This window comes from Variovorax sp. F042, from assembly GCF_057814215.1.
Window position 1 is genome coordinate 1 of the sequence record NZ_JBVASX010000006.1, and the last position, 109,199, is coordinate 109,199.

The following is a 109,199-nucleotide window of genomic DNA, read 5'->3' on the forward strand; positions in this document are numbered from 1 at the left end:
ATGGTGAACAAGCCTTCGGTGAATGTGTCAGGGCCGCGCATCGGAGCAGGTTTTGTGAGTCTGCTAAGACAACGCCTCAGGTCCACTTTCGCGGGACCATCCGGTGAGGTATTTCAGCAGCCTGCTAGGGAGCGGTGCCTTCGCCGGCATCCTCTCTCATCCAACGGGCGAAATCCGACGGGAACGCGTCCCTGAAGCGCTCCGCCTGCGCCTTGGCCTCGTCTTCGAGGCCGAGCAATTCAGCGCTTTCGATCAGCTTGACGATGACGCGTGGCTCGGGCGAAAAATGAATCACGCGCTGCGCGAGCGCATGCATTGCTGCGGCGTTGGCAGGCGTCACGGTGGTCAGCGTCAGCTCCGCAAACTCCGCCTGACGCGCAAACAGCCACGTTCCCTTTGCCTTGGCGAGCGTGTCTTCTTCGTAGGCCGGCAGCCGTTCGTCGCGCGGGAGATAAATCTGGCTGACACGGATGTAGTCCCAGCTCGCGCATCCGACGATCAACAGCAGGACGCCAGGCGCAAGGGATGACAGCACTGGCCGAATCGCAAGACCGCGCCTGGCCGGCCAGAGCATGCCAAGGCACAGGCCGAAGACCAGTTGGAATGGCCCATACCAGAGCGGGTATTCGAGCAGGCTGTGCAGCACGATCGCACCGAGCATTCCCCACGCCATCAAACGAGTGGGGTCGCACTCGCGCCAGGGCCGCGCGGCAAGCACCATCCAGAGAAAACCACCGCAGATCAGCACGGCGGCGGGAATGCCCAGCTCCACGGCCAGATGCAGGGGAAGGTTGTGCGCGTTGTCCAGGATCTCGACGAACCGGGCACCAATGTACTGAGTGCTGTAGTGCGCAAAGCTGAGCTCGCCCCACCCCCAGCCGGTCCAGGGGCGCTCGGCGATCAGCGTGAGCACGTTGTGCCACAGGATCAGCCGGCTGTGGTCGTCAGGGGCGCCGGTATGCAGGCGCTGGAGCATGCTTTCGACGCCGCCGCTGCCGCCGCCGACCAATTGAGGCAACGCCCAAGCGATGACGAAATAGAGCGGGATGATTGCCAGCAGGAGCAGCGGCGAGGGCAGCCGCAACCCGACCTCTTCGGCATGCCAGCCCCGGCGCTCTCGTCTGGCGATGAAGGTCGCGACGCCGACGATGGACAGCAGTTGAAGCAACCCCGTGCGGGACGTCGAAGCGGCTGCGGCAACAAGGAGCAGCAACGCCGCAGCCACCAATCCGCGCCGTGCGCGCACCGATGGATGCATGGCGTAGAGCCATAGCGCCGCAACCCAGGCCATGCTGATCAACGAGGCGAACTGGTTACGCTGGCGGAGGTTGCCATAGGCCTGGCCTACGGCGGGGGAGGTTGTCCATGGGGCAAACCCATCTGCGAGGCCGTAGTACTGGAGCAAGCCGAGAACGCCGCTGAGAAGGCCCGCGGCGAGCAGACCCAATGCCAGCATTGCTGAGGAGGCCGCCCCCCCCCCACGCCCCATTCCCGCGCCGACGTATGTCGATGCTGCAATTCCAGCGAGCGCCCCAAGAGCTGGAGCCTGGAATACCGCCTGTCTCCCTATGCCGGATGCCACCAAGGCAACAGCACCCACTGCCAGCCAGAGGCGCAAACCGTGTGTGGGAGGCGCCGTCGGGCAAGTGCACAACAGACCGGCAAGACACGCCCAGGACACCAGCATTTGCCAAGCGTTGACCGAAGGGCCCGCAACAAATGGGCAAAGAAAAGGCAAGGCGACAAGGCTTGCTCGTGCAGTACGAAAGATGCCCTCGGAGAAGGCTGATGCCTGAAGCGGCACGGCATGAAGGGGCATTCGGCTCATTGTGCCAACGGCGTCAACCGATGAATGGTCGCCGAGAGCTGATCAGTGGTTTTGCAAAAAGACACATTTACAGACATTCTTTGACAACCATATCCAATGGGTGCACACCCCTTCGGCGCGCGACACATGTAGGCCAAAAGATGACTTTTTTAATGAAACAACCAGCGTTGCGACGAAACAGCAAGGTTCAATGCCACTCGGCAGGCTTCACCCTCATTGAAGTCCTGATCACGATTGCGATCGTGGCCATCCTGGCCTCCATTGCCTATCCAAGCTACACGGACTATCTGAGGCGCGGCCAAGCACAAGAGGCGCCAGGAGTCTTGTCCGATTTCCGCGCCCGGATGGAACAGTACTACCAGGACAACCGCAACTACGGGGCAGGCGCCACTTGCGGCGTTGCTGCGCCGACTCTGAAGAATTTCGGCTGGACCTGCGCCAATGCGGGCCAAAGCTACTTGGCAACGGCCACAGGAAACACTGGCAGCTTGGTTCGGGGTCTTGCATATACCGTCGACCAGAGCAACAGCCAGCAAACAACCTGCAACGGTTGCGCCTGGAATTTCAGCGGCAGCCAGTCCTACTGGGTGTTGCGCAAACAATGAGCACCATGATGCGCAATCGGGCAGCGGGCTTCACGCTGGTTGAAATGATCGTGGCCGTCGCGCTGTTCGCCTTGTTGCTCTCGTTCGCGTACCCCAGCTACACGAGCTACATCCAGAACGCCCAGATCCGCACCGCCGCGGAGTCGATGATCAACGGATTGCAGCTCGCGCGCGCCGAAGCGATCCGCAGGAACGTCAACACCCAGTTCCGGCTACTCAACACCTCCAGCGGCGCTGCCGTGACTGGCGGTACAGACTGGTCGGTCCGGGCCTCTACGGCAGCAGCGCCCACGACATTCAGTCAGCTGGTGCAAACCCGCCAGGAGAACTCCACCACGTCCAATGCTCGCGTCGGCGTTGCAAATGCGACCGGCAGCGCTGCGGCAACGCCTGGGGCAGGCTTGCCGGCCACGATCCTGTTTACGGGAATGGGGCGACTGAATAGCGCGACAGCGGTGCGTCAGATCGACATCACTGGCGCAACCGGAGCGCGCCGACTGGCCATCGTCCTCGCACCTGGCGGCGATGTCAGGCTCTGCGACCCGTTGCTGTCTCTCGCGACCAATCCCCAAGGTTGTTCATGAAGCCAAAGTCTCTTCGCCGAGCGACTCGCTCGCAGCCAAGATCGGAGCGCGGCGTCATGCTGATTGAAGCGCTCGTTGCAATTGCTATTTTTTCCTTCGCGGTCCTAGGCATCATGGGTCTTCAAGCGACCTCCATCCGCACGGTGCGCGACGCGGACTATCGCGTCAAGGCCAGTCTCTTCGCCCACCAGATCGTCGGGCAGATGTGGGTCGACCGCTTCAACGTGCCGACCTACGCTTTGAACGCCGGCAACGCAGCCTGCACTGCAGGCGCGAATGCCGCAGCCAACCCGGTCGTCACCAACTGGCTCAGCGGCCTCACGGATGCGACCAACCCAGGTTCCCTGCCCGGTGCGGCGAACTACCAGCAGCAGATCCTCGTGGAACCCAACAACGTTGTCACGGTGACAGTGTGCTGGAAGAGCCCGCAAGACACGGCCCCGCACAACTTCGCATTGAAGACGCAAATTCAAGGCTGATCCATGCCGTCACTCGAGCAAACTCATCGCCAGCGAGGGTTCGGCCTCGTCGAGATTCTTGTCGGCATGGCAGTCGGCCTCGTCGTCACGATCATCATCTATCAAGTGATATCTACCTACGAAGGCGTCAAGCGCACGACCACTTCCGGCGCGGACACCCAGCAGAACGGCATCTTCAGCCTCTCGACCATGGAGCGAGATGTTCGCGCAGCGGGCTGGGGCATCCCAACGGCAGACCTCATGCCCTGCAGCAGGTACTTCACCTATTTCAGCGACGGCACGATCAATGGCCCCGTGCCGAATTTCCCGAGCACTCCAGTGCGAATCATCGATGGCGGCACCGCCGCTGGCGCCTCCGACAGCATCACTGTGCTTTGGGGTTCCTCGGTGCGCGCAAATGTGCGCAATGCGCTTTTGCAGAATGTCACGGCCAATCCCACAGGCACCACTGCGTCCAACCTGCAGCCGACGACCAGCGTCGCACTGTCATCGATCGGAGGCTTCGTCTCGCTGACAGACGATGTCGGAAATTGCGCGCTGACGCGCATCACCGGCACCGCGCCCAACCCGGCGAGCCCAGGCACGGTCATTCTTTCTCATGACCCCGGAACGGGCTCCACGACGCAGCCCGTCTACAACCCGCCGGCGAGCTACATGACCGCTCAAGGGTGGCCTGTCAGCTACAACACAAACCCGCGCATTTTTGATCTGGGCACCCTCACGCAGCGCACCTACTATGTCGCTGGCGGCTCACTGATGTCGCAAGACTATTTCAGCTCGAGCGCCCAGATCCAGGTCGCCAACAACGTCGTCAGCTTCAAGGCGCGGTACGGTATCAGCGACGCGGGAAACCAGGTCGTCAACAACTGGGTCAGTGCAACGGGTGCCTGGGCGACTCCCTCCGTGACGGACCTCAAGCGCATCAAGGCTGTGCGCATCTCCGTGGTCGTTCGCAGTCCATTGAAAGAGAGACTGCCAGACGGCGCCGCTGCTTGTGCGATCACGACGGCAGCACCCGTGAGCTGGCCGAGCGGCCCGGTCATCGATCTGAGCAATGACCCGGATTGGCGCTGCTACCGCTACCGCTCCTTCGAGACCGTGGTGCCTCTTCGCAACGTTCTTTGGGCCAATCTGTCATGACTCTTTTCCCCCTCATCCGTGCAACAGGGGAATGCCTCCCCGCGTGGCCCCGCCGTCGCACCCGGCGGCAAGACGGCGTTGTCGTCTTCATCGCACTGATTGCGGTGCTCGTCCTCTCTCTGGCGGCCGTTGCGTTGCTGCGATCGACCGATACCGCCGGCGTGATTTCCGGGAACGTGGCCTTCAAGGAGGCCGCCACGGCCGCTGCCGACACCGGCGCCGAGCGTGCCTTCAATGCATTGCCCACACTTGCCAAGAACGATGTGGACGTCGCCAACACGTATTTCCGCCTCATGCAGCCGGTGGACACCACCGGCATTCCCAACACGATCAACAACTGGGCCAGCGTGCCCTGCTACGACACTGCAGGTGGCAGCGCCACGATCGACTGCACGGACGAGTCTCTCTATCGGGTGCAGTACGTGATCGACAGGCTGTGCACCATCGCTCCCTCGACCACCGACCCGTTGACCCTGCTCACAAGCAAATGCGTGGCAGGTCAGCCGTTCTCCGCGGGAGGAGACGCAGCGGGCAGCGACAACAACAGCCATGCGCAAACCACCAACGTCTTCGGCAGCCTAACACCTCCGCCGCCGACACGACCCACGATCCATTACCGAGTGACCGTTCGCGTCCTCGGACCACGCTCCACCGTCAGCATTGTCCAGACAACGATCGAATTGCCCTTCGGCTGAGTTCGGCCGAATCCACAGCGAGTATTCAGTATGTATCCACAGTTCAAAAATACGACGCGCGGCATCATCGCAATGATGGTGGTGTCTTTGATTGCGCAGCCCTTCGCGGCATTTGCGGCCACCGATCTGACGGATGTGCCGCTGGTCGTGCAAAGCGGTGTGAAGCCGAATATCTTATATACGCTGGACAATTCCGGCAGTATGGAATGGGGCACGATCACGGGCTCGGACGCAACGGCCGAATACAACAGCGGGAAAACCCGACGCGCCTACTACTCTCCAACCTACAACCAGCTGTATTACAACCCGGCAATTACTTACTTGCCAGGCGCCAAGTACGACAGCGCAGCGCCCACCTTCACATCGTCGATGGGCGGCAGCTCATCGACAGCAGCGCGGATCGACCCCTATTCCACCACTGGTGGCGTCACGAGTTCAATCGACCTGACCCAGCAATGCTACAGCTCGTCGCCTCCTACCTTGCCGCTCTATTCGGCCAGCGATTTCTCTGTCAACAGTAATTGCGGCGCCTCGAAAGGAGGAGCTTCGACGAAGTATGCAAGATATGCCTTTTATTATGTCTGGAAGGGCACTGGAGCCGAGAATGGCGGCTCGTCGCAGGATACCGACAGCAATTACACCAGAGTAGAAATCACCAGTTCGACCGCCACCTATTCCAAGGCGGCCTCGAGAACCGATTGCGGTACCGGGACAACTTGCACGTATGCGCAGGAGATTCAAAATTTCGCGAACTGGTTCACTTACTATCGCACGCGAATTCTGACCGCGAAGAGTTCACTGGGCCTTGCTTTCTCTGCTCTCGACGCGAAATCCCGCGTTGGCTTTTCAACAATCAACGACAACAATTCAAACGAGAATACGAACGCAACCAACTTTGTCTCGCTGTCGGATTTCAATAGTGCTCAAAAGAGCACCTGGTATTCCAAGGTTTATTCCATCAACCCAAATGGCGGCACGCCGCTGGTTGCGGCACTGGACCGCGCCGGCCGCTACTTTCAAACGGGCACCATGCCGGGAGGAAGCAGCACCTCTCGCACAACGACAGTGCCGCTTGCCTGCACACCCAACTACACCATCCTCTCGACGGACGGCTATTGGAACGGGAACGGGATCACTACAGCAGGGGATCAGGACACGACAGTCCCCACTTTGCCGGCCAACGTCTATGTCGACTCCGACACCGGAACCGCTGTCAACGACCCCGTCGCGGGAGTCCCGCTGGTGGCGGGGCAGAAATTCCCCGCCCCTTTCTACGACGGTAACAGTGCCTCGAACACGCTCGCCGACGTGGCAATGAAATACTGGATCACCGATCTCACAGGCTCTTCGGCGAACAAGGTGGCCTCCAATCTGTTCGATCCAGCCACTTGGCAGCACATGGTGACCTACACCATCGGCCTGGGCGCCAAAGGCACGCTTTCCGCCGCGCCAACGGGGACAGGCACATGGCCCACGCCGCAGGCGGATTCGGCCACAGCCATTGATGACCTCTGGCACGCCGCACTCAACGGCCACGGGCAGTATTTCAATACGAAGGATCCCGCCAAGCTGCAAACCGCGCTCGCCTCCATCCTCAACGACATCGTCAATCGAACGGGCGCGGGCGCCTCGGTGGCGGTGAGCAACCCGAACGTCAAATCGGGCGACAACACGGCCTATGCCTCCAGCTTCAATTCAGGCGCATGGTACGGCGACCTTCAAGCCTTTGCGATCGATCTGAACACCGGACTATTGGGCACCACACCACTGTGGTCGGCCCAGTCCCTGCTCGACAGCAAAACGTTTGGCACGCGCTATATCGGCAGTTTCAATGGCAGCAGCGGCGTGCCTTTTACAAAAACCGACCTTTCGACGACCCAACTGTCTCGGCTGAATTCGCCGAGCAGTCCTCCCGGCCCGAGCGACAGCACGGCAGTGATCGCGTATCTGCGCGGCGACCGTACGGGCGAAGGCAACGGCAGCAACAGCGCGCAGCCGTATCGGACACGCACCCATGTGTTGGGCGACATCGTGAACGCCGAGCCGATCTATGTGCCTGCACCACGTTCCAGCTACACCGACTCGGGTTACTCCACCTTCAAGGGTGGGGCCGCGGCCAATCGCGCAAAGATTGTGTATCAGGGCGCCAACGACGGCATGCTTCACGCCTTCGACGCAGGTACGGGCAGTGAGTTGTGGGCCTATGTGCCCGGTCGCCTTTTCGACACCAATCTTTCCGCCACCTACACCTCGACCAGCGCGCTGGTGGGCCTGACGCAGCAGTCCCTGTTCCAGCATCGCTTCTACGTGGACGGCACGCCCATCGCCACCGACGTGGATCTCAGCAATACCGTGGCCCACCAGCCCACACCGCCGGCGGCCAACTGGGCCACGGTTCTGACGGGGGGCCTGTCCAAGGGCGGACGAGGCTACTACGCCTTGAACGTGACTGATCCTTCCGCCACCTCCGACGCCACCGTGGCGAGCAAGGTGATGTGGGAGTTTCCGAACGCCAGCACCGCCGCCGCGGTGGCAAAGAACATCGGCTATACCTATGGCTCGCCACTCAATGTGAAGACCAAGGCGGCTGGCTGGGTCACGCTGGTGACCTCGGGCTACAACAATGGCTCCGACACTGGTGGCGATGGCGCAGGTCACCTCTTTGTGTTGGACACTGCAACGGGCAATTTGATCAAAGACTTGAGCACCGGCGTCGGAACGAGCGCGGCCCCCAGCGGACTGGCAAAAATCAGCGCATTCCTCACGAATCCCGGCGTTGACGATACAGCGGACTATGTGTACGGCGGCGATCTGCTTGGCAACGTCTGGCGCTTCGATCTGTCAGATGCATCGACCACCAACTGGAATGTGAAGCGACTGGCGACGCTGGTGGATAGCAGCGGCAACCCTCAGCCCGTCACGGGCACCCCTGAGTTGGGTGTAGTGAAGAACAAGCGTATGGTCTTTGTTGGTACCGGCCAATACCTTGGTGCGACCGATATTCCAGGCACTACGGGCGCCAACACCAATGCAACGCAGGCGCAATCGTTCTACGGCTTGCTGGACGACAAGTCTGCGAACCCGACGATCACGCCGCTGCGAACACAGCTTGTGCAGCAGACGGCAACTGCATCAGGCACGAATATCAATGTGACCAGCAATCCTCTGGATCTCACGGCCAAGAAAGGCTGGGTATTGGATTTCGCGACGAAGCCGGTTGGCGAGAGAGCCTACACAAGTCCCGTGTTGTTCCAGGGTGTTCTCGCTTTCACCACCAACATCCCTTCCAGCGACCCATGCTCGCCAGGCGGGAGTTCGAATCTCTACTTCCTGAATTACAGCAATGGCGGGGCCATACCGAACCTGAGCAGTCGCTATATCGGCAATGTGCTGGCGAGTCGGGTGCAGCCAGAAGGACTACCAAATGGCGCGATAAAGATTCTTGTGCGCACGTCGGATGGGAAGACCAAAGTTTATGACGTGGCGGTGCCGTCTTCGACTACGCCTACTCGAATCATGTGGCGGGAGGTCATTACGAATTGACCGCCCCTCCATCGACATCGACATCGACATCGACATCGACATCGCCGTTGCCAGCGCATCCATCAATGGAGAATCCCGAGGACCCGAGAATCTCTGCCTCTAGACACCCTCGATTCGAGTGCAGAGTCACACTTGGTCCTCAGTGATCTTCGATCGAAGTTCGCCATGCTGATACGCGAATCGTCGTGCTCGTCAGACGCGGAGCGACCACCATCGATCGTCTTCCGACCTCCCTTGGGCCGTCCAGCCAGAAGGCGCTTGCCTCCGGTGCGCCACGAGCGCGAGGCATCAGGCGAGTTGCCAATTTGCTGCGCAAATGGGTCATCGATGCTGAGCGGCGAGATATGACCGGAGCAGATTCCGGGTCCGTGACGCGATCACTTGACGCCGAGTCGCTGCCCGATGACCCACCCTCGGCTTGCGGTTTCGTTGCCCTGCAGCTTCCGCCGCCTACGCCGGCTCCTGTGACGCCGCAGGACATCCGGGCCGAGGTGCACCGCGCAGGCATGACCATTACCGTGAGTTGGCCAATCAATGCGGCCTCTGACTGTGCGGCCTGGATGCGGGAGATCCTGCGTTGATTCGCATCGACGCGGTGTGGCTGGCTGTTGAACCCATCGATATGCGCGCGGGCGCCGAACGGCTGCTGGCGAGCGTCGTGAAGGTCTTCGGCGCCGCGCAGGCGCATCACGGATACCTGTTTGCCAACGCCCGGCACACGCGCATCAAGCTGCTGGTGCACGATGGCTTCGGCGTGTGGTGTGCAGCGCGGAGGCTGAACATCGGCGGCTTCGCGTGGCCGGCCCAAGGTTCAACCACCGGCACGCCGCTCGCGCTGACGCGCGAGCAGTTTGACGCCCTGGTGTTGGGCCTGCCCTGGCAGCGTCTGGAGGACCTGCGCGTCATCACCCGGCTGTGAAGTCGGCGCGCGAGCGTTGACAGCGCTACCCCGCATGGCAGGCGCCTGTGACCGTCGGCATGATGAGCGCATGCAGCACCTGCACGATCTCAACGCCTCGGACCTCAGTGGTCTGTCGCCCGAGACCGTTGCCGCGCTGGCGCAGCAGATGTTGGCCCACATCCAGCAGCAGGCCCAGCAGATCGAGCGCCAGGCGCACGAGATCAAGTTCAGGGACGCCAAGCTGGAGAAGGTGATGTTCGAGCTGGCGCGCCTGAAGGCGTGGAAGTTCGACGCCAGAACCGAAGCCATGAACGCCGAACAGCGGCGCCTGTTCGAGGAGACGATGGCCGAGGACGAAGCCAGCCTGCAGGCGCAGCTTGAGCAACTGCAATCCAAGTCGCCGGCCAAGCAGGCGCAGGAAGAAGGCGACAAGCCGCCACGCAAGCCTCGCCGCCAGAAGCTGCCCGAGCATCTGCGCCGGCTCGACCATGTCCACGAGCCGTCGGACACCCACTGCCCTTCACCCCACTGCGGCCGGCCCATGGTGCGTGTGGGCGAAGACATCAGCGAGCAGTTGGATATCGTGCCGGCCGAGTTCTTCGTTCATCGCCACATCTACGGCAAGTGGGCCTGCCGCTGCTGCCAGTGCCTGGTCCAGGAGCCGGCCGTGCCGCAGATCATCGACGGCGGCATCATGGCCGCCGGCCTCATCGCGCACACGCTGACCAGCCACTTCGTCGACCACCTGCCGTACTACCGGCTGGAGACCATCAACGCACGCTCTGGTGTGCACACGCCGCGCTCGACGCTGGCGCAGACCTCGGGGCGCGCTGGCGCGGCCCTGGAGCCCTTGTACGACGCCCAGAGGCGCTTCGTACTGCAGTCGAGGGTGCTGCATGCCGACGAAACACCTGTTGCCATGCTGGACCCAGGCCGGGGCAAGACGAAGAGGGCCTACATCTGGGCTTATGCCAGGGGAGCCTTCGATCCGCAGCCGGGCGTCGTGTACGAGTTCTGCCTGGGCCGCGGTGCCCAGTACCCCATTGCCTTCCTGCAGGGAAGCGACGGCTTCGGCGCGCACGCGCCTTGGAGCGGCACGCTGGTGCGCGACGAATACTCGGCCTACGACAACGTCGTCGCAGCGCACGCTGACCGCATCGCCGCAGGATGCCTCGCTCACGCGAGGCGCCACTTCCACGAGCTGGGCAAGTCCGGCACCAGCGAAGTGGCGTCCGAGGCGCTGCGTCGCATCGCGACGATCTACCGCGCGGAGCGCCAGTTCGGCGAGCTCGCTGGCCAAGACCGTCTACGCCTGCGTGAGTCGGTGACCAGGCCGCTGTGGGAGGAGCTGCATGTGTGGCTGCAACTCGAGCGTGCCAGGGTCCCCGACGGCGGGGCGACGGCCAAGGCCTTGAGCTACAGCTTGAATGCCTGGACCGCGCTGACACGCAATCTCGTCGACGGCGACGTGCCGGTGGACAACAACCACTTGGAAAATCGAATCCGTCCCTGGGCAATGGGACGCCTGGCTGTTCGCCGGTAGCGAACTGGCTGGTCAGCGCGCCGCCATCGTGATGAGCCTGGTGCAGTCGGCACGCCTGTGCGGCCACGACCCGCATGCCTACCTCAAGGACGTCCTGGAGCGCTTGCCCACGCACCTGAACAACCGAATTGACGATCTCTTGCCACATCGCTGGCGACCGCTCATCTGACTCTGCAGCAGGGGCCGCCGCCGCTCACCACCGTCAAGATGGAGCGCCCATCCGTTTACACTATCAGTACTGATCAGCATAAAAGCCTACACGCGCAAAAAATGACGGAGTGTCGGGACGAGATAAAGAGAAATAGAAAAGCCGCCCGAAGGCGGCTGTTTTTTGGAGCTCGAAAGAGCGCTTAGCGGCAAGCTTGGGGAGCGTACTTGGCGAGCAGAGTGCCGGCGGTAATGCCAGTGATACCCACTGCCGACGCGGATTCCGCCGTCTTCGATGCGCAACCCCAGTCCACAACACCACTGACGCCATCGCCTTGTGCTGTTACGAGAGTCACCGCAGTCTTGTCAGCCTTACGGATGTACGGAGCAAGAACCAGGGCGGTTTCACCGGTCTTGATGCCGACCGAAGCAGGAATGAAGTTGACGGTGATCTCACCGCTAGCAGCCATGGAAACCGAACTCACATACTTGCTGTTGATTCCAGTGCCATTCGCACCGCCATTTTGCTCGTTCCAAGTCTTGACCACAGTGGCGAGATCGGTAGCCGATGTCACGCCATCGGTCGCAACTGCTTGCTTCGCGGACTCGGCCAAATTCAGACCTTCAGTGATCCTTGCGCGAACTGTGTAGTCTTGATAAGCCGGCAGAGCCACGGCAGCCAAGATACCAATGATCGCCACAACGATCATCAATTCGATAAGGGTGAAACCCTTTTGCACATTGCGTGCGATGGTACGACGGTTCATTCACTAACTCCAGGTTGGTTGGTTGTTACGCCCGGGAACCTGCCCGGAGCGAGGTACCTTCCGCAGCATCTGTGCCACCCGCCCCCAGAGCCTCCTGCTGACCGAACACGTCAACTTTGATCACATTGTCGTTACGTCGTGTGACACAAGTTGCTTCAAGACGCCACGTTTGGTGACAAATTTGTCATGCCAGCGCATCACCCCGCATCAGCAAGTCAGGATCCCATCCGCCTTCAACCAGCGTATGTCCCGCTGCGCCAACCCCGCTACCTGCTCGTCCATCAGTGCCTCGATCTGGCTCATGATCTCGTCGGTTTCGGTGGGCTTGGTGTGGGTGATGTAGATCGGGTACTGCTTCCCCGGCCCGATGTGCGCCAACTCATCGGCCAGCACTGCCGGCGACAGGTGAAGGCTCCGCTCGGCCAGGGCCTGCTCACGGCTGCTGAAAGCCGTTTCAATCACCAGCATCGCCACATCGATCGCATTCACACGCTCCCAGAAAGGCGCGTTGCGCTCGGTATCCCCGCTGAACACCCAGTGGGCGCCGCCTTCGGCCCGTCTTACGGCAAAGCCGCACGCCGGCACGGTATGAACCGCAGGCAGCACCTCGACCAGCTTGGGCTCACGGCTACCCAGCGGCAGCATCTGACCGACCGCGATGACGTGAAAGCTCACGAATGGCGCCTCGACGCTGGGAATACTCTCGAAATCCGGCCAGATGACGTTGTTGAACACATGCGCCCGCAGCGCATCGATGGTGGCCCTCAGCGCATGCACGCGCAGTGGCCGCTTGCGGCGGCTGCCTACGGCGTCGAGCATCAAGGGGAGCGCGGCGATGTGGTCGAGGTGGCTGTGGGTGAGCACGACATCGTCGATGCGGACCATCTCTTCGAGCGTGAGATCTCCGACGCCCGTGCCCGCATCGACGAGCAGGTCCGTGTCGACCAGGAAAGAGGTAGTGCGGCAGTCTTTGGCGATGGCGCCCGAGCAACCCAGCACACGAACCTGCATTGTGAGAGACCCCTTGTGTGTGTCTGTCGTCATTTGGTTTCGAACCGGGTCGCGCCATCCCAATCAGGGTCTTGTGGTCGCAACGCCATCGAGGCTAAACGCTGGGCATAGAGCTGGTAAAGGACTTTTTTGGCATCCGCGGCGAGCAGGGGGGCCAGCAAGTTTCGGCCCATCGCCCAGTCCTGCCGTCGGTAGGCCGCGAGCACTTCGCTCCAGCGGCCGAGCAGTTGCCGGGTCTGCGCCACCGCCTCGGGCGTGCGCACGGCCAGCGGCGTAAAAACGGCAACGGCCTGTGCCTTTCCCTTGACGCGAACGCTGTCGAGTTCCTGCCAGATGTAGCCGGGCGCCAGCTCGCATGTCGCGCCGCTGGCCACGACTTGCACGCCGTAGTGTCCGCTCAGGCCCTCGAGGCGGGATGCGAGGTTGACCGCGTCGCCGACCACGGTATAGCTGCGGCGCGCTGCCGAGCCCATGTCGCCCACGCTCATCAGGCCGCTGTTGATGCCGATGCCCACGCTGATCTCGGGCCGGCCGCTGGCGCGGTGGATGTGGTTGATGTCGTGCACGGCGTCGGCCATGTCGAGCGCAGCCCGTACGGCGAGCGTGGCGTGGTCGGGTGTGTCGATGGGCGCCCCCCAGAAGGCCATGACACAGTCGCCCATGTACTTGTCGATGGTGCCGCGGTGCGCGCTGATCACGTTGGTGAGCCGGCTGAAGACGGTGTTGAGAAAGGCCTGCAGCTCGGCCGGCGCCATCTGCTCCGACAGGCGGGTGAAGTCGCGCATGTCGCAGAACATCACGGTCATGGGCTTGCTCTCGGCGCGCATGCTGTAGCGGCCGGGGTGCTCCATCATTTCGTTGACGAGCTGTGGCGGCACGTAGGTGCCGAAGAGTCGCACCAGGCCGCGCCGCGCGCGCGATTCGACGAAGTAGCCCCAGCTCATGTTGAACACGAAGGCCAGCGCCGTCATCGCCAGCGTCGACGCCAGCGGCAGCACGAGGCTGTGGCTCACGTACAGCCAGGTGTTGAGACCGATCAGCGCGGCGATCGCCCCCGCGGCCAGCAGCAGGGCGCGAGGCGCCGACAGCAACGACAGTCCGAAGGCCAGCACGAGCCCCGTCACCGCGACAAGCAGCACCTCATAGCCCACCGCGTAGTCGGGCACGCTGAGCAGGCGATGGTCGAGCAGGGCGGAGACGACGTTGGCATGCACCTCCACCCCCGGGAACGCAGCCTCGACGGGTGTGGCACGCAGATCCTGCAGCCCCGGGGCCGTGGCGCCCAGCAGCACGATCTTGTCCTTCAGCTCGCCCGGCCCCAGCCGGCCTTCGAGCACGTCGGCGGCGGGCACATAGCGGAACGATCCGCCGTCCGCGCCGCCAGGGCCGCGAAACGGCACCTGCATGCTGCCCGTCCCGTCGACCGGAATGCGCAGGCGGCCCACTCTCAGCGATTCGAGCTGCGGCGTGGCGCCTCCTCCGGGCGCAAAGGCCGGCTGTACGGACGGCGATCCGTTCGCGAGGCGGTAGACGGCGAGCCCCAGCGACTCGTAGTAGCCCGGCTGCGCCTTGTCGCCCTCGTAGCGGGCGATGAGCGGCACGCTGCGAATGACACCATCGCCGTTGGCACCGACCAGCGTATTCAGGAAACCCGCCATCGGCGCGGCCTGCGCCAGCGCGGGCAGGCTGGCGCCGAAGCCGTTCCAGGTCGTTGCGTAGATCCCGCCCGAGGGGAAGGCCCCGGCTGGCAGCAAGGGGGCAGCAGGCAGCCGTCCCTTGGCACTCGGCGCTTCGGTCCGCGTGAAGTAGTAGCCCAGCGCCACGCGCCGGCCGCTCAGCGCCGCGGCAAAGGTGGCGTCGTGGTCGAGGGTGGGCGCCAGTCGCTCGACCTCGGCGGACAGGCCCGGCACGCTGCCCAGAGGCCCGCTCGCCATCTTTCGCAACCTGTCGAGGCCCGAACTGCGGTCCGGTTCCAGAAACATGACGTCGAAGCCGAGCACGGCCGCCTGCTGGCGGGTCATCAGCTCCGTGGTGAGGCGGGCGATCTTGTCGCGCGCCCAGGGCCATTGGCCCTGGCGCGCCAGGCTGGCGTCGTCGACGTCGACGATCACCACCCGCGCATCGGGTGTGCCCGGCATGGTGGCGCGCAGGCGGATGTCGTAGATCAGCCGGTCAAGGCGCTCGATCGCGGTCAGCGGCCAGGCGCCGGTGGCGTGCGCCAGCGCCAGCAGCACAGGCAGCAAGGTGATGGCGATGCGCGGCCAGTGCCGCCGCAGTTCCCTCACGGCGCGGCGTCCGTGCGGACGTTGCCGCGGCAGGCCGAAAGGGAAAACGAAAGGGAAAACGGCTTAGATGCGCACGAACTGCATGCGCGTGGCGCCGCCCAACTCGAGCACGTCGCGCTCCTGCAGCGCAACCGCCTCGGCGCCGAGTTGCAGGCCGTTGAGCGTGACGTTGCCTTCGACGCCCGCTGCCACGTAGCCCTGCCGGCGGCGCGTGACCACAGCCACCGCGACACCGGGCTTGCCGATGGTGGTGACGACCTTCTGCAGGGCCACGTCCTGCCCCTCGTTGGCACCGGAGAGCACGCGCAGCACCGGAATGCCGAGCTCGACCAAGGCACCGGATTCCGTTGGCGCCGACGACAAAGGCATGGACCCCGAGGGGTACTCGGCCGACGGGGAGCGAACCGCGCCGGTGCCGATGGGCAGATTGCTGCGCGCGCGGAAATGGATGCGGCAGCCCCCGACCTCGATGACATCGTTGTCCTTGAGCGCCTGCCTCTGGATGGCGAGCGCATTGACGTAGGTGCCGTTGGTGCTGTTGAGATCTTCAATTTCGACTTCGCCACCGCTCATGTGCAGCACGGCATGCTCGCCGCTGACCGCCAGATTGTCGATCACGATGTCGTTGTAGGCACGGCGTCCCAGCGTCGTGCGTTCCTTGGCAAGCGCCACTTGCCCGATGACAACGCCATCGACCGAGATGATCATCTTCGGCATTGCCGACTCCCCGAATCCAGAGCTTGAATGACGGCAAGCACATTGGCGGATTGCCGCCAGGGCCTGCTACTTGGCCGTGCGAGGCGCTTCTGCAACGCTCGCGCTGGCAAGGACAACCGATATGTTGTCCCGTCCACCATTGTCATTGGCAATTGAAACCAAAAGTGATGCTTTTTTCTGAAGCCCGACATCGTGTCCTAGAAGCGTGAAAAGCTGCTCATCCGAAACCATCTCGCTGAGCCCGTCGGAGCAAAGCATATAGAGATCGCCCGGTCTTGCGCTGTGTTCGTGCATTTCCAGCAAGACTTGGGCCTCCACGCCCACGGCGCGCGTCACAAGGTTGCGGGTGGGCGAATTCAGGGCTTCCTCGGCGGTGATGGCGCCGGCGTCGAGCTGCTGCTGGCGCAGCGAGTGGTCGCGGGTGAGCAGCTCCAGCTTGTTGTTGCGCACCCGGTAGCACCGCGAATCGCCGATGTGGCCGACCAGCACGCGCTGCGGCCGGAACGCCGCGAGCACCAGCGTCGTTCCCATGCCCTGCAGTTCGTGATTGGTCATGCCAGCGTGCAGGATCGAGCTGTTGGCCTCGTCCGTAGCCGCCTGCAGCGCCCGCCGGATCACGCGGGTCGGCGCCTGCATTCCGGCCTGGGCGAACCACCGGCCGAAGCTGGCATGCATCAGCGAGACAGCCATCGCGCTCGCCACTTCGCCGCCCTTGTAGCCGCCCATGCCGTCGGCCAGCAAGGCCAATCCCAGGGCGGAGTCCACGTGCACGGCGTCCTCGTTATGGGCCCGCGTCCGCCCGACGTCAGTCAGGGCGGCGAATTCCCAGGTCAGCGGAGGGCGGGTGGAGAACAGGGAAACGCCGACACTCGCCATGGTTTGTCAGTGCCGACTTCTCGAAAACTCAGTGCGCAGCGGCGCGTGCGCGCCGTTGCAGCAAGCGGCCACCGGCCACGACAAGCAACGCACCAGCAGCAGCCGCCGCGTAGTGCAACCAGGGGTTGGCCGCCAGCGTGTCGCGCAGCACCGCGTCCTGCACGATGGTTTCGCCGCCGACCCAGCCGATCAGCGCGGCGCCCAGCATGACGATGATCGGGAAACGTTCCATGAGCTTGATCATGAGCGTGCTGCCGAAAATCACCAAGGGGATGCTGATTGCCAAGCCGAGGACCAGCAGGACCATGCTGCCCTGCGCGGCGGCCGCGACGGCAATCACGTTGTCCAGGCTCATCACCAGGTCAGCCAGCAGGATGGTGCGCACGGCGGCCATCATGCTGCCGTATTCCTTGGATTCGCCCTCGCCCTCGTCGTCCTCGCTCAGCAGCTGCAGGCCGATCCACAGCAGCAGCAGGCCGCCGATGATCTGCAGGTAAGGCAGGGCGAGCAGCTTGGCCGCCACCACCGTGAGCACGATACGCAGCACCACGGCCGCGCCGGAGCCGAAGAGCACGGCCTTTTTCTGCTGCGCGGGCGGCAACGAACGCGCCGCCATGGCAATCACCACCGCGTTGTCTCCCGACAGGATGATGTTGATCCAGACGATCTTGAGCAGACCTAACCAGAAGTCTGTGCTTTGAAGAATTTCCATGTCTCTGATCCCACTGTGTTTTATTGAAAAAAGCGCCCGCAATCCAGTGCGGGCGCTTCTTTGTTTCTGCGTGGTCCTACGGCATGTTGCTGCCGTTTTCCGTTTTAGAGCTGCGCCTTGAGCAGCTTGGCCAGTTCCGAGAAGTTGCGCGTCACGGTGAAGCCGCATTCTTCCATGATGGCAAGCTTGGCATCAGCCGTGTCGGCGCCGCCCGAGATCAGCGCGCCGGCGTGGCCCATGCGCTTGCCGGGAGGGGCGGTGACACCGGCGATGAAGCCGACGACCGGCTTCTTCATGTGTTCCTTGCACCAGCGGGCTGCGTCAGCCTCGTCCGGGCCGCCGATTTCGCCGATCATGATGACGGCGTCGGTGTCCGGGTCGTCGTTGAAGGCCTTCATCACGTCGATGTGCTTCAGACCATTGATCGGGTCGCCGCCAATGCCGACTGCCGACGATTGGCCCAGGCCGATTTCGGTCAGTTGAGCCACGGCTTCGTACGTCAGCGTGCCCGAGCGCGAGACCACGCCGATGCGGCCCTTGCGGTGGATGTGGCCGGGCATGATGCCGATCTTGATTTCGTCGGGCGTGATCAGGCCGGGGCAGTTCGGGCCCAGCAGCAGGGTCTTCTTGCCGCCGGCCGCTTCCTTGGCCTTCATCTTGTTGCGCACTTCGAGCATGTCGCGAACCGGGATGCCTTCGGTGATGCAGATCGCCAGGTCCAGGTCGGCTTCGACGGCTTCCCAGATGGCGGCCGCGGCGCCTGCCGGCGGCACGTAGATCACCGACACCGTGGCGCCGGTCTGCGAAGCAGCTTCCTTCACCGAACCGAAGATCGGGATGTTGAAGATCGACTCGCCGGCCTTCTTCGGGTTCACGCCCGCCACGAAGGCGTTCTTGCCGTTCGCGTATTCCTGGCACTTCTCGGTGTGGAACTGGCCGGTCTTGCCGGTGATGCCTTGCGTGATGACTTTGGTGTCTTTGTTGATGTAGATCGACATGACTTGTTCCTTAGGCCTTCTTGACTGCTGCCACGACCTTCTGGGCCGCTTCCGCCATGGTGTCGGCGCTGATGATCGGCAGGCCCGAATCGGCCAGCAGCTTCTTGCCTTCGACTTCGTTGGTGCCCTTCATGCGCACGACCAGCGGCACTTGCAGGTTCACGGCCTTGCAGGCTGCGATCACGCCGGTGGCGATGGTGTCGCACTTCATGATGCCGCCGAAGATGTTGACGAGGATGGCCTCGACGTTCTTGTTCTTCAGCATGATCTTGAAGGCTTCCGTGACCTTCTCGGGGGTGGCACCGCCGCCCACGTCCAGGAAGTTGGCCGGCTCGCCGCCGAACAGCTTGATGGTGTCCATGGTGGCCATGGCCAGGCCGGCACCGTTCACCAGGCAGCCGATGTTGCCGTCCAGCGAGATGTAGGCGAGGTCGAACTTGGAGGCTTCGACTTCGGCTGCGTCTTCTTCGTCGAGGTCGCGCAGGGCCACGATTTCGGGGTGGCGGAACAGCGCGTTGCTGTCGAAGTTGAACTTGGCGTCCAGCGCCATGACGTTGCCCTTGCTGTCACGGTTGAGCGGGTTGATCTCGACCAGCGAGGCGTCCGTCTCCATGTAGCAGGTGTAGAGCTTCTTCAGGATGTCGACCGTCTGGGCGGTCGAATCGGCCGGCATGCCGATGCCGTCGGCGATCTGCTTGGCCTGTTCGTCGGTCAGGCCCTTTTCGGGGTCTGCGAACACCGTGATGATCTTCTCGGGCGAGGAGTGAGCCACTTCCTCGATGTCCATGCCGCCTTCGCTCGAAGCGATGAAGGCCACCTTCTGGGTGGCGCGGTCGGTCACGGCCGAGACGTAGTATTCCTTGTTGATGTCGGCGCCGTCTTCGATGTAGAGGCGGCGGACCTTCTGGCCTTCGGGGCCGGTCTGGTGCGTCTTGAGCTGCATGCCGAGGATTTCGCCGGCGAGCTTCTTGACATCTTCGATGGACTTGGCGACCTTGACGCCACCGCCCTTGCCGCGGCCACCCGCGTGGATCTGGGCCTTGACGACCCAGACCGGGCCTCCAAGTTTCTGGGCGGCTTCCACCGCCTCCTGAACCGTATAGGCCGGGATGCCGCGCGGCACCGGCACGCCGAACTTGGCAAGGATTTCCTTGCCTTGGTACTCGTGAATCTTCATGAGGGATGTCTCTCGGAAGGAGGAGGTTGAGAACGGGAGATCTGGGTGAGAGTGTTTCTGCTCTGTTGCTCGCGGGCGACGGCGGCCTGACGGCCGGGGGCGGCGAACAACCGCGGACTGTATCATGGTGCGCCGCACCAATACTGTACGTGGGGTTGCGGGCAATACGTACTTTCTTCTAGTTACCCGGGGCACCCTCCATCATGGCCAAGGTTTTCATCGACGGCGAAGCCGGCACCACCGGCCTGCAGATTCGCGAACGGCTCCAGGCGATGCCGCAGATCGAGCTCGTGAGCATCGCGCCCGAGCTGCGAAAAGACGTGAACGCCAAGCGCGAACTGATGGCGGGCGTCGACCTGGTGGTGCTGTGCCTGCACGACGACGCGGCGCGCGAATCGGTCGCGCTGATCGACCAGTTGCCCGGCAAGAAGCCCAAGATCATCGACGCCTCCACGGCGCACCGCATCGCTCCCGGCTGGGTGTTCGGCTTCCCCGAACTCACCGAAGGCCACTGGCAGGCCGTGGCCAAGGCCGAGCGCGTCGGCAACCCCGGCTGCTACGCCACCGGCGCCATCGCCATGGTGCGCCCGCTGGTCGACGCGGGCATCCTGCCGGTCGACTTCCCCGTTTCGCTGCCCTCCGTGAGCGGTTATTCGGGCGGCGGCCGGACCATGATCGAGGCCTACGAAAAAGGTGAAGCGCCGCCGTACGAGATCTACGCGCTGGGCCTGAAGCACAAGCACATCCCCGAAATCATGACCTACACCGGCCTCACCCGCCGGCCGGTCTTCATTCCGTCGGTGGGCAACTTCAAGCAAGGCATGCTGGTGCAGTTGCCGCTGCATCTCGACCTGCTGCCCGGCAAGCCGAAGGCCGGCGACCTGCAAGATGCGCTGGCCGCGCACTACGCGCGCAGCAACACACCCGAGAAATTCGTGAAGGTGCTGCCGCCCACCGAGGACGGCAAGCTCGAAGCGCTGGCGCTCAACGACACCAACGAGCTCGAGATCCGCGTGTTCCCCAACGAGGACCATCGCCACGCCGTGGTGATCGCCCGCCTCGACAACCTTGGCAAGGGCGCCAGCGGCGCCGCGGTGCAGAACCTGAAGCTGATGCTGGCGCTCTGAGCGCCACGCCTCTTCAGTCAGTTCACCAGCCAGAGCCCGACGCCCAGCAGGGCCGCGTGCACGCCCAGCGCGACGTACAGCGGCTTGCGCGAAGGCGTCGCCATATCCTGCAGCGTCTCGTGGATGCGGCGCGTGAGCAGCGCGCGCAGCGCCGGGTCTTGCACAGCGCCCTCGCCTGCCACCGGCTCGCCATGCTCCGCGCGACTTTGCTGCCATTCGGCCAGCATCTCGCTCAGCGGTAGCCGGTTGAGCACGAAGCCCACCACCGAACGCACCGCCTTGCCTTCACCCAGCACCGGCGCGAGCTGCTTGCTCAAGGCATCGACCGACAGCCAGTCGGCCGCGCGCTGCAGAGTGCCGTGGGCGCGCGGCATCGCTTCGATGCGCCCGGCAATCGCGCCACCGAGCCTCTGCGACACGGCCTCGCCACGCGCCGCGACCAGATGCTGCATCGCACGCGCGCGCCCTTGCTGCACGCCCAGCATCACGTAGACGACCACGAACAGCAGCAGCAAGACCGCTACCAGCAGCGGCGGCGAGGTGATGAGCGCGACGATGGCGCCGGCTCCACCGGCGCGCGCGGCCGTATTGCCCGGCCCCTGCAACTGGCTCAGATAGAAGAAGAAAACGCCGCCGCCCAGGATGACGCCGAGCAGGCCGCCCTTGATCACGGAACCGGCGAAAGACAAGCCGGCCTTGGCGCCGGTGCGAACGAGAGACGGCTGGCCGACGGGGTCGGATGACATGGAAAAACTCCTCCGTTGATTGACGGCCGCTCTGCTCGACTGCTTGCCGTGCAATCCGGCGGCCTGCCGCGGATCATGCCATCGGCGCCCCACACCATAATCGCGCACCAACCACACGAGGAGGACTTCATGGCCGTCAAATTCCAGAAACCGACCGCGGCATTCGTCGCCGCATCCTGGGCCGCGCTGCTCATCGGCGCCATCGTCTACCTGATCGGGCTGTGGAACGCCTCCATGCAGCTCAACGAGAAGGGCTACTACTTCACCATCCTGATGTACGGCCTGTTCGCCGCCGTGTCGCTGCAGAAGACCGTGCGCGACCGCCTCGAAGGCACCGCCGTCACCGGCATCTACTACGGCCTGTGCTGGATCTCGCTGCTGCTGTCGGTGGCGCTGCTCGCCGTCGGCCTCTTCAACGCCACGCTGGCCGCGAGCGAAAAGGGCTTCTACGCCATGGCCTTCCTGCTGAGCCTGTTCGGCGCTGTGGCCGTGCAGAAGAACGTGCGCGACATCGCCGCGCACAAGAGCGAAATGCCGTCGCTCGACGACTCGCCCGAAGCTAACTGAGCGAGCGAGCCGGCGCTACTCGTTGTCGTTGTAGCCGCTGGCCCCCATCAGCGCCGACAGGCGCGCGGAGATGTTGCCGACGATGCCGCGCACCTGCACCACGTCCGGCGCCGACTTCTGGTCGATGCGCTCGATGTACGGCACGTTGATCGACGCGATCACGTGGTCGGCTGCGCCCATCACCGGGAACGCGATGTTGGTGATGCCGCGCGTCTGCTTGCTCGGCATGGCCGAGTAGCCGCGCTCGCGCACCTCCTGCAGGATGGCGAAGAGCTCGCCCGGGTCCATGTCGAGCTCGCCCTCCACGCCGATGTGGGCGCGCAGCATGCGGGCGCGGTCGATCTCGTCGCGGAAGGCCAGCAGCACGTGGCCTGACGACGTATCCGTCAGCCCCATCACCACCCCCACCTTGAGCCCGAACGACCAGCGCTCGGGGCTCTCGACCTGCGCGATGACGACCACGCGCCCGCCCTGGTACATGGTGAGGTGGCACGACTGGCGCGCCCGGTTGGCCAGCTCGCGCAGCAGCGGCAGCGCCGCACTCACCAGGCTCTTGAGCGGCTGCTGGCGATGCGCCAGTTCGAACATGCGCAGTGTGAGCGTGTAGCGGTCGTTCTCGTCGACCTGCACATAGCCGCGCCGCTGCAGCGTCACCGCCATGCGAAAGATCTCACTGACCTTGCGCCCGACCTTCTGCGCCAGCTCGTTCAGCGTGTAGCCGGTGGCGCTGTCGGCCAGCGCCTCCAGGATGTCCAGCCCCTTCTCGAGCGCCGGCGCGGCATAGCGCAGCGCGCCCTCCCCTTCGGGCGCGGCCTCGTCCTGACTTTGTAGTTCTTCCGGCGCTGGTGCTTGCTTCATTGTTCCCTGCTCAATTCGACCATCCACCGTCGATCATATGGATCGCGCCGGTGGTGAAGGCCGATTCGTCGGAAGCCAGGTACACCACCAGCGCAGCAATTTCTTCCGGTTTGCCGACGCGCCCGAGCGGCTGGCGCGCCACGAAGGCGGCGCGCACCGCGGCTTCGTCGGCGCCGGCCTGCTCGGCCTGGGCCGCGATCCGGTCGCGCAGCGAGGGCGATTCGACCGTGCCCGGGCAGATGGCATTGCAGCGCACGCCCTGCTGGATGAAGTCGGCGGCCACCGCCTTGGTCAGCCCGATGACCGCGGCCTTCGAGGCGCCATAGACGAAGCGGTTCGGCACGCCCTTCACGCTCGACGCGGCCGAGGCCATGTTGATGATCGAGCCGCCGCGCTCCAGCATCGCCGGCAGGAAGGTGCGGATGGTGCAGTACATCGACTTCACATTGAGGTCCATGCTGAAGTCCCAGTCGGCCTCCTCGCAGGCCAGGATGTTGCCGCTGTGCACGAAGCCGGCGCAGTTGAAGAGCACGTCGAGCCGCCCCGCGGTCTGCGCGAAGGCCTGCAGCGCGGCGCTGTCGCGCACGTTGAGCGTGGCGGTCTTCAGGCCCGACAGGCCTTCTTCGCGGGCCAGCGCTGCGAGTTCGGCCAGCGCGGCTTCGTCCACGTCGGTGGCCCATACGGCGGCGCCTTCGCGCGCCAGCGCCAGTGCGCTGGCGCGGCCGATGCCCTTGCCGGCAGCGGTGACGAGGATGTTCTTTCCCTGAACGCGAGAAGTCATTGGCGATGTCCTTTGAGTGAGTGCCGGCGCATATGTGAAATATAAATTTCACTGATGAAATCAAATATACGCGACCCGCAAGCCCTTGCATCCCCTCAAAAACCCGGGATCGGTCACTCAATCATTGGTAAATACCCTTGAATTGGCGCAAACCCCAGCTTCCATTCGAAGGCCTGCTGCTAACCTCATCTGTGAAAAGTAGTTTTACCTAAGAAAACGAGATTCACCCATGGCCCAAGCACCCTCCTCGCTGCTCACCCGACTGCAAGCCTGCTACACGGGCATCCTCCACGACGTGATGCGCGCCGCGGGCCTGCGCGACTTCACGCTGCCGCCCACGCTGCGCCCGCTGATCGCCGGCCAGAAGATGTGCGGGCCGGCCTTCACGGTGAACGGCCGCGTCGACCCGACGGCCGATCCGCACGAGACGCTGATGGCGTGGACCGGTTTTCTCTCGCGCGCCAAGCCCGGCCACATCGCCGTGATCCAGCCGAACGACTCGACGGTGTCGCACATGGGCGAGCTCTCGGCCGAGACGCTGGGCCGCAAGGGCGTGCTGGGCGTGATCGCCGATGGCGGCGTGCGCGACGCCGAATTCATCCTGCAGCAGGGCTTCCAGGTGTGGCACCGCTACTTCACGCCGCGCGACATCGTCGGCTACTGGCTGCCAGACGCGATGGACGTGCCGGTGCGCATCGGCGACGTCACGGTGAACCCCGGCGACCTGCTGCTGGCCGACACCGATGGCGTGATCTGCCTGCCGCTCGCGCAGGCCGAAGCCATCGTTACCGAGGCCGAACACATGATGGGCCGCGAGAACCTCGTGCGCACCGCCATCCTCGCGGGCACCGACCCGCAAGAGGCCTACCTGAAGTACCGCAAGTTCTGAGCGCCGGATGTCGAACCCGCAATCCATCGACGCCCGGCTGGTGCTGCTCTCGCCCGGCGACAACTGCCTGATCGCCTGCACCCGCCTTGCCGCCGGCACGTCCGTGCAGCTCGAAGACGGTGCCGTGACCCTGCCGAAAGAAATCGGCCTGGGCCACAAGCTCGCGCGCCATGCCATTGCGGCCGGCGAGAAGGTGCTGAAGTACGGCGCCGTCATCGGCAGCCTGCGCCTGGCCGTAGAGGCCGGCGAGCACATCCACACGCACAACCTCGACAGCGACTACACGCCCACCTACACGCTGGACGAGGGCGAGACCTTCGTCGGCCACGCCTGAGACGCCCTCCCCGCATGAACGCTCCCAATTTCCAGATCAACGGATTCCCGCGCGCCGACGGCCGCAAGGGCATCCGCAACGTCGTGGTCGTGGCCTACCTCGTCGAGTGCGCGCATCACGTGGCGCGCGAGATCACGCTCAACTTCCGCCAGCAGGACGGTGAATCGGAAGTGCATCTCGTCGGCTTCCCCGGCTGCTACCCGAACGAGTACGCCGAACGCATGATGCAAGCCATTGCCACGCACCCCAACGTGGGCGCGGCGCTGCTGATCTCGCTGGGCTGCGAGAGTATGAACAAGCGCAAGCTCGAAGAGGCCGTTGCCGCATCGGGCCGGCCGGTGCACACGCTCACCATCCAGCAGAAGGGCGGCACGCGCACCACCATCCGCGAAGGCACGCAGTGGGTGCAGTGGGCGCTGGCCGAACTCGCGCAGCAGCAGCGCGTGCCCATGGACCTGAGCGAGCTCGTGGTGGGCACCATCTGCGGCGGCTCCGACGGCACCAGCGGCATCACCGCCAACCCGGCCGTGGGCCGCGCCTTCGACCTGCTGATCGAACAGGACGCGCGCTGCATCTTCGAGGAAACCGGCGAGCTGATCGGCTGCGAGTTCCACATGCAGCGCCGCGCCGCCACGCCGGAGCTCGGCGAGGCCATCGTCGAATGCGTGAACAAGGCCGCGCGCTACTACAGCACCATGGGCCACGGCAGCTTCGCGCCCGGCAACGCCGACGGCGGGCTCTCGACCATCGAGGAAAAATCGCTGGGCGCATATGCGAAGAGCGGCGCCTCGCCCATCAACGGCATCGTGAAGCCGGGCGACGTTCCGCCGCAGGGCGGCCTCTACCTGCTCGATGTGGTGCCCGACGGCGAGCCGCGCTTCGGCTTTCCGAACATCAGCGACAACGCAGAGATCGTCGAACTCATCGCCTGCGGCGCGCACCTCATCCTGTTCACCACGGGCCGCGGCTCTGTGGTGGGCTCTGCCGTGTCGCCCGTCATCAAGGTCTGCGCCAACCCCGACACCTACCGCCAGCTCGGCGAGGACATGGACGTCGATGCCGGCCGCATCCTCGAAGGGCGCGGCACGCTGCAGGAGGTGGGCCAGGAGATCTTCGACGCTGTGCGCAGCGTTGCCGACGGCGCGGCCACCAAGTCCGAGGCGCTGGGACATCGCGAATTCATCCTGACCTACAAGGCCTTCGAACCGCTCGGCCCTTCGTGCCTGCCGCTCGCCAGTATTGCTCGCGCTGCGTGAGCGGCACCCTTCCCTGCTTTCTTCCATTGGACTTCCGGAGCCCAACGCATTGAACTACCAGTTCGACTTCATGCCCGTGCTCGAGCAGTGGCCGCTGCTGCTCGAAGGCGCGTGGACCACCGTGCAGCTGTCCTTCATCGCGACGGTGCTGGGCTTTGCGCTGGGCACGGTCTGCGCACTGGGGCGCAACAGCCGCCACGGCTGGCTGCGACGCCTGACGGGCGGCTACGTGGAAGCCATCCGCAACACACCGCTGCTGATCCAGAGCTACTTCCTCATCTTCGGCCTCTCCAGCGCCGGCGTGACGATGCCGATCATGGTGGGCGCGGTGCTGGCGCTGGTGGTGAACATCGGCGCCTACAGCTGCGAGATCATCCGCGCGGGCATCGAGTCGATCCACAAGGGCCAGCTCGAGGCGGCGCAATGCCTGGGCCTGTCGAAGCTGCAGGTGTTCTGGCACGTGATCCTGCGGCCCGCGGTGGAGCGCGTGTATCCGGCGCTCGCCAGCCAGTTCGTGCTGCTGATGCTGGCCTCCAGCATCATGTCGTCGATCGGCGCGGAAGAGCTCTTCGGCGTGGCCAACCGCATCCAGTCGGACACCTTCCGCAACTTCGAGATCTTCATCGTGCTGTGGGTGGTGTACCTGGCGCTGTCGTACGCCATGCGCCTGGGCTTCTGGCTGCTGGGCATGCTGATCTTCCCGCGCCGGCGCAAGCTGGGCACGCCGCTGTGAGGCGGGCAAAAGAGGTTTCGACATGACCTTCATGCCAATCGATCACTTCGGCTTTTTGTTGATGGGCGCGTGGGGCACGGTACAGCTCTCGGCGCTTGCGTTCGTGGGCGGCGGGCTCATCGGGCTGGCGGTGGCGCTGGCGCGCGTGTCGCCGGTGAAGGCGGTGCGGCGCATTGCGGCGGGCTACATCCAGGTCATCCAGGGCACGCCGCTGCTGGTGCTCATGGGTGTGTGCTTCTTCGGACCCAACATCGCGGGCATCGGCTCGGTGCCGGCGATCGTCGCGGCAGCTCTGGCCATCACCATCTATGCGAGCGCCTTCCTGGGCGAGATCTGGCGCGGCTGCATCCAGTCCGTGCCGCGCAGCCAGTGGGAGGCGGCCGAGTGCCTGGCGCTCACCCGCTGGGAGCGCATGCGCCGCGTGATCCTGCCGCAGGCGCTGCGCATCGCGACGCCGCCCACAGTGGGCTTCCTGGTGCAGATCATCAAGAACACGTCGATCGCGTCGCTGGTGGTCGGCTATGCCGAGCTTTCCTACAACGCCAAGGTGCTGAACAACTCGACGTTCCAGCCCTTCCTGTATTTCGGGTGCGCGGTGGTCCTGTATTTCATTCTTTGTTATCCGCTGTCGCGATGGAGTCGCGCCCTTGAAAGGAAGCTCAATGCAGCCCGTGGTTGAACTCAACGACGTCCACAAGCACTTCGGCAAGCTGCATGTGCTCAAGGGCGTGTCGTTTTCGGTGACGCGCGGGCAGGTGGTCGCCATCATCGGCCAGAGCGGCTCGGGCAAGAGCACCGCGCTGCGCTGCATCGACCGGCTGGAGACCATCGACAGCGGCACCATCCAGTGCTGCGGCCACGCGGTGCACGACCCGGCGCTGAACCTGCGCGACCTGCGCAAGGACGTGGGCATCGTGTTCCAGAGCTACAACCTGTTCCCGCACCTCACGGTGAAGCAGAACATCACGCTCGCGCCGCAGTCGGTGAAGAAGATGAGCGCATCGGAAGCCGGCGCCATCGCCATGGAAGTGCTCGAACGCGTGGGCCTGGCCGAGAAGGCCGACGCCTACCCGGAGCAGCTCTCGGGCGGCCAGCAGCAACGCGTGGCCATCGCGCGATCGCTCGCGATGAAGCCTCAGCTGATGCTGTTCGACGAAGTGACTTCCGCGCTCGACCCGCAGCTCACCGGCGAAGTGCTCAAGGTGATGGAAAAGCTCGCTGCCGAGGGCATGACCATGATCCTCGTCACGCACGAGATGGCGTTCGCGCGCGGCGTGGCCGACAAGGTCATCTACATGCACCAGGGGCTGGTGTGGGAGGAAGGCGACGCCGGCATCCTCAGCGACCCGCAGACGCCCGAGCTGCGCCAGTTCATCGGCACCGGGCTTTGATTTTCTTTTCAGACAACTCCAGGAGACCTTCGATGACTTCTTCCCTCTCGTTCAAGCGCCGCGGCGCGCTGCTGTCCGCGCTCGTGCTGGCACTGCCGCTGGCCTTCGCAAGCGCATCGGCGCACGCCGACCAGCTCGACACCATCACCGCCGCCAAGAAGATCCGCGTGGCCATCGACCTCGCAGTGCCGCCCTACGGCCTGAAGGACGAGAAGCTCAACGCCACCGGCTCCGACGTCGAGACCGCGCGCCTGCTGGCCAAGAGCCTGGGCCTCGAGCTGGAGATCGTGCCCACCACCGGCGCCAACCGCATTCCCTTCCTGCAGACCGACAAGGCCGACATCGTGATCTCCAGCATGTCGGTCACGCCGGAGCGCGAGAAGGTCGTCGACTTCTCTGTGCCCTATGCCGCCATCCTGGCCGTGGTGGGCGCGCCCAAGAGCATGAGCATCACCGGCCCGGCCGACCTGGCGGGCAAGAAAGTGATTGCCACGCGCGGCACCACCAACGACCAGGAAGTGACGAAGATCCTGCCGGCCGGCGCGCAGATCGTGCGCTTCGACGACGACGCCACCTCCATCACCGCCGTGGTGAGCGGACAGGCCGACATCTTCGCGACCGCGCCGCCGCTCTTGAAGACCATCAACGAGAAGAACCCTGCCAAGCAGATGGAGCCGAAGTTCACGATGAAGGTCAACATGCTGGCCATCGGCATGCGCAAGAACGAGCCGCGCCTGAAGGCAAAGCTCGACGAGTTCGTGAAGGCGCAGCTCAAGAGCGGCGAGCTCAACACCATCTACAAGAAATTCCACGGCGCCGACCTGCCGGCCGACGTGACGCGCAACGCGGGCTGAGCACGATGGCGAAGATCGACCAGGTAGAAATCGCGCAGATCGACATTGCGCCCAAGGTCAAGCGCACCGACGCGATCCAGTCCTTCGTGACGCAGGAGACCGTGATGGTCACCGTGCGCTGCGACGACGGCTCGTCGGGCACGGGCTACACGTACACCATCGGCACGGGCGGCTCGTCCATCGTGGCGCTGCTGAACGACCACCTGGTGCCGCGCCTGATCGGGCGCGACCCGCAGCAGTACGAAGCCATCTGGCGCGACCTGTTCTTCCACACGCACGCGACCGCCGTGGGCGCCATCACCAGTCTGGCGCTGGCGGCCATCGACACCGCGCTGTGGGACCGCAACGCGCGCGCGGCGGGCCTGCCGCTGTGGCGGCTGGCCGGTGGTGCGCAGGCGCGCGTGCCGGTCTACACGACCGAGGGCGGCTGGCTGCACATCGAGCCCGCACAACTCGTCGAGCAGACGCTCGCTGCGAAGGCCGACGGCTTTCTCGGCGCGAAGATCAAGGTCGGCAAGCCGCATGTGGCGCAGGACATCGCGCGCCTCTCGGCCGTGCGCGAGGCCGTGGGTGCGGACTTCGAGCTGATGGTCGATGCCAACCAGAGCTTCACCGCGGCAGAGGCCATTCGCCGCGCGCGCCAGTACGCGCCGCTCGACCTGGCATGGTTCGAGGAGCCGATGCCGGCCGAGCACGTGCGCGGGCACGCGCAGCTGCTGGCGAGCACCAGCGTGCCTATCGCGGTGGGCGAATCGATGTACCACCCCTCGCAGTTCGCGGAATACATCCAGCAAGGCGCCTGCTCCATCGTGCAGGCCGACGTGGCGCGCGTGGGCGGCATCACGCCGTGGCTGAAGATTGCGCACCTCGCGGAGGCGCACAACATCGCGATGTGCCCGCACTTCCTGATGGAACTGCACGTGAGCCTGTGCGCGGCCGTGCCGAACGCGCGCTGGGTGGAATACATCCCGCAGCTCGACGACCTCACGACGAGCCGGCTGCGCATCGAAGGCGGCCATGCGGTGGCGCCGGAGACGCCGGGGCTGGGCATCGAGTGGGATGCCGAGCAGCTGAAGGCGCGGCGCAAGTTCACGCCGATCGTGGTGCGCGGCTGAGTCGATCAGTCAGTCTGCTTCGAGCAGGTTGCGCAGCGCCTGCAGGTCGCGGGCGATCCACTGCGCATCGCGCTCGAAGGCCGAATCGTCCATGTGCGGCTGGCGCAGCAGCGTGAACTGCAGCTCGCAGGCGTCCGGCGCAACGCCGATCACGCGAAACGGCAGGTAGACCTCGGGCACGCCTTCGGGCGCGACCCAGTGGTCGAGCACACCGAGATCGTTGCGCGGCGCGAAGCGCATGCGGGCCTCGCCGCTCTCGGGCGTGCGCACGATCCAGTGGTCGCCATGCGGCACCAGCGCGCTCTTGGCGAGGCCGCTGGCCCAGTCGGGCAGGCGCTTCGGATCTGCCGCCAGCACATAGGCGCGGCGCCATTCGCACTGCACGCGCTGAGTGATGACGCGGGACTGCGCGGCGTGGTCTTCATTCGTCGGTTTCATCGAAATCGCTCCTGAGTACCTTGGACACGACGGCGCCCGAAAAACCGCGCGCCATCAGGAATCGCATCTGCTTGGCCCGCTCCTTCGCGTCAGCGGGCGGCGCGTCGAAGCGGTGGCGCCACAGGGCCGTGGCGCGTTCGACTTCTGTCTCTTGCAGGCTGGCCACCGCTTCTGCGATGGCCTCGGGCGCGATGCCCTTGGCCTGCAGCTCCTGCTTCACCCGCAGCGCGCCCGAGCGGGCAGCGCGCTGGTTGAGTACAGAGGCCACCACGCGCGGCTCGCTGATGAAGTCTTTCGCTGCCAGCTCGTCGAGCGCCTTTGCCAGCGTGCCGGGCTCTTCTTCATGCTTTGCCAGTTTGCGTTCCAACTCTGCGCGCGAATGCTCGCGCTGGCTCAGCAGGCGCAGTGCGCGGCCTTTGAGGGACGGGGCGTTGAATGCCATTCGGGGGTCGCTCGCGCGGCCCCCGGGGAGCCGCGCTCTGGCTTATTCGCCCTTGTCGGCCTTCTCGGCCTTGGCAGCCTTCTGCGGCTTCTCTGGCGTGGCGCCGGCATCGGCGGCCAACAGCGGGATGCCCAGCGACTCGCGCACCTTGTTCTCGATCTCGCGCGACAGCTCGGGGTTCTCGCGCAGGAACTCGCGGGCGTTGTCGCGGCCCTGGCCGATCTTCTCGCCGTTGTAGGCGTACCAGGCGCCCGACTTGTCGACGATCTTGGCGGTCACGCCCATGTCGATGATCTCGCCTTCGCGGCTGATGCCTTCGCCGAACAGGATGTCGAACTCCGCCGTCTTGAACGGGGGCGAGACCTTGTTCTTCACCACCTTCACCTTGGTTTCGTTGCCGATGGCCTCGTCGCCCTTCTTGATGGTGCCGATGCGGCGGATGTCCAGGCGCACCGAGGCGTAGAACTTCAGCGCGTTGCCGCCGGTGGTGGTTTCGGGCGAGCCGAACATCACGCCGATCTTCATGCGGATCTGGTTGATGAAGATGACCATGCAGTTGGTCTTCTTGATCGTGGCCGTGAGCTTGCGCAGTGCCTGGCTCATCAGGCGGGCCTGCAGGCCGGGCAGCGAGTCGCCCATTTCGCCTTCGATTTCAGCCTTGGGCGTGAGCGCGGCCACCGAGTCGATGACGATCAGGTCGACGGCGCCGGAGCGCACCAGCGAGTCGACGATTTCAAGGGCCTGCTCGCCGGTGTCGGGCTGGCTGATCAGCAGGTCGGACAGGTTCACGCCGAGCTTCTGGGCGTATTGCACGTCGAGGGCGTGCTCGGCATCGACGAAGGCGCAGGTGCCGGCCTGCTTCTGCATGGCGGCAATGACTTGCAGCGTGAGCGTGGTCTTGCCCGACGATTCCGGGCCGTAGATTTCGATCACGCGGCCGCGCGGCAGGCCGCCGACGCCCAGCGCGATGTCCAGGCCCAGCGAGCCGGTGGAAACCACCTGGATGTCTTCGAGCGCCTCGCCTTCGCCGAGCCGCATGATCGTGCCCTTGCCGAACTGCTTTTCGATCTGTGCCAGCGCGGCTTGCAGCGCCTTGGCTTTTTCACTGTTGGCGACCGAGATGCTTGCGCCCTTGACGACTGCGTCCATGTGGAAACTCCTTGAAAATCAACGGTTTGTGTTGGGTTTCATCCGATCTGCTTTTAACTACAGGCTGGATGCTTGAACAGTAGTGTAGGGGCTGATGGGTTGGCGCAAACCCATTTTTTGGTCAGTTTGCTTTACCATTTGCCACCATGGCTGAAGCCGCTTTCCCGACCGACCCCGATGCCTGGCGCCAGACCCACCTGGGCCGCCTGCTCGGCCACGCCATGCGCCGCTTCGACGAGCGCGTGCTGGAGTTGATGGCGCACGACGTCGACGTGCCGCTGGCGCTGTCGAACCTCGCGGCGCGCGCGCAGGTGAGCGCGGCGCACATCCACATCACGCGGCACCTGGCGCGCGAGGGCTCGCGCCTCACGGAGCTGGCCGAGCGCGCCGGCATGACCAAGCAGGCAATGGGGGCGCTGGTCGACCAGTGCGAAGCCTGGGGGCTGGTCACGCGCGGGCCCGATCCGCTCGATGCGCGGGCGCGGCGCGTGCTCTTCACCGCCGACGGGCTGGCCTGGCTAGACGCCTTCCGCAGCGCGGTGACGCAGGCCGAGAGCGAGTTCCGAAGCAGCGTCGGCGACGAGATCGCCACCGTGGTAACCATCGGACTGGAAGCCTACACAGCGGGCTAGACTCGCCCCAGAGACAAATGTGAACGGCGCCGGTTTGGCGCCCGAACGGGCCGGAGGTGACGCATGCGGATTCTGATTGCCGAAGACGACCAGGTGCTGGCCGATGCCCTGCTGCGCAGCCTGCGCACCTCGGGCGCGGCGGTCGACCACGTGGCGAACGGCTCGCAGGCCGACACCGCGCTCATGACGCACGACGAGTTCGACCTGCTGATCCTCGACCTCGGGCTGCCCAGCCTGCACGGCATCGAGATCCTCAAGCGCCTGCGCGCGCGCGGCTCGCAGCTGCCGGTGCTGGTGCTCACCGCGGCCGACAGCGTCGAGGAACGCGTCAAGGGCCTGGACCACGGCGCCGACGACTACATGGCCAAGCCCTTCAGCCTGCAGGAGCTCGAAGCGCGCGTGCGCGCCCTCACGCGGCGCGGCATGGGCACCACCAGCAACGCGATCCGCCACGGCCCGCTGGTGTACGACCAGGCCGGCCGCGTGGCCACCATCGACGGCAAGATGATCGAGCTGTCGGCGCGCGAACTCGGCCTGCTCGAAGTGCTGCTGCAGCGCGCCGGCCGGCTGGTGAGCAAGGACCAGCTGGTCGACCGGCTGTGCGAATGGGGCGAGGAGGTGAGCCTCAACGCCATCGAGGTCTACATCCACCGCTTGCGCAAGAAGATCGAGAAGGGGCCGGTGCGCATCGCGACGGTGCGCGGGCTGGGCTACTGCCTCGAAAAGATCCAGTGACGACGACGCGGCAGCCGCCACGCGCGGGCGGCGGCACGCCGGAGGACTCGGCGCGATGAAGCTCTTTCAGCGTGCGCAGCGCTCGCTTTTCGGCGAGATCCTCGACTGGATGCTCACGCCGCTGCTGCTGCTGGTGCCGGTGAGCATCGGCGTCACCTGGCTGGTGGCGCAGGGCATTGCCAACGCGCCCTTCGACCGCGCGCTCGAACACAACGTGAAGGCCCTGGCCGAACTGGTGACGGTGAAGGAAGGGCATACGCAGTTCGTGCTGTCGCAATCGGCGCGCGAGATCCTGCGGGCCGACGACGCCGGCCACGTGTACTACCAGCTGCTCGACGGCCACGACACGCTGCTGAGCGGCGAGCGCGACATTCCGATGCCCGGCCTCGACGAGCCGCTGCCGGCCGGCCAGGTGTTCCTGCACAACAGCGCCCTGCATGGCAAGGAAGTGCGCGTGGCCTCGATGTGGATCGCCAGCGGCACCGACGACGTGCCGCCCACGCTGCTGCAGCTGGCCGAGACGCGCGAGAAGCAGTCGGTGCTCGCGGCCGAGATCATCAAGGGCGTGCTGCTGCCGCAGTTCGCCATCCTGCCGCTGGCGGTGCTGCTGATCTGGCTGGCGCTGGTGCGCGGCATCAAGCCGCTGTCGGTGGTGGAGGCGCGCATCCGCGAGCGGCGCCCGGGCGACCTGAGCCCACTCGACGAATCGTCGGTGCCGCTGGAAGTGGTGCCGCTGGTGTCGTCGGTGAATGAACTGCTCGACAAGCTCAACGATTCGATCGGCACGCAGAAGCGCTTTCTGGCCGACGCGGCGCACCAGCTGAAGACGCCGCTCGCGGGCCTGCGCATGCAAGCCGACCTGGCGCAGCGCGAAGGCGCCAATGCCGACGAGCTCAAGCAATCGCTCAAGCAGATCGGCCGCGCGAGCAAGCGCGCCACGCACACGGTGAACCAGCTGCTGTCGCTGGCGCGCGCCGAAGGCAACAGCGCCAATGCGCACCACCAGCCCTGCGATCTGGCGAAGCTCACCATCGAGGTGGTGCGCGAGGCGGTGCCGCGCGCAATCGAGAAGCGCATCGACCTGGGCTACGACGGCGCGGAAGCCGGCGCACCGGGCGTGATGTTCGACGGCAACGCGACGCTGCTGAAAGAGCTGGTGCGCAACCTGGTCGACAACGCGATCAACTACACGCCCTCGACGCCGGAGCGCCCCGGCCTGATCACCGTGCGCGTGCTGGCCGACCCCTTCGGCCACGTGCTGCTGCTGCAGGTGGAGGACAACGGCCCCGGCATCGCCGAGGTCGACCGCGAGCTGGTGTTCGAGCCCTTCTACCGCGTGCTCGGCAACGAGGCCGACGGTTCGGGGCTGGGGCTGCCGATCGTGCTGGAGATTGCGAACCAGCACCGCGCGCAGGTGAAGCTGGAAGATGCGCATCCCGGCAAGCAGCCGCCGGGCGCGCTGTTCACAGTGCGCTTCGAGGGCGAAGCGGCACCTTGATTGATCAGGGGAGTCAGGGCGCGGGCGCGCCCGGCTTCGCTTCCTTGCGGATCTGCAGCCACTCGGGGTGGATCTGGCGCGACATGCGCTGCGGCTCTCGCTCGTTGAGCGCGGCCGGAGCCAGGCCGAAGCCGGCAAGATCGCCGCGCGCCCACAAGAAATAGCCGGCGTTGGCCAGCAGCAGGACGATGAGGAGCAGGCGCAGCTTCATACGTGTCAGAGGGTCATGCCGCGAGGGCGCACGCTCACTTCGTCGCTGGAAATCAGCTGCAGGCCGGCGTCGGTGCGCACCTGCAGCTCGCCGCCCCAGGCCACGCCTTCGCACAGGCCGGCGGTGCCGTCGCTGAGCACCACTTCGCGGCCCCGCAGCACGTCGCGTGCTGCAAAGCGCTCGGCAAAGGACGCGAAGCCCCTGGCCTCGAATTCGAGCACGTTGCGCACCAGCGGCTCGGCCAGTTCGCGCAGCACTTCGGGCGCATTGGCCTCGGGGCGCCACTGGCGCAGCCAGGCCGGCGGCGTACGCATGCCGTCGCCTTCACGCGCGCCGATGTTGATCCCGATGCCGATCACGAGATAGCGCGGCGCATCGGCGCGGCCGGCGGACGGCAGCGCGGTTTCGATGAGGATGCCGACCAGCTTGCAGTCGTTCACCCACACGTCGTTGGGCCACTTGAGGCCGACCTTGTGTGCGCCCGAGGGATCGAGGCTTTCGGCCACGCTGACACCAACGGCGAGCGACAGGCCCGACCAGTCGGCAGGCGCCAGAGGCAGGCCGAGCGAGAAGGTCAGCGAGGCCGACTCTTCCTGTTGTGGCGCGCTCTGCCAGGGCCGCCCGAGACGGCCGCGCCCCGCGGTCTGGCGCTCGGCCACGAGCAGCACGGGCTCGATGCGGCCGGCACGCGCGCGGCGCATCAGCTCGGTGTTGGTGGAATCGATTTCGGCCACGGCCTCGACCGCGAAGCCGGGCAGCAGCGGAGCGACCGACGCGGCGATCCGGTCTTCGAACCAGGCGGCCGAGGTGCTGCTGCTCATGGTCAGTCCTCGGCGGACTTTTCCTTCTTGGCGGATTTTTTCTCCGCCTTCTTTTCGGATTTCTTCTCGGCTTTTTTATCAGCCTTCTTTTCCGCCTTCCTGGCTTCTTTCTTCTCGGCCTTTTTCTTTTCAGCCTTCTTCCTGGCCTTCTTCTTTTTCTTCTTTTCGTCCTCATCGTCCTTGGGCGTCAGCAGCGTGCCGCGGCACTGCTCCGAGCCGCACCAGCAAGGAAATTCGGACAGAAGCTTCGGCGTGTACGGCTCGTCGATGATCAGGCCGTAGTCGTAGTTGAGCTCTTCGCCGGCGGAGATGTTGCGCAGCGCCTTGATATAAACGCGCCCATCGACCTCGTCGGCTTCGCAGTTCGGCTCGCACGAGTGGTTGATCCAGCGGGCGGCGTTGCCCTTGACGTTGCCGTCGATCACACGCCCGTCGTCGATGTGAAAGTAGAAGGTGTGATTCGGCTGGGCCGGGTCATGCGGATGGCGGCGCAGCGCCTCCTTCCAGTTGATGACTTCGCCCTTGTATTCGATCAGCGTTTCGCCCTCGGCCAGGTCCTGCACGGCGAACACGCCGTTGCCATGGACATTCGAGCGCCGCGTCTGGATTCGGCGACCGGCGGAAAGTGGGGATTTGGAAGGCATCGCCGAAGTCTGTTAGTTTGAATATGCACACATGCGCGTGTGCGCGTGCGCACGCGGGAAGCCGCAGAGTATAGAGAGCCCTTAGATGACAAAGACTTTGGTAATCGCAGAAAAGCCGTCGGTGGCACAGGACATCGTCCGTGCCCTCACGCCGGTTGCAGGGAAATTCGACAAACATGACGAGCATTTCGAGAACGACACCTATGTCGTGACCAGCGCTGTCGGTCACCTGGTCGAAATCCAGGCGCCCGAGGAGTTCGACGTCAAGCGAGGCAAATGGAGCTTTGCCAACCTGCCGGTGATCCCGCCTCATTTCGACCTCAAGCCGGTCGACAAGACGAAGACGCGCCTGAACGCCGTGATCAAGCAGGCCAAGCGCAAGGACGTGACGCAGCTCATCAATGCCTGCGACGCGGGGCGCGAGGGCGAGCTGATCTTCCGCCTGATCGAGCAATACGCCGGCGGCAAGGCGGGCCTTCACAAGCCGGTCAAGCGCCTGTGGCTGCAGTCGATGACGCCGCAGGCCATCCGCGACGGCTTCGACGCGCTGCGCACCGAAAAGCAGATGCAGGGCCTGGCCGACGCCGCGCGCTCGCGCTCGGAGGCCGACTGGCTGGTGGGCATCAACGGCACGCGCGCCATGACCGCGTTCAATTCGCGCGACGGCGGCTTCTTCCTCACGACCGTGGGCCGCGTGCAAACGCCGACTCTCTCCGTCGTTGTGGAGCGCGAGGAGCAGATCCGCAAGTTCGTCTCGCGCGACTACTGGGAAATCCACGGCAGCTTCGCGGCCGAGGCCGGCGAGTACCCGGGCAAGTGGTTCAACCCCGACTGGAAGAAGGCCAACGCGCCGCTCCTGGCCAACGGCGAGCCCGACTCCGAACAGCGCGCCGACCGCGTGTGGAACGAGCAGGAAGCCCGCGCCATCGCCGACGCCTCGCGCGGCAAGCCCGCTACGGTGACGGAAGAGAGCAAGCCCACCACGCAGGCCTCGCCCGCGCTGTTCGACCTGACCTCGCTGCAGCGCGAGGCCAACGGCCGCTTCGGCTTCAGCGCCAAGACCACGCTGGCGCTGGCACAGAGCCTCTACGAACGCCACAAGGCGCTGACATACCCGCGTACCGATTCGCGCGCGCTGCCGGAAGACTATCTGCCGGTGGTCAAGCAGACCATGGGCATGCTCGCCACGAGCGGCATGAAGCACCTGGCGCCGTTCGCGCAGCAGGCGGTCGATGGCAACTACGTCAAGCCCAACAAGCGCATCTTCGACAACGCCAAGGTGTCGGATCACTTCGCCATCATCCCGACGCTGCAGGCGCCCAGCGGCCTGAGCGATGCCGAGCAGAAGCTCTATGACTTCGTGGTGCGCCGCTTCATGTCTGTGTTCTTCCCGAGCGCCGAGCACCAGGTGACCACGCGCATCAGCACGGTGGAGCAGGGCGGCAAGAAGTATCCCTTCCGCACCGACGGCAAGGTGCTGGTGAAGCCGGGCTGGCTCGCCATCTACGGCAAGGAAGCACAGGACGACGAAAAGGAAGACGACAAGGACGGCAAGCGCCTCGTGCCGGTGAAGCCGGGCGAGATCGTGAACACCGAGTCGGCCGACATCAAGGGCCTGAAGACGCGCCCGCCGGCACGCTACTCCGAAGCGACGCTGCTCGGTGCGATGGAAGGCGCGGGCAAGACCATCGACGACGACGAGCTGCGCGAGGCCATGCAGGAGAAGGGCCTCGGCACGCCAGCCACGCGCGCGGCCACCATCGAAGGCCTGATCACCGAGAAGTACATGCTGCGCGAAGGCCGCGAGCTGATTCCCACGGCCAAGGCCTTCCAGCTCATGACGCTGCTGCGCGGCCTGGGCGTGGAAGAACTCTCCAAGGCCGAGCTGACCGGCGAGTGGGAATACAAGCTCGCGCAGATGGAGAAGGGCGCGCTCAGCCGCGACGCCTTCATGCGCGAGATCGCGGCGATGACCGAGCACATCGTCAAGAAGGCCAAGGAATACGATCGCGACACCGTGCCGGGCGACTACGCGACCCTGCAGACGCCGTGCCCCAACTGCGGCGGCATCGTGCGCGAAAACTACCGCCGCTACGCCTGCACCGGCAAGAGCGGCACTGGCGAGGACGCCTGCGGCTTCTCGTTCGGCAAGTCTCCGGCCGGGCGCACCTTCGAGGTGGCCGAGGCCGAGGCGCTGCTGCGCGACAAGCACATCGGCCCGCTGGAAGGCTTCCGCTCCAAGGCCGGCTGGCCCTTCACCTCCGAGATCGTCATCAAGTACGACGAGGAAGCGAAGAACTGGAAGCTGGAGTTCGACTTCGGCGACGACAAGAACGAGGACAGCGGCGAGATCATCGACTTCAGCGAGCAGGACACCGTGGGCCCGTGCCCGGTGTGCGGCGCACCGGTGTTCGAGCACGGCAGCAACTACGTCTGCGAGAAGTCGGTGCCGACCAATGCGCAACCCACGCCGAGCTGCACCTTCAAGACCGGCAAGATCATCCTGCAGCAGCCGGTGGAGCGCGCGCAGATGGAAAAGCTGCTCGCCACCGGCAAGACCGACCTGCTCGACAAGTTCGTGAGCATGCGCACGCGCCGCGCCTTCAAGGCCTTCCTGACCTGGAACGCCGAGGAGGGCAAGGTGACCTTCGAGTTCGCGCCGCGCGAAGGCGGCAGCAAGTTCCCGCCGCGCAAGACCTTCGGCAAGGCCGCGCCCGCGGGCAAGACGGCTGCGGCCAAGAAGGTTGCTGCGAAGAAGACGCCCGCCGCCAAGAAGGCACCGGCAGCGAAGAAGGCCGCGGCACCGCGCAAGCCCGGCGCGGGCCTGAAGCCCAGCGATTCGCTGGCCGCGGTGATCGGCGCCGAACCGGTGGCGCGCACCGAGGTCATCAAGAAGCTGTGGGACTACATCAAGGCCAACGGCCTGCAGGACGCGGCCAACAAGCGCGCGATCAATGCCGACGCCAAGCTCAAGCCGGTGTTCGGCAAGGACCAGGTGACGATGTTCGAACTCGCGGGCATCGTGGGCAAGCACCTCTCGGCGCCCTGAGCCATGCGGCGCAGACACTTCAGCGCAAGCGCTGTTGCGATGGCCGTCGCGCTGCTGGGCAGCGCGGGCCTGGCCCACGCCGCCGCGTGGCCTGACAAGCCGGTCAAGCTGGTGGTGCCCTTTCCGCCGGGGCAGGCCACCGACATCTTCGCCCGCGCGCTTGCCGAGCAGCTCGGCAAGCGGCTGGGCCAGCCGGTGATCATCGACAACAAGGCCGGTGCCGGCAGCAACATCGGCACCGAGTTCGTGGTGCGCTCGCAGCCGGACGGCTACACGCTGGTGGTGGCCGGCAGCGCGATGGCGGTGAACCAGACGCTCTATGCCAAGCCGGGCTTCGACCCGCGCAAGGACCTGACGGGCATCTCGCTGATCGCGAAGGTGCCGCTGGTGTTTCTTGCAACGCCCGAGAGCGGCATCCGCACGCTGGCCGAACTCACGGCGCGCGCCAAGGCAGAGCCCGGCCGGCTGAGCTACGCGAGCGCCGGCATCGGCGGCACGCAGCATCTGTCGGGCGAGATGTACAAGTCTGCGGCGCATGTGTTCATCACGCACATTCCGTACCGGGGCAGCGGGCCGGCGCAGTCGGACTTCCTGGGCAACCAGATTCCGCTGATGGTCGACTCGGTGACGGCCGCGCTGCCGCACATCAAGTCGGGCAGGGCGGTGGCGCTGGCCGTCACCTCGGCCACGCGCTCGTCGCAACTGCCCGACGTGCCCACCGTGCGCGAAAGCGGCGTGGCAGGCACCAAGAACTTCGAGGCCGTGGGCTGGCTCGGCCTGATGGCGCCGCGCGGCACGCCGGCCGACATCGTTGAGCGGCTCAACCACGAAGTGACGGACATCCTGAAGAGCGAGCAGATGGCGCGCTTCATCCGCGAGCGCGGCTCCGAGCCCGCCCCCACGACGCCGGCCGAGTTCGACCGCTTCGTGGCGAGCGAGATCGGGGTGTGGGGCGCGGCGGTGAAGGCTTCGGGCGCGAAGCCCGAATAAGCAGGCATTAAGCAGGCATCAAGCAGGCGCCTGCGCCTCTTTGCCGCGATCCACCTCCGCGAGCAGCCAGCTGCGGAAATGATCGAGCGTGGCCAGCTGGCCGCGCCCTTCCGGGTAGCAGAACCAGTAACCCTCGTTGCCGCGGTAGCCACCGCCGGGCAAGGGCTCGTCCACAAGCCCGGAAGCGATTTCGTCCTGCACCAGGCAGCGCGGCACCAGCGCCACGCCCATGCCGACCATCACTGCGCGGATCATGGTCTGGAACTGGTCGAACTGCGGGCCCGCCAGCGGATCGAGCCCCCGCACGCCATGCGCCTCGCTCCACTGCAGCCACGACTGCGGCACGCTCACGTGGCGAAGCAGCGTGCAGCGCGCCACGTCCTGCGGCGTGCGGATGGCGACCTCGGCCTGCGCGGCGCGCGGGGCGATCAGCGCCACGTCCTGCCCGGCGAGGTAGTGCGAGCGGGCGCCGGGCCAGTGGCCGTCGCCGAAAAGAATGGCGCAGTCGAGCTCGGGCCGCTCGAAGTCATAGCCATGCACGAAGGGCACGAAATGCAGCGTGATCTGCGGATGCGCGCGCTGAAAGTCGGGCAGCCGCGGAATCAGCCACTTGGCGCCGAAGGTGGGCAGGGCGGACAGGTGCAGCGCACCGCCGCCGTCGCCGCTGGTAATGAGCTCCAGCGTGGCCGCCTCCAGCTGCGCGAGCGTGGCGCGCACCGCCTTCTCGTAGCGCTCGCCGGCCGGCGTGAGCGCCAGGCGCTTGCGGCTGCGCTCGAACAGCGTCGCGCCGATCCAGCGTTCGAGCTCCTGCACCTGCTTGCTGACCGCGCCCTGCGTGAGGTGCAGCGCCTCGGCCGCGCGCGAGACGCCGCCGAAGCGAACGACGGTCGAGAAGGCGCGCAGCAGGTTCAGGGGCGGGTTGAGACGGCGCAGTGACATGGGCGGAGTGACATGGCGGGATGCCCATTAAAACATTCCAGATCGGAATGTTAGCTGGTCTATCCTTTGCTTCAGGTAATGCAGCGAATCGCTCCATCACTCTCTGTTTCATTGGAAGAAACCCATGCTACGTCGTCACTTCATTTCCACCCTGGCTGCTGCTTCCGTCGTGCCAGGAATATCCTTTGCCCAGGGCAAGCCGATTCGCCTCGTCGTGCCGTTCCCGCCCGGCGGCGCCACCGACATCACGGCGCGCGTGCTCGGCGAGCCCCTCGGCAAGATCCTCCAGCAGCCCGTGGTGATCGACAACCGCGCCGGCGCGGGCGGCTCCATCGGCATGGCCGAGCTGGCACGCGCCACGCCCGACGGCCTGACCTTCGGCGTGGCCACGCTGTCCACCCACGGCGTGAACCCGGCCGTGTACCAGAAGCTGCCCTACGACCCGATCAAGGGTTTCGTCGCCGTGACCGAGCTGGTGAAGGCGCCGGGCGTGATCGTCATCAACCCGTCCGTGCTGCCGGTCGGCAGCTTCGCGGAGCTGGTGAAGTACCTGAAGGCCAACCCCGGCAAGGTGTCGTACGCCACGCCGGGCAACGGCACCATCGGCCACATGTGGGGCGAGCTGTTCAAGAGCAGCACCGGAACCTCGATGGTGCACATCCCCTACCGCGGTGCGGGCCCGGCCATCAACGACGTGCTCGCGGGCCAGGTGCCGGTGTACTTCGACCAGGTCGCCTCGTCGCTGCCGCATGTGAAGTCGGGCAAGCTGAAGGCGCTGGCCGTGTCCTGGAGCGGCCGGCTCGACGTGCTGCCCGAGGTGCCGACGTATGGCGAGCTGGGCTATCCGGTCAACAACGATCCTTCGTGGTTCGGCATGGTCGCACCCGCCGGCACGCCGGCCGAGATCGCGCTGCGCATGCAGCAGGCCGTGGCCACTGCGCTGAAGGACCACGCGGTGCGCGAGCGCCTTGCGTTGCAGGGGCTGTACGCCTCGGGCACCACGCCTGCCGAGTTCACGAAGCAGATCGCGGGTGAGATCGAGAAGATGAAGAAGGTGGCCGAATTCGCCCGCATCCGATTGGACTGACCGACACCTGCCTATGCATCCTGTTCTGAAACTGATCCAAACCCGCGCCCAGGTGACGAGCGTCGCCGGGCATACCCCGCTGGTGCTCGACTCCCCGCACAGCGGCACCGTCTACCCAGAAGACTTCCGCACGGTGCGCGACCTGGCCACCCTGCGCCGCGCCGAGGACACGCACGTCGAGAAGCTCTACGCCTTCGCGCCCGCCATGGGCGCGGCCTGGATCGAGGCGCACTTTCCGCGCAGCTATCTCGACGCCAACCGCGACACGACCGAGATCGACACCACGATGCTCGACGGCTCCTGGACCGATCCGGTTTCCACCGACCCGCGCGTGCTGTCGAAGGTGCGCCTGGGCAAGGGCCTGATCTGGAAGCTCACCGACGAAGGCCTGCCTATCTACGACCGCCAGCTCCCGGTGGACGAGGTGCGCCAGCGCATCGACACCTGCTGGCGGCCGTACCACGCGGCGGTGGCGCAGGCTGTAGCCGAGGCGCATGCGCGTCACGGCTACAGCATCCACATCAACTGCCACTCGATGCCGGCCATCGCGGCCAGCCATGCGACGGACTTTCCGGGCCTGGCGCATGCCGACTTCGTGATCGGCGACCGCGACGGCAGCACGGCCGACCCGGCGCTGTCGCAAAAGATCTGCGAGCACCTGCGCGCCTTCGGCTACAGCGTGGACTACAACCACCCGTACAAGGGTGTGGAACTGGTGCGCCGGCACGGCAAGCCTGCCGAGCACCGGCACAGCATCCAGGTCGAGATCAACCGCAAGCTGTACATGGACGAGGCCACGCTGGCGCTCGACGAGGCCGGCGCGGCGCGGCTGCAGGGCCAGCTGCGCTCGATGGTCGAAATGCTGCTGGCCACGGACCCGCGCTGATCCTTTGCAGCTCGATCAGGCGCCGGCGGGCGTGAAGTCGGTCGACACCGACAGCGCCTCCCACGCCTTGATCTCCTCCTGCAGCGCGCCGAGCTTCTCGCGCACCACCTTCACCGCGTCGGGGCCGAGCAGCAGGTGGGCCGGCGGGTTCGCAGCCTCGGTGATCTGGATCATGGCGCGCGCCGCCTTCACCGGGTCGCCGTCCTGCTTGCCGCTGCGCGCCAGCCGCCGCTCGCGCACCGGGCCCATCACCGGCGCGTAGTCGGCAATGGTCTGCGGTGCGCGCACCATCGAGCGGCCCGCCCAGTCGGTGCGGAAGCCGCCGGGCTCCACGGCAGTCACGTGGATGCCGAAGCTCGCCACCTCCTTGCCCAGTGTCTCCGAGATGCCCTCGAGCGCGAACTTGCTGCCGTGGTAGTAGCCCAGCCCCGGAAAGGTCACGATGCCGCCCATCGACGTGATGTTGAGGATGTGGCCGCGTCGGCGCGCCCGCATGAAGGGCAGCACCGCCTTGGCGACGGCCACGGCGCCGAACACGTTCACCTCGAACTGCTGGCGCAGCTCGTCGAGCGACGATTCCTCGACCGTGCCTTCGTGGCCATAGCCGGCGTTGTTGACCAGCACGTCGATCGGGCCGACCGAGGCCTCGACCTCGGCCACCACGCGGGCCACTTCGGCGTCGTGCGTCACGTCGAGCAGGCGGCCGAAGGAGCGGCCGGGCTGCAGCGCATCGAACTCGGCGCGCGCGGCCTCGTTGCGCAGCGTGCCGACCACGCGGTGGCCGGCGGCCAGCGCCTCCTGCGCCAGCGCGCGACCGAAGCCGCTGCTGACGCCGGTGATGAACCAGGTCCTGGGAGAAGAAGAAACCGTCATGGCGATGTCCTTGAAGGGTGGATGGAAGAACCGATGGCCTGACTGTGCGCGCGCCGCATCGCTTTGATAATCCACCCAATCGACGAAGCACCTTGAAGGTTTTCTTCAAGATCAACCGGATTCCACCCATGCGCCAGGACCAGCTCGACGGACTCGTCACCTTCGTAGCCGTGGCCGAAACACGCGGCTTTTCGGCCGCGGCTGTGCGGCTGGGCGTCTCGCCCTCGGCCGTGAGCCAGGCGGTGCGGCTGCTCGAAAAGCGCGTGGGCGTGCCGCTGTTCAACCGCACCACGCGCAGCGTGAATCTCACCGAAGCCGGCGCGCGCTTTCTGGAGCGCATCCGCCCGGCGGTGCAGGAGCTGGCCTCGGCCTCCGACGAGCTGAGCGACAGCGCCGAGCGGCCCGCGGGCCTGCTGCGGCTCACGGTGCCTCGCGCGGCCTACCTGTTCGTGCTGCAGCCGGCGCTCGGGGGCTTCCTGCGGGCCTATCCGCAGATCGACGTGGAGGTGTCGATCGACAGCGCGCTGGTCGACATCGTGGGCCGGGGCTTCGACGCCGGCATCCGCTTCGGCGGCATGGTCGAGCACGACATGGTGGCGGTGAAGGTCGGCGGGCCGCTGGCCAACAGCATCGTCGCCGCGCCGCGCTACCTGGCCGAACGCGGCACGCCGGTGCACCCGCGCGAACTGCTGGCGCACGACTGCATCGGCTTTCGCTTCGAGAGCTCGGGCCTGCTGGAGCGGTGGGAGTTCGAGAAAGACGGCGAGTCCATGACGCTCGCGGTGAGCGGCCGCCTCGTGATGAACGACGTGGCCGTGATGCTCGACGCGGCGGTCGACGGCATCGGCATCGCCAACCTGATCAGCAGCTACACCGAGCGCCACGTCGCCGACGGCCGGCTGGTGCAGCTGCTGGCCGACTGGACCACGCCGCTGCCCGACCTGACGCTGTACTACCCCGACCGAAGGCGCGTGCCGCCCAAGCTGCGCGCGCTGATCGACTGGCTGCGCGAAACAACCTTGTCGGCGCCGGGTGTGTTGTTACAGGGCGAGCTGGCCGGCGGCCTATAGTGGGCCGGCAACAACCGTCAACCAAACCATCTCTTGGAGTTTCCAGTGAAGCCAATCATTGCTGCTGTGTTCGCGATCGCAATGGGCGTGCTGGTGTCGGGCTGCGCAGGCACGGGTTCGGCCCCGGCCAGCAGCGGCGCCAATACATCGGGCGCGACCGGCGGCAGCGGCGTCACGGTGTTCGGCACCATCGACGCCAGCGTCAGCGGCACGACGAACAAGTCGTCGCGCTGATCAGGCCGTGCGCGCCGCCTACCGTCGCAGCAGCGCCTGGCGCAGCACGCGCGCAGCGCGGTCGCGGATCTTGCCTGAGCTGGAGCGCGGCGGCACCTTCGGCGCGACCTTCGCGGTGGCGCAGGCCCACAGGAAGTCATGCAGGATCGGCGTGTCGTCCACCGTCTCTGTGCTGCCGTACTTGTGGAATTCGGGGTGCCACTGGGTCGCGGCGATGTAGCTGCGGCCCTTGTCGGGGCGGCGGCGGATGGCCTCGGGCACGCGGTCGGGCAGGCTCCAGGCCTCGATCTCGAAACCGGGCGCAAGGCCCTTGATGCCCTGGTGGTGGATGCTGTTGACGCGCGCCTTCTCCACCTGCGGGTAGAGCTTCGACAGCCGCGTGCCTTGCACCAGCTCGATCTCGTGGAAGTTCTGGTCGTAGGTCACCGGGTCGCGGTGGCGCAGGCCGCCCTCGTGCTGGGCCTCGATGTCCTGGTAGAGCGTGCCGCCAAAGGCCACGTTGATGAGCTGCAGCCCGCGGCACACGCCGAAGATGGGCTTGCCGGCCTGCTCGAAGGCTTCGACCAGCGCGAGGTCGTAGAGGTCGCGGATCTGGTCGCCGATCCACGCGTCCTTCAGCGGCACCTCGCCGTAGCTGCCGGGCCAGACGTCGGCGCCGCCGTGCATGACCACGCCATCGAGCCATTCGGCGTAGTGCGACAGCTTGGTGTCGCCGCGCGCGGTTTCGCCGGTGGGGCAGGGCACCATCACGACCATGGCGCCGGCGGACATGAGCCAGTGCGCGATCGATTGCTCGACGTACTGCAGCGTCTTGTTGGTGAAGAGCGAGCGGGCCGGGTCGGCGTGCGAGAAGCAGGCGGACAGGCCGATCTTGAGCCGAGCGGAAACAGGTTGTGTCATCGCGGGACTGTCGTCGGTGGGAACCGGGCGATTGATGCGAAAAGGAAAGTCCATTTTGGCTCGTTGGCCTCTCGCACGGGGTCGGACGACACGCCAAGTATGCTTTCAACGCTGCCCCAACGAATAAGGAAGACAAGCCGATGAAAACGATCAAGGGCCCCGCCATCTTTCTGGCCCAGTTCGCGGGAGACACCGCGCCGTTCAACACGCTCGACGGCATCGCCGGCTGGGCCGCCGGGCTGGGCTACAAGGGCGTGCAGATCCCGAGCTGGGATGCCCGCCTGTTCGACCTTCAGCGCGCCGCCGAAAGCAAAACTTATTGCGACGAGGTGAAGGGCACGCTGGCAAAGCACGGCCTGGAGATCACCGAACTCTCGACGCACCTGCAGGGCCAGCTGGTGGCGGTGCACCCGGCCTACGACGCGGGCTTCGACGGCTTCGCGGCGCCCGAGGTGCGCGGCGATCCGGTGCGGCGCCAGCAGTGGGCCGTCGAGCAACTGCACTTTGCGGCAAGAGCCTCGGCCAACCTCGGGCTCACGGCGCACGCGACCTTCTCGGGCGCGCTGGCCTGGCCGTACCTCTACTCGTGGCCGCCGCGCCCGCCGGGCCTGATCGAGGAAGCCTTCGACGAACTTGCGCGCCGCTGGCGGCCGATCCTCGACGCCTTTGACGCCGTGGGCGTGGACGTGGGCTACGAGATCCACCCCGGCGAAGACCTGCACGACGGCGTGAGCTACGAGATGTTTTTGGAGCGCGTGAACAACCACCCGCGCGCCTGCCTGCTGTACGACCCGAGCCACTTCATGCTGCAGCAGCTCGACTACCTGGCCTACATCGACCACTACCACGAGCGCATCAAGATCTTCCACGTGAAGGACGCCGAGTTCAACCCGACCGGCAAGCAGGGCGTGTACGGCGGCTTCCAGAGCTGGATCAACCGGGCAGGGCGCTTCCGCTCGCTGGGCGACGGGCAGGTGAACTTCAAGGCAATCTTCTCGAAGATGGCGCAGTACGACTTCCCGGGCTGGGCGGTGCTGGAGTGGGAGTGCTGCATCAAGCACCCCGAAGACGGCGCGCGCGAGGGCGCGAAGTTCATCGCCGACCACATCATCCGCGTGGCCGACCGGGCCTTCGACGACTTCGCCGCGGGCGGGGTCGACGTGGCGGCCAACAAGCGGATGCTCGGGATCGGCTGAGCCGGCTAGCTAGCTCACCGACCGGATCGCGTCGTCGAGGATCTCCAGGCCGCGATCGATCTCCGCGGGCGTCACGGTCAGCGGCGGCGCAATGCGCCACACCGCGGCCATGCCGCCGACCGACACGATGTTCATGCTGAGGCCGCGCGCCATGCAGGCCTCCGTGATGGCCCGGCCGCGCTCGGCATCGGGCTCGCGGGTTTCGCGGTCTTTCACGAGTTCCACCCCCTGCAGCAGCCCGTGGCCGCGCACGTCGCCGATCAGCTCGTGGCGCGCCTGCAGCGTCTCCAGTCCGTGGCGCAGCCGCAGGCCCATCTCGTTGGCTCGGGCGTTGAGCTTTTCTTCTTCCAGCACGTCGAGCACGGCCAGCGCGACCTCGGCCGGCAGCGGGTCGGACACATGCGAGGTGACATGCACGAAGCCCTTGTCGTGGCACTCCTGCTCGATCGCCTCGCTGGTGATCGCCGCGCCGATGGCCACGCCGCCGCCCAGCGTTTTCGACACCGTGAGGATGTCAGGCACCACGCCGAACTGCTCGAAGGCGAAGTTGCTGCCCATGCGGCCGAAGGCGGTCTGGGCCTCGTCCAGGATCAGCAGCATGCCGCGTTCCTGGCACTTGGCCTTGAGCTTGGGCAGGTAGCCCTCGGGCGGCACGATCACGCCGCCCGAGCTTTGCACCGGCTCGGCAATGAAGGCGGCCAGCGAGCCGCTGGACTGCGCATCGACCATGTCGAAGCCGACGTCCAGGCAGGTGCTGTCGCAGGCATCGCGGCAATGCCTGATGGGGCAGCGGAAGCAGTTGGGCGGCGGGATCGACATCGTGCCGGGCTTGCGCGGCCCGTAGTCGACGTGCTGCCTGCCCGCGAAGGTGAGCCCGGCCATGCCGCCGGTCACGCCGTGCCAGCCGCCGTTCAGGCCCACGATCTCGTAGCGCCCGGTGGCCACGCGCGCCATGCGCGCCGCCGCCTCGTTGGCCTCGCCGCCGGTCGAGAGGAAGATCGATTTCGACAGCTGCGGCGGCAGCATCGAGGCCAGCCGCTCGGCCAACCCGAGCACGGCCGGCCCGACGAAGCCGCTGTACAGGTGCAACGCGCCCTCGCAGGCCTTGTGCATGGCGGCAACGATGCGCGGGTGGTTGTGGCCGATGGTGGCGCACATCTGGCCCGAGGTGAAGTCGAGGATCTCGCGGCCGTGCTGGTCCCACAGCGTGGCGCCCCGCGCCTTGACGATGACGTGCGGGCTCAGGCCCATGCCGTAGCGAATGAGATGCCGGGCGACCGTGGGGTCGTAGCCTGTGTCCTGGCCCATTGAATGCTCCTTGTCGTGGGGATGCGGCCAGCGTAGCCATCGGGCGGGAAATCGGCTGTCGTTGTAGGGGCCTTGAAACGAAGCCGATTGCATCCTGGTTGCGCCACACTGGCGGCATGAAAACCGGCACCCTCGACCGCATCGACCAATGCATCCTGGCCGAACTGCAGGCCGATGCGGGCCTGCAGAACCAGACGCTGGCAGAGCGCGTGAACCTCTCGCCCTCGGCCTGTCTCAAGCGGGTGCAGCGGCTGCGGCGCGCGGGCGTGATCCGCGAGGAGGTCGCGATCCTCGATGCCGCGCGCGTCGGCTTCCCGGTGCTGGTGATCTCGCGCGTCTCGCTGCGCAGCACCACGCGCGAGGCGTTCCGGGCCTTCGAGCGCAAGGTGCATGCGCTGCCGCAGGTGCTGCAATGCCACTGCGTGGCCGGCGAGACCGACTTCGTGCTCGTGATCTGCGCGCGCTCGCTGCCCGACTACCAGGCCTTCGCGCAGGAGCAGCTGGGCGACGCGCTGGCCCTGGAGAACTATTCGAGCGACATCGTGCTGTCGACCACCAAGTTCACGACGCAGCTGCCGCTGGACAGGGCGTAGGCCTGCGCTACAGCAGGCGCGCCAGCCGCTGGATGGCGCCGTCGATCTGCGGCTCGGCGATCAGGCCGTAGCCGAAGGCGAGGCCATTTTTTTGCAATTCAGGTACGTCAGGCGCGCCGGGCGCGTTCGGGTCGAGCGCATAGCGCGACAGCGGCGGCAGCGTGATGCCGGCTGCGGCCGCGCGTTCGACCACCGTGTGGTCGCGCGTATCGCCGTGCAGCCAGGCCGACAGGTGCAGGCCCGCATCTGAAGGAATCGCTTCGAGCCTGCCCGCGCAGTGGCGTGCCAGCGCATCGAGCAGCACGGTGCGCCGCGCGCCGTAGATCTTGCGCATCTTGCGGATGTGGCGCGCCAGGTGCCCTTCGGCGATGAAGGCGGCGAGCGCCTCCTGGCCGAGCACCGGGCCGTGCCAGTCGGCCAGCTCGCGCGCCCGCACCAGCGCCGCGCGCGCCCACGGCGGCGTCACCACGAAGCCCAGGCGCAAGGCGGGAAACAGGCTCTTGGAAAAGGTGCCGATGTAGAAGACCGACTCGGCGCGGTCCAGCGTCTGCAGTGCATCGAGCGGGCGGCCGGCGAAGCGGAATTCGCTGTCGTAGTCGTCCTCGACGACGACAGCGTTGCGCGCCCGCGCGAAGGCCAGCAGGGCGGCGCGGCGCTGCGGCGACATCGCGACGCCGGTGGGGAACTGGTGCGAGGGCGTCACGCAGACCACGCGCGCCTCGGGCGGAATGCGGTCCACGCACAGGCCCTCGCCATCGGTCGGCACCGTCATCACTCTCGCGCCCGCGGCCAGCATGGCTTCGCGCAGCGAGGGATAGAACAGCTGCTCGACCGCAACCACCGTGCGCCCCGGCACGACGAGGATGCGCGCGAGCAGCCCGAAGGCCTGTTGTGCGCCGGCCGTGACCACGATGTCGTCGGCGGTGCAGCCGACCGCGCGGGTGAAGGACACGTGCTTCGCGATGGCCTCGCGCAGCGCGCCTTGGCCTTGCGGGTCGGCGTAGTCGGCCGTCTGCCGCGCGACGCGGCGCAGCGCGCGGTCGCTCAGGCGGCGCCAGATGTCGAAGGGAAAGACGCTCACGTCGGGCAGGCCGACGCGGAAGTCGTCGCGCGCGGGCTGCGGCTGCAGCGTTGGGGCGAGGTCGGCGCCAGGAACGTTCAGCGGCACCAGCCGGGGGTCGCGCTTGGCCGTCGAGTCCTTCGTGTTGCGGCCGCGCCGGGATGCCGGCAGCGTGTCCGCCACGTAGGTGCCGGCGCCGGGGCGCGCCAGCAGGTAGCCCTCGCTCAGCAGCAGGTCGTAGGCCGCGAGCATGGTGTTGCGCGACACGCCCAGCCGCAGCGCCAGCGCGCGCGTGGCGGGCAGGCGCGCGCCGGGCTGCAGCCGGCCGTCGAGGATGGCGCTGCGCAGCTGGCGGTGCACCTCGCGCAGCAGATCACGCGAGCCGGCGCCCGGCAAGCGGATGGCGAGTTCGAAAATTGGCTCCATGAACTTCGCCGATTGTGGTTCTTTTGAAGAGCCAATTGCAAACCTATTCTGAAGGCCTTGAACACACTTGCCACGGAGTCCTTCATGAACACGGATCTCTCGACATCGCAACAGCAACCGGCAACCGAACGCCTGCCGCTGAGCCTGGGCTGGCTTGCGCTGGGCGCCTTCGCCCTCGGCACCGAAAGCTTCATGGTCGTGGGGCTGCTGCCGGTGCTGGCGGCCGACCTGCAGATCAGCGCCGCGCGGGCCGGGCAACTGGTGCTGCTGTTCGCGCTGAGCTACGCCATCGGCTCGCCGGTGATGGCGGCGCTGCTGGCGCGCTTCGGGCGCCGGCAGCTGCTGATTGCCAGCCTCGCGGCCTTCTCGGCGCTGACGCTGGCGGCGTCGATGGCGCACGGCTTTGCGCAGCTGGCGCTGGCGCGGGTCGCGCTGGGGCTGGTGGCCGGCGTGTTCCTGCCGACCGCGAGCGCCGTGGCGGCCGCGATGGTGTCGCCCGCGCTGCGCGGCCGGGCGCTGGCCATCGTGACCGGCGGAGGTACGGTGGCAGTCGCGCTCGGCGTGCCGCTGGGTGCGTGGATCGCGGGCTGGGGCGGCTGGCGCACGGCCTACCTGCTGATCGCGGCGGTGGCGGCACTCGCCACCTGGGGTCTCGCGCTCGGACTGCCGCGCCAACTGGCGCAGGCGCCGGTCGTCGCAGCCGCCGCCACGAAGGGCACACCGGCCTTTGCCGTGGCCCGCGTGCCGGGCGTGCTGCCGGCGCTGCTGACCACCATGCTGTGGACCACTGGCGGCTTCAGCTTCTATACCTACATCGCGCCGTTCCTCTCGGCCACGCTGGGCTTCGGCACCGAGGGCGTGGGCACGATGTTCTTCGCCATCGGCGTGGCGGCGGCCATCGGCACCGCGGCCGGTGGCTGGGCCACCGACCGCCTCGGCGCCGACCGCACGGCGCAGGGCTTCGCGCTGATGCTGGTGGTGATCCTGGGCGGGCTGTCTTTCTCGGCGCAGATGCTGCCGCGCGGCTTGGCGCTGCCGCTGATCGTGGGGCTGTCAGCGCTGTGGGCCTTCGCGGGCTGGGGCTTCGGGCCGGCGCAGGCGGTGCGGCTGATCCGGCTGGCACCGGAGCGCGCACCGATGACGCTGTCGCTCAACGCTTCGGCGATCTACCTCGGCATTGCGGCGGGCTCGGTGTCCGGCGGCGCGGCGATCGAGCTGGTCGGCGTCAGCGCGGTGGGCTGGGTGGGGGCGGCCTTCCAGTTCGCGGGATTGATGCTGCTGTTACGCGCGGCGCACAAGGCGCGGACGGCCGGTTCGGCGCTGGCAGCGGCTGCTACGGCTTGATCGGGCGCTGAATAACTATACTTTTGATAGCAAACAGCTCTCCAACCACGGCCCTTCGGGGCCTTTTTCATGGGATCGTTGTTTTTAAGACCGGCAATTGTCATGCCCCGCAAGCTATAATGTCGGGTTCGTTTCGATACCACGACGAAGAATTTCGTCAATACCGCCGGCTGACCTGCACTGTCCTTGGATTATTCAGGCCTCTCACTCCCAAGCCGGCTTTCACAGTGTGTTGGAGCGCCAGACCGGGCGCCCATGATTGCCACCACTGCCTTCGTTCCTGTTGAAGCGAATAGCGCGTCCGCCGCGCCATTCCGGCCGGCCCACGCCCGTTTTCAATTATTTTTCAGGCACTTCGCGCTTTGTATCCGCGCGGCGTGCCAAGGCTTCATGGACATCATTCAACACAGTATCGCGGTGGGCAAGTACCTTGTTTCCCCGCTCATTCGACACCAGGACGACGGCAACTACGCCGCTTCCGTCTCGATCCGCTCCGGCCACGGCAGCGGCATGCACGACCGCGTGATGCGCTTCACGCCGCGCTTTGCCAGCCACGCAGCCGCCGTCGGCTACGCCATCGATCAGGGCCTCGGCTGGGTGCGCGAACGCGCTCCTCGCAATGCCCCTCTCGCGCTTCCGTGCGCGGGCTGAAACAATTACGCCCAATTCCATCTCCAACACACATCGAACGATTCAGAGGTAACCACACATGCCCAAGGAAGAACTGATCGAAATGAACGGCGCAGTGACCGAAGTCCTGCCCGACTCGCGCTACCGCGTCACGCTGGACAACGGCCATCAGCTGATCGCCTACAGCGGCGGCAAGATGCGCAAGCACCACATCCGCATCCTGGCGGGTGACAAGGTGTCGCTCGAACTCTCGCCCTACGACCTGACCAAGGGCCGTATCACCTTCCGTCACCTGGAACGTCGCGGCCCGCCGCCGACCAACTCCGGCAACAACAACGCACCCCGCCGCTGATCCGCGACTGACGAAAGGCCTTGCGGCGCCCCGCGACGGGCGCCGGCAAGGCCTTTGTCATTCGTGCGTCTGTCCGGCTGCTGAACGATGACCACACCCAATCCCACAGCCGGCGGCCCGCAAGCCCAGGCCCCTGCCGACAACGGCTTCGCCGCGCTGGCGCTCTCGCCACAGATGCTGGCCAACCTCACGCAGCTCGGCTACACGCAGATGACGCCAATCCAGGCGGCCAGCCTGCCGCCGGCGCTGCTCGGCAAGGACCTGATCGCCCAGGCCAAGACCGGCAGCGGCAAGACCGCCGCCTTCGCCCTGGCGCTGCTCTCCAACCTGAACCCCCGCCGCTTCGCGGTGCAGTCGATGGTGCTGTGCCCGACGCGCGAGCTGGCCGACCAGGTCACGACCGAAATCCGCCGCCTTGCGCGCGCCGAGGAAAACATCAAGGTCGTCACGCTCTGCGGCGGCGTCGCGTTGCGCGGGCAGATCGCCAGCCTGGAGCACGGCGCCCACATCGTGGTCGGCACGCCCGGCCGCCTGATGGACCACCTGGAGCGCGGCAACCTCGACCTCTCGGCGCTCAACACGCTGGTGCTCGACGAAGCCGACCGCATGCTGGACATGGGCTTCTTCGACGACATCGTGAAGGTGGCGCGCCAGTGCCCGAAGGAACGCCAGACGCTGCTGTTCTCGGCCACGTATCCCGAAGGCATCGCCAAGCTCGCGCAGCAGTTCATGAAGAACCCCGAGCAGATCACGGTGCAGGCCCAGCATGAAGGCAGCAAGATCCGCCAGCGCTGGTACCAGGTGAAGGACAGCGAGCGGCTGCACACCGTGAGCCTGCTGCTCGATCATTTCCGCCCCGTGAGCACGCTGGCCTTCTGCAACACCAAGCAGCAGTGCCGCGACCTCGTCGAGGTGCTGCAGGCCCAGGGCTTCAGCGCGCTGGCGCTGTTCGGCGAACTGGAGCAGCGCGAGCGCGACCAGGTGCTGGTGCAGTTCTCCAACCGCAGCTGCTCGGTGCTGGTGGCAACCGACGTGGCGGCGCGCGGGCTCGACATTGCGCAGCTCGAAGCAGTGATCAACGTCGACGTGACGCCCGATTCGGAGATTCACATCCACCGCATCGGCCGCACCGGCCGCGTGGGCCAGTCGGGTGATGCCGAGGGCCTGGCGCTGAACCTGGCCAGCATGAACGAGATGGGCAGCGTCGGAAAAATCGAGCAGCTGCAAGGCCGCGAGTCCGAATGGCACGAACTGGCCGAGCTCACACCGGGCAAGGGCGCACCGCTGCAGCCGCCGATGGCCACGCTGCAGATCGTCGGCGGGCGCAAGGAAAAGATCCGCGCCGGCGACGTGCTGGGCGCACTCACGGGCGATTGCGGCTACGCGAAGGACCAGGTCGGCAAGATCAACGTCAACGAGTTCTCGACCTACGTGGCGGTCGACCGCGCCATTGCCGAAGAGGCGGCGCGCAAGCTGTCCAGCGGCCGCGTGAAGGGCAAGTCGGTCAAGGTGCGGCTGCTGACGCTGCAGGACCTGTAGCAACCCCTGCCGGCTGCGGCGTAGCGAGCGCCGAGGTCGGCGCCACCGGTGCGTCGAGCACCGGAGCCGGCGCCGCATCGGGCGCCTCCTGCCGCGCCAGCTTCGCGGCCAGCCGGAACGCCACCACCACCGCCAGCAACCCGAAGATCGACGAGCCCACGGCCTGCCCGATCAGCACGCCGGCCGCGCCGTAGTGCGAGCCCCACCAGGCAAATGGAATCGTGCCCAGCGTGGCGCGCCCCCAGTTGAACGCCGTAGACAACAGCGGATGCCCGAGGTTGTTGAACGACGCATTCGCCACGAACAGCCCGCCCGCAAAGAAGAAGCTCGCGGCCAGCCAGCTGCAGAACAGCGAGATCAGCTCCGCCGCCAGCCCGTCGGCCGAGAACGCGCGAATCAGCACGCCTTGGCCCAGTGCCAGCACCAGCCACGCCACGGCCACCGACGCCACCATGAACAGCAGGCTGTCGCGCAGCCCCTCCTGCACGCGGCGGTACTGCCCCGCGCCCAGGTTCTGCGCAAGGATCGGCCCGACCGCCCCGCTGAGCGCGTAGACCAGCCCGAAGGCCACCGGCGTCAGCCGGTCGATGGTGGCCGCGCCCGCCACCGCCGACGGCCCGAACTGCGCAACCGCATGCGTGACAAAGGCTGCGCCCACGGGCGTCGCAAGATTGGTCAGCACAGCCGGCCCGGCCACCGTGCCGAGCGCGCGCGCATCGCCGGCCAGCCGCTGCGCATCGAAGCGCCCGAGCATGCGGTGCTTCACCATCACGCCATGCAGCCCGATGGCCGCCAGCACCATGCGCGAAACCACCGCACTGATGGCCGCGCCGTCGAGCCCCAGCCCGAAGCCGAAGATCAATATCGGGTCGAGCACCGCCGTCACGAAGGCGGCCGCGAGCGTCACTGTCATCGCGCGGCGTGCGTCGCCGATCGAACGCAGCAGCGCGGAAGTCGCCATGCCGATGCCCAGCAGGGGCAGCGTGTGCACCGTCACCGAGAGGTATCGCTGCGCGAGCCGCGCCGTCTCGCCCTCGGCGCCGAGCGCCTGCAGCGCTGGGTGCAGGAAGAAGGCCGTGCCCGTGCCCACCACTACCGACACCGCCGTCATCAGCACGAGGCTCGAGGTGCCGATGCGCCGCGCGTCTTCGGTGCGTCCCGCCCCCACCGTGCGTGACACCACCGCCGTGATGCCGATGGTCAACCCGATGCACAGCGACGCATGAAAGAACCCCACCACGCCCGCGAAGCCGACCGCCGCGGCCGTCGCTTTCTCCCCGAGCAGCGAGATGTAGAACAGGTTGATCAGGTCGACCGCGAACACCGCGATCAGTCCGATGGCCCCGGTGCCCGCCATCACGCAGACATGCCGCAGCAGCGACCCCGAAACGAAGCGCGCGCGCTCGACACCGCCGGTTGTTTCGGCTATTGGCATGTGAAATTCTCGATGTGGCCTAATTGCGGCTCGAACATTACTTTTACCCGAGCTTTTCATGCCCAAGAAAATTCGTACCGAAGCCGACCGCGTTGCCACCCCGAAGCCGACGCCCCTGCCCGGCTACACGGCGCCTCGCTCCGGTGGCGGCCAGAAGGTCAGCCTGGAACGCGGCACCGCAACGCGCAGCAAGAAGAACCCTGGCAAGCGCGCCAAGAAGGGCGGCTGATCCATCAGCCCCCGCCTGGCTCCCACCTGAGCCACGACAGACGCGCCCCAGGGCGCGTTTTGTCATTGGGGCAGCTATAAATCGCAATGTCCGACGACAACCAGATCCTCATCCCGCCCTCGTTCTTCGCGGTGTACACCGACGCGCGCCAGCGCCTGAGCGAGCCGATCGGCGTGGTGCGCGAGCGCTACGAGATCTGCGAAGACCTCGCCAGCCACCTCGTGGGCCATGCGCAGATCCAGCACCACACCGAGGTGCCGGTCGAAAGCGAGATCCTGCGGCGCATCCACGCCGGGCTGGCCACGCCTGAATCGGGCGTATCGGCGGCCGAGGCGGGCTGGATCGTGCAGCGGCTGGCCGAGCTGCTGGGCTGGCAAGGGCCCGAGCCGGCGCCCGAAGCGGACTGAGCCCCTGCCGGAGCGACCCATGCTGCTCAAGGTCGGAGAACTCGCCCGGCACACGGGCCTCACGGTGCGCACGCTGCACCACTACGACGCTATCGGCCTGCTCGCGCCCTCGGCACGCTCCGAGGCCGGCTACCGGCTCTACAACGCGGCCGACATCGCCCGCCTGCACGCGATCCAGGCACTGCGGCTGCTGGGCCTGCCGCTGGCGGAGATCGGCGCCCTGTTGGGCGCGGAGAGCAGCTCGTTGCCCACCATCATCGCGCGGCAGATCGAATCGCTCGACCAGCAGATCGCACAGGCCACGGCCTTGCGCGAACGGCTCGGCCTGTTGCAGCAGCGCCTGGACGAAGGTGCCCAGCCCGACATGAAGGACTGGCTGGACACGCTCGAGAAGATGACCACCTACGGGCGCTACTTCAGCCCCGCCGAGATCAGGTCGTTCATGGCCAACTGGAAAGACGTGGCCGACCGGTGGCCGCCGCTGGTGGCCGAGGTGGCGGCGCTGATGTCGCGCGGCGTGCCGGCCGGCGCCCCCGAGGTGCAGCCGCTGGCCGCCCGCTGGATGACGCTGATGGGCCAGTGGATGGACGGCAGCTTCGACCTCATCACGCGCTGGGGCGAGATGTACCGGCGCGAGCCCGTGGCGCGCAGCGACGACGGGCCTCCCGCCGAACTGGTGGAGTACATCGGCGAAGCCATCGGCATGCGCATGGCCGCGCTGCTGCGCCACCTGAGCACCGACGATCTCGCGCACCTGAGCCGCCCGCCCGAGGACGAATGGCGGTGCCTGGCGGGCGAACTCGCCGCGCTGCGGGCGCGCGCCGTCCCTCCTGAAGACGAGTCGGTGCAGGCCATCGCGCGCGAATGGGCGCGCCTGTTCGCCGCCTTCACCAACCACGACCCCGGCCTGGCAGCCCGCCTGATGCGGGCGATGAACGCGGAGCCGGTGCTGCAGGCCGCCGCCGTGACCACGCCCGAAGTGCGCGAGTACCTGATGCGCGCCATGGCCGTGCTGCAGCAGAAAAATCCGCCGCCATCCGCCGGCAGCGCTTGACCCTGACGTTGCGTGAGGCCCGACAGTGGCCGCATGAACAACCCAACCACGCCCCAGCGGCTCCACGCGCTCGACAACCTCCGCGCCCTGATGATGTGGCTCGGCATCGTGCTGCACGTGGCGATCAACCACCTCACGATCAATTCGCCGCTGCCATGGCGCGACCCGAAGACATCGCCGGTCGCGGACCTGCTGCTGCTCTTCATCCACAGCTTCCGCATGCCGGTGTTCTTCGTACTGGCCGGCTTCTTCGTTGCGCTGCTGGTCGCGCGGCGCGGCGCCGGCGGCATGCTGCGAAACCGCGCGCTGCGGCTGGCGCTGCCCTTCGCGATTTTCTGGCCGCCGCTGTTCGTGGCGACCACCGTGCTGGCGATGGTCTACATCCATCTGACGGCGCGCGGCGTGCCGGGCATCGACTCCGCGCTGACGCCCGCGCGGCAGCCTGGCGGCTCGCCTTTCAACACCATGCACCTGTGGTTCCTGTACCAGCTGTTCTGGTTCAGCGTGATGGCCTGGGCCGGCGTGCGGCTGCAGCGCTTCGTGCCGACACGGCTGCGCGCGGCGCTGGCCCGAAGCTTCGTGACGCTGGCCGAACGGCGCTGGGGCTTCGCTGTGCTGGCGTTGCCCCTGGCGCTCGTTGGCACTTTCTATCCGTCCGGCATGGTCACGGAAAGCGGCTCGTTCCTGCCGCCGCTGGCCGAATGGGTGCAGAGCGGACTTTTCTTCGTGGTCGGCTGGTACGTGCACGGCCAGCAGGAGCGGCTGCTGGCGATGTTCGCGTCGCGCTGCAAGGGCCATGCGGTGGCCGGCCTCGCATTCCTGGTGGCAACGGTGGTGTTGCTGGGCGCATTCCGCGGCAACCGTCTCCAGTCGCTGCCGCATCCCGAGTTCTGGATCGCCTTCGTCTACAACGCGACCGCATGGCTCTGGAGCCTGGCCCTGATCGGCGGCTTCGTGCGCTACCTGCCGCGCCAGAACGCCGTGTTGGCCTACCTGTCGCAAAGCTCGTACTGGGTGTACCTGGTGCACATGCTCGGCACCATCGGCTTCGGCATCCTGCTGTTCAACGCGCCCCTCGGCGCGGTCGCGAAGATAGGCCTGAACATCGCGGCCACGTCGCTGGTGGCGCTCGCCAGCTACCAGCTGCTGGTGCGCCACACCCGCCTCGGCACGCTGCTGAACGGTCAGCGCGCGGAAAAGCGCTCGACCAGGAAGTCGACGAAGGCGCGGGTCTTGGCCGCCAAGTGACGCGAGGGGTAGACGGCGTAGATCGGCGTCCGGTCGGCCTCCCAGTCTTCGAGCACAGCCTGCAGCCGGCCTGAAGCCAGCTCGCTCTCGACATAGATGCGCGGGATCAGGCTCAGGCCGAAGCCCGCAAGCAGCGCGTCGCGCACGGCGATGCTGGAGCTGACCTTGTAGCGCCCGTCGATGGGCACCGCCACGCTGCGGCCGGCGCGGCTGAAGGTCCACTTGTTCGCGTGGCCCGAAAGCGTGAACTGCACGCACTCGTGGGCCTTCAGGTCTTCGGGCTGCGCAGGCCGGCCGGCGGAGGCGAAGTAGCCGGGCGCGCCGCACAGCACGTGGGTCATGGTCATCAGCTTGCGCGCGACGAGGCTGGAGTCTTCCAGCCGGTCGCTGCCGCGGATGGCGAGGTCGTAGCCCTCGCCAATGATGTCCGAGCGGCTGTCCTGCAGGTTCAGTTCGAGCCGCAGGTTCGGGTAGCGCTTCATGAACTCGGGAATGGCCGGCGACAGCGAGGTGAGCGCAAAGGTCAGCGGTGCGCTCACGCGCAGCACGCCGCCGGGGCTGCTGCCCATGGGCGCGAGCGCGGCATCGGCCTCGGTGAGTTCGTCGAGGATGCGCGACAGGCGCTCGAAGTACGCCGCGCCCGCTTCGGTCAGGCTCATCTGCCGCGTGGTGCGGTTGATGAGCCGCACCTTCAAATGCGCCTCCAGCTCCGCGATGTTCTTGCTGATGGCCGCGGCCGAGAGCCCCATTTGCCGCGCGGCGCCGGCGAAGCTGCCCGTGGCGGCGGTGGTGCGGAAGACCTTGAGAGCCGTGAGATGGTCCATGCTGGATTGACGACCGACAGTAAAGAATCAATTCATTATTCGAGCATTCACAACCAAGGGTCAACTCACTAGATTCGAGGCATGACCAGCCGCACCACCGACATCCTCCTCACCGCGACTGCGCCCGCCATCTGGGGCAGCACCTACATCGTCACCACCGAGCTGCTGCCGGCGAACTACCCGCTCACGGTTGCCTTGCTGCGCGCGTTGCCCGCGGGCCTGCTGTTGCTGCTGATCGTGCGCAAGCTGCCCGAACGCGCTTGGTGGGGCCGCATCTTCGTGCTCGGGGCGCTGAATTTCTCGATCCTCTGGGCCATGCTGTTTCTCGCGGCGTATCGACTGCCGGGCGGTGTGGCGGCGACGATCACCTCGGTGCAGCCGCTGCTCGTGGTGTTTCTCGCGAGCGTCTTCCTGGGCTCGCCGGTGCGTGCGCTGTCGGTGGCGGCGGCGGTGGTCGGCATCGGCGGGGTCGCGCTGCTGGTGCTCACGCCGAATGCGGCGCTCGACGCCATCGGCATTGCCGCAGCCATCGCCGCGGCCGTGTCGATGGCCTTCGGCACAGTGCTGAGCCGCCGCTGGCAGCCGCCGGTGTCGGCGCTGACCTTCACCGCCTGGCAGCTCACCGCGGGCGGCCTGCTGCTGTTGCCGGTGGCGCTGCTGCTGGAGCCGCCGCTGCCCGCGCTCACGGTGCAGAACTGGATCGGCTTCGGCTGGCTCGGCCTCGTGGGCGCCGCGCTGACTTACATCGTGTGGTTCCGCGGCGTGGCCCGGCTGGAGCCCTCGGCGATCGCGCCGCTGGCCTTTCTCAGCCCGGTGACGGCCGTGATCCTCGGCTGGGCGCTGCTGGGGCAGAGCCTTTCAGCGTGGCAGGTGGCGGGCATCGGCATCGTGATCGCGAGCATCTGGCTCAGCCAGCATGCGCAGCGCGGCGCGCAGCCGCTGGTGCGGCCTGCTGCGGCCACCCGTTAGGCGGCAAGCGCCGTGGCGCGCTTCAGCAGGCCCAGGTAGCCGGGCTGCACTTCCATGCGCACGATCGCGCCCTGCCGCTGCAGCAGGCGATGCGCCTTCGGCAGGGCCCAGCAGGGCAGGCTGGTGAACATGTGGTGCTCGCAGTGGTAGTTGACCCAATAGGGCGCCACCAGGATGCGTTCGAGCCAGCCGGCGTGCGTGGTGCGGGCCTGCCGCAGCGGATCGGCCTCGTTCTGCGCGACGAGCGCGTGTTCGGCGATGTTGCGCACGCGGCTCACGAGCGGCAGCCATGTCGTCATCGGCAGCAGCCACATCAGCAGCCATGCCCACCAGTAGCCGGCCACGGCGAAGGCCAGGAAGCCGAGGCCGTTGGCGACGAGAAAGCGGTGGTCTTTCGCAAGCTCCCGGCCCAGCACCTTCAAGGCCGACTCGCCCGCCGCACGCTTGCGAATGCCCTCGGCGATGTGCCCGAAGCGCTGCTTGTAGAAAGTCTGCCCGCTCAGGTCGCGCACCACCTTGCGCCACATCGAGGCCCGAGTGATCGGGAAGGGCGCCGACAGCACGAGGTCGGGGTCTTCGGTCTGCTGCACGAAGCGATGGTGCTGCAGGTGGTACGGCCGGTAGTCGCGCAGCGTCGACGAGCACAGCCAGTAGCCCACCCAGTCGTTGACCTTGCGGTTGCGATGCAGCCCCGCATGCGCCGCGTCGTGCATGAGGATGAAGAGCCCCAGCTGCCGCGCGCCGACGATGGGCACCGCCAGCGGAATGGTCCACGGCCACACGATGCCCGCCAGCATGGCGGCGCCGATCACGCCCCAGCAGTGCAGCACCAGCCACAGGCCCTTCCACGACGAACGCGCGGTGAGCGACTGCCACTCGTCGGTGGTGAAGAAGTCTTCGGGTTGGGCACGGGGAGCGGCGGCCATGAGGCCAGTATGGCGCTGCAAGCCGCTGTGGAACACGCGGAATTCCCCGGGTGCCGGGCGAGGCCCTTCGGCCTACTCGCCGCTACTTGTCGATGATCTTGCGCGCAAAGACTTCGAGATAGTCCATCAACCGGTTGGCGCCCGCGATGGCCGCGGCCTCATCGCCTGTCGCGATGCCCTGCGCCAGTTCGAGGTGCGCATTCGCGCCCTCGACGATCTCGCCTTCATGCTGGTACGCGTACCAGAAGCGCCTGCACTGCACGATCAGCGGCACCACCGCCTTCACCGCGGAATCGTTGTGGCTCGCCTGGTGGTTGACGAGGTCCAGCGCGCGGTCGGCCTGCATGTAGTCGTTCAGGTCGCCGCGGCCCGCGGCCTCGACCATCATCTCGGCGCAATGAACGATTTCCTTGCGCTGCTGCGCGGTGGCCCGGCGCGCGGAGCAGGCGGCAATCAGCAGTTCGAGCACGCGGCGGGTCTGGATCACGTCGAGATGGTCGGCCAGGTCGATGGCCGACACCAGCAGTCCGCGGCGCGGCTGCTGCACGATGAGGCCGATGGACACCATGCGCATCAGCGCCTCGCGTACCGGCGTGCGGCCCAGCCCCGTGCGCTCGGCGAGCTCGGCCTCGACGATCTGGCTGCCGGGTTTCAGCAGCATGGTCGACAGCAGCGTCTCGATGGCGTCGTAGGCCATGTCGGCGGCGCGGCGCTTGGGCGGTGCGCGCAAGCTTGTCTTCTTTGGAGCAGTCTTCTTCGGGGCGGCCATGGTTTTCTTTTTCCGCGGATGCGGCGGCGTCATTGTCGGGCGTCGCCGTCGTTCGCCAGACCCACGAGACCCGCGAGTGTCGCTATGCGGACCGGCGACAGCGGCGGGCACGGCACGGGCGGAGTCCATCCGAAGAGGAATTGCGCGGCATCGCCGCAAACGCGGCCCTGGCACGCACCCATGCCGCAGCGGCGGTGCAGCTTGGCGTCGGTCCAGCCGCTGCAGCCTGCCAGCGCGGAGAAGGGCACGTCTTCGCAACGGCACACGAGCGTGTCGGGTTGCGGCATGGCCTTGATGTCGGCGGCCAGCGCGAAGCTGCGGTGCAGCTGGGCGGCGAAGGCGTTCCAGCGGGCGCGTTCGCCCTCGTGCGTCTTTGCAGCGCGCTCGTTGCCGACGGCGGCATGGCCGGCGATGGTGCCCTGTGCCAGCGCGCGTTCGCTGCCGCCGAAGCCGGTGCACTCGCCCGCTGCATAGACGCCGGCGACGCTGGTGGCCTGCGAGGCATCGACCGCCAGGGCCTGCGCACCGGAGCTCGCAGGCGTGAGGGCACAGCCGAGCAGTTGCCCCAGCTGCGTGTTGGGCGTGAGGCCGAAGCCGCAGGCGATGCGCTCGCAGGCGATCTCGACTTCTCTGCCGCTGCCTTGCCGAAGGCGAACCGACTCGACCTGCGTCGCACCCTGCGCCGAGACGATGCGCGACGAGGTGCGGTACTGCGGATCGGCGAGCGTCACTGCCTGCGCGGCCTTGCCCGGCCAGCGCGCAAGGCTGGCGCCGAAGCGCGCGACCGAGGCGAACGAAGCCTGTTCGGCGATGCGCAGCACCTTCGCACCCGCAGCACGTGCCGTTGCGGCGGCGGCAAGCAGCAAGGGGCCGCTGCCCGCGATGACGATGCGCTCGCCCTCGACCGGCATGCCGGCCTTGATGAGCGCCTGCAGGCCGCCCGCGCCGGTCACGCCGGGCAGCGTCCAGCCGGGGAAGGGCAGCAGCAGCTCGCGCGCGCCGGTGCAGAGGATGAGCTTGCGCCATTGCATGCGCGTGGCGCGCTCCGCGTCTTCGAGCAGCAGCTCGTTGAGCGAAGGTGCGGCAGCGACGCGGGTGCCGCTGCGCACGCGGATGTTGGCGTGGCGCTCGAGCGCATCGCGCCACTTGCGCGCTGCTGGCGGCAGCGTCGCGCCGGGGCCGTCGCGCCAGATCTGTCCTCCGGGCGCGGGGTTGTCGTCGATGACGACGATCGATGCGTCGCTCGGCGCGGCAGCCACTGCAGCAGCCATGCCGGCCGGACCCGCGCCGACGATCAGCACATCGCAATGTTCCATGTTCATTCCGCCGTCTCCACGCGCATGCCTTCGACGCAGACCGTCTGGCATGCGAGCCTGCGTCGGCCATCGACCAGCACGCGGCACTCCTGGCACACGCCCATGCCGCAGAACGGCGCGCGCTGCTGGCCCGTGACCGACGTGCGCGCCACGCCCATGCCACCAGCCACACGCAACGCGGCGGCGACCGAGCTGCCCGCCTTCACGCGGACCAGGTGGCCGTCGATGTTCAACAGGGTGTGGGCGCTCATGCGATCTCCCGCAGTCCGCGCGGTGCGTATGGCGCCGCATCGAAATCAGGAGTCGCGCCGGTCATCAGCGCAGCAAGCAGATGCGCGCTGCCCGGCGCCGTGGTCACGCCCAGGCCTTCGTGCCCAACCGCAAGCCAGAGCTTCTCGCGCCAAGGGTGCTTGCCCAGCAAAGGCAACCCATCGGGCGACGCCGCGCGCATGCCGGTCCACGAACGCACGGCGTTGAGATTCGCGAGCCCCGGCAGGTAGTCCAGCGTGCGCTGGAGCATGCGCGCCAGCATCGGCGCCTCGACCGTCGGATCGGTCGTGTCGAACTGGCGCGACGAGCCGACCAACAGCTGCCCCGTGGGGCGCGGCTGCACGTTGAAGGCGACCGAGTCACCGTCGCTGTGGTGCGCGCTGGTCACGTAGCCGAGCTCGACGAGCTGGTGATGCACCGTGCCCGGATAGCGGTCGGTGATCAGCAGGTGGCCTTTCTTCGGGCGTATCGGGAGTTCGGGGCACAGCGTCGTCGCCTGGATGCCGTTGGCCAGCACGATCTGCGGCGCGGTGCGGCGGCTGCCGTCCGCGAGGCGCAGTGCGCCGTCGTCTTCGACGGCATCGACCTTCGCGTGCTCCACACGGACCGAATCAGCGGCCTGTGCGAGCAGCCAGCGCGCCGCATTCGGCGCATAGAGGATGCCGTCGCCCGGCACTTCGAGCGCGCCCGACAGGCCCTTGCGCAAGGCGGGCTCGGCGCTCGCCAGTTCGCGCGCATCGAGCAGCCGGCTGTCGATGCCGTGCGCGCGCAGCCGCTGTTGCTTGCGTTCGGCCTCGGCCATCTCTTCGTCGTTGGCGGCAATCCACAGCGTGCCGCAGGCGCTGTACGCGCAGTCTTCGCTCATGCGCGGTGCAAGCTCGCGCCATTGCGCGACCGAATGGCGGCTCAGTTCGAGTTCGGCCGCGTTGTCGTCCATCACCACGAGGTGACCCATGCCCGCGCCGGTGGCGCCGCCGATGCGCGCATCGAGCACCAGCACACGGCGCCCCGCCTGTGCAAGCGCTTGCGCGCAAGCCGCGCCGACGATGCCGGCGCCGATGACGATGACATCCGCGTCCATGCCGCGCGGCGTCAGAGCCGGATGCCCCAGCCGAACGGGTCTTCGTCGTCTATCAGCAGCGTGGCTTCCGCGCTGATGTGCGCGCGGCCACGCAGCGTGGGAATGACCTTGTCGCCGTCCATCGCGTAGCTGGCCTCGAAGACGCTGCCGATCACGCTGGCCTGCTTCCACACCTCGCCGGGCGCAAGCTTGCCGTCGGCCGCGAGGCAGGCGATCTTGGCGCTGGTGCCGGTGCCGCAGGGCGAGCGGTCGTAGGCGTTGCCGGGGCACAGCACGAAGTTCCGGCTGTCGGCGCCTTCATCATCTGCAGCGAAGAGCTCGATGTGGTCGATCTCCGCGCCGTCCGCGCCTGTGATGCCCTGGGCCGAGAGTGCCTTGCGCAATGCCGCGGTGTAGTCGGTCAGCGCCGCGAGGTTGTCGCTCGCCACGCGCTGGCCGTGTTCGCTCACCAGGAAGAACCAGTTGCCGCCCCAGGCCACATCCCCGCGCACGGTGCCATGGCCCGGCAGCTCCACTGCCACCTGGTGCAGATGCCGGTACGCGGGCACGTTGCGCACGCTCACCGAGCCGTCTTCGTGCAGCGTGGTCGTGACGGTGCCCACGGGCGTTTCGATGCGGTGCTCGCCCACGCCGATGCGCCCCATGTGCGCGAGGCTTGCGACCAGCCCGATGGTGCCGTGGCCGCACATGCCGAGGTAGCCGGCGTTGTTGAAGAAGACCACGCCGGCAGCCGCATCCGGCGACACCGGCTCGCACAGCAGCGCGCCCACCACCACGTCGCTGCCGCGCGGCTCCAGCACGGCGGCCGCGCGCCATTTGTCGTGCTGGTCGGCCAGCAGCGCACGGCGCTCGGCCATGCTGCCGCCGCCCAGATCAGGGAAGCCGCCGATCACAAGGCGCGTGGGCTCGCCGCCCGTGTGCGAGTCGATGACCTGGATGCGTTGCATGTGGCGTCGTCCGTTCGTTCAGTAGCTGGCGATGGGTACCGGGGCCGCGTTCTTGAACGTGAACACGGTGATGGGCGCCTGCTTCATGTTGCCCTTGTCGTCGTAGGCATAGGTTGCGGCCACGCCCTTGTACGTTGCCTTGTAGAGCTCCGCGCCCACCTTGTCTGGGTCGATGGAATTGGCCTTCTTCATCGACTCGCCGATGAACAGCACCTGGTCGTAGTACGAAGCTGCGTAGGCATCAGGGTCGGCGTTGAAGCGCTTCTTGAATTTTTCCTTGAACGCCGGGCCGCTCTGCGCCTTCTCGAGGATGGAGCCGCCTTGCGCGCAGAACACCAGGTCGTTGACCGCATCGCCGCCGAGCTTGCCGGTGGCGGGGCTGCACACGGTGTCGCCGCCCAGCAGCTTGCCGGGCACGGCCAGCTGCTTCATCTGGCGTGCCATGGGCGCGGCCTGCGGTGCATAGCCGCCGAAGAAGATGGCCTCTGGCGCCTTGGCCTTCATGTTGGTCAGGATGGCAGTGAAGTCCACGGCCTTGTCGGTAGTGAACTCCTGGCCGACCACGGTCAGGCCCTGCTTCTTCGCTTCCTTGGTGAACTCTTCGGCGAGGCCCTGGCCGAAGGCGGTGCGGTCGTCGATCACGCCGACCTTGGTCACCTTCAGCACCTTGGCCGCATACACGGCCATGCTGGAGCCGATCTGGTTGTCGCTCGCGATGATGCGGTAGAGGTTCTTGTAGCCGCCCTGCGTCACCTTCGGGTTGGTGCCCACGGTGGAGACCATGGTGCCGCCTTCGCTGTAGATGCGCGAAGCCGGGATGGCCACGCCGGAGCAGTACGGGCCCATGACGTACTTGACGCCGTCGTCCACGAACTTCTGCGCGACGCTCACGCCGGTCTTGGCGTCGCACTGGTCGTCTTCCGACACCATCTCGAACTTCAGCGTCTTGCCGCCGACGACGAGCTTCTTCGCGTTGAGCTCCTCGACGGCGAGGCGCACGCCGTTTTCATTGTCCTTGCCCGCGAAGGCATTGGGGCCCGACAGCGGACCGCTGTGGCCGATCTTGACCACCTGCTCCTGTGCGTACGCCTGGCCTGCAAGGGCGAGGGCCACGAGGCTTAGAAACGGAACCATGCCTGCTTTTGTCTTCATGCTTCTTCCTAGGTTGGGGACGATGAAAAGGACGTTCGTTGTGTGCGATTACATGACCGACTGGTACTGAGTGGGCCGCGTCGCGAGCGCCTTCTTGACGATGGCTTCGATGAAGGCGCGCTCCTCGCCGATGAGCGGCAGGCGCGGACGGCGCATGTGCTCGCTGCCCACGCCCACCAGCACGTCGATGAGCTTGAGGTTCTGCACCAGCTTGGTCGACACGTCGAGATGCAGCATCGGCGTCATCCACTGGTAGAGCTTGAGCGCTTCGGCAAACTTGCCGGCCTTCATCAGGTCGTACAGCGCCACGGTCTCGCGCGGGAAGGCGCAGCCTACGCCGGCCAACAGGCCGTCGCAGCCGAGCGCCAGGCCTTCGTAGGCGAGGTCGTCCACGCCCAGGAACAGCTGGTAGCGGTCGCCCACGGTGTTGCGCAGGTCGGTGATGCGGCGGATGTCGTCCGTGCTTTCCTTGATGGCCGCGATCCATTCGCAGTCGGCCAACTCGACCATGTGCTCGGGCTTCAGGTCGACGCGGTAGGCCACCGGGTTGTTGTAGACCATGATGGGTTTTTGCGCCGCGTTGGCGATGGTGCGCACATTGAGCATCGCCTCGCGCGCGTCGGCCACGTAGATCACCGAGGGCATCACCATGAAGCCGGCCACGCCGAGCTTGTTGGCGCCGTCCACGTAGCGCAGCGCTTCGCGCGTGCTGGTCTCGGACACATTGGCCAGCACGGGAATGCGGCCGTCGGCGGCTTCGAGCGCGATCTTCGCGACCTGCAGCTTTTCTTCCAGCGTCAGCGTGCTGGCTTCGCCGAGCGAGCCGCAGGTGACGAGGCCGTGGATGCCGTTGCGGATCTGGAAGTCGATGTGACGGGCCGTGCCCTCGGCATCGATGCTCTCGTCGGCGTGGAACTTGGTGGTGACGGCGGGGAAGATGCCTTGCCAGCGGGGATTGCTCACTTGATCGCTCCTTGTGGATGTGCGGTGGTGTCGAAGCGTCGCACTTTAAATATATTAAGGATATATGGTCAAGATATCTTTGCGGCATGCGCTCTTCCGCGCCCGGTTTTTCTGTGATATCCGGGAGCGGAGGCGGGGTCGCGCTACTTGCGGCCGTCCGCGGGGCGCAGCAGGCCCCGCTTGAGCGTCACCGGCTTGCCGATGGGCGGCGCGGTCTTCGTCTCGACCGTGCGCAGCGTGCCGTTGTCCATGCGCACGCCCACCTCGTAGACCGTGACCGTGCGCACGTGCTTCTCGATCTCGTTGCCCGCGAAGCCGCCGCCCACCGCACCCAGCACGGTGGTCGCGACACGCCCATTGCCATGGCCGAACTGGTTGCCGACGAGGCCACCCACCACGCCGCCGGCCACGGCCCCCACGCCCGAGGTGTTCTGGATGCGCTTCTGAACCGGGCGAACCGATTCGACACGACCGCAGACCGCGCAGGGCGGCGGGGCGGGAGGCGCGGCAGCGACCTGTGGTGCATTCATCACGCCTGGCGCCGGTCCGGGCTCGATAGCCAGGGCTGGCATGGGAGCGGGCATCGGCGCAGCCGCCCTCGCTTGTGGCGCCGGGCCTGCCGCCGTGGGCGGCACTGCGGGCGCTGGCGGCATGGCTTCAGGCTTGAAATCGTCCGGTGCGGCGGGTGATGCTGCGGCAACGACTGGCGGCGGAACACTCGCACTCGCGACCGGCTCCTGCCGGTGAAGCAACACGCCGCCAAGCGCCACCACGGCCACGCTCAATGCGCCGATCACGGCCCACAGCGCCTTGGGCGACTTGCCCGCCGGCTGGCCCGGAGGCGGGTTGAATGGCGACGTCGGATCCATGAAAAGCCCCTTTTACGGTCCGAAGCGGAATGCCCCGAAACCCATCAGGAAGCATGAACGCGGGCGGCGCGTTGTCAATTGACCGGCGTCCTACACAGCGATGTCGGCCACACCTGAGAGGAACCGTTCGGCCTCGCTTCGCATGCCCCGCGAGATGGACTCCCAGGTCCATGCAGGGAAATCCGACGGCAACAGGGCCTCGACCTCGCTCAGTGCGTCCTCCACCGACGCCGCCATGTCCAGCATGGCGTTCCAGACGTCGATGCCACCGTTCTTCATGGCCAACCCATGCCAATGGCGAGCCTGGATGGTGTGAAAGACATAGTGCGCATTCTTGGATCGGATGGCCATGGCCAGACCCGCCTTGCGCGGCTGGAACTGATTGGGCCCGTTGCCGAAGTACGGCCACATCGAAATGATGTCGTAGAGCGGCGTCATCTCGTAGGCGTCGCCGCGCAGGAGGTGAATCGAGAAGTTCTTGGCATGGCCATCGGTGGCGGCGAGCAGAAAGAAGGCCAATTGCGCGAGCAGGAACCGGGCGCCGTCATCCACGCTCCCGCTGCCTTGCAGAAGCTGCAGGCACTTGCTCATGCCGGGGCCGCCGTGCTGCTCGTACTTCCTGTCGGACGGCAGGCCCATGGCCTGGCAAAAGTCTTCCTGCGGCAGGCGCGCGATCCAGGCGCCACCGTCCATCCACTCGCGGTCGAACCGCTCCACGACCAGGACCGTCTGCCCGCCGAAAGTGGCCATGGACGTCGGTGCCACTTGCAGGCCGAGTGCCTCGACGATCTGTGCGCACAGCCATTCGTTTTGCACCGAGTCCGAGGCGTCCACGCGCTTGGAGCCGCCGATCAATCCCAGCGGCAGCTTGATGATGTGCGTGGTGGGCGTGGCGCCATGCGGCCGGCACCATTCGCCGTTCCAGAAAGTCAGGGCGGTCTTCTCCTGCGCACCGGCAAGGGAAATGCGAAACAGGTCTTCGTCGCGCATGCCTTCCGGGGTGTCTTCGGACGGAACGGCTTGCAGCAGCGCGGAGATCTGCTCTTCGTCCAGGGGCTCGCAGTTCACGGCATTCCAGCGTTCCGGCGCGGCGCCTTCGGGCAGCAATTGCACGGCCCCGACGCAGTCGCGGCCGATGGCTTCGAGCAGGTCGAAAGTCTTGGCGTCCTTGAGCTTGAAGCGATTGCGCAGGCGCGCGCGAACCCTGTCGTTGTCGGGCAGCAGATTGTCGAAGTAGTTGCGGACCACCTCGCCGCGGACTTCGAGCGTGCCGGTGAGCGGAATCGACAACGACAGCGAGCGCCGCCGGGGCGATTCGAGCCATCGTGGGTCGTACCGGAAGGTGTGGACGCCGTGGTCGACGGACCAGGTGCCAACGGGCTCCCCGTTCATCCACGCGCCGAGCGCTTGCGTCACCAGGACTCCTTCTTCGGCCGGACGACGAAGCTCCGGCGAGACGTCGGCTTGATGTCCTTGCCGGGATTCAGCTCCTGAAGCGCACGAAGCGATGTGCCTGGAGCGCTCGATTGCCCGGAAGGCAGGCGGACCAGCACCGATTGATCGCTCATCCTCTTGGCGATCCATCCCTCCGGAAGGTTCACGGCATCGTCCGGCAGCGAGTCGCGCTCCCCGGGATGCTGCTGCGCGGCGTCCGCGATGGGACTTGGGGACGTCCCGTCCTGCAGGGAAAAGGATGCCCCCAACGCCGCCATCAACTTCATCAGTTGCTCGAAGCTGACCGCCCCGGGATTCGCTTCGATCTCCGCGATCCGGGCCTGGCTGACACCGACCAGCGCGCCTGCCTGCGCCTGCGTCAGGCCGCGCTTCTTCCGCAGTGCCTTGAGGTGCGGCCGCAGCTGGTCGACGAAACGAAGGGGATAGTCCATCGCCGACCAGAATATCGGCTATAGCTTATTTTGTCAAAATATCAGCTTTGGGATATTTTCGTAAATTACAAGCCCTGTCTTGTTTTTCCCCGAAACAAGGCCTGGCCGTTATTCGATCACCGCCTCAGTCGATCTTCGCCCCGGAAGCCTTCACCACAACCCCCATCGCATCCCAATCCGAACGCAGCAGCTTCTGGAATTCCTCCGCACTCTGGCTGCGCGGCTCCACACCCAGCCGCTTGAAGCGTTCCTGGATCGCCGGGTCGGCCAGCACCTTGTTGGCTGCGGCGTTCAGGCGCTCGACCTCCGCCTTGGGCGTGGCGGCCGGCGCAAGCAGACCGATCCACGAATCGAAGGCGTAACCCGGCAATCCGCTCTCGGCCACCGTCGGCAGCTTCGGCAGGAAGGGGCTGCGCGACTGGCCGGTGGAAGCCAGCAGTTTCATGCGCGCGTCGTCCTGGAAGCCGATCACGCCGATGCTCGACGAGATCACCGCCTGCACGCGGCCCGCGAGCACCTCGTTGACAGCCTCGCCGGTCGACTTGGTCGGGATGTGCGTCATCTGCAGCCCCGCCTTCGCGAGAAACGACGCCATCGCGAGGTGCGTAGCGCTGCCGTTGCCGGCCGAGGCGTAGTTGTACTTGCCGGGGTTGGCCTTGACCTCCTTGATGAAGTCGGCCGTGCTCGACACATTCATGCCGCTGGCCACCGCCAGCACATAGCCCGCATTGCCGACGTTGGCCACGCCGACGAAATCCTTCAGCGGGTCATAGCTCAGCTTGTTGTAGAGAAAGCCCGCGATGTTGTGGCTCGCGGCCGCCAGGATCAGCGTGTTGCCGTCGGCCGGCGCGCGCGCCACCAGGGCCGCGCCCACGGTGCCACCCGCGCCCGCGCGGTTCTCGACGATGGCACTGGCATTCAGCGCCGCGCCCAGCTCGTTGTTGAAGGCGCGCGCCACCGTGTCCTGCACCGCGCCGGTGGCGAAGGGCACGACGATGTGGATCACGCGCTGCTGCGCATGCGCCGGTGCAACGGCACAGAGCACCGCCGCGGCTGCGAGCGCGGTCAATGAACGTCGGGTGAGCGGGGTGGAGGTCATCTGGGTGGCCACTTCTTTCTTCGTCATCGTCGACAGTGAAAAATTCAAACGCCCGACGGCAGCCAGCGCTGCACCAGCTTCACGAAGTAGCTGGCACCGATCGGGATGATCTCGTCGTTGAAATCGAACGAGGTGTTGTGGATGATGCAAGGGCCGGGCCCGTGGCCGTCCAGCCGGTGGTCGCCGTCACCATTGCCCAGGAAGGCATAGCAGCCGGGCCGTGCGAGCAGCATGTGCGCGAAGTCTTCGGCGCCCATCACGGCAGGGAAGTTGTCGGTCACCATGTCGTCGCCCACCACCTCGCGCATCACGCCGGCGGCAAAACGCGCCTCGGCCGGGTGGTTCACGGTCGGCGGCGACGAGCGGTTGAAATACACCTCGGCCGTGCAGCCATGCGCCGCCGCCACGCCCGCGGCCACCTCGCGCAGGCGGGCCTCGATCTTGTCGATGGCCTCGATGGAGAAGGTGCGGATGGTGCCGCCCACCGTCGCCACGTCGGGAATCACGTTCGGCGCATCGGAGCCCTGCAGCTGCGTGACCGCGAGCAGCGCACGCTCGGTGCTCGGAATGGTGCGCGCCACGATGGTCTGCAGCTGCTGCGCGAGCGTGACCACCGCCGCCACCGGGTCGATGCCCGTGTGCGGCATCGAGGCGTGCGTGCCGCGCCCGTGCACGGTGATCTTGTACGTGTTGCTCGACGCCATCAGCGCGCCTTCGTTGAGCGCGAAGCGCCCCACGTCGCCCACCGGAAAATTGTGCAGCCCGAAGACCGCGTCGCACGGAAAGCGCTCGAACAGCCCCTCGTCGATCATCTTCTTGGCACCCGCCTTGCCCATCTCCTCGGCGGGCTGGAAGATGAAATGCACCGTGCCGTCGAAGTCGTCCGGCCCCTGCTGCGACAGGTGCCATGCGGCGGCCAGCAACATCGTCGTGTGGCCGTCGTGGCCGCAGGCGTGCATGCGGCCGGGGTTGGTCGACTTGTGGGCGAACTCGTTGGCTTCGTGCAATGGCAGCGCGTCCATGTCGGCGCGCAGGCCGATGGTGCGCGAACCCGTGCCCTTGCGCAGCACGCCGACGAGTCCCGTGCCGGCGATGCCTCGGTGCACCTCGATGCCCCATCCGGTCAGCAGGTTCGCGACCTTCTCGGAAGTGCGATGCTCTTCGAAACCGAGTTCGGGGTGGGCGTGGATGTCGCGTCGGATCTCGACGAAACGGGCGGCGTTGGCGAGGAAGGAATCGGCGATGTTCATGGCGGCAAGGGCGCTGTCGTGGGAGGCGGACGATTCTGGCGCAAGGCGGCGTTTGCCGCCATGGCAATGGGTCAAAGCCCGGCCAGCACTTCGTCCAGCGTGTCGATCAGCAGGTCGGCATTGGCTTCGGAGAAAACCAGCGGCGGGCGGATCTTCAGCGTGTTGGCATGCTCGCCGGTAGCGCTCAGCAGCACCTGCCGCTCGCGCAGGCCGTTGACGACGCGCACGGTCTCGGCCGTGGCGGGCGTGCGCGCGCGACGGTCCGTCACGAGTTCCAGGCCCACGAACAGGCCCGCGCCGCGCACGTCGCCGATCAACTCGTGGCGCTCGGCAAGCTTCGAGAGCCCCGAGCGCAGATGGCGGCCGACGCGCTGCGCATTGGCCATCAGGCCTTCGCGCTCGATCACGTCGAGCACGGCCATGCCGGCGGCCATCGACACCGGATTGCCGCCGAAGGTGTTGAAGTAGCGGCACTCGCGGCCGAACGCGGCCAGCACATCGGGGCGCACCGCCAGCCCGGCCAGCGGGTGGCCGTTGCCCAGCGGCTTGCCCATGGTCACGATGTCGGGCACCAGGCCGTCGTGGCGCATGAAGCCCCAGAAGGCATCGCCGGTGCGGCCCAGGCCCGGCTGCACTTCGTCGGCGATGAAGATGCCGCCGGCTTCGCGGATCGCCGCCACCGCCTCAGTGAGAAAGCCCGCCGGGTCGGTGAAGATGCCGTCGCTCGAGAACACCGTGTCGACCATCAACGCGGCAGGCCGAATGCCATGAGCCTGCAGGTCGGCAATCGCTGCACGCACACCGGCCGCAAACGCCGCGCCCTGCTCCCCGGCCGGCACGCGATAGCTGTCCGGCGCCGGCACGGTGCGCACCGCACGGCCAAGCTGCACGAAGCGCCCGAGCGAAGGCGAGGCCTGCGCGATCGACTCGGTCACGCCGTGGTACGCGAAGCGCGTGACGATCAGCCCTTCGGCCTTGGTGTGGGCCTTGGCGATGCGCATCGCGAGGTCGTTGGCCTCGCTGCCGGTGCAGGTGAACATCGCGTGGCCGAGTTCGCGCGGCATGGTGGCGAGCAAGCGCTCGGCGTAGTCGAGCACGCCCTCGTGCAGGTAGCGCGTGTGGGTGTTGAGCACGCCGGCCTGCCGCGCGATGGCCTCCACCACGTGTGGGTGGCAATGCCCCACCGACGCGACGTTGTTGTACGCATCGAGATAGCGCTTGCCGTCGGCGTCGTCGAGCCACACGCCCTCGCCGCACACCGGATGCAGCGGCGCTTCGTAGAACAGGCGGTAGGCCGGGCCGAGCAGCCGCGCGCGGCGCTCCAGGAGCGATTCTTCAGGCATTTGCGTGACTCTGGTTCATGCCGCAGGCGCGCCGGAAGGCGGTGCTTGCGGCTTCGTTGCCGATGCGGTCGCAGGCCTGCAGGCGGGCCCACGAAAGTGCGTTGTTGCGCAGCAGGTAGGCCGCGTTGTCGGGGTGGCGCGCAGCGCGCCAGCCGCTGATGGCCACCACCATCACGAGCCGCGCGGTGATCAGCGTGAACAGCACGTCGACCTCCTCGCGCGTCAGCGGAAGCACGGCGTGGTACGCGGCGATGAAGGGCACGATGCCGGCCAGCGCATCGCCCGCCGGATCGAGCTGGTAGGCCGCGGCCACTGCGAGGTCGTCGATCAGCGGCGCGCGCACCATGTCGCCGAAATCGAGGATGCCGGCAATGCGGTCGGTGTCGGCGGGGTCGACCAGCACGTTGTAGATGTTGAAGTCGTTGTGAATGGGCTGCGTGCGCAGGCCCGCCAGCACGGGCTTCGCATCGCGCTCGAAGCGGTCGAGCGAGCGCCCGGCCAGCGCGCGCCGCTGCGGATCGCCGATGTGCGCGAGCAGGCCGCGCACGCTGTCGGCGCGCTGGATGTCCCAGGGCAGCGCGAGCGCGCCGGCCGGATGGTCGAAGTCGCGCAGCGCGAGGTCGAGCCGGGCCAGCATGCGCGCCAGGTTCAGTTGCTGCGCGGCGGTGCGCGGCGCTTCGGGCAAGGGCAAGCCCGGCAGATAGCTGAAGAGCCGAGCCACGCGCGGCAGGCCGTCGCCCGGATCGCACAGCAGCGAGGGCTGGCCCTCGCGCGTGGGCACGATGCGCTGCACAGGCAGCCCCGCGTCGGCCGCCGCGATGTGCAGCAGCGCCTGGGTCTGGAAGTCCGCCACCAGCGGTGTTTCGCTCGGGTGGGAGATCTTCAGCATGAAGCGCTCGCCGGTCAGCGCCGATTCGAGGCGGTAGTTGCGGTCGCGCTCGCCGGTCAGCGGCCGCATCTCGCCCTCGATGCCGTAATGGCGCAGCGCGAACGCGCGCACCCATTCGGCGTCGAGTTCGGGCGAGCCTTCGCTCAGGACTTCCGCATCGTCGAACCCGTCCGCTGCCGTCATGCGGCGCCCGCGAAGCCGCGCAGCGCGCTGGCGAGGTTGGGGCCCAGGTCGTCGGAGAGGTAGCCGCCCTCCTGCACCAGCACGGTCGGCAAGCCCAGGTGCGCGATCTCGGCGAGCAGCTGCGCGAAGCCCAGCGTGGTGATCTTCATGCCCTTGTAGGGATCGCGCTCGTGCGTGTCCAGTCCGAGTGCCACCACCAGCGCGCCGGGCGCGAAGGCGCGAATGCTCTCGCAGGCATCGCGCAACGCAGGCAGGTAGCCATCGATGTCGGTGCCCAGCGCGAGCGGCTTGTTGATGTTGTAGCCCAGGCCCGCGCCTTCGCCGCGCTCGTGCGCGTAGCCAGTGAAGAAGGGTGTGAAGTTGCGCGGATCGCCGTGCAGCGAAATCGTCAGCACGTCGGCGCGGCGGTAGAAGATGCCCTGCGTGCCGTTGCCATGGTGCACGTCGATGTCGAGGATCGCCACGCGCTCGTGCGCCGCGCGCAGCTGCTGCGCGGCGATGGCGGTGTTGTTCAGGTAGCAGAAGCCGTTGGCCCGGTCTGCATACGCGTGGTGGCCCGGCGGGCGGCACAGCGCATAGGCTGCGCGCTCGCCCTGCAGCACCAGTTGTGCCGCATGGGTGGCCACGTGGGCCGAGCCCACGGCCGCAGCCCAGGTGTGCGGGCCGATGGAGCAGGCGTTGTCGCCCATGTGGTAGCCGGCCTGCCCGACCACGCTCTCCGGGTAGGTACAGGGCTCTCCCGGAAAGGGATGGATGTTGGGCATGACCTCGTCGGAGGGGTCGTCGAGCAGGCGCCAGCGCGCATAGGCCGTCTCGAGGAACCGCAGGTACTCGGGCGTGTGGATCGCGGCGCGCGGGCCGGCACCGAAGTCTTCGCCCGCGATGACCTCGTGGCCGTCATGTTCGACCGCCGACAGCAGGCGGAAGGCGCGCTCGGGCTGCTCGTTGCTGCGCTTCAGGCGCCCGCGCACCATGAAGAGCTGCGGGTCGTGGTCCTTGTGGGCGTCGCTGTAGACGATCTTCATCGCGCGGGTCCTTGCGTCGGGGTAGGTGGAGAAACCGTGCCGTGCTGCTTCACGAACAGCGCGCGCACCTGCTGCCACGCGTCGTCGAGGTGCTCGCGCATGGCCAGGCGCGATGCATCGACGTCGCGGCTCATCAGCGCATCGACGATCGGGTAGTGCGTGTTGGCCATGGTCTCGGGGTCGTGGTAGACCGCGTCGATGAGCGCAATGATCATCTGCATCTCGGTCTGCGTGTTCGAGAAGATGCGGTGCAGGTGCGCGTTGCCCGAGAGCTCGCAGATCAGCGTGTGAAAGGCCAGGTCGGTCGCGATGCGCACGTGCTGCGGCTGCGTGGGCGCCTCGCGCACCATGCCGTCGACCAGCGTGCGCAGGCGCTGCAGCCCGGCGTCGTCGGCCTTGCGGCAGGCCAGTTCGACGGATGTCATCTCGAGGCTGATGCGCACTTCGAACAGGTCGTCGATCTCCTGGACGCTGATGGTGCGCACCGCGAAGCCGTGGCGCGGCCGCGCGACCAGCACGCCCTGCCGTTCGAGCCGGCGCGCGGCCTCGCGCACCGGAGCGCGGCTCACGCCCATGCGGCGTGCGATCTCGGCCTCGACGATGCGGCTGCCGGGCGCCAGGCGCCCCTCGACGATCGCGCGCGTCAGCTGCGCTTCGACCAGCCCGACGAGGTCTTGCGCCTCGACGGACTCGAAGCCGGCGCTGTCGGCAGTGGAAGAAGAAAAAGCCATGGTGTTTGTCTCGTCATGTGAGAGGGATCGGGTTCTTATTCTTGATCGGCCGCCGCGCCAGGTACACGCCCGCCGCCATGATCAGCGCAATGCCCGCCATCGCCAGCGCATCGGGCGGCCTGTGAAACCAGAAGGTGCTGAAGGCCACCGCGAGCAGCAGCTGAAAGTAGTTGAGCGGCGCCAGCGTCGCGGCCTCGACGCGCTCGAAGGCGGCCAGCAGCAGCCATTGCGCGAGCCCGCTGCACGCGCCGCCCGCAAGCAGCAGCAACACCGCACCGGCGGCGGGCCGCTCGGCCGGCAGGAAGAAGGGCGCCGGCACGGCCGTCACCACCAGGCACACGATCGCCGTGTACGCGTACTGCACCGGGCTTTCAACGAGCCCCGCGAGGCGGCGCGTGAGCAGCTGGAAGATCGCATAGCAGACGGCCGACACCGCCATCAGCACCGTGCCCACCCAGGGCAGGTTGCCGCCGGGCCGCACGATCAGCAGCATGCCGGCAAAGCCCACGCTCACCGCCACCCAGCGGCTGCGCTGCACCTGTTCGCCGACCAGCCAGGGCGACAGCGCCACCATGAGCAGCGGCGCGGTGAAGTAGATCGCGGTGGCCTCTGCCAGCGGCATCCAGATCAGCGCCGTCATGAAGCAGGTGGCCACCGTCGCGAGCATCGTGCCGCGCAACAGCAGCAGCTTTTTCTGCGGCGCGCGCCAGATGCGCAGGTCGCCATGGCGCAGCAGCATGGCAAAGGCGATGCAGATCACCGACAGGTAGCGCATCAGGTTGATGAACGGCGCCGGGTAGAACTGCAGCATGTGCTTGCAGAAGGCGTCGTAGCTCGCAAAGGCCATCAGCGCGCAGAAGAACAGCGCAACGCCGGTGCTCCTGGAGCCCGGCGGTCGCAGCAGCACTGCGGCGTTCGCTGTGTTCACGCCAGCGAAGCCTCGAAGCGGGCCATCGCGCGGTCGAAGCGTTCGAACATCTCGTCGATCTGCGCGGGCGTGATGATCAGCGGCGGGCAGAAGGCCACGGCATCGCCCATGGCGCGCACGATCAGGCCTTCCTGCAACGCAAGCTCGGCCAGCCGCGCGCCGGCCTTCATCGCCGGATCGAACGGCGTGCGAGTGGCCGGGTCGGCTGCGAGTTCGATCGCGCCGATCAGCCCCACGCCGCGCACCTCACCCACATGCGGATGGCCGGCATAGCGGCGCAGGCCAGCCTGGAACTGTGGCGCCAGCGACTGCACATGCGCGAGCACCTTTTCCTCTTCGTAGATGCGCAGCGTTTCGAGCGCCACCGCGGCGGTCACCGGATGGCCCGAGTAGGTGAAGCCGTGGCCGAAGGTGCCGATCTTTCCGCTGTTGGCGGCCACGGCCACATGCACCTGCTCGGACACCATGACGGCCGAGATCGGCACATAGCCCGACGACAGCGCCTTGGCGGCCGTGAGGATGTCGGGCCGCAGGCCGAAGGTGGTGGAGCCGAACATCTCGCCGGTGCGGCAGAAGCCGCAGATCACCTCGTCGGCGATCAGCAGCACCTCGTACTTGCGCAGCACGGCCTGCACCTTCTCGAAGTAGGTGGCCGGCGGCACCAGCACGCCGCCCGCGCCCATCACAGGCTCGGCGATGAAGGCGCCCACGGTGTCGGGCCCTTCGGCCAGGATGCGCTGCTCCAGCGCATCGGCCAGCCGCGTGGCGAAGGCTTCTTCGGTTTCGCCGGGTTCGGCATAGCGGTAGTGGTGCGGGCAGTCGACGTGCAGGATGCGGTCGATCGGCAGGTCGAAGTCGCGGTGGTTGGGAACAAGCCCGCTCAGGCTGGCCGCCGCCACGGTGACGCCGTGGTACGCATTGCGGCGCGCGATGATCTTCTTCTTGGCCGGCTTGCCGATGGCGTTGTGGTAGTACCAAACGAGCTTGACGGCCGTGTCGTTCGCCTCCGAACCCGAGTTGGCGAAGAACACCTTGGACATGGGCACCGGCGCCATCGCAATCAGCTTCTCGGCCAGCGCGATGGCGGCTGCGTTCGAGCGGTGGTTGAAGGTGTGATAGCAGGGCAGCGTGTGCAGCGCCTCGCTGCCGGCCTTGGCCAGGCGCGCGTTGCTGAAGCCCAGCGAGACGCACCACAGGCCCGACATGGCCTCCAGATAGCGGCGGCCCTGGTCGTCCTGCACGTAGATGCCGTCGCCGCGCTCGATCACGAGCGGATCGACCTGCGGATGCGCCGCGAGGTTGGTGAAGGGGTGCAGATGGGCCGCGATATCGTTCGCCGCGCGCTCGGCGTGTGCCGATTGCAGGGCGGCGTTGGGAATCGATGCGTTCATGGGGCCTGCTCCGTTTTTCTTGCTTGAATTGCGATAGAGAAGAAAACCTCGCGGCTCAGTAGCCCCGGTCGAGGTCGACGGCCGTGTGGGGCCGCTCGCCGCGCTGCACGAGCGCGAGGTTGTGAAGTGTCTGCCGCGCGATCACAGAGGTGTCGGTGCGGGTGGCGATGTGTGGCGTGACCAGGATGCGCGGGTCGCCCCAGAAGGGGTGGTCGGCCGGCAGCGGCTCCTGTGTGAAGGCGTCGAGCGTGGCGGCAGAGAGCTGGCCGAGGTCCAGCGCGTGCAGCAGGTCGGCTTCGACCAGATGCGCGCCACGCCCTACATTGACCAGGTGCGCGCCACGCGGCAGCCGCGCGAACAGGTCCGCGTCCAGAAAGCCCTGCGTCTGCGGCGTGAGCGGCAGCAGGCACACCAGCGTGTCGCAGCCCGAGAGGAATTCGTCGAGCTGCGCATCGCCGTGAAAGCCCGTGACACCGGCCGGCAGTTCGGCCTTGGCGCTGCGGCTCCAGCCGCGCACCGCATAGCCGATGGCGGCCAGCGCCTCGGCACAGGCCAGCCCCAGGGCGCCGAGCCCCGCGATGCCGACACGATGGCGCCCGGGCGGGCTCATCGGTTGCTCTTCCCACACGCGCCGGGCCGCGCTCGCAAGGTAGGCGGGCATCTGCCGCTGATGCTGGATCACGGCCCAGCACACGTATGCCTTCATGCCCGCGGCCATCTCCGGATCGACGATGCGGCACAGCGGCAGCGCGCGCGGCAGCCGGGGGTCGGCCGTGATGTGGTCGACGCCCGCTGCCAGCGACTGCACCAGCTGCAGCTGCGGCAGGCTCGCAAGCAGGCCATGCGGCGGAAACCAGCAGACGGCCGCATCGATCTGGTCGAGCGGGCCGAGGTCGGACCCAAGGCGCAAATCGATGTCGGGGCAATGCTCGCGAAAAGCGGGCGCCAGGTAGTGCATGTCGAGCACATCGCTCAGGAGCGCAACGCAAGGCATCAGGCCACCTTCGCGGACATGTCGGCCTGCGGCGCAAGGCGCGGCACTGCGTCGATCAGCTTGCGCGTGTAGGCGTGCTGCGGATCGTTGAGCACCTTCTGCGTCTCGCCGTACTCCACGACTTCGCCGCGCTGCATCACCGCGATGCGGTCGCACATCTGCCCGGCCACGCGCAGGTCGTGCGTGATGAACACCATCGCGAGCTGGAACTGCGCGCGCACCTGCGCGAAGAGCTCCAGCACCTGCGCCTGCACCGACACATCGAGCGCCGACACGGGTTCGTCGGCCACCAGCAGCTCGGGCTGCATCGCGAGCGCGCGGGCAATGCCGATGCGCTGGCGCTGCCCGCCCGAGAACTCGTGCGGATAGCGCTGCGCCGCGTCGGCGCCCAGGCCCACGAGCTGCAGCAGCTCCATGGCACGCGCCATTGCCTCGGCCTTGCTCACGCCCTGCGCGATGGGTCCACCCGCGATGGCCGCGCCCACGCGGTGGCGCGGGTTGAGCGATGCATATGGGTCCTGGAACACCATCTGGATCTTGCCGGCCGCCGCGCTGCGAAAGTTGCGGCCCTGCGCGAGATTACGGCCCTTGAAGATGATGCGGCCGCTGTCGAAGGGCGCGAGCCCCACCAGGCAGCGCCCGACGCTCGACTTGCCCGAGCCCGATTCGCCCACGAGACCCAGCGTTTCGCCGCGGTGCAGCTCGAAGCTGATGTCCTTTGCCGCCTGCACCGCACGGCCGCGCTTGAACAGGCCGCCGCTCGAACGGTAGGTCTTGCACAGGTCCTGCACCTGCAGCACGCGCGTGAGGTCGTCGTGCGGCACGGTCTGCGCCTGGCCGTCGGGAATGGCGGCGATGAGCTTGCGCGTGTAGGGATGCTGCGGCGCGCCGAGCACCTGCGCGGCCGGGCCGCTCTCGACCACGTGGCCGGTCTGCATGACCACCACGTGGTCGGCGATTTCGCTGACCACGCCGAAGTCGTGCGTGATGAAGAGCACCGCCGTGCCGCGGCGCTGCTGCAGCTCGCGTATCAGCGCGAGGATCTGCGCCTGGGTGGTCACGTCGAGCGCGGTGGTGGGCTCGTCGGCGATCAGCAGCACGGGCTCCAGCACCAGCGCGCAGGCGATCATCACGCGCTGGCGCTGGCCGCCCGAGAGGCGGAAGGGATAGGCGTCGATCAGCAGCTCGGGGTCGGGCAGGCCCACGTCGGCCAGCGCCGCGAGGATGCGGCGTCGCTTCTCGGCCGCGGGCACGCTGCCGTGCGCGTCGAACACTTCGCCGATCTGCTCGCCGATGCGCATCACCGGGTTCAGCGCGGTCATCGGCTCCTGGAACACCATGCCGATGCGCCGGCCGCGCAGCTCGCGCATCTGCGGCTCGGTGAGCTGCAGCAGGTCGTGGCCCTCGAACATGATGCGGCCCGCCACCGGCGCCACGTGCGGGCGCGGCAACAGGCCCATGACGGCGTTGGCGATCATCGACTTGCCCGAGCCGGACTCGCCGACCACGCACAGCGTCTGGCCCGGCAGCACGGAGAGCGTGGCGCCCTCGACGGCCAGCGCGCGGTCGGCGCCCGAGGGCAGCGAGATGCTCAGGTCGACGATGTCGAGCACGGGGTGCAGGGGTTTCATGGGCGTCACGGTGGCGTTCATTTCTTACTTGCCCCTTCCGTGCAGCCGGGTGTTGAGGCCGTCGCTCAGGCCTTCGCCCACGAGGTTGAGCGCAAGCACCGTCAGCACGATGGCCAGCCCCGGGAACAGCGCCATCCACCAGGCCTGGCGCAGCACGGTGCGCGCGGCGCCGACCATGTAGCCCCAGCTCATCTGGTTCGGATCGCCCAGGCCCAGAAAGCTGAGGCTGCTTTCGAGCAGGATGGCCGTGGCCACCATCAGCGAGGCCATCACGATGATGGGCGACATGGCGTTGGGCAATATCTGCGTGAGGATGATGCGCGGCGTCGACTGCCCCGCGAGCAGCGCGGCCTGCACGAAGTCGCGCTGGCGCAGCGTGAGAAACTCGCTGCGCACGAGGCGCGCCACCGGCGGCCACGAAACGATGGCAATGGCCACGACGATGGACTTGATCGAAGGCTCGAAGATCGCCACCAGCACGATGGCCAGCGCGAAGCTCGGCACCGCCTGGAACAGCTCGGTGAAGCGCATCAGCGCCGCATCGATCCAGCCGCCGAAGTAGCCCGCGATTGCGCCGAAGGTAACGCCGATCAGCAGCGCCACGATGGTCGACACCACGCCGATCAACAGCGAAATGCGCGCGCCGTAGACCAGGCCCGCGAGGATGTCGCGACCGAGCGTGTCGGTGCCCAGCAGGAAGCCGGGCTCGGTCCAGGGGCGCACGAAGGGCTGCTCGACCATGGCCCACGGGTCGTTGGTGGCGAGCCACGGCCCGAGCAGTGCAACGGCTGCCACGATCAGCAACACGACCATGCCGGCCACGGCGCCCTTGTTGCGGCAAAAGCGCCGCCAGAAATCGCTTTGCATCGTCGTCGTCATGTCAGCTCGATCCGCGGATCGACCAGGGTGTAGACCAGGTCGGTGATGAGATTGAAGAGCACTGCCATCGCCGCCGTCACCAGGAAGGCGCCGAGCAGCAGGCTGTAGTCGCGCTGCAGCAGCGCGTCGAACATCAGGCGGCCGATGCCGGGCCAGGCGAACACGGTCTCGGTGAGCACGGCGCCGCCGATCATTCCGCCGGCCTGGATGCCCGCCAGCGTGACCACCGGCAGCAGCGCGTTGCGCAGCACGTGCGCGCGCAGGATGCGGCCGGGCTTCACACCCTTGGCGCGCGCGGTCTTCACGAAGTCCATCTGCGCCACCTCGAGCATCGCGGCGCGCGTCATGCGTGCGTAAACGGCCATGTAGAACAGCGCGAGCGTGAGCGCCGGCAGCACCAGGTGCTTGGCGACGTCGAGCGCCAGCGCGAAGCCGGTGTGGCCCGAGCCCACGGTCATGAGGCCGAAGCCCGGCAGCCATTCGAGCTGCACCGTGAACACCAGCACCGCCATCAGCGCGAGCCAGTACAGCGGCGTGGCATAGAACAGCAGCGCCACCACGGTGATGGCGCTGTCGACCCACGTGCCCGCGCGCCGCGCCGACAGCGCCCCCAGCGTGATGCCGAAGAGCAGCGAGAGCGCGAAGGCCGTGCCGGTGAGCAGCAGCGTGGCGGGCAGCCGGTCCATGATGAGCTTCAGCACCGGCTGCTGCTGGCGGTACGAGTAGCCGAGGTCGAGCCGCACCACCTTGCCGACGTAGGTGGCGAGCTGCGTCGACAGCGGCTGGTCGAGCCCGAACTGCGCGCGCAGCTGCGCCACGAACTGCGGATCGGACGCGCCGGCCTCGCCGGCCAGCACCGACACCGGATCGCCCGGCGCGGCGCGCACCAGCATGAAGTTGACCGTCGCAATCAGCAGGATCGCCACCAGGCCCTGCAGCACGCGGGTCAACATGAACTGCGTACGTTTCATTCGGTCGTCACTCCGCGCGTCAGCCGACGCTTGCGTTGCCGAGGCTGTCGTTGAGGCCGATGCCCGAGCTCACGATGTTGCTGAGCTTGGTGCGGTAGAGCGTGGGGAAGTTGAGCTCCAGCAGCCAGGCCACGGGCACCTCGTCGAGCAGGATCTTCTGCGCCTGCAGGTAGATGGCTTTGCGCTTCTCGGGGTCGGTCTCGCGCGCACCGGAATCGAACAGCTCGTCGACCTTCGGGTTGGAATAGCCCTCGACGTTGTTGAAGGGCGAGCCCTTGGCGATGTTGGCGGTGGTGTAGTTGCGCGCCACGCCCAGCGCCGGGTCGCCGTACTGGTAGACGTAGGTGAAGGCGAGGTCGTAGTCCCAGTCATTCAGGCGCTGGTTCCAGCCGGCCACGTCGGTGGCGGTCATCTCGACCTTGATGCCGGCCTGGGCCAGGTTCTGCTTCAGGATCTCGGCCTGCCGCGACCAGGTCTCGCCGTAGGGCAGCGGCAGCAGCCGCAGCGTCTCGCCCTTGTAGCCCGATTCGGCCAGCAGCTTCTTGGCCGTTTCCACGTTGCGCGGGTACTTGGCGACGTCGGTGCTGTAGAACTTGATGTTGCTGTTGAAGGGGCCAGTGGCGGGCTTGGCGAAGCCCTGCCATGCGATCTTGGCCATGGCCTCGCGGTCGATGGCGAACATCACGGCCTGGCGGAACTTGATGTTGTCCATCGGCGCCTTGCGGTTGTTCAGCCACAGCCACGAATGCGGCGCGAAGAACTCCCAGCCCTTGGTGGTGACCGCGACGCCCGGCAGCTTGGACAGGCGCTGCACGTCGAAGTACTCGACCGCGCCGCCGGGCACCAGGTCGACCTTGCCCGATTCGAAGGCCGCGGCGCGCGAGGCCGCGTCGGGAATGACGTGGAAGTAGACGCTGTCGACCAGCGGCACGTCTTTCACGTGGTACTTGTCGTTGGCCACGAGCTGGATGTACGAGCCCTTGACCCACTCCTTGAACTTGAACGGCCCGGTGCCGATGGGCGTGGCGTTGGCGGGGTTGGTCGCGAAATCGGTGCCTTCGTAGATGTGCTTCGGGATCATCGGCATGCTGCCGACCTCGAAGATGCCGATGAAGGGGCCGAAGGGGTACTTGAGCTTGAACTCGACGGTGAGCGGATCGACCGCGCGGATGCTTTCCACCGCAGCCAGGTTGGCCCGCAGGCGCGCATGCGTCTTGCGCAGGAACACGTCGGCCGAGAACACCACGTCGGCCGAGGTGAAGGGCTTGCCGTCATGCCAGGTGACGCCGGGCTTGAGCTTGAAGGTGTAGAGCGTGCCTTCCTTGTTGACGGTCCACGCGGTGGCCAGCGAGGGCAGCGGGGTGATCTTCTCGTCGTAGCGCAGCAGGCCTTCGTAGATATTGCCGGAGATCATCTGCGTGGGGCCGTTCTGCGTGATGCCCAGCATCAGCCCCGGCGGCTCCGGCTGGACGACGGCGTTGATCACGCCGCCCTTCCTGCCCGCGGCCAGGAGGTGCAGGGGAACGCCGGCCAGCGTCAGGCCGGCGGTGGCAGCGGCACCCATCTGGATGAGGTTGCGACGTTTCATGAGGGCGAACTCCTTCTGGCTCTTTCGAGGTGGTGGACAGGGTCAGGGGGACGGGATGGGAAAGCGGGGGGCAGCGGCTCAGTCGCGGAACGACGTGGCCGGTGCGGGCTCGATGCGCTGCAGCATCGCGCGCCATTCGCGCGCGTTCGGGTCGGATTGGCCGGGCAGGTAGCTGCCGCCGCCGGCTTCGTACTGCTGCGCGGTCTTTTCGCAGACCTCGGCCGGCACCGGGTACACCGGCAGGCCGCTCGACTGGATGGCCACCTGCACGCGGCAGGCACGCTCCAGGTTCAGCATCAGGATGAAGGCTTCCGACACCGTGCGGCCCAGCGTCACCAGGCCGTGGTTGCGCAGGATGAGCGCGCGCGCCGTGGGGCCCAGGTCGGCTACGAGGCGCTCGCGCTCCTCTGGGTCGAGCGCGATGCCCTCGAAGTCGTGATAGACCACGCGCTGATAGAACTGCAGCGCCCACTGGTTGCAGGGCTGCAGCCCGCCGGCCAGCGACGACACCGCCACGCCCGCCACCGTGTGGGTGTGCAGCACGCAGGCCGCGTCGTGGCGCGCCGCGTGCACCGCGCTGTGAATGGTGAAGCCGGCCGGGTTCACGTCGTAAGGCGAGTCGTCGAGGATGCGGCCTTCCAGGTCGATCTTGACCAGCGACGAGGCGGTGATGTCGCGGAACAGCATCCCGAAGGGGTTGATCAGGAACTGGTCTTCGGTTCCCGGCACACGCGCGGAGATGTGCGTGTAGATGCTGTCGTCCATGCCGTAGTGCGCCACCAGCCGGTAGGCCGCGGCCAGGTCTTGTCGGACCTGGCGCTCGGCGTCTGAGACGGGCGGGGCCTTGCGGTCCACTGCGTGCAGTTGCATATCGCGTTCCTTTCCACAGGCCCGGCCGGGCGGGCCTTGCCTTGTTGATGGGTTCGTCGGATTGACTGCGAGCTGTCGACAGTCAACCAGCGACAGTCTTAAGCAATATGCGGGCCCGCGTGATGGGGTAAGCCCTTGGGTGGCCCTCCAGACCGGTGCCGCTCAGAGGGCGGAACACAAAAAAGCCGGCGGCGCGCACCCGAAAATGCGCGCCGCCGGCGTGGTTGGAGGCTGCCGTTCGTGCGCCCAAGCGCACCGATGGAGTGCTAGGGCAGGCGCCCTTCCTGGCGCAGCCGTGCGCCGATGCGCCGGATTTCGGCCTCGCCCTGGTCGAGGGTCGCCCGGCTGGTGTGCACCGAGTAATGGCCCATCACCAGCTCGTGCGGGTGCTTCGCCGCCGAGCCCAGCACGAAGGACGTGTCGCCACGGGCCACGAAGTCGATGACCGCGCTCGACTCCTCGAACACCGCGAGCTCGCCGCTGCCGATCGGGCCGCCCCTGTCGTCGCCCGCTTCGAGCGCGCCTTCGTTGACCGCAACCCAGCCCACCGTGTGGCCGGCGGGCGGCACGTAGCTCCAGCGCTCGCCGTCTTTCAGCTGCACGGCCAGGTAGTTGATCGGAGCCGGTGCCGCGATGGCGCTCTGCGCCGCACCGTAGCGCCCGAGCAGCACGCGCGCCGGGCCCTCGTGCGGCACCTGCGAGGGCGCGAGGTACATGCTTTGCGCCGGTGCGTTCTCTTCCGAGGCGGGCAGCGCCACCCACAGCTGGAAGCCGCGCACGCGCTTCACGCCCGGCGCGGGTCCGCCGGTGTGCCACACGCCGTTGCCGGCGCGCATCCATTCCACGCCGCCGCCGAGCAGCGTGCCTTGCTCGCCGGTCGTGTCCTCGTAGAGCGTGTCGCCCTCGATCAGGTAAGTGAGCGTGGCAATGCCCGAGTGCGGGTGCAGGCCGAAGCCCTTGTGGCCGCCCGTGGTGTCGAAGCCGAAGAGGTCGAGGAACACGAAGGGCTTGAGAAACTCGCCCAGGTCGCCGGGGCTCATCAGCCGCACGATGCCGCCGTGCTGCGAGCCGCGCGTGCGGTAGACGATGGCGCGGGCCAGCGTTTCGACAGCAGCGGTGGTCATACAGCCTCCCTCGCCGTCTTCAGCGCCTTGGCCCACCAGGCGATGTCGTCGAGCATGCCGGTGGCCGACTGCGCGAGGTGCGGGAAGTCGTCGAAGCTCTTGCCCTGCTGCCAGATGCCGAGGAACTCGACCATGCCGATGTGCACGGCGTTGCGCACCGGCGCCATCTGCATCTCGACCGCCACCAGCCGCAGTTGCTCCACGGCCCGCGCCGCGCCCACGCCGCCGTAGCCCACGAAGCCGATCGGCTTGCGGATGAATTCCTTGTAGGCCCAGTCGATCGCGTTCTTCAGCACCGCGCTCGGGCCGTGGTTGTATTCGGGCGTGACGACGACAAGGCCGTCGAAGGTGGCCAGCTTGGCTTGCCAGCGCTGCGCCGCCTCATTCTTCACCGGCCCCCAGGCCGGCGCGCCCGCCTCGTTGAAGAAGGGCAGCGGATGGTCACGCAGGTCGACCAGCTCGAAGGCGAGGTCGGTGCGCTGCTTGGCGATCTCGTGGATCCATTGCGCGGGCTTCTCTCCGAAGCGGCCTTCGCGGGTCGAGCCGAGGATGATGCCGATGCGGGGTTGTTGCTGGGTCATGGGGTACTCCAAATAAAGTTGAAGAAGATGAAGAGGAGGTCAGGCCGCCGTGACGGCCGGCCGGCGCACGGGCCGCAGGCGCCAGGCGACAAAGCCCGACAGCAGCGCCAGCACCATTGCCGGCGCAGGGTTGCCGCCGATCAGCACCAGGTGCGTGGCCACGCCGCAGACCATGGTCGCGGCCAGCAACAGGCCACCGAAGAAGCCGGTTGCAGGCACGAGCAGCAGCAGCGCACCGCCGACCTCGACCAGGCCCGTCACGTAGCGGAACCATTGGCCGAAGCCGATCGCGTCGAACACCTGGACCATCTGCGGCACGCCAGCCAGCTTGGAAGCACCGGCGGCGCCGAAAGCCAGCGCAAGCAGGATGCGAACGCCCCAGACGATGCGGCGCTGCATGGGAGAGGAAGTAGATGAAGAAGTCATGGGCATAAGGTTAGGCACGCACCCATTGATCGACTAGACGGTAGAGTCGGATTGCACTCGTCCAAAAATTAAAGGAATCAACCCGCCATGTTCGACCTCAACGACGTCGCCATGTTCGTGCAGGTGGTGCGCCACGGCAGCTTTGCCGAGGCGGCCCGGCGGCTGGGCCTGCCGCCCAACACCGTGAGCCGGCGCATCCAGCAGCTCGAATCGCAACTGGGCACGCGGCTGATGCAGCGCTCGACACGCAAGCTGACGCTGACCAGCGCCGGGCAGGATTTTCATGACCGGTGCGCGGGGCTGGTCGACGGGCTGGCTGCGGCCGGGCAGGCGCTGGTGGCCGGAGGCCAGGAGCCCAGCGGCCTCGTGCGAGTGGCGGCGCCGGCGGATTTTTTCGATTTCTTCCCGATGGAATGGGTGTCCGACTTCCTGGCCGCGCATCCGCTGGTGAAGCTCGACTTCGTGCTCAGCGACGCGGCCGCCGACCTCATCGCGGAGCAGATCGACGTGGCCTTCCGCGGAGGCGTGCTGCGCGATTCGGGCTACATCGGCCGGCGGCTTGCCACCCGCAGCGGCGGCCTGCTGGCAAGCCCCGCCTACATCGAGCAACGCGGGGAGCCCACAACATTGCAGGAGCTGGCGGACCACGACTGCGTGACGCCACCGCACCCCAGCGGCCACACGATCTGGCGCCTCACGGGTCCCGGGGGCGTGGAAGAAGAAGTGCAGGTCACCGGCCGGTTCACCGGCAACACCGCCCAGGCACTGCGCAAGGCGGCGCTGGCCGGGCTCGGCATTGCGCAGCTGCCGCCGGCGATGGCGACGCGCGACGAACAGGAAGGGCGGCTGGTGCGGGTGCTGCCGCAGTACGAGTACACCGGCCGGGGGCTCAGCGTGGTCTACCCGAGCCGCAAGCATCTGCCGCTGGCGGTGTCGGCGTTCATTGACCTGGTGCTGGGCAAGCTCGACCAGATGGACATGCTGCAGGAGCTGCCGTCTTCCGGGAAGGCTCAGGGCCTTTTCGTTTCCACTGAAAATGCCACCCCATGAAAATCGAAAAAGACACCGTCGCCACCATCAAGTACAAGGTCTCCGACGCCCAGGGCAAGCTCATCGAAGCGAGCCCCGAGCCGATGGCCTACCTGCATGGCGGCTACGAGAACACGCTGCCCAAGATCGAGGAAGCCCTCGATGGCAAGGAAAAGGGCTACCAGACCGTGCTGAACCTCGCGCCCGAAGACGCCTTCGGCCAGCGTGACGAGACGCTGGTGCGCAGCATCCCCAAGACCGACTTTCCGCCGGGCGTGAAGGTCGGCGGCCAGTTGCAGGGCCGGCTCGACGACGGCACCGAGCATGTCTTCACCGTCATGAAAATCAAGGGCCCGGTCGTGCTGCTCGACGGCAACCATCCATGGGCCGGCAAGGCGCTGCGCTTCAGCCTGCAGGTGACGGATGTGCGTGCGGCGCTGCCGGTGGAGATCGAGCACCGGCATGTTCATGGGGCGCACGGGCACCATCACTGAGGCAGACTCGGGCGATGGATTTCGCCACTCTTCCCAGTCTTTCCAGCTTCCTGAGCGTTGCCGCGCCTTCGCTGATCTGCGCTGCTTTCATTTGGGTCATCTGGCGGACGGAGTCACTTCACGTACTCGTGCACCGGCTATGGCAGTTGGTTCATGGGAAGCAGGAAATCACCGACCCGGAGATTCGCGCATTCATCGATGAGCAAAGCAGCCTGATTTCATTCCGCCTGTTTGCCGGTGTGAAGGTCAACAGCCTGGACCAAGCCCGGCATCTCATTCAATGGGCGAAGCACAACGGCGTACAGATGAGAGCGCTGAGCTTGTGCGGCGAGCTTTTCGACATGGAGCTTCGCCAGATCAAGCAGCACAAGCTGCCGTCACGGCTGACTCAAGGCATGAGGCTTACCGGCGTCGCGATCGGGATGCTGCTTCTTTTTGTCAGCACGACAGCGCTTTTTCACGACCAAGCCTTTCTGACGCTGAAAGCAACGCAGCGAACATTCGCCGCCACGACGACTCAGGCCAAAGCTCTTCGATCCATCTTTCCGTTCGGACCCGCACCGTTGCGCATCGAAGACTGCTCGCAGCCAGCGAGCCTCAATGCGGCACGGACCTCCTTCACCGAGAACGAGATAAGCGTTCTTTGCGGGGTTCTCAAGGACAAGGACACCGCCGCATTCGTCAAGGATTCACTGAAAGAGCAGCGCTGGACCTGTGCGCTTCTGATCGCCTTCGCAATCTGGCTCTCGTGGATTTGCTTTCTTGCCTGGGCCGCAGGATATGTCGCAAAGCATCTGGCGGCTCGCCGGCTTGATCCAGCGCTACCGGACTCTCAATTGACTCTGGACTTCGGCACCTAGGCGCGCTTCTTCCAGAACCGCGGCGCATCCTCGATCTTCGCCAGCGCCTTGTGGCAGGCCTTCGCGCCGGCGGCATGCCGCGCGGTGAACCATCCCACCGCAAACCACGCACGCGCATCGCGCTCGACGGCTTCGCGGTACAGCGCGAGCGCGACAGCCTCGTCGTTGAACTCGCCCAGCGCATCCTGCGCGGGGCGCAGCGCCTTCAGGTAGCGCGCGACGGCGCTGCCGTCTTCCTTTTCGAACGGCGGCGCCACGAACTCGGCGAGGTAGCGCAGGCGCTTGAGCCGCTTGCGCACGCGGTGCTGGCTTTCGGTGTCGAGCGACTCGAAGCGCTCGCCGTCGCGCCGCACCTGTTTGTGCAGACGCTGCAGGCGTTTGCGCAGCAGGCGGCGCACGGCATTGGCGTTGATGGGCGCAGGTGCCGAAGGAACTGCCGGGCCGTCTTCGGTGGCGACGGTCGCCGGTGCGGCTTCCACAGGCTTCGCAGCGGTAAAGCCAATCAGCGAAACGAGCACGTTCTGGAACGCCGGGGCGCGCACGATGTCACCGGGCGATAGCGTGCTGGCCGCTGTATCGCCGCCGGCCAGCGGATCGAAGTCCGGCGCACCCGCCTCGCGCAGCCGGGGCTGCGCGAGCTTCACGACCTGTTCGCGATCACGCAATGCGCCCAGCGCGCGGAAGGCGTCGACCAGCGGCGGCTCCCATTCGGCCGTGTCGAACTGGCCCAGCTCCGGCAACTCGCGCAACGCCGTGCGCAGCCGGCGGATGCCGATGCGCAGCTGGTGGATCTGCTCTTCATCGGCACTCCCCGCCGCGATCTCGCTGGCATTGGGCAGCATCTGCGCCAGGCACGATGCCACCACGGCCTGCTGCACGGCTCGCCCGTCGGGGTGCTGCGTGGCGAAGCGTGGCGCTTCGGCCTTCGCCGCTTCGACGGTCTCCTGCGCCGCGAGCAGGCGCGCGCCGCGCTCCGCCTTCGACACGGTGCTGAACCACAGCCCATGCTGCTGCGACCAGCGCCGCGCGAGCGACACAAGGCCCTGCACGTCGCCGCGCTTGAGTTCGAGCTCCAGCTCGCACACCGGCGATTCGCGCTGCTCGGGCGTGCCCGCGTGCGCGACGACCTTGCCGATGTCGAGCGCCATCTCCACCACAGCGCCGCCGGGCCCGTTGACGCGCACGTCGCGTGTGAGCCGCACGATGTCGGTCGATTGCCGCTCGACCAGCGGCGCGCCGCCCCCTTCGGCCAGCAGCTTCGAAAGCCGGTCGCCCACGGGCGTGCCCTGATGGCGCTGCGGATCGATCTGCGGCGCCGCAGCCGCCGTACCCAGGTCGACGTTGTGCTCCAGCCGGTGCAGCGCGTTGTCGCCGGTGGCCTTCACGGTCTGCACCCAGCGCCGGCCTTCCTTGCGCAGCCGCAGCACCATGCCGTCGGCGGCGAGCCGCTGGTCGGCGGTGTCGAAGTAGCGGGCCTGCAGGCGCGTGCGCACGACGGCGCCACGCTTCAGGGCGGCTTCGACGGCCTTCAGGCGGTCGGCGGGAATGCAGAACTTGAACTCGATTTCCATGGCGGCCATGATGCCCCGTCTTTTTTGCCGGATGCAATGCCGGCGCCGGCAACGTCAAGCACCAAGAGGGCATGCCGCCCGCACGCGTCTCTCCACCCATTCGCCGCCCACCGGCCCCAGGCCAATTCACCCGTTTGAAAGAATATGTGGACGCCGTCCATTTTCTTTGGTATCTTTTGTGGACGGCGTACACAAGATGCCGTGAAACACCTCCACATCCATCCATCCACCGATACAGGACGACACCATGGCCACCAAGCAGATCTTCGTGAACCTCCCCGTCAAGAACCTCGAGAAGACCAAGACCTTTTTCGCCGCGCTGGGCTACACCTTCAACGCGCAGTTCACCGACGCCAATGCCGCATGCATGGTCGTCCAGAAGGACAGCATCCACGTCATGCTGCTGGTCGAGGAGTTCTTCAAGACCTTCACCACCAAGAGCCTCACCGACACGTCGAAGAGCACCGAAGTGCTGCTGTGCCTCTCGTGCGAGAGCCGCGCCGAAGTCGACGAGCTGGTGGCCAAGGCAAAGGCGGCCGGAGGCACCATCCCGGGCGAGCCGAAGGACTACGGCTTCATGTACGGCCATGGCTTCCAGGACATCGACGGCCACCTGTGGGAGCTGGTGTACATGGACCCGAATGCCGCCGTGGCGCACCAGAACCCGTGATGTAACGCCACGCCGCTGAAGAACCAGAGCGATGCCCATCGTTCCATACGCGCTCTTCACTGTTGCACGGAAGGCCTCTACCGGAAGGCGGCGGCGCCCCGATATTCCATCCACTGGCACGGCATCATCGGCCGCGCCCCACATGGAAAGGAATATCGAAATGTCCGACAACAACAAGGGCCCCGTCGTCCAGGTCAAGCCGCTCGGCTTCCCGTGGCAGACGATCGACCCGTTCCTGTTCTGCGTCTACCACGACGACGCCTACCCGAAGGCCAACGGCCAGATGGGGCCCGAGGCCTCGCTGGCCGGCCGCCAGATCGGCCAGGACTTCAGCCGCAAGGACGGCTGGAGCATGTACCACGGCGACACGGTGCCGGGCTTTCCCTCGCACCCGCACCGCGGCTTCGAAACCGTGACCATCGTGCGCAAGGGCCTCGTCGATCATTCCGACTCGCTGGGCGCCACCGCGCGCTTCGGCGGCGGCGACGTGCAGTGGCTCACGGCCGGCAAGGGCATCGTGCACTCTGAAATGTTCCCGCTGCTCGACGCCGGCGCGCCGAACCCGCTGGAGCTGTTCCAGATCTGGCTCAACCTGCCAGCCAGGAGCAAGATGGCCGAGCCGCACTTCACGATGTTCTGGTCCGACGCCATTCCGCGCTTCGCCTCCGACGATGCGAAGGGCGGCCGCACCGAGGTTGCAGTCATCGCGGGCCGGCTCGGCGACGCCGCCAGCGGACAGGACCCGATCCAGCCGCTGGCGCCGCCGCCCGATTCATGGGCTGCCCAGGCCGATGCCGACGTGGCGATCTGGACGCTGAAGATGACGCCCGGCGCGCAATGGACGCTGCCGGCCGCCACGGGCGAAGGCACGCGGCGCATGCTGTACTTCTTCAAGGGAGCGGTGGCACACATTGCCGGCGAGCGCGTGGAAGGCCCGGCCGCTGTCGAGCTGCGCGCGGATGCGGCTGTGGAGATCGTCAACGGCAACGACGAGACGAGCGAGTTCCTGGTGTTGCAGGGCCGCCCGATCGCCGAGCCGGTGGCGCAGTACGGCCCCTTCGTGATGAACACGCAGGCCGAGATCAGCCAGACCATGGCCGACTACCGCCGCACGCAGTTCGGTGGCTGGCCGTGGGACGATCCGGCGCCGGTGCACGACCGCGAGGCCGCGCGCTTTGCGCGGCACCCCGGCGGCCACGAAGAAGTGCCGGGAGCCTGAGCGAAAAAAAGACGTTCTTCCTTAGAACGTCTTGATCACCTCGATGCTGGGGGCCGTCATGCTGGGCACGAACTCGGTCACGTCGGCGCGCGCCACGCCGCCCTGCACGAACGGATCGCGCGCCAGCACGGCCTCCAGCCCTTCACGGTCGCCCGACCGGGCGAGGATCACGCCACCCGTGCGCGGCACCTGGCGGCCCGAAGCCACGAACAGCCCGCTTTCGTAGTGCTTCCTCAACCAGACCATGTGCGGGTCCATCAGCGCGTCGACTTCTTCGAGCGGGCGGATGTAGGTGAGGGTGACGATGAACATGGGCAGGGCTGCGGTGAATTCGGAAGCCCCGATCCTATGACCTTGGCAAGACGCCCGCCCGGGCGAGGTGTGCACACCCGTAACAGACTGCTCGCTAGTCGATCGCCACTCCGCCCTCTTTGACGAGTTTCGCGAATCGGGCTGTCTCTTCCCGGATCTGCCGCGCCATCTCTTCCTGCGTGCCGCCCAGCGGCTCGGCGCCGATGGCCTGCATGCGCTGCGCGAAATCGGGCGAGTGGATGATCTTCACCATCTCGGCGTTGAGGCGCGCGACGATCTCCTTCGGCGTGGCGGCCGGCGCAAGCACGCCGAACCAGGTGCCGATGTCGAAGCCCTTGAGCCCCGCTTCCTCCAGCGTCGGCACGTCGGGCAGCACCGACGAGCGGCGCGCCGTGGTCACGGCCAGCGCGCGCAGCTTGCCGCCCTTGATGTGCTGCAGCACCGGCGTGATGGTGTCGAAGGACATCGCCACCTGGCCGCCGAGCAGGTCGGTGGTGAGCGGGCCGCTGCCCTTGTAGGGCACGTGCAGCAGCGTGGTGCCGGTGCTGGACTGGAACTGCGTGCCGATCAGGTGCTGCGCCGTGCCGTTGCCATTGGAGCCGTAGGCCAGCTTGCCGGGCTCGGCCTTGGCGAGCGCAACCAGTTCGGCCACGTTCTTCGCGGGCGTGTTCGCGGCGTTGATGACCAGCACGTTGGGCACCATGGCCACGACGGTGATCGGCGCCAGGTCTTTCTGGAAGTCGTAGGGCAGCTTCTTGTAGACGCTGGTCGCGATGGTGTGGTGCACCGCGCCCATCAGCAGCGTGTAGCCGTCGGGCTTGGCCTTGGCCACGTAGTCGGCGCCGAGCGTGGCGCCGGCGCCGGGCTTGCTCTCGACCACCACCGGCTGGCCGAGTGACTGCGAAAGCTTGTCGGCCAGCGCGCGGGCCAGCACGTCGGTGGTGCCGCCGGCGGGGAAGGGCACGACGAGGCTGATGGGCCGCGTCGGCCAGTTGGCTGGTGCCTGCTGCGCAAGCGCCAGCGCAGAGGCGCCGAGGCCGAGCGCGAGCGCCGCGGCCCGAAGCACCGTGCGCCGGTGGCGCTGGGGGAAAGAAGCTGCTGTCATGGTGTTGTCTCCGGCTCGTTGTTGTGATGCGCGCATCGAGGCGCGCGGATACCGTCGTGTCGCTCGAATCGGTCAGGCCGCAAGCCGCACGGGCTCGCCGGCAATGTGCGCGCACACCGCGCGCGTCACCTGCTCGGTGGTCGCGTTGCCGCCCAGGTCGCGCGTGTGCAGCGACGGGTTGGCCGTGACGTGCTCCACCGCAGCCATCACGCGGCGCGCGGCCCCGGCCTCGCCCAGGTGCTCGAGCAGCATCACCACCGACCAGAAGGTGCCGACCGGGTTGGCCAGCCCCTTGCCCATGATGTCGAAGGCCGAACCGTGGATGGGCTCGAACATCGACGGATAGCGCCGCTCCGGGTCGATGTTGCCGGTGGGCGCAATGCCCAGGCTGCCCGCCAGCGCCGCCGCGAGGTCGCTGAGGATGTCGGCGTGCAGGTTGGTGGCGACGATGGTGTCGAGCGAGGCCGGGCGGTTGACCATGCGCGCGGTGCAGGCGTCGACCAGTTCCTTGTCCCAGCTCACGTCGGGGAACTCCTTCGAGATCTGCAGCGCGATCTCGTCCCACATCACCATCGCGTGGCGCTGCGCGTTGCTCTTGGTGACCACGGTGAGCAGCTTGCGCGGCCGCGAACGAGCGAGCTTGAAAGCGAAACGCATGATGCGTTCGACGCCCGCGCGGGTCATCATGCTCACGTCGGTGGCGGCCTCGATGGGGTGGCCCTGGTGCACGCGGCCGCCGACGCCGGCGTACTCGCCCTCGGAGTTCTCGCGCACGATCACCCAGTCGAGCTGGCCGGGCGCGCAGCGCTTGAGCGGACCGTCGATGCCCGGCAGGATGCGCGTGGGCCGCACGTTGGCGTACTGGTCGAAGCCCTGGCAGATCTTCAGGCGCAGGCCCCAGAGCGTGATGTGGTCGGGAATGTGCGGATCGCCCGCGGAGCCGAAAAGAATCGCGTCTTTCTTGCGCAGCGCGTCGAGGCCGTCGGCCGGCATCATCTCGCCGTGCGCGCGGTACCAGTCGCCGCCCCAGCCGAAGTCTTCGAAGCTGAAATGCAGGGCGCCGCCGGAGGCCGCGGCCAGCGCCTCCATCACCTGGCGCCCCGCCGGGATCACTTCCTTGCCGATGCCGTCGCCGGGAATGGTGGCAATGCTGTAGCTGCTCATCGATGTCCTTGTGTGCGCTGTAGTGGTGGTGGCCCACTGTAGGATCCGATGTGCCGAACGATTCATGCCGAAAGTGAATCCATCATTAACCTCAGTTCAACAATCGGATCGCTCATGGTTGCTCCGGTCCAGCCCGCCGACCTCGGCTTTTTCTCCTCGCTCGCGGCCTGCGGCAGCCTGAGCGCGGCGGCGCGCGAACTCGGCATCAGCACGCCCGCGGTGAGCAAGCGGCTCGCGCAGATGGAGACGCGCCTGGGCGTCACGCTGGTGAACCGCACCACGCGGCGCATGAGCCTCACGCCCGAGGGCGAGTTGTACGTGGCGCACGCGCGCCGCATCCTCGGCGAAATCGACGACATGGCGCAGCTGCTGGGCGGCGCGAAGGGCGAGGCGCAGGGCCTGCTGCGCGTGAACGCCACGCTGGGTTTCGGCCGCAGCCACGTGGCGCCGCTGATCTCGAAGTTCGCACGCAAGCATCCGCAGGTGGAGGTGCAGCTGCAGCTCTCGGTCAATCCACCGCCGCTGACCGACGACGCCTTCGACGTCTGCATCCGCTTCGGCGCGCCGCCCGAGGCCCGCGTGATCGCGCGGCGCATCGCGTCGAACCGGCGGCTGCTGTGCGCTTCGCCCGCCTACCTGGCGCGCGCCGGGCAGCCCAAGGTGCCCAACGACCTCACGCACCACCGCTGCATCGGCATTCGCCAGGGCGACGAGGCCTATGGCATCTGGCGGCTGAGCACCGGGCGCGGCACGGCGCAGCGCACCGAGGCCGTGAAGACGCGCGGTGCGCTCAGCACCAACGACGGCGAAATCGCGGTCAACTGGGCCCTGGACGGCCACGGCATCCTGATGCGCGCCGAGTGGGACATCGCGCGCTACCTGCGCAGCGGCCGGCTGGTTCAGGTGCTGGCCAACTACCGCACGCCCGACGCCGACATCTACGCGGTGTACCCGCAGCGCCACCAGCTGTCGGCACGCGTGCGAACTTTCGTCGACTTCATGGCCGCCGCGCTCGGAAAAGACGACATGCCGCCGAGGGCTTGAGCTTCGATCCGACAAGCGCGGACGGGTGTTTCTGCTACGGTGTTTTGAATCAATCGACACCCGACGAAAGGCCCGCCCATGCCGTCGCGCACGCTGCAGATCCTGCCGCCCGGCTTCATACCGCCGTACCTGCTGAGCCGCCTTGCCGAGCACGCCAGCGCGTCCATCAGCGCGCGTGCAGTGAACACGCTGACGATCGATCGCGAGCACCGCGCGCTGCGCGGCTTCGTGCCGCCAAAGCTTGCCTCGGGCACAGCGAGCACGACAGCCGTGCGGCCACGCCCGGCCCGGCCGAATTCGCCCGAGCGCGCCATCCACGACGCGGCCCGCACGACCACGCTGCCAGGAAAGCTGGTGCGCACCGAGGGCAAGCCCGCCACCGGCGACATCGCGGCCGACGAGGCCTACGACTACCTGGGCGCAACCTGGCGGCTGTACCACGACGTGTACGAGCGCGACTCCATCGACGGCGCGAGCATGCCGCTGACCGGCAGCGTGCACTACGGCAAGGACTACGACAACGCCTTCTGGAACGGCGAGCAGATGGTGTTCGGCGATGGCGACGGCGAGGTCATGAACCGCTTCACCATCGCGGTGGACATCATCGGCCACGAGCTCACGCACGGCGTGATCGACCACGAGGCCGGCCTCGTCTACCAGGGGCAGCCCGGCGCGCTCAACGAATCGATCTGCGACGTGTTCGGCGTGCTCGTCAAACAGCACTCGCTGCGGCAGACGGCGCAACAGGCCGACTGGCTGATCGGTGCGGGCCTCTTCATGCCGAGCGTGAAGGCCAAGGCCCTGCGTTCGATGGCCGAGCCCGGCACCGCCTACGACGACCCGGTGATCGGCAAGGACCCGCAGCCGGCGCACATGAAGGACTTCGTCACCACCTCGCAGGACAACGGGGGCGTGCACATCAACTCGGGCATTCCGAACCGCGCCTTCTATCTGGCGGCCATGGCCATCGGCGGGCAGGCGTGGGAAACCGCAGGCCGTGTCTGGTACGACGCGGTATGCGACAAGCGCCTGCGCCAGGATGCCGATTTCGAGGCCTTCGCAACGCTCAGCACCGACGTCGCCTCGCGGCGCTTCGGCGCTGGCAGCGCGGTGCACAAGGCGGTGGCCGACGCGTGGCTGGCCGTGGGAGTGATCTCGCCATGATCCGCCTGCCGCCACTGGACAAGGCGACCATCGTGCGCGTGACGCGCGAGGGCGGGCTGGCCTACATGCCCGGCCTGTCGCAGCCGCGCAGCTTCCAGCTCGGCGACTGCACTGCCGAACTGCGCCAGCAGATAAGCGACGCGCTGCAAAGCGCGGTACCGCATGCGGGGCAGGCCGGTGCCACGTTGTCCAGCGGCGACCAGCGCTACTACCGTGTCGAGGTGCTCGTTGAAAGCGCCGGAGAAGACCAGAAGATTTCCGTGAGCTTCGAGGTGCCGGAAGCCGAGGCGCCCGAGGCGCTGGTGCACCTGTGGAAGGACGCGGGCAAGCGCTAGTTGCCCGAGACCACCGAGGCGACCAGCCACACGTTGGCCGCGCTGATCACGCCGAACAAGAGCCAGGCCAGCGACTTCACCACCGGGCCGTTGGCAAAGCCGCCCATCATCGCGCGGCTGCTCGTGAAGCGGATCAGCGGCCACATCGCAAAGGGCAGCTGGAAGCTCAGCACCACCTGGCTGAGCACCAGCATCTTGCCCACGCCACCATCGCCGAACCACCAGACGCCGAGCCAGGCCGGGCCGAGCGCCAGCCCGCGCGTGATCAGCCGGCGCTGCCAGCACGGGATCTTCAGGTCGAGAAAACCTTCCATGATGATCTGGCCCGCGATGGTGCCGGTGAAGGTCGAGCTCTGCCCCGAAGCCAGCAGCGCAATGCCGAACAGCGTGGCCGCGAACGCGCTGCCGACGATGGGTTCGAGCAGCCGGTAGGCGTCGTCGATCTCGGTCACTTCGCGGTGTCCCGTGGCATGGAAGGCGCTGGCCGCGAGCACCATGATGGCCGCGTTGACCAGCAGCGCGAGCGACAGCGACACCACCGCGTCGAGCGTGCAGAAGCGCACCGCCTCGCGGCGCGCCGAGTCGGTGTCGGCAATCAGCCGGGTCTGCACGATGGACGAATGCAGGTACAGGTTGTGCGGCATCACCGTCGCGCCGACGACGCCGATGGCCAGGTACAGCGCGCCCGGCTGGTGCAGCCGCTCCAGGCTCGGGCCGAAGCCCATCGCCACGCCGAACCAGTTGGGCGGCGCCATCGCCAGCTCGACGACGAAGCAGCCCGCGATGGTGCCGACCAGCCCGAGCACGATGGCCTCGACACGGCGGAAGCCCGCGCCCTGCAGGCCCAGCACCAGCAGCGTGTCGAAGGCCGTGATGGCGATGCCCACCGGAATCGATACGCCGAACAGCAGGTGCAGCGCGAGCGCACTGCCCAGCACCTCGGCGAGGTCGCAGGCCACGATGGCCAGCTCGGCGCCGAGCCACAGCAGGCGATTGACGCGCGGCGAGTAGTGCTCGCGGCAGGCACGCGCCAGGTCCTTCTGCGCCACGAGCCCCAGCCGCACGCACAGCGTCTGCAGCAGCATCGCCGCGAGGCTCGCGAGCAGCACCACGAACAGCAGGCCGTAGCCGAAGCGAGAGCCGGCCTCGATGTCGGTCGCCCAGTTGCCCGGGTCCATGTAGCCGACCGACACCAGCAGCCCCGGGCCCGCGTAGCGCATCAGCTTCTTGAAGAAAGGCAGGTCTTGCGGGACGGCCACGCTGCCTTTCACTTCGGAAGGGCAGAAGGGCGCAGTGGCCGTGCGGGGCAGCGGGAAGAACATGCGGGCGATGATAGGGACAAGGCCGTGGTGTTGTCGCGGACCGGACCAGCACGACGGCGCCGAATCTCTTAGATTCGACCGTCCTACTACTTTAGCTACTGGAGACTCTTTCAATGATTCACGTCGTCGCCGTCATCACCGCCAAGCCGGGCCAGCGCGCCAAGTTGCTCGAAGCCTTTGCCGCCAACCGCGCGGCCGTGCTGGCCGAAGAGGGCTGCATCGAATACGGCGCCACGGTCGATGCGCAGGGCATCCCGACTTCGAAGGCCAGCTTCGGCCCAGACACTTTCGTGGTCGTCGAGAAATGGCAAACGCTGGCACATCTGCAGGCGCATGCGGTTGCACCGCACATGAAGGCCCACAGCGAGAAGACGAAAGAGTTCACCGAGAGCAAGCTGATCCACGTGCTCGAACCGGTCTGAAGCCGGCCTGAGTTTCCCGCCTTCGCGGGCGGCGCGATGCGTGCTACCTTCGCGCCGGGAGCACGCACCACGGATGCACTATGTATGCATCACGGGATGCCTCGTGGAGAGAGGGAACCAAGGACATGGCGATCTTTCGTTCGCAGGATTGGCGCTTGCGCGCCCTGCTCGCGCCCGGCGCACTGGCCGTCGTCGTTCTGACGACCGGCTGCGCGCCGTTGCTGGCGCCGCCCTACGCGGCCGACTACGAGACGCTCGACCGCCTCGAGGCCACGCGCCCCGGACCGGTGGCGCTCGTGAAAGCGCAACCGACCGAGCCGGAAGAAAAGGTCAACACCGTGCGCCTTCGCAGCGCCAGGCTGCTGTCGCCCAGCGGCAGCTTCGCGCAATACCTGCAGGACGCGCTGATGCGCGACCTCAGCGAGATCTCCGTCTACGACCCGAAGGCGCCCACGCGCATCGCGGCGCGCATCCTGGTCAACGAGATCGACCTCGGCGTGATCAACGGCACCGGCCGCATGGACGTCGAAGTCACCGTCACGCGCGACGGCACGCAGCGCCTGCGCAAGACCTACCGCGCGGAGACCGCCTTCGATTCGAGCTACGCGAGCATCGTCGCCGTGCCAGCCGGACAGGCCGCGTACCCGCGCCTCGTGCGCGCCTTGCTGCGGCAGGTGTATGCCGATCCGCAGTTCGTGGCCGCCATCGGCCGCTGACGTCACAGGCCTGGAGGCGCTTCGATGATGATGTTCTTCTTACTTCCGATGACCGCGATTCGACGTGTCGCGGGCGCGGCACTCGTGGCCCTGGTGTCATCCATGCTCGCTGGCTGCGTGCATCCGATCACGATGATCACCGAGACCGCGCCGCAGCGTTCGCAGGCGCACCTGATTCAGAAGAAGGTCGCCTACGTGATGACCGATGCCGATCGCGACCTGGAAGTCATCACCCCCGGCGGCAGCGGCGACCGCGTGAGCTACTACCCGTACCGCGACCTGGAGAAGTCGATCCGCGATGCGCTGCGCGCGGTGTACCGCGACGTGGTGGTGCTGCGCACCGCCGGTGACGCGAAGGCGAACGAGGCGGCCGGCGTGTCGCTGGTGTTCGCGCCGCGCATCAAGACCGACTCCAGCTCGTCGTCCTTCATCAGCTGGCCGCCGACCTCGTTCACGGCCGAGGTGTCGTGCGTGGTGACCGATGCTGCCGGCGCCGAGGTCACGCACGTGCGTGCGACGGGCAACGGCACGGCGGAGTTCGGCGAGTTCAAGGGCGACTTCGGATTGGCGGCTCGAAGGGCTGCAACGCGATTGACCTCGCAGCTGAGCAGCGAAATTCGCAGGAACGAGAAGCTGCGATAACGGTGGGCAACCGCCCAATAAAAAACGCGCCCGAAGGCGCGTTTTTTTGTTGAAGCCGCGAAGCCTTACTTCGAAACGACCTTCACCATCTCCAGGCACTTGTTCGAGTAGCCCCATTCGTTGTCGTACCAGCTCACGAGCTTCACGAAGGTGCCGTCGAGCGCGATGCCGGCTTCGGCGTCGAAGATCGAGGTGCGCGGGTCGCCGCGGAAGTCGGTGGCCACCACCTTGTCTTCGGTGTAGCCCAGCACGCCCTTGAGCGCGCCTTCGCTCTGTGCCTTCATCTCGGCGCAGATTTCCTTGTACGTGGCTTCCTTCACCAGCTCGACCGTGAGGTCGACCACCGACACGTCGGAGGTCGGCACGCGGAAGCTCATGCCCGTGAGCTTCTTGTTGAGCTCGGGGATCACCACGCCCACGGCCTTGGCTGCGCCGGTGCTCGAAGGAATGATGTTTTCCAGGATGCCGCGGCCGCCGCGCCAGTCCTTGTTGCTCGGGCCGTCCACGGTCTTCTGCGTGGCGGTGGCTGCGTGCACGGTGGTCATCAGGCCGCGCTTGATGCCCCACTTGTCGTTCAGCACCTTGGCCAGCGGGGCCAGGCAGTTGGTGGTGCAGCTGGCGTTGCTGACGATGGCTTCGCCAGCGTACTTCTTGTCGTTCACGCCGTAGACGAACATGGGGGTGTCGTCCTTCGACGGTGCCGACAGAATGACCTTCTTCGCGCCCGCATCGATGTGCTTCTGCGCCGTTTCCTTGGTGAGGAAGAGGCCGGTCGATTCGAGCACGACGTCGGCACCGACTTCGTTCCACTTCAGTTGCGCGGGGTCGCGCTCCTGCGTCAGGCGGATCTTCTTGCCGTTCACGATCAGCGTGTTGCCTTCAACCGTGACTTCGCCCTTGAAGCGGCCATGCACCGAGTCGTACTGGAGCATGTAGGCGAGGTAGTCGGGCTCGAGCAAGTCGTTGATGGCAACGATCTCGATGTCGTTCTTGAAGTTCTGCACTGCTGCGCGCAGCACGTTGCGACCGATGCGGCCGAAGCCGTTGATACCGAGTTTGATAGCCATCTGACTTGCTCCTAAGGTTGAAAAACTTGTTTGTCGTGAACCGGCGCGATCAGTCGCGCAATGCGGCTTCCACCGTAGCGGCCACGTTCTCCGCCGTGAATCCGAAGTACTTGAACAGCTCCGGCGCGGGCGCCGATTCGCCGTACGTGTCGATGCCGACGACGGCGGCGCAGCCGTACTTCCACCAGCCGCCGGTGCAGCCCATTTCGACGGCGATGCGCGGCAGCTTCTTCGGCAGCACGGCCTTCTTGTAGGCGAGGTCCTGGCGGTCGAAGGTGGTGGTCGAGGGCATCGACACCACGCGCACGGCGATCTTCTTGTCGGCCAGCAGCTTCTGCGCGGCAATCGCGAGCTGCACTTCCGAACCGGTGGCGATGATCACGGCCACGGTCTTCTTGTTCTTCAGGCCGACGGCTTCCGGCTCGGACAGCACGTAGGCGCCACGGCTGATGTCGCCCAGCTCCGACTTCGCCGCGTAGGCGATGTTCTGGCGGCTCAGCAGCAGCGCCGTGGGGCGCGACTGGTTCTGCAGCGCCACGGCCCAGGCCACGGCAGTTTCCGCCGTGTCGCCCGGACGCCAGACGTCGAGGTTCGGAATGAGGCGCAGCGAGGCGGCGTGCTCGATCGACTGGTGCGTCGGGCCGTCTTCGCCCAGGCCGATGGAGTCGTGCGTGAACACGTGCACCACGCGGCGCTTCATCAGCGCGGCCATGCGGATGGCGTTGCGGCTGTAGTCGCTGAAGGTGAGGAAGGTGCCGCCGTAGGGGATGTAGCCGCCGTGCAGCGACACGCCGTTCATGATGGCGGCCATGCCGAATTCGCGCACGCCGTAGTTGATGTGGCGGCCGATCTGGCCTTCGGGGTGCTGTTCGGTGGGCTCGGTGCGGACCACGGCGCCGGTCTTGGCGTCGAAGCGCAGCGCGGGCGTGCTCTTGGTGTTGGTGAGGTTCGAGCCGGTCAGGTCGGCGCTGCCGCCGAGCATTTCGGGCAGCGCGGCCGTGAAGGCTTCGAGCGCGAGCTGGCTGGCCTTGCGGCTGGCCACGGTCTCTGCCTTGGTGTGGGCGGCAACCACGGTGTCGAAGGCGACCTGGTGGAAGTCCTTGGGCAGCTCGCCCTTCATGCGGCGGGTGAACTCGGCGGCCAATTCGGGGAACGCGGCGGCGTAGGCGGCGAACTTGTCGTTCCAGGCGGCTTCGGTCTTGGCGCCGGCTTCCTTGTGGTCCCAGTCGGCGTACACCTCGGCCGGGATCTCGAAGGCCGGGTAGTGCCAGTCGATGGCGTCACGCGTGAGCTTGATTTCTTCGGCGCCGAGCGCCTCGCCGTGCGCCTTGGCGGTGCCGGCGCGGTTCGGGCTGCCCTTGCCGATGACGGTCTTGCAGTTGATCAGCGTGGGCTTGTCGGTCGACTGCTTGGCCTTGGCGATGGCCTTGGACACTTCGGCGGCGTCGTTGCCGTCGATCGGGCCGATCACGTGCCAGCCATAGGCGTGGAAGCGTTCGGCGACGTTGTCGATGTACCAGGGCTTGACCTGTCCGTCGATGCTGATGCCGTTGTCGTCGTATAGCGCGATCAGCTTGTTCAGGTGCCAGGCGCCAGCGAGCGCGCAGGCTTCATGGCTGATGCCTTCCATCATGCAGCCGTCGCCCAGGAAGGCGTAGGTGTGATGGTCGACCACGTCGTGGTCCTTGCGATTGAACTCGGCGGCGAGCAGCTTCTCGGCCAGCGCGAAGCCCACGGCGTTGGTGATGCCCTGGCCCAGCGGGCCGGTGGTGGTTTCCACGCCCGGGGTCACGTCGACTTCGGGGTGGCCGGCGGTCTTGCTGTGCAGCTGGCGGAAGTTCTTGAGCTCGCCGATCGGCAGGTCGTAGCCGGTGAGATGCAGCACGGAGTACAGCAGCATCGAGGCGTGGCCGTTGGACAGCACGAAGCGGTCGCGGTCGAACCAGTGCGGGTTGGCGGGGTTGTAGCGCAGGTGTTCGCCCCAGAGTGCGACGGCCATGTCGGCCATGCCCATCGGTGCGCCCGGATGTCCGGAATTTGCTTGTTGGACGGCATCCATAGCCAGAGCGCGGATTGCGTTGGCCATCAGGGCGTGGTTTGCCATGTGCGGTGGACTTTCGGAGGGAAAAGGGAGGATTGGGGTCGGGAGAACCCGCGATTTTACCGGGCGAGCCCAGACCGGCCCCGATACGGCCTGAACACCCTTCCGATGTTCTTGTGCGGCGGGCGGACTGCTAGAGTTGCCACCCATGCATGGGCTGCACCTCACCGCCGACCTTCACGACTGCCAATGCGGCCTTCAATGGCTCACCGACGGCCCCGCCTTGGGGGCGGTCTGCATCAAGGCGGTGTCGGCCGCGGGACTGCAGGCGGTGGGCAAGATAGTTCACTCCTTTCCCGCCACGCTGCAGGGGCCGGGCGGCGTCACGGCCACGGTGCTGCTGGCCGAATCGCACCTGTGCATCCACACCTGGCCCGAGCAGCGCGGCGTGACGCTCGACGTGTACGTCTGCAACTTCGGCGGCGACCATTCGGCCAAGGCACATGCGCTGATGGAGTGCCTGGTGTCGCTGTTCCAGCCTCTTCATAGCGAACGCAACGAGCTGCAGCGCGGCCGGGTCTCGGCGTGAGCGCGGTGACCTCGGTGCGGGCGATGATCCTGGCCGCCGGGCGCGGCGAGCGCATGCGGCCGCTGACCGACGCCACGCCCAAGCCCCTGCTCGAAGTGCGCGGCAAGCCCCTGATGCAGTGGCCGATGGAGGCGCTGGCGGCCGGCGGCTTCACCGAGCTGGTGGTCAACACCGACTGGCTCGGCGCGCAGATTTCGGACCGCTTCGGCCCAGCTCCCTTGCTGGATGGGCGTATTGCGCTATCAATTTCATACTCCGACGAGGGCCGCGACTTCGGCGGTGCACTCGAAACGGCCGGTGGCATCATCCGTGCGCTGCCGCTGCTCGGCGACGTGTTCTGGGTCGCGGCCGGCGACGTGTTCGCGCCGGATTTCGCCTTCTCGCAGGCCTCGGTCGACCGTTTCATCGCCAGCGGCAAGCTCGCGCACCTGTGGCTGGTGCCGAACCCGGCGCACAACCTCAAGGGCGATTTCGGCCTGTCGGCGGACGGGCTCGCGCTCAACACGGCCGACCAGAAGTTCACCTTCTCGACCATCGGCCTCTACCGCGCCGCGCTCTTCGCACCGCCGTACTGCGACATCCCCCCCGGCAACCCGGCCGGCCGCAAAGCCCCATTGGCGCCGATCCTGCGCGCCGCGATGGACAATGAACTCGTGAGCGCCGAGCTCTACACCGGCCCCTGGACCGATGTGGGCACCCCCGAACGACTCGCCCAACTGAACACCACGCCAAGATGACTTCAGCAGCAGCCTCCACGACGACGATCTACGCAGAGCGCCGCGCGCGCCTCGCCTCGCAACTGGGCAAGGACGGCATCGCGATCATCCCGACCGCGCCCGAGCGCCCGCGCAACCGCGACACCGACTTCCTGTACCGCCACGACAGCTACTTCTATTACCTGACCGGCTTCACCGAGCCCAACGCCTGGCTGGTGCTGGCGGGCGACGGCCGCGCCACGCTGTTCTGCGCGCCGAAGGACCTGGAGCGCGAGATCTGGGACGGCTACCGCCTCGGCCCCGACGCGGCGCCCGCGGCACTCGGCGTCGACGAGGCCTTCTCCGTCACCGACCTCGACGCGAAGCTGCCCAAGCTGCTCGAGAACCGCTCGACCGTGTGGTTCCCGTTCGCCATCCACAAGGGCCTGGAAACCCGCATCGACGGCTGGCTGCAGTCGGTGCGCGCCCGCGTGCGCTACGGCGCGCTGTGCCCCGAGGAACAGCGCGACCTGTGCGGCCCGCTCGACGAAATGCGCCTGATCAAGGACGCGCACGAGCAGGACATCATGCGCCGCGCCGCGCAGATCAGCGCCCGTGCGCACGTCCGCGCGATGCAGCTGTCGGCCCGCATGCTGCGCGAGGGCAAGGATGCGCGCGAGTACCACCTCGACGCCGAGCTGCTGCACGAATTCCGCCTCGGAGGCTCGCAGTACCCGGCCTACTACTCCATCGTCGCGGCCGGCGCCAATGCCTGCGTGCTGCAC

The 109,199-nt window shown here is 66.9% G+C and carries 113 protein-coding genes (1 of these 113 running past the window's edge); 53 read left to right on the forward strand and 60 right to left on the reverse strand.

The annotated features are described in order from the left end of the window. Positions 1–124: 124 nt before the first annotated feature. Positions 125–1,456 (reverse strand): PglL family O-oligosaccharyltransferase, encoded by a 1,332-nt coding sequence (locus ACZYSP_RS19490; RefSeq protein ID WP_489015986.1) that lies wholly within the window; start codon positions 1,454–1,456, stop codon positions 125–127. Between the two features lie 524 nt (positions 1,457–1,980). On the opposite strand from ACZYSP_RS19490, the gene ACZYSP_RS19495 reads away from it, so the two are divergent. The 9 genes from ACZYSP_RS19495 (at position 1,981) to ACZYSP_RS19535 (ending at position 11,487) form a co-directional block, all read left to right on the forward strand. Continuing rightward, the gene (locus ACZYSP_RS19495; RefSeq protein WP_489015988.1) at positions 1,981–2,433 is read left to right on the forward strand and encodes a type IV pilin protein; all 453 of its coding nucleotides are present in this window, start codon (positions 1,981–1,983) and stop codon (positions 2,431–2,433) included. Between the two features lie 5 nt (positions 2,434–2,438). Further along, positions 2,439–3,017, forward strand: coding sequence for a GspH/FimT family pseudopilin (locus ACZYSP_RS19500; RefSeq protein ID WP_489015990.1), 579 nt, complete (start codon positions 2,439–2,441; stop codon positions 3,015–3,017). A 56-nt stretch (positions 3,018–3,073) separates the two neighbouring features. Continuing rightward, entirely contained in the window at positions 3,074–3,496 is a 423-nt protein-coding gene (locus ACZYSP_RS19505; RefSeq protein WP_489015992.1) for a type IV pilus modification PilV family protein, read from the forward strand. A gap of 3 nt (positions 3,497–3,499) precedes the next feature. Continuing rightward, entirely contained in the window at positions 3,500–4,636 is a 1,137-nt protein-coding gene (locus tag ACZYSP_RS19510; protein ID WP_489015994.1) for a PilW family protein, read from the forward strand. Next, entirely contained in the window at positions 4,633–5,331 is a 699-nt protein-coding gene (locus ACZYSP_RS19515; protein ID WP_489015996.1) for a pilus assembly PilX family protein, read from the forward strand. The genes ACZYSP_RS19510 and ACZYSP_RS19515 overlap by 4 nt, the downstream gene beginning before the upstream one ends. 30 nt (positions 5,332–5,361) lie before the next feature. After that, complete coding sequence (locus tag ACZYSP_RS19520) at positions 5,362–8,874, forward strand: pilus assembly protein (RefSeq protein WP_489015998.1); 3,513 nt, start codon at positions 5,362–5,364, stop codon at positions 8,872–8,874. A gap of 577 nt (positions 8,875–9,451) precedes the next feature. After that, on the forward strand, positions 9,452–9,793 hold the full coding sequence (gene tnpB / locus ACZYSP_RS19525; protein WP_489016000.1) for an IS66 family insertion sequence element accessory protein TnpB: 342 nt from the start codon (positions 9,452–9,454) through the stop codon (positions 9,791–9,793). A gap of 70 nt (positions 9,794–9,863) precedes the next feature. Continuing rightward, on the forward strand, positions 9,864–11,318 hold the full coding sequence (tnpC, locus tag ACZYSP_RS19530; protein ID WP_489016003.1) for an IS66 family transposase: 1,455 nt from the start codon (positions 9,864–9,866) through the stop codon (positions 11,316–11,318). 31 nt (positions 11,319–11,349) lie between these two features. Beyond that, on the forward strand, positions 11,350–11,487 hold the full coding sequence (locus tag ACZYSP_RS19535) for a transposase domain-containing protein (RefSeq protein WP_489016005.1): 138 nt from the start codon (positions 11,350–11,352) through the stop codon (positions 11,485–11,487). A gap of 181 nt (positions 11,488–11,668) precedes the next feature. On the opposite strand, the gene ACZYSP_RS19540 is transcribed toward ACZYSP_RS19535, so the two are convergent. From ACZYSP_RS19540 to sucC, 8 genes are all read right to left on the reverse strand, one after another. Beyond that, positions 11,669–12,232 carry a pilin gene (locus tag ACZYSP_RS19540; protein WP_489016007.1) on the reverse strand — a complete coding sequence of 188 codons (564 nt, stop codon included), beginning with the start codon at positions 12,230–12,232 and terminating at the stop codon, positions 11,669–11,671. A gap of 207 nt (positions 12,233–12,439) precedes the next feature. Next, positions 12,440–13,243: a 3',5'-cyclic-nucleotide phosphodiesterase gene (locus ACZYSP_RS19545; RefSeq protein WP_093174456.1), complete on the reverse strand. Its 804-nt coding sequence runs from the start codon at positions 13,241–13,243 to the stop codon at positions 12,440–12,442. A 29-nt stretch (positions 13,244–13,272) separates the two neighbouring features. Next, positions 13,273–15,528 carry a CHASE2 domain-containing protein gene (locus tag ACZYSP_RS19550; protein WP_489016010.1) on the reverse strand — a complete coding sequence of 752 codons (2,256 nt, stop codon included), beginning with the start codon at positions 15,526–15,528 and terminating at the stop codon, positions 13,273–13,275. 63 nt (positions 15,529–15,591) lie between these two features. After that, entirely contained in the window at positions 15,592–16,245 is a 654-nt protein-coding gene (locus tag ACZYSP_RS19555) for an FHA domain-containing protein (RefSeq protein ID WP_093076290.1), read from the reverse strand. A gap of 66 nt (positions 16,246–16,311) precedes the next feature. Further along, complete coding sequence (locus ACZYSP_RS19560) at positions 16,312–17,121, reverse strand: Stp1/IreP family PP2C-type Ser/Thr phosphatase (RefSeq protein ID WP_093055235.1); 810 nt, start codon at positions 17,119–17,121, stop codon at positions 16,312–16,314. Positions 17,122–17,149: 28 nt separating this feature from the next. Next, positions 17,150–17,833 carry a TerC family protein gene (locus ACZYSP_RS19565; RefSeq protein ID WP_093055233.1) on the reverse strand — a complete coding sequence of 228 codons (684 nt, stop codon included), beginning with the start codon at positions 17,831–17,833 and terminating at the stop codon, positions 17,150–17,152. A gap of 104 nt (positions 17,834–17,937) precedes the next feature. Beyond that, positions 17,938–18,831 (reverse strand): succinate--CoA ligase subunit alpha, encoded by an 894-nt coding sequence (gene sucD / locus ACZYSP_RS19570; protein ID WP_007828710.1) that lies wholly within the window; start codon positions 18,829–18,831, stop codon positions 17,938–17,940. Between the two features lie 10 nt (positions 18,832–18,841). Continuing rightward, the gene (gene sucC / locus ACZYSP_RS19575) at positions 18,842–20,008 is read right to left on the reverse strand and encodes an ADP-forming succinate--CoA ligase subunit beta (protein WP_042577345.1); all 1,167 of its coding nucleotides are present in this window, start codon (positions 20,006–20,008) and stop codon (positions 18,842–18,844) included. A gap of 203 nt (positions 20,009–20,211) precedes the next feature. Between sucC and argC the strand changes: the two genes are divergently transcribed. Next, the gene (argC, locus tag ACZYSP_RS19580) at positions 20,212–21,135 is read left to right on the forward strand and encodes an N-acetyl-gamma-glutamyl-phosphate reductase (protein ID WP_093055231.1); all 924 of its coding nucleotides are present in this window, start codon (positions 20,212–20,214) and stop codon (positions 21,133–21,135) included. A gap of 17 nt (positions 21,136–21,152) precedes the next feature. On the opposite strand, the gene ACZYSP_RS19585 is transcribed toward argC, so the two are convergent. Next, positions 21,153–21,881 (reverse strand): hypothetical protein, encoded by a 729-nt coding sequence (locus tag ACZYSP_RS19585; protein WP_354336597.1) that lies wholly within the window; start codon positions 21,879–21,881, stop codon positions 21,153–21,155. Positions 21,882–22,010: 129 nt separating this feature from the next. Here ACZYSP_RS19585 and yiaA point away from each other — a divergent pair, with 129 nt between their 5' ends. Next, on the forward strand, positions 22,011–22,448 hold the full coding sequence (gene yiaA, locus ACZYSP_RS19590) for an inner membrane protein YiaA (protein WP_093076293.1): 438 nt from the start codon (positions 22,011–22,013) through the stop codon (positions 22,446–22,448). A 15-nt stretch (positions 22,449–22,463) separates the two neighbouring features. Here the strand turns inward: yiaA and ACZYSP_RS19595 are convergent, their stop codons facing one another. Together ACZYSP_RS19595 and ACZYSP_RS19600 are read right to left on the reverse strand one after the other, a co-directional pair. Continuing rightward, positions 22,464–23,306, reverse strand: a complete 843-nt coding sequence (locus tag ACZYSP_RS19595) for an IclR family transcriptional regulator (protein WP_097197623.1) — start codon at positions 23,304–23,306, stop codon at positions 22,464–22,466. 10 nt (positions 23,307–23,316) lie between these two features. Then, the gene (locus ACZYSP_RS19600) at positions 23,317–24,087 is read right to left on the reverse strand and encodes an SDR family oxidoreductase (protein WP_489016016.1); all 771 of its coding nucleotides are present in this window, start codon (positions 24,085–24,087) and stop codon (positions 23,317–23,319) included. A gap of 229 nt (positions 24,088–24,316) precedes the next feature. On the opposite strand from ACZYSP_RS19600, the gene ACZYSP_RS19605 reads away from it, so the two are divergent. From ACZYSP_RS19605 to ACZYSP_RS19640, 8 genes are read left to right on the forward strand one after another with little or no spacing between them, the layout of a single operon-like run. Next, entirely contained in the window at positions 24,317–24,976 is a 660-nt protein-coding gene (locus tag ACZYSP_RS19605) for an RraA family protein (protein WP_093055222.1), read from the forward strand. 7 nt (positions 24,977–24,983) lie between these two features. Then, positions 24,984–25,310: a UxaA family hydrolase gene (locus ACZYSP_RS19610; RefSeq protein WP_489016018.1), complete on the forward strand. Its 327-nt coding sequence runs from the start codon at positions 24,984–24,986 to the stop codon at positions 25,308–25,310. 14 nt (positions 25,311–25,324) lie between these two features. Further along, positions 25,325–26,566, forward strand: a complete 1,242-nt coding sequence (locus tag ACZYSP_RS19615; protein WP_093055218.1) for a UxaA family hydrolase — start codon at positions 25,325–25,327, stop codon at positions 26,564–26,566. A 49-nt stretch (positions 26,567–26,615) separates the two neighbouring features. Beyond that, positions 26,616–27,299 carry an amino acid ABC transporter permease gene (locus tag ACZYSP_RS19620; protein WP_097197622.1) on the forward strand — a complete coding sequence of 228 codons (684 nt, stop codon included), beginning with the start codon at positions 26,616–26,618 and terminating at the stop codon, positions 27,297–27,299. Positions 27,300–27,321: 22 nt separating this feature from the next. Beyond that, the gene (locus ACZYSP_RS19625; RefSeq protein ID WP_371127368.1) at positions 27,322–27,978 is read left to right on the forward strand and encodes an amino acid ABC transporter permease; all 657 of its coding nucleotides are present in this window, start codon (positions 27,322–27,324) and stop codon (positions 27,976–27,978) included. Further along, positions 27,962–28,690, forward strand: coding sequence for an amino acid ABC transporter ATP-binding protein (locus ACZYSP_RS19630; protein WP_093076300.1), 729 nt, complete (start codon positions 27,962–27,964; stop codon positions 28,688–28,690). The genes ACZYSP_RS19625 and ACZYSP_RS19630 overlap by 17 nt, the downstream gene beginning before the upstream one ends. A 32-nt stretch (positions 28,691–28,722) precedes the next feature. Next, complete coding sequence (locus ACZYSP_RS19635) at positions 28,723–29,544, forward strand: transporter substrate-binding domain-containing protein (protein WP_489016021.1); 822 nt, start codon at positions 28,723–28,725, stop codon at positions 29,542–29,544. A gap of 5 nt (positions 29,545–29,549) precedes the next feature. Next, positions 29,550–30,659 (forward strand): mandelate racemase/muconate lactonizing enzyme family protein, encoded by a 1,110-nt coding sequence (locus tag ACZYSP_RS19640; RefSeq protein ID WP_489016023.1) that lies wholly within the window; start codon positions 29,550–29,552, stop codon positions 30,657–30,659. 9 nt (positions 30,660–30,668) lie between these two features. Here ACZYSP_RS19640 and ACZYSP_RS19645 read toward each other — a convergent pair whose 3' ends face one another. Genes ACZYSP_RS19645 through recA form a run of 3 tightly spaced genes read right to left on the reverse strand, consistent with a single transcriptional unit; the run spans position 30,669 to position 32,688 of the window. Continuing rightward, positions 30,669–31,097 carry a polyketide cyclase gene (locus tag ACZYSP_RS19645; RefSeq protein WP_093076305.1) on the reverse strand — a complete coding sequence of 143 codons (429 nt, stop codon included), beginning with the start codon at positions 31,095–31,097 and terminating at the stop codon, positions 30,669–30,671. After that, the gene (gene recX / locus ACZYSP_RS19650) at positions 31,081–31,539 is read right to left on the reverse strand and encodes a recombination regulator RecX (protein WP_097197619.1); all 459 of its coding nucleotides are present in this window, start codon (positions 31,537–31,539) and stop codon (positions 31,081–31,083) included. The genes ACZYSP_RS19645 and recX overlap by 17 nt, the downstream gene beginning before the upstream one ends. 42 nt (positions 31,540–31,581) lie before the next feature. Continuing rightward, positions 31,582–32,688 carry a recombinase RecA gene (recA, locus tag ACZYSP_RS19655; RefSeq protein ID WP_093055204.1) on the reverse strand — a complete coding sequence of 369 codons (1,107 nt, stop codon included), beginning with the start codon at positions 32,686–32,688 and terminating at the stop codon, positions 31,582–31,584. A gap of 146 nt (positions 32,689–32,834) precedes the next feature. Here recA and ACZYSP_RS19660 point away from each other — a divergent pair, with 146 nt between their 5' ends. From ACZYSP_RS19660 to ACZYSP_RS19670, 3 genes are all read left to right on the forward strand, one after another. Then, positions 32,835–33,320, forward strand: a complete 486-nt coding sequence (locus ACZYSP_RS19660; RefSeq protein WP_093055202.1) for a MarR family winged helix-turn-helix transcriptional regulator — start codon at positions 32,835–32,837, stop codon at positions 33,318–33,320. Positions 33,321–33,383: 63 nt separating this feature from the next. After that, complete coding sequence (locus tag ACZYSP_RS19665) at positions 33,384–34,055, forward strand: response regulator transcription factor (protein WP_093055200.1); 672 nt, start codon at positions 33,384–33,386, stop codon at positions 34,053–34,055. A gap of 55 nt (positions 34,056–34,110) precedes the next feature. Further along, positions 34,111–35,553, forward strand: coding sequence for a sensor histidine kinase (locus ACZYSP_RS19670; protein WP_093055198.1), 1,443 nt, complete (start codon positions 34,111–34,113; stop codon positions 35,551–35,553). A 13-nt stretch (positions 35,554–35,566) separates the two neighbouring features. Here the strand turns inward: ACZYSP_RS19670 and ACZYSP_RS19675 are convergent, their stop codons facing one another. From ACZYSP_RS19675 to ACZYSP_RS19685, 3 genes are read right to left on the reverse strand one after another with little or no spacing between them, the layout of a single operon-like run. Next, a complete protein-coding gene (locus ACZYSP_RS19675) occupies positions 35,567–35,764 on the reverse strand; it encodes a sporulation protein (protein WP_093055196.1) in 198 nt (65 codons plus the stop codon). Positions 35,765–35,769: 5 nt separating this feature from the next. Further along, a complete protein-coding gene (locus ACZYSP_RS19680) occupies positions 35,770–36,585 on the reverse strand; it encodes a biotin--[acetyl-CoA-carboxylase] ligase (RefSeq protein ID WP_489016028.1) in 816 nt (271 codons plus the stop codon). 2 nt (positions 36,586–36,587) lie between these two features. Then, positions 36,588–37,229: an SET domain-containing protein gene (locus tag ACZYSP_RS19685; protein WP_354336584.1), complete on the reverse strand. Its 642-nt coding sequence runs from the start codon at positions 37,227–37,229 to the stop codon at positions 36,588–36,590. Between the two features lie 85 nt (positions 37,230–37,314). On the opposite strand from ACZYSP_RS19685, the gene ACZYSP_RS19690 reads away from it, so the two are divergent. Then, a complete protein-coding gene (locus ACZYSP_RS19690; RefSeq protein ID WP_489016030.1) occupies positions 37,315–40,278 on the forward strand; it encodes a DNA topoisomerase III in 2,964 nt (987 codons plus the stop codon). 3 nt (positions 40,279–40,281) lie between these two features. After that, positions 40,282–41,268 (forward strand): tripartite tricarboxylate transporter substrate binding protein, encoded by a 987-nt coding sequence (locus ACZYSP_RS19695; RefSeq protein ID WP_489016032.1) that lies wholly within the window; start codon positions 40,282–40,284, stop codon positions 41,266–41,268. Positions 41,269–41,286: 18 nt separating this feature from the next. On the opposite strand, the gene ACZYSP_RS19700 is transcribed toward ACZYSP_RS19695, so the two are convergent. After that, complete coding sequence (locus ACZYSP_RS19700; protein WP_307614720.1) at positions 41,287–42,207, reverse strand: LysR substrate-binding domain-containing protein; 921 nt, start codon at positions 42,205–42,207, stop codon at positions 41,287–41,289. Positions 42,208–42,331: 124 nt separating this feature from the next. Here ACZYSP_RS19700 and ACZYSP_RS19705 point away from each other — a divergent pair, with 124 nt between their 5' ends. After that, positions 42,332–43,294 (forward strand): tripartite tricarboxylate transporter substrate binding protein BugE, encoded by a 963-nt coding sequence (locus tag ACZYSP_RS19705; protein WP_093055184.1) that lies wholly within the window; start codon positions 42,332–42,334, stop codon positions 43,292–43,294. Between the two features lie 13 nt (positions 43,295–43,307). Beyond that, positions 43,308–44,180, forward strand: a complete 873-nt coding sequence (locus tag ACZYSP_RS19710) for an N-formylglutamate amidohydrolase (protein ID WP_489016035.1) — start codon at positions 43,308–43,310, stop codon at positions 44,178–44,180. 15 nt (positions 44,181–44,195) lie between these two features. Here ACZYSP_RS19710 and ACZYSP_RS19715 read toward each other — a convergent pair whose 3' ends face one another. After that, positions 44,196–45,053 carry an oxidoreductase gene (locus tag ACZYSP_RS19715; protein ID WP_093076318.1) on the reverse strand — a complete coding sequence of 286 codons (858 nt, stop codon included), beginning with the start codon at positions 45,051–45,053 and terminating at the stop codon, positions 44,196–44,198. A gap of 92 nt (positions 45,054–45,145) precedes the next feature. On the opposite strand from ACZYSP_RS19715, the gene ACZYSP_RS19720 reads away from it, so the two are divergent. Together ACZYSP_RS19720 and ACZYSP_RS19725 are read left to right on the forward strand one after the other, a co-directional pair. Then, complete coding sequence (locus ACZYSP_RS19720) at positions 45,146–46,123, forward strand: LysR family transcriptional regulator (protein WP_489016037.1); 978 nt, start codon at positions 45,146–45,148, stop codon at positions 46,121–46,123. A 45-nt stretch (positions 46,124–46,168) separates the two neighbouring features. Next, positions 46,169–46,357, forward strand: a complete 189-nt coding sequence (locus ACZYSP_RS19725; protein WP_354336574.1) for a hypothetical protein — start codon at positions 46,169–46,171, stop codon at positions 46,355–46,357. 18 nt (positions 46,358–46,375) lie between these two features. Here ACZYSP_RS19725 and ACZYSP_RS19730 read toward each other — a convergent pair whose 3' ends face one another. Beyond that, positions 46,376–47,257: a gamma-glutamyl-gamma-aminobutyrate hydrolase family protein gene (locus ACZYSP_RS19730; RefSeq protein ID WP_093055178.1), complete on the reverse strand. Its 882-nt coding sequence runs from the start codon at positions 47,255–47,257 to the stop codon at positions 46,376–46,378. Between the two features lie 140 nt (positions 47,258–47,397). Here ACZYSP_RS19730 and ACZYSP_RS19735 point away from each other — a divergent pair, with 140 nt between their 5' ends. Further along, positions 47,398–48,453, forward strand: coding sequence for a sugar phosphate isomerase/epimerase family protein (locus tag ACZYSP_RS19735; protein ID WP_489016040.1), 1,056 nt, complete (start codon positions 47,398–47,400; stop codon positions 48,451–48,453). Between the two features lie 9 nt (positions 48,454–48,462). Here ACZYSP_RS19735 and ACZYSP_RS19740 read toward each other — a convergent pair whose 3' ends face one another. Beyond that, complete coding sequence (locus tag ACZYSP_RS19740) at positions 48,463–49,761, reverse strand: aspartate aminotransferase family protein (protein ID WP_489016042.1); 1,299 nt, start codon at positions 49,759–49,761, stop codon at positions 48,463–48,465. Positions 49,762–49,877: 116 nt separating this feature from the next. Between ACZYSP_RS19740 and ACZYSP_RS19745 the strand changes: the two genes are divergently transcribed. Further along, positions 49,878–50,354: an Lrp/AsnC family transcriptional regulator gene (locus ACZYSP_RS19745; protein WP_093055172.1), complete on the forward strand. Its 477-nt coding sequence runs from the start codon at positions 49,878–49,880 to the stop codon at positions 50,352–50,354. A 7-nt stretch (positions 50,355–50,361) separates the two neighbouring features. On the opposite strand, the gene pdxR is transcribed toward ACZYSP_RS19745, so the two are convergent. Continuing rightward, positions 50,362–51,840 carry a MocR-like pyridoxine biosynthesis transcription factor PdxR gene (pdxR, locus tag ACZYSP_RS19750; protein WP_489016045.1) on the reverse strand — a complete coding sequence of 493 codons (1,479 nt, stop codon included), beginning with the start codon at positions 51,838–51,840 and terminating at the stop codon, positions 50,362–50,364. 84 nt (positions 51,841–51,924) lie between these two features. Here pdxR and ACZYSP_RS19755 point away from each other — a divergent pair, with 84 nt between their 5' ends. The 4 genes from ACZYSP_RS19755 to dbpA all read left to right on the forward strand — a co-directional run bounded on the left by ACZYSP_RS19755 (position 51,925) and on the right by dbpA (position 55,705). Then, positions 51,925–53,184: an MFS transporter gene (locus tag ACZYSP_RS19755; RefSeq protein ID WP_489016047.1), complete on the forward strand. Its 1,260-nt coding sequence runs from the start codon at positions 51,925–51,927 to the stop codon at positions 53,182–53,184. A 390-nt stretch (positions 53,185–53,574) separates the two neighbouring features. Further along, a complete protein-coding gene (locus ACZYSP_RS19760; RefSeq protein ID WP_093055166.1) occupies positions 53,575–53,835 on the forward strand; it encodes a hypothetical protein in 261 nt (86 codons plus the stop codon). Positions 53,836–53,893: 58 nt separating this feature from the next. Next, positions 53,894–54,166, forward strand: a complete 273-nt coding sequence (infA, locus tag ACZYSP_RS19765; RefSeq protein ID WP_015867950.1) for a translation initiation factor IF-1 — start codon at positions 53,894–53,896, stop codon at positions 54,164–54,166. An 87-nt stretch (positions 54,167–54,253) separates the two neighbouring features. Then, positions 54,254–55,705 carry an ATP-dependent RNA helicase DbpA gene (gene dbpA, locus ACZYSP_RS19770; RefSeq protein WP_093076324.1) on the forward strand — a complete coding sequence of 484 codons (1,452 nt, stop codon included), beginning with the start codon at positions 54,254–54,256 and terminating at the stop codon, positions 55,703–55,705. Here dbpA and ACZYSP_RS19775 read toward each other — a convergent pair. Further along, positions 55,671–57,140, reverse strand: coding sequence for an MATE family efflux transporter (locus ACZYSP_RS19775; RefSeq protein WP_489016051.1), 1,470 nt, complete (start codon positions 57,138–57,140; stop codon positions 55,671–55,673). The genes dbpA and ACZYSP_RS19775 overlap by 35 nt on opposite strands. A 58-nt stretch (positions 57,141–57,198) precedes the next feature. On the opposite strand from ACZYSP_RS19775, the gene ACZYSP_RS19780 reads away from it, so the two are divergent. The 4 genes from ACZYSP_RS19780 to ACZYSP_RS19795 all read left to right on the forward strand — a co-directional run bounded on the left by ACZYSP_RS19780 (position 57,199) and on the right by ACZYSP_RS19795 (position 60,078). Further along, positions 57,199–57,369 (forward strand): hypothetical protein, encoded by a 171-nt coding sequence (locus ACZYSP_RS19780; protein WP_176928792.1) that lies wholly within the window; start codon positions 57,199–57,201, stop codon positions 57,367–57,369. Positions 57,370–57,455: 86 nt separating this feature from the next. Then, positions 57,456–57,776, forward strand: a complete 321-nt coding sequence (locus ACZYSP_RS19785) for a hypothetical protein (protein WP_093055160.1) — start codon at positions 57,456–57,458, stop codon at positions 57,774–57,776. Between the two features lie 19 nt (positions 57,777–57,795). Next, positions 57,796–58,830 (forward strand): MerR family transcriptional regulator, encoded by a 1,035-nt coding sequence (locus tag ACZYSP_RS19790; RefSeq protein WP_489016054.1) that lies wholly within the window; start codon positions 57,796–57,798, stop codon positions 58,828–58,830. A 33-nt stretch (positions 58,831–58,863) separates the two neighbouring features. Next, positions 58,864–60,078: an acyltransferase family protein gene (locus ACZYSP_RS19795; protein ID WP_489016056.1), complete on the forward strand. Its 1,215-nt coding sequence runs from the start codon at positions 58,864–58,866 to the stop codon at positions 60,076–60,078. On the opposite strand, the gene ACZYSP_RS19800 is transcribed toward ACZYSP_RS19795, so the two are convergent. Further along, entirely contained in the window at positions 60,015–60,902 is an 888-nt protein-coding gene (locus ACZYSP_RS19800) for a LysR family transcriptional regulator (RefSeq protein ID WP_489016058.1), read from the reverse strand. The genes ACZYSP_RS19795 and ACZYSP_RS19800 overlap by 64 nt on opposite strands. Positions 60,903–60,983: 81 nt before the next feature. On the opposite strand from ACZYSP_RS19800, the gene ACZYSP_RS19805 reads away from it, so the two are divergent. Beyond that, the gene (locus ACZYSP_RS19805; RefSeq protein ID WP_097197608.1) at positions 60,984–61,871 is read left to right on the forward strand and encodes an EamA family transporter; all 888 of its coding nucleotides are present in this window, start codon (positions 60,984–60,986) and stop codon (positions 61,869–61,871) included. Here ACZYSP_RS19805 and ACZYSP_RS19810 read toward each other — a convergent pair. The 28 genes from ACZYSP_RS19810 to ACZYSP_RS19945 form a co-directional block, all read right to left on the reverse strand. Continuing rightward, positions 61,868–62,797: a fatty acid desaturase family protein gene (locus tag ACZYSP_RS19810; protein WP_489016061.1), complete on the reverse strand. Its 930-nt coding sequence runs from the start codon at positions 62,795–62,797 to the stop codon at positions 61,868–61,870. The genes ACZYSP_RS19805 and ACZYSP_RS19810 overlap by 4 nt on opposite strands. 82 nt (positions 62,798–62,879) lie before the next feature. After that, positions 62,880–63,566 (reverse strand): GntR family transcriptional regulator, encoded by a 687-nt coding sequence (locus ACZYSP_RS19815; protein ID WP_093174501.1) that lies wholly within the window; start codon positions 63,564–63,566, stop codon positions 62,880–62,882. Positions 63,567–63,595: 29 nt separating this feature from the next. Then, entirely contained in the window at positions 63,596–64,888 is a 1,293-nt protein-coding gene (locus ACZYSP_RS19820) for an FAD-dependent oxidoreductase (protein ID WP_489016063.1), read from the reverse strand. Further along, a complete protein-coding gene (locus ACZYSP_RS19825) occupies positions 64,885–65,133 on the reverse strand; it encodes a (2Fe-2S)-binding protein (protein WP_489016065.1) in 249 nt (82 codons plus the stop codon). The genes ACZYSP_RS19820 and ACZYSP_RS19825 overlap by 4 nt, the downstream gene beginning before the upstream one ends. Continuing rightward, positions 65,130–66,233 carry an NAD(P)/FAD-dependent oxidoreductase gene (locus tag ACZYSP_RS19830; protein WP_489016067.1) on the reverse strand — a complete coding sequence of 368 codons (1,104 nt, stop codon included), beginning with the start codon at positions 66,231–66,233 and terminating at the stop codon, positions 65,130–65,132. Before ACZYSP_RS19830 ends, ACZYSP_RS19825 begins: the two co-directional genes overlap by 4 nt. An 11-nt stretch (positions 66,234–66,244) precedes the next feature. Beyond that, a complete protein-coding gene (locus ACZYSP_RS19835) occupies positions 66,245–67,180 on the reverse strand; it encodes a 4-hydroxyproline epimerase (protein WP_093076339.1) in 936 nt (311 codons plus the stop codon). An 18-nt stretch (positions 67,181–67,198) separates the two neighbouring features. Then, complete coding sequence (locus tag ACZYSP_RS19840) at positions 67,199–68,332, reverse strand: branched-chain amino acid ABC transporter substrate-binding protein (RefSeq protein ID WP_093055138.1); 1,134 nt, start codon at positions 68,330–68,332, stop codon at positions 67,199–67,201. A 48-nt stretch (positions 68,333–68,380) separates the two neighbouring features. Continuing rightward, positions 68,381–69,295, reverse strand: coding sequence for a dihydrodipicolinate synthase family protein (locus tag ACZYSP_RS19845; RefSeq protein WP_093076340.1), 915 nt, complete (start codon positions 69,293–69,295; stop codon positions 68,381–68,383). A 143-nt stretch (positions 69,296–69,438) separates the two neighbouring features. Further along, positions 69,439–70,164 (reverse strand): outer membrane lipoprotein, encoded by a 726-nt coding sequence (locus ACZYSP_RS19850; RefSeq protein WP_489016071.1) that lies wholly within the window; start codon positions 70,162–70,164, stop codon positions 69,439–69,441. Positions 70,165–70,254: 90 nt separating this feature from the next. Continuing rightward, on the reverse strand, positions 70,255–71,583 hold the full coding sequence (locus tag ACZYSP_RS19855; protein ID WP_489016380.1) for a type II toxin-antitoxin system HipA family toxin: 1,329 nt from the start codon (positions 71,581–71,583) through the stop codon (positions 70,255–70,257). Continuing rightward, positions 71,577–72,050, reverse strand: coding sequence for a helix-turn-helix domain-containing protein (locus ACZYSP_RS19860; RefSeq protein WP_489016073.1), 474 nt, complete (start codon positions 72,048–72,050; stop codon positions 71,577–71,579). Before ACZYSP_RS19860 ends, ACZYSP_RS19855 begins: the two co-directional genes overlap by 7 nt. A 124-nt stretch (positions 72,051–72,174) precedes the next feature. Then, positions 72,175–73,176 carry a tripartite tricarboxylate transporter substrate-binding protein gene (locus ACZYSP_RS19865; protein ID WP_093055128.1) on the reverse strand — a complete coding sequence of 334 codons (1,002 nt, stop codon included), beginning with the start codon at positions 73,174–73,176 and terminating at the stop codon, positions 72,175–72,177. Between the two features lie 17 nt (positions 73,177–73,193). Further along, a complete protein-coding gene (locus ACZYSP_RS19870; RefSeq protein ID WP_489016076.1) occupies positions 73,194–74,399 on the reverse strand; it encodes a M20 aminoacylase family protein in 1,206 nt (401 codons plus the stop codon). Between the two features lie 71 nt (positions 74,400–74,470). Continuing rightward, the gene (locus ACZYSP_RS19875; RefSeq protein ID WP_489016078.1) at positions 74,471–75,742 is read right to left on the reverse strand and encodes an aspartate aminotransferase family protein; all 1,272 of its coding nucleotides are present in this window, start codon (positions 75,740–75,742) and stop codon (positions 74,471–74,473) included. Beyond that, the gene (locus ACZYSP_RS19880) at positions 75,735–76,814 is read right to left on the reverse strand and encodes a phosphotransferase (RefSeq protein ID WP_489016080.1); all 1,080 of its coding nucleotides are present in this window, start codon (positions 76,812–76,814) and stop codon (positions 75,735–75,737) included. Before ACZYSP_RS19880 ends, ACZYSP_RS19875 begins: the two co-directional genes overlap by 8 nt. Next, entirely contained in the window at positions 76,811–77,839 is a 1,029-nt protein-coding gene (locus ACZYSP_RS19885) for a histone deacetylase family protein (protein WP_489016082.1), read from the reverse strand. Before ACZYSP_RS19885 ends, ACZYSP_RS19880 begins: the two co-directional genes overlap by 4 nt. Next, positions 77,836–78,570: a GntR family transcriptional regulator gene (locus ACZYSP_RS19890; RefSeq protein WP_489016084.1), complete on the reverse strand. Its 735-nt coding sequence runs from the start codon at positions 78,568–78,570 to the stop codon at positions 77,836–77,838. The genes ACZYSP_RS19885 and ACZYSP_RS19890 overlap by 4 nt, the downstream gene beginning before the upstream one ends. Before the next feature lie 13 nt (positions 78,571–78,583). Next, a complete protein-coding gene (locus ACZYSP_RS19895) occupies positions 78,584–79,498 on the reverse strand; it encodes a DMT family transporter (protein ID WP_093076351.1) in 915 nt (304 codons plus the stop codon). Next, complete coding sequence (locus tag ACZYSP_RS19900; protein WP_489016086.1) at positions 79,495–80,889, reverse strand: aspartate aminotransferase family protein; 1,395 nt, start codon at positions 80,887–80,889, stop codon at positions 79,495–79,497. The genes ACZYSP_RS19895 and ACZYSP_RS19900 overlap by 4 nt, the downstream gene beginning before the upstream one ends. Positions 80,890–80,944: 55 nt before the next feature. Then, positions 80,945–81,883 carry a 2-hydroxyacid dehydrogenase gene (locus tag ACZYSP_RS19905; protein WP_489016089.1) on the reverse strand — a complete coding sequence of 313 codons (939 nt, stop codon included), beginning with the start codon at positions 81,881–81,883 and terminating at the stop codon, positions 80,945–80,947. Continuing rightward, entirely contained in the window at positions 81,883–83,535 is a 1,653-nt protein-coding gene (locus ACZYSP_RS19910) for an ABC transporter ATP-binding protein (RefSeq protein ID WP_093174531.1), read from the reverse strand. The genes ACZYSP_RS19905 and ACZYSP_RS19910 overlap by 1 nt, the downstream gene beginning before the upstream one ends. Before the next feature lie 3 nt (positions 83,536–83,538). Continuing rightward, entirely contained in the window at positions 83,539–84,393 is an 855-nt protein-coding gene (locus tag ACZYSP_RS19915) for an ABC transporter permease (protein ID WP_489016091.1), read from the reverse strand. Further along, positions 84,390–85,364 carry an ABC transporter permease gene (locus tag ACZYSP_RS19920; RefSeq protein ID WP_093076361.1) on the reverse strand — a complete coding sequence of 325 codons (975 nt, stop codon included), beginning with the start codon at positions 85,362–85,364 and terminating at the stop codon, positions 84,390–84,392. Before ACZYSP_RS19920 ends, ACZYSP_RS19915 begins: the two co-directional genes overlap by 4 nt. A 19-nt stretch (positions 85,365–85,383) precedes the next feature. Further along, positions 85,384–86,952: an ABC transporter substrate-binding protein gene (locus ACZYSP_RS19925; protein ID WP_097197594.1), complete on the reverse strand. Its 1,569-nt coding sequence runs from the start codon at positions 86,950–86,952 to the stop codon at positions 85,384–85,386. A gap of 78 nt (positions 86,953–87,030) precedes the next feature. After that, positions 87,031–87,822, reverse strand: coding sequence for a class II aldolase/adducin family protein (locus ACZYSP_RS19930; protein ID WP_093055102.1), 792 nt, complete (start codon positions 87,820–87,822; stop codon positions 87,031–87,033). Positions 87,823–88,088: 266 nt separating this feature from the next. Then, entirely contained in the window at positions 88,089–88,946 is an 858-nt protein-coding gene (locus ACZYSP_RS19935) for a pirin family protein (protein WP_489016094.1), read from the reverse strand. Then, entirely contained in the window at positions 88,943–89,527 is a 585-nt protein-coding gene (locus ACZYSP_RS19940; RefSeq protein ID WP_093055098.1) for an NADPH-dependent FMN reductase, read from the reverse strand. Before ACZYSP_RS19940 ends, ACZYSP_RS19935 begins: the two co-directional genes overlap by 4 nt. Positions 89,528–89,566: 39 nt before the next feature. After that, on the reverse strand, positions 89,567–89,926 hold the full coding sequence (locus ACZYSP_RS19945; protein WP_489016097.1) for a DoxX family protein: 360 nt from the start codon (positions 89,924–89,926) through the stop codon (positions 89,567–89,569). Between the two features lie 114 nt (positions 89,927–90,040). Here ACZYSP_RS19945 and ACZYSP_RS19950 point away from each other — a divergent pair, with 114 nt between their 5' ends. Genes ACZYSP_RS19950 through ACZYSP_RS19960 form a run of 3 tightly spaced genes read left to right on the forward strand, consistent with a single transcriptional unit; the run spans position 90,041 to position 92,336 of the window. Further along, positions 90,041–91,003, forward strand: coding sequence for a LysR family transcriptional regulator (locus ACZYSP_RS19950; protein WP_489016099.1), 963 nt, complete (start codon positions 90,041–90,043; stop codon positions 91,001–91,003). Then, positions 91,000–91,476: an FKBP-type peptidyl-prolyl cis-trans isomerase gene (locus ACZYSP_RS19955; RefSeq protein ID WP_489016101.1), complete on the forward strand. Its 477-nt coding sequence runs from the start codon at positions 91,000–91,002 to the stop codon at positions 91,474–91,476. The genes ACZYSP_RS19950 and ACZYSP_RS19955 overlap by 4 nt, the downstream gene beginning before the upstream one ends. A 14-nt stretch (positions 91,477–91,490) precedes the next feature. Continuing rightward, entirely contained in the window at positions 91,491–92,336 is an 846-nt protein-coding gene (locus ACZYSP_RS19960) for a DUF6216 family protein (protein WP_354336530.1), read from the forward strand. Here the strand turns inward: ACZYSP_RS19960 and ACZYSP_RS19965 are convergent. Beyond that, positions 92,333–93,916, reverse strand: coding sequence for a CYTH and CHAD domain-containing protein (locus ACZYSP_RS19965; protein ID WP_489016104.1), 1,584 nt, complete (start codon positions 93,914–93,916; stop codon positions 92,333–92,335). The two genes, ACZYSP_RS19960 and ACZYSP_RS19965, sit on opposite strands and share 4 nt — an antisense overlap. 238 nt (positions 93,917–94,154) lie before the next feature. Here ACZYSP_RS19965 and ACZYSP_RS19970 point away from each other — a divergent pair, with 238 nt between their 5' ends. Both ACZYSP_RS19970 and ACZYSP_RS19975 read left to right on the forward strand, forming a co-directional pair. Then, positions 94,155–94,577, forward strand: coding sequence for a VOC family protein (locus ACZYSP_RS19970; protein WP_093055090.1), 423 nt, complete (start codon positions 94,155–94,157; stop codon positions 94,575–94,577). 160 nt (positions 94,578–94,737) lie between these two features. Next, on the forward strand, positions 94,738–95,796 hold the full coding sequence (locus ACZYSP_RS19975) for a pirin family protein (RefSeq protein WP_218132224.1): 1,059 nt from the start codon (positions 94,738–94,740) through the stop codon (positions 95,794–95,796). A 21-nt stretch (positions 95,797–95,817) separates the two neighbouring features. Here the strand turns inward: ACZYSP_RS19975 and ACZYSP_RS19980 are convergent, their stop codons facing one another. The 3 genes from ACZYSP_RS19980 to ACZYSP_RS19990 all read right to left on the reverse strand — a co-directional run bounded on the left by ACZYSP_RS19980 (position 95,818) and on the right by ACZYSP_RS19990 (position 98,377). After that, positions 95,818–96,108, reverse strand: a complete 291-nt coding sequence (locus ACZYSP_RS19980; RefSeq protein WP_093055086.1) for a YciI family protein — start codon at positions 96,106–96,108, stop codon at positions 95,818–95,820. A 94-nt stretch (positions 96,109–96,202) separates the two neighbouring features. Further along, complete coding sequence (locus tag ACZYSP_RS19985) at positions 96,203–97,213, reverse strand: tripartite tricarboxylate transporter substrate binding protein (protein WP_093174553.1); 1,011 nt, start codon at positions 97,211–97,213, stop codon at positions 96,203–96,205. A gap of 72 nt (positions 97,214–97,285) precedes the next feature. After that, positions 97,286–98,377: a tartrate dehydrogenase gene (locus tag ACZYSP_RS19990; protein ID WP_489016108.1), complete on the reverse strand. Its 1,092-nt coding sequence runs from the start codon at positions 98,375–98,377 to the stop codon at positions 97,286–97,288. A 114-nt stretch (positions 98,378–98,491) separates the two neighbouring features. Between ACZYSP_RS19990 and ACZYSP_RS19995 the strand changes: the two genes are divergently transcribed. The 3 genes from ACZYSP_RS19995 (at position 98,492) to ACZYSP_RS20005 (ending at position 100,920) form a co-directional block, all read left to right on the forward strand. After that, positions 98,492–99,421: a LysR family transcriptional regulator gene (locus ACZYSP_RS19995; RefSeq protein WP_097197588.1), complete on the forward strand. Its 930-nt coding sequence runs from the start codon at positions 98,492–98,494 to the stop codon at positions 99,419–99,421. 78 nt (positions 99,422–99,499) lie between these two features. Beyond that, entirely contained in the window at positions 99,500–100,585 is a 1,086-nt protein-coding gene (locus ACZYSP_RS20000) for a M4 family metallopeptidase (protein ID WP_489016111.1), read from the forward strand. Next, entirely contained in the window at positions 100,582–100,920 is a 339-nt protein-coding gene (locus tag ACZYSP_RS20005) for a protealysin inhibitor emfourin (RefSeq protein WP_489016113.1), read from the forward strand. Before ACZYSP_RS20000 ends, ACZYSP_RS20005 begins: the two co-directional genes overlap by 4 nt. On the opposite strand, the gene ACZYSP_RS20010 is transcribed toward ACZYSP_RS20005, so the two are convergent. Further along, positions 100,917–102,242, reverse strand: a complete 1,326-nt coding sequence (locus ACZYSP_RS20010) for an Nramp family divalent metal transporter (protein ID WP_354336513.1) — start codon at positions 102,240–102,242, stop codon at positions 100,917–100,919. The genes ACZYSP_RS20005 and ACZYSP_RS20010 overlap by 4 nt on opposite strands. Before the next feature lie 113 nt (positions 102,243–102,355). Here ACZYSP_RS20010 and ACZYSP_RS20015 point away from each other — a divergent pair, with 113 nt between their 5' ends. The 3 genes from ACZYSP_RS20015 (at position 102,356) to ACZYSP_RS20025 (ending at position 104,022) form a co-directional block, all read left to right on the forward strand. After that, positions 102,356–102,664: a putative quinol monooxygenase gene (locus ACZYSP_RS20015; protein WP_093055072.1), complete on the forward strand. Its 309-nt coding sequence runs from the start codon at positions 102,356–102,358 to the stop codon at positions 102,662–102,664. 125 nt (positions 102,665–102,789) lie between these two features. Continuing rightward, positions 102,790–103,380, forward strand: coding sequence for a YajG family lipoprotein (locus tag ACZYSP_RS20020; RefSeq protein WP_354336511.1), 591 nt, complete (start codon positions 102,790–102,792; stop codon positions 103,378–103,380). 48 nt (positions 103,381–103,428) lie between these two features. Further along, positions 103,429–104,022, forward strand: coding sequence for a hypothetical protein (locus ACZYSP_RS20025; protein WP_256216732.1), 594 nt, complete (start codon positions 103,429–103,431; stop codon positions 104,020–104,022). A gap of 65 nt (positions 104,023–104,087) precedes the next feature. Here the strand turns inward: ACZYSP_RS20025 and gap are convergent, their stop codons facing one another. Continuing rightward, on the reverse strand, positions 104,088–105,089 hold the full coding sequence (gene gap / locus ACZYSP_RS20030) for a type I glyceraldehyde-3-phosphate dehydrogenase (protein WP_093076388.1): 1,002 nt from the start codon (positions 105,087–105,089) through the stop codon (positions 104,088–104,090). Between the two features lie 49 nt (positions 105,090–105,138). Beyond that, complete coding sequence (gene tkt, locus ACZYSP_RS20035) at positions 105,139–107,193, reverse strand: transketolase (protein ID WP_097197584.1); 2,055 nt, start codon at positions 107,191–107,193, stop codon at positions 105,139–105,141. Positions 107,194–107,338: 145 nt separating this feature from the next. Here tkt and ACZYSP_RS20040 point away from each other — a divergent pair, with 145 nt between their 5' ends. The 3 genes in view from ACZYSP_RS20040 to ACZYSP_RS20050 are tightly spaced (at most 23 nt apart) and all read left to right on the forward strand, a layout consistent with a single transcriptional unit that may run on beyond the window. Continuing rightward, the gene (locus ACZYSP_RS20040) at positions 107,339–107,719 is read left to right on the forward strand and encodes an S-adenosylmethionine decarboxylase family protein (RefSeq protein WP_354336507.1); all 381 of its coding nucleotides are present in this window, start codon (positions 107,339–107,341) and stop codon (positions 107,717–107,719) included. Between the two features lie 23 nt (positions 107,720–107,742). Then, a complete protein-coding gene (locus tag ACZYSP_RS20045) occupies positions 107,743–108,456 on the forward strand; it encodes a nucleotidyltransferase family protein (protein ID WP_354336855.1) in 714 nt (237 codons plus the stop codon). Next, positions 108,453–109,199: the 5' portion of an aminopeptidase P N-terminal domain-containing protein gene (locus ACZYSP_RS20050; RefSeq protein WP_489016118.1), read on the forward strand. It continues 657 nt past the right edge of the window; only the first 747 of its 1,404 coding nucleotides appear in the window; its start codon is at positions 108,453–108,455; its stop codon lies off the right edge, out of view. The genes ACZYSP_RS20045 and ACZYSP_RS20050 overlap by 4 nt, the downstream gene beginning before the upstream one ends.

Excerpts from the sequence above, each read along its gene's own strand:
- ACZYSP_RS19490 (WP_489015986.1), bottom strand. The coding sequence starts at position 1,456 with ATGCTGGCATTGGGTCTGCTCGCCGCGGGCCTTCTCAGCGGCGTTCTC.
- ACZYSP_RS19495 (WP_489015988.1), top strand. The coding sequence starts at position 1,981 with ATGAAACAACCAGCGTTGCGACGAAACAGCAAGGTTCAATGCCACTCG.
- ACZYSP_RS19500 (WP_489015990.1), top strand. The coding sequence starts at position 2,439 with ATGATGCGCAATCGGGCAGCGGGCTTCACGCTGGTTGAAATGATCGTG.
- ACZYSP_RS19505 (WP_489015992.1), top strand. The coding sequence starts at position 3,074 with ATGCTGATTGAAGCGCTCGTTGCAATTGCTATTTTTTCCTTCGCGGTC.
- ACZYSP_RS19510 (WP_489015994.1), top strand. The coding sequence starts at position 3,500 with ATGCCGTCACTCGAGCAAACTCATCGCCAGCGAGGGTTCGGCCTCGTC.
- ACZYSP_RS19515 (WP_489015996.1), top strand. The coding sequence starts at position 4,633 with ATGACTCTTTTCCCCCTCATCCGTGCAACAGGGGAATGCCTCCCCGCG.
- ACZYSP_RS19520 (WP_489015998.1), top strand. The coding sequence starts at position 5,362 with ATGTATCCACAGTTCAAAAATACGACGCGCGGCATCATCGCAATGATG.
- tnpC (WP_489016003.1), top strand. The coding sequence starts at position 9,864 with ATGCAGCACCTGCACGATCTCAACGCCTCGGACCTCAGTGGTCTGTCG.
- ACZYSP_RS19535 (WP_489016005.1), top strand. The coding sequence starts at position 11,350 with ATGAGCCTGGTGCAGTCGGCACGCCTGTGCGGCCACGACCCGCATGCC.
- ACZYSP_RS19540 (WP_489016007.1), bottom strand. The coding sequence starts at position 12,232 with ATGAACCGTCGTACCATCGCACGCAATGTGCAAAAGGGTTTCACCCTT.
- ACZYSP_RS19545 (WP_093174456.1), bottom strand. The coding sequence starts at position 13,243 with ATGCAGGTTCGTGTGCTGGGTTGCTCGGGCGCCATCGCCAAAGACTGC.
- ACZYSP_RS19555 (WP_093076290.1), bottom strand. The coding sequence starts at position 16,245 with ATGCCGAAGATGATCATCTCGGTCGATGGCGTTGTCATCGGGCAAGTG.
- ACZYSP_RS19560 (WP_093055235.1), bottom strand. The coding sequence starts at position 17,121 with ATGGCGAGTGTCGGCGTTTCCCTGTTCTCCACCCGCCCTCCGCTGACC.
- ACZYSP_RS19565 (WP_093055233.1), bottom strand. The coding sequence starts at position 17,833 with ATGGAAATTCTTCAAAGCACAGACTTCTGGTTAGGTCTGCTCAAGATC.
- sucD (WP_007828710.1), bottom strand. The coding sequence starts at position 18,831 with ATGTCGATCTACATCAACAAAGACACCAAAGTCATCACGCAAGGCATC.
- sucC (WP_042577345.1), bottom strand. The coding sequence starts at position 20,008 with ATGAAGATTCACGAGTACCAAGGCAAGGAAATCCTTGCCAAGTTCGGC.
- argC (WP_093055231.1), top strand. The coding sequence starts at position 20,212 with ATGGCCAAGGTTTTCATCGACGGCGAAGCCGGCACCACCGGCCTGCAG.
- ACZYSP_RS19585 (WP_354336597.1), bottom strand. The coding sequence starts at position 21,881 with ATGTCATCCGACCCCGTCGGCCAGCCGTCTCTCGTTCGCACCGGCGCC.
- yiaA (WP_093076293.1), top strand. The coding sequence starts at position 22,011 with ATGGCCGTCAAATTCCAGAAACCGACCGCGGCATTCGTCGCCGCATCC.
- ACZYSP_RS19595 (WP_097197623.1), bottom strand. The coding sequence starts at position 23,306 with ATGAAGCAAGCACCAGCGCCGGAAGAACTACAAAGTCAGGACGAGGCC.
- ACZYSP_RS19600 (WP_489016016.1), bottom strand. The coding sequence starts at position 24,087 with ATGACTTCTCGCGTTCAGGGAAAGAACATCCTCGTCACCGCTGCCGGC.
- ACZYSP_RS19605 (WP_093055222.1), top strand. The coding sequence starts at position 24,317 with ATGGCCCAAGCACCCTCCTCGCTGCTCACCCGACTGCAAGCCTGCTAC.
- ACZYSP_RS19610 (WP_489016018.1), top strand. The coding sequence starts at position 24,984 with ATGTCGAACCCGCAATCCATCGACGCCCGGCTGGTGCTGCTCTCGCCC.
- ACZYSP_RS19615 (WP_093055218.1), top strand. The coding sequence starts at position 25,325 with ATGAACGCTCCCAATTTCCAGATCAACGGATTCCCGCGCGCCGACGGC.
- ACZYSP_RS19625 (WP_371127368.1), top strand. The coding sequence starts at position 27,322 with ATGACCTTCATGCCAATCGATCACTTCGGCTTTTTGTTGATGGGCGCG.
- ACZYSP_RS19630 (WP_093076300.1), top strand. The coding sequence starts at position 27,962 with ATGCAGCCCGTGGTTGAACTCAACGACGTCCACAAGCACTTCGGCAAG.
- ACZYSP_RS19635 (WP_489016021.1), top strand. The coding sequence starts at position 28,723 with ATGACTTCTTCCCTCTCGTTCAAGCGCCGCGGCGCGCTGCTGTCCGCG.
- ACZYSP_RS19640 (WP_489016023.1), top strand. The coding sequence starts at position 29,550 with ATGGCGAAGATCGACCAGGTAGAAATCGCGCAGATCGACATTGCGCCC.
- ACZYSP_RS19645 (WP_093076305.1), bottom strand. The coding sequence starts at position 31,097 with ATGAAACCGACGAATGAAGACCACGCCGCGCAGTCCCGCGTCATCACT.
- recX (WP_097197619.1), bottom strand. The coding sequence starts at position 31,539 with ATGGCATTCAACGCCCCGTCCCTCAAAGGCCGCGCACTGCGCCTGCTG.
- recA (WP_093055204.1), bottom strand. The coding sequence starts at position 32,688 with ATGGACGCAGTCGTCAAGGGCGCAAGCATCTCGGTCGCCAACAGTGAA.
- ACZYSP_RS19660 (WP_093055202.1), top strand. The coding sequence starts at position 32,835 with ATGGCTGAAGCCGCTTTCCCGACCGACCCCGATGCCTGGCGCCAGACC.
- ACZYSP_RS19665 (WP_093055200.1), top strand. The coding sequence starts at position 33,384 with ATGCGGATTCTGATTGCCGAAGACGACCAGGTGCTGGCCGATGCCCTG.
- ACZYSP_RS19670 (WP_093055198.1), top strand. The coding sequence starts at position 34,111 with ATGAAGCTCTTTCAGCGTGCGCAGCGCTCGCTTTTCGGCGAGATCCTC.
- ACZYSP_RS19675 (WP_093055196.1), bottom strand. The coding sequence starts at position 35,764 with ATGAAGCTGCGCCTGCTCCTCATCGTCCTGCTGCTGGCCAACGCCGGC.
- ACZYSP_RS19680 (WP_489016028.1), bottom strand. The coding sequence starts at position 36,585 with ATGAGCAGCAGCACCTCGGCCGCCTGGTTCGAAGACCGGATCGCCGCG.
- ACZYSP_RS19685 (WP_354336584.1), bottom strand. The coding sequence starts at position 37,229 with ATGCCTTCCAAATCCCCACTTTCCGCCGGTCGCCGAATCCAGACGCGG.
- ACZYSP_RS19690 (WP_489016030.1), top strand. The coding sequence starts at position 37,315 with ATGACAAAGACTTTGGTAATCGCAGAAAAGCCGTCGGTGGCACAGGAC.
- ACZYSP_RS19695 (WP_489016032.1), top strand. The coding sequence starts at position 40,282 with ATGCGGCGCAGACACTTCAGCGCAAGCGCTGTTGCGATGGCCGTCGCG.
- ACZYSP_RS19700 (WP_307614720.1), bottom strand. The coding sequence starts at position 42,207 with ATGTCACTGCGCCGTCTCAACCCGCCCCTGAACCTGCTGCGCGCCTTC.
- ACZYSP_RS19705 (WP_093055184.1), top strand. The coding sequence starts at position 42,332 with ATGCTACGTCGTCACTTCATTTCCACCCTGGCTGCTGCTTCCGTCGTG.
- ACZYSP_RS19710 (WP_489016035.1), top strand. The coding sequence starts at position 43,308 with ATGCATCCTGTTCTGAAACTGATCCAAACCCGCGCCCAGGTGACGAGC.
- ACZYSP_RS19715 (WP_093076318.1), bottom strand. The coding sequence starts at position 45,053 with ATGACGGTTTCTTCTTCTCCCAGGACCTGGTTCATCACCGGCGTCAGC.
- ACZYSP_RS19730 (WP_093055178.1), bottom strand. The coding sequence starts at position 47,257 with ATGACACAACCTGTTTCCGCTCGGCTCAAGATCGGCCTGTCCGCCTGC.
- ACZYSP_RS19735 (WP_489016040.1), top strand. The coding sequence starts at position 47,398 with ATGAAAACGATCAAGGGCCCCGCCATCTTTCTGGCCCAGTTCGCGGGA.
- ACZYSP_RS19740 (WP_489016042.1), bottom strand. The coding sequence starts at position 49,761 with ATGGGCCAGGACACAGGCTACGACCCCACGGTCGCCCGGCATCTCATT.
- ACZYSP_RS19745 (WP_093055172.1), top strand. The coding sequence starts at position 49,878 with ATGAAAACCGGCACCCTCGACCGCATCGACCAATGCATCCTGGCCGAA.
- pdxR (WP_489016045.1), bottom strand. The coding sequence starts at position 51,840 with ATGGAGCCAATTTTCGAACTCGCCATCCGCTTGCCGGGCGCCGGCTCG.
- ACZYSP_RS19755 (WP_489016047.1), top strand. The coding sequence starts at position 51,925 with ATGAACACGGATCTCTCGACATCGCAACAGCAACCGGCAACCGAACGC.
- ACZYSP_RS19760 (WP_093055166.1), top strand. The coding sequence starts at position 53,575 with ATGGACATCATTCAACACAGTATCGCGGTGGGCAAGTACCTTGTTTCC.
- infA (WP_015867950.1), top strand. The coding sequence starts at position 53,894 with ATGCCCAAGGAAGAACTGATCGAAATGAACGGCGCAGTGACCGAAGTC.
- dbpA (WP_093076324.1), top strand. The coding sequence starts at position 54,254 with ATGACCACACCCAATCCCACAGCCGGCGGCCCGCAAGCCCAGGCCCCT.
- ACZYSP_RS19775 (WP_489016051.1), bottom strand. The coding sequence starts at position 57,140 with ATGCCAATAGCCGAAACAACCGGCGGTGTCGAGCGCGCGCGCTTCGTT.
- ACZYSP_RS19780 (WP_176928792.1), top strand. The coding sequence starts at position 57,199 with ATGCCCAAGAAAATTCGTACCGAAGCCGACCGCGTTGCCACCCCGAAG.
- ACZYSP_RS19785 (WP_093055160.1), top strand. The coding sequence starts at position 57,456 with ATGTCCGACGACAACCAGATCCTCATCCCGCCCTCGTTCTTCGCGGTG.
- ACZYSP_RS19790 (WP_489016054.1), top strand. The coding sequence starts at position 57,796 with ATGCTGCTCAAGGTCGGAGAACTCGCCCGGCACACGGGCCTCACGGTG.
- ACZYSP_RS19795 (WP_489016056.1), top strand. The coding sequence starts at position 58,864 with ATGAACAACCCAACCACGCCCCAGCGGCTCCACGCGCTCGACAACCTC.
- ACZYSP_RS19800 (WP_489016058.1), bottom strand. The coding sequence starts at position 60,902 with ATGGACCATCTCACGGCTCTCAAGGTCTTCCGCACCACCGCCGCCACG.
- ACZYSP_RS19805 (WP_097197608.1), top strand. The coding sequence starts at position 60,984 with ATGACCAGCCGCACCACCGACATCCTCCTCACCGCGACTGCGCCCGCC.
- ACZYSP_RS19810 (WP_489016061.1), bottom strand. The coding sequence starts at position 62,797 with ATGGCCGCCGCTCCCCGTGCCCAACCCGAAGACTTCTTCACCACCGAC.
- ACZYSP_RS19815 (WP_093174501.1), bottom strand. The coding sequence starts at position 63,566 with ATGGCCGCCCCGAAGAAGACTGCTCCAAAGAAGACAAGCTTGCGCGCA.
- ACZYSP_RS19820 (WP_489016063.1), bottom strand. The coding sequence starts at position 64,888 with ATGAACATGGAACATTGCGATGTGCTGATCGTCGGCGCGGGTCCGGCC.
- ACZYSP_RS19825 (WP_489016065.1), bottom strand. The coding sequence starts at position 65,133 with ATGAGCGCCCACACCCTGTTGAACATCGACGGCCACCTGGTCCGCGTG.
- ACZYSP_RS19830 (WP_489016067.1), bottom strand. The coding sequence starts at position 66,233 with ATGGACGCGGATGTCATCGTCATCGGCGCCGGCATCGTCGGCGCGGCT.
- ACZYSP_RS19835 (WP_093076339.1), bottom strand. The coding sequence starts at position 67,180 with ATGCAACGCATCCAGGTCATCGACTCGCACACGGGCGGCGAGCCCACG.
- ACZYSP_RS19840 (WP_093055138.1), bottom strand. The coding sequence starts at position 68,332 with ATGAAGACAAAAGCAGGCATGGTTCCGTTTCTAAGCCTCGTGGCCCTC.
- ACZYSP_RS19850 (WP_489016071.1), bottom strand. The coding sequence starts at position 70,164 with ATGGATCCGACGTCGCCATTCAACCCGCCTCCGGGCCAGCCGGCGGGC.
- ACZYSP_RS19860 (WP_489016073.1), bottom strand. The coding sequence starts at position 72,050 with ATGGACTATCCCCTTCGTTTCGTCGACCAGCTGCGGCCGCACCTCAAG.
- ACZYSP_RS19865 (WP_093055128.1), bottom strand. The coding sequence starts at position 73,176 with ATGACGAAGAAAGAAGTGGCCACCCAGATGACCTCCACCCCGCTCACC.
- ACZYSP_RS19870 (WP_489016076.1), bottom strand. The coding sequence starts at position 74,399 with ATGAACATCGCCGATTCCTTCCTCGCCAACGCCGCCCGTTTCGTCGAG.
- ACZYSP_RS19875 (WP_489016078.1), bottom strand. The coding sequence starts at position 75,742 with ATGCCTGAAGAATCGCTCCTGGAGCGCCGCGCGCGGCTGCTCGGCCCG.
- ACZYSP_RS19880 (WP_489016080.1), bottom strand. The coding sequence starts at position 76,814 with ATGACGGCAGCGGACGGGTTCGACGATGCGGAAGTCCTGAGCGAAGGC.
- ACZYSP_RS19885 (WP_489016082.1), bottom strand. The coding sequence starts at position 77,839 with ATGAAGATCGTCTACAGCGACGCCCACAAGGACCACGACCCGCAGCTC.
- ACZYSP_RS19890 (WP_489016084.1), bottom strand. The coding sequence starts at position 78,570 with ATGGCTTTTTCTTCTTCCACTGCCGACAGCGCCGGCTTCGAGTCCGTC.
- ACZYSP_RS19900 (WP_489016086.1), bottom strand. The coding sequence starts at position 80,889 with ATGAACGCATCGATTCCCAACGCCGCCCTGCAATCGGCACACGCCGAG.
- ACZYSP_RS19905 (WP_489016089.1), bottom strand. The coding sequence starts at position 81,883 with ATGCCTTGCGTTGCGCTCCTGAGCGATGTGCTCGACATGCACTACCTG.
- ACZYSP_RS19910 (WP_093174531.1), bottom strand. The coding sequence starts at position 83,535 with ATGAACGCCACCGTGACGCCCATGAAACCCCTGCACCCCGTGCTCGAC.
- ACZYSP_RS19915 (WP_489016091.1), bottom strand. The coding sequence starts at position 84,393 with ATGACGACGACGATGCAAAGCGATTTCTGGCGGCGCTTTTGCCGCAAC.
- ACZYSP_RS19920 (WP_093076361.1), bottom strand. The coding sequence starts at position 85,364 with ATGAAACGTACGCAGTTCATGTTGACCCGCGTGCTGCAGGGCCTGGTG.
- ACZYSP_RS19925 (WP_097197594.1), bottom strand. The coding sequence starts at position 86,952 with ATGAAACGTCGCAACCTCATCCAGATGGGTGCCGCTGCCACCGCCGGC.
- ACZYSP_RS19930 (WP_093055102.1), bottom strand. The coding sequence starts at position 87,822 with ATGCAACTGCACGCAGTGGACCGCAAGGCCCCGCCCGTCTCAGACGCC.
- ACZYSP_RS19935 (WP_489016094.1), bottom strand. The coding sequence starts at position 88,946 with ATGACCACCGCTGCTGTCGAAACGCTGGCCCGCGCCATCGTCTACCGC.
- ACZYSP_RS19940 (WP_093055098.1), bottom strand. The coding sequence starts at position 89,527 with ATGACCCAGCAACAACCCCGCATCGGCATCATCCTCGGCTCGACCCGC.
- ACZYSP_RS19945 (WP_489016097.1), bottom strand. The coding sequence starts at position 89,926 with ATGCAGCGCCGCATCGTCTGGGGCGTTCGCATCCTGCTTGCGCTGGCT.
- ACZYSP_RS19950 (WP_489016099.1), top strand. The coding sequence starts at position 90,041 with ATGTTCGACCTCAACGACGTCGCCATGTTCGTGCAGGTGGTGCGCCAC.
- ACZYSP_RS19955 (WP_489016101.1), top strand. The coding sequence starts at position 91,000 with ATGAAAATCGAAAAAGACACCGTCGCCACCATCAAGTACAAGGTCTCC.
- ACZYSP_RS19960 (WP_354336530.1), top strand. The coding sequence starts at position 91,491 with ATGGATTTCGCCACTCTTCCCAGTCTTTCCAGCTTCCTGAGCGTTGCC.
- ACZYSP_RS19965 (WP_489016104.1), bottom strand. The coding sequence starts at position 93,916 with ATGGCCGCCATGGAAATCGAGTTCAAGTTCTGCATTCCCGCCGACCGC.
- ACZYSP_RS19970 (WP_093055090.1), top strand. The coding sequence starts at position 94,155 with ATGGCCACCAAGCAGATCTTCGTGAACCTCCCCGTCAAGAACCTCGAG.
- ACZYSP_RS19975 (WP_218132224.1), top strand. The coding sequence starts at position 94,738 with ATGTCCGACAACAACAAGGGCCCCGTCGTCCAGGTCAAGCCGCTCGGC.
- ACZYSP_RS19980 (WP_093055086.1), bottom strand. The coding sequence starts at position 96,108 with ATGTTCATCGTCACCCTCACCTACATCCGCCCGCTCGAAGAAGTCGAC.
- ACZYSP_RS19985 (WP_093174553.1), bottom strand. The coding sequence starts at position 97,213 with ATGACAGCAGCTTCTTTCCCCCAGCGCCACCGGCGCACGGTGCTTCGG.
- ACZYSP_RS19990 (WP_489016108.1), bottom strand. The coding sequence starts at position 98,377 with ATGAGCAGCTACAGCATTGCCACCATTCCCGGCGACGGCATCGGCAAG.
- ACZYSP_RS19995 (WP_097197588.1), top strand. The coding sequence starts at position 98,492 with ATGGTTGCTCCGGTCCAGCCCGCCGACCTCGGCTTTTTCTCCTCGCTC.
- ACZYSP_RS20000 (WP_489016111.1), top strand. The coding sequence starts at position 99,500 with ATGCCGTCGCGCACGCTGCAGATCCTGCCGCCCGGCTTCATACCGCCG.
- ACZYSP_RS20005 (WP_489016113.1), top strand. The coding sequence starts at position 100,582 with ATGATCCGCCTGCCGCCACTGGACAAGGCGACCATCGTGCGCGTGACG.
- ACZYSP_RS20010 (WP_354336513.1), bottom strand. The coding sequence starts at position 102,242 with ATGTTCTTCCCGCTGCCCCGCACGGCCACTGCGCCCTTCTGCCCTTCC.
- ACZYSP_RS20015 (WP_093055072.1), top strand. The coding sequence starts at position 102,356 with ATGATTCACGTCGTCGCCGTCATCACCGCCAAGCCGGGCCAGCGCGCC.
- ACZYSP_RS20020 (WP_354336511.1), top strand. The coding sequence starts at position 102,790 with ATGGCGATCTTTCGTTCGCAGGATTGGCGCTTGCGCGCCCTGCTCGCG.
- ACZYSP_RS20025 (WP_256216732.1), top strand. The coding sequence starts at position 103,429 with ATGACCGCGATTCGACGTGTCGCGGGCGCGGCACTCGTGGCCCTGGTG.
- gap (WP_093076388.1), bottom strand. The coding sequence starts at position 105,089 with ATGGCTATCAAACTCGGTATCAACGGCTTCGGCCGCATCGGTCGCAAC.
- tkt (WP_097197584.1), bottom strand. The coding sequence starts at position 107,193 with ATGGCAAACCACGCCCTGATGGCCAACGCAATCCGCGCTCTGGCTATG.
- ACZYSP_RS20040 (WP_354336507.1), top strand. The coding sequence starts at position 107,339 with ATGCATGGGCTGCACCTCACCGCCGACCTTCACGACTGCCAATGCGGC.
- ACZYSP_RS20045 (WP_354336855.1), top strand. The coding sequence starts at position 107,743 with ATGATCCTGGCCGCCGGGCGCGGCGAGCGCATGCGGCCGCTGACCGAC.